The sequence below is a fragment of the Streptomyces sp. NPDC091282 genome (genome assembly GCF_044757385.1).
In the GTDB taxonomy this organism is placed as follows: Bacteria; Actinomycetota; Actinomycetes; order Streptomycetales; family Streptomycetaceae; genus Streptomyces; species Streptomyces gramineus.
Map to the genome: position 1 here is coordinate 1,437,284 of NZ_JBIVUX010000002.1, position 94,923 is coordinate 1,532,206.

The following is a 94,923-nucleotide window of genomic DNA, read 5'->3' on the forward strand; positions in this document are numbered from 1 at the left end:
GTGCGCAGCAGCTGGGCCAGTGGGGCGAGCCGGCGCATGACGTCCCGGCCCGTCTCCCCCGGCGACGGCTCCTGACAGACGTAGGCCACCATCCGCTCGGGGCGGGTCCCGCGCCGTTCGCTGCCTGCCACCAGGCCCTGGGCGAGCTGGCGTGCGGCCGATTCCCAGTCGTCCGTGTGGGCGGGGATGCCGAGCCGGGCACGGCCGCCGAACCGGCCACGGCCGCCGCGGTCGTGCAGGGCCACCAGCACCATGCTCTCCTCGGGGCGGTAGCCGAGGAGATAGGGCAACGCGTCGGCCAGCTCTGCCGGGGTGCGCAGGGTGATCTGAGTGCCGTGGGTAGAACAGCCGAGGGGGTCGGCGGCTCCGGTGATGTCGCCGTTTTCGGAGGGTCCTGTGGTTTCGCTGTGATTCGTCATGCGCCGACGATCTCGCGGATCATCAAATTCCGGTTTGCCCTGTGGACAACTCGAATCAGGGACACGCCAAAGCCGGTCCCGCTCGTCCACAGGCCGCCCGGCTGTCGGTCCCGTCCTGTTGTATGGGACGCATGGAGCACACGAGCAACGCGGAACTCCGGACGCGGGCGGATGCCGTCCTCGCCCGTCTCGTCGGCGACGACACGGGCGCGGCCCGGCTGCGCGAGGACCAGTGGCGGGCCATCGAGGCACTGGTCGCCGACCGGCGCAGGGCCCTGGTGGTGCAGCGCACCGGCTGGGGCAAGTCCGCGGTGTACTTCGTGGCGACCTCACTGCTGCGCGCCGCGGGCAGCGGCCCCACGGTGATCGTCTCTCCGCTGCTCGCGCTGATGCGCAACCAGGTCGGCGCGGCGGCCCGGGCGGGCATCCACGCCCGGACCATCAACTCCTCCAACACCGAGGACTGGGAGGCGATCCAGGCGGAGATCGCGGCCGGCGAGGTCGACGTCCTGCTGGTGTCCCCGGAGCGTCTGAACAACCCCGACTTCCGCGACGAGGTCCTGCCCAAGCTGGCCGCCGCGACCGGGCTGCTCGTCGTCGACGAGGCGCACTGCATCTCGGACTGGGGCCACGACTTCCGTCCCGACTACCGGCGGCTGCGCACCATGCTCGCCGAGCTGCCGCCGGGTGTGCCGGTGCTGGCGACCACCGCCACGGCCAATGCCCGCGTGACCGCCGACGTCGCCGAGCAACTGGGGACCGGCGGTGGCTCGGACGCGCTGGTGCTGCGCGGCCCGCTGGACCGGGAGAGCCTGAGCCTGGGTGTGCTGCGGCTGCCGGACGCCGCGCACCGGATGGCGTGGCTCGCGGATCATCTGGACGATCTGCCGGGCTCCGGCATCGTGTACACACTCACCGTGGCCGCCGCCGAGGAGGTCACCGCCTTCCTGCGGCAGCGCGGGCACACGGTGGCGTCCTACACGGGAAAGACGGAGAACGCCGACCGGCAGCAGGCCGAGGACGACCTGATCGGCAACCGGGTCAAGGCCCTGATCGCCACCTCGGCCCTCGGCATGGGTTTCGACAAACCCGATCTCGGGTTCGTGGTGCACCTGGGCTCGCCCTCCTCCCCCATCGCCTACTACCAGCAGGTGGGCCGTGCGGGACGCGGTGTCGAGCACGCCGAGGTGCTGCTCCTGCCGGGCCGGGAGGACGAGGCCATCTGGGAGTACTTCGCCTCGCTGGCCTTCCCCTCGGAGGACCTGGTGCGCCGCACCCTGGACGTCCTCTCCCGCGCCGCCGGCCCCGTGTCACTGCCCGCGCTGGAACCGCTCGTGGAACTGCGCCGCTCGCGGCTGGAGACCATGCTGAAGGTTCTCGACGTGGACGGCGCGGTCAAGCGGGTCAAGGGCGGGTGGATCGCGACCGGTCAGCCGTGGACGTACGACGCCGAGCGGTACGAGTGGGTGGCCCGGCAGCGGGCGGCCGAGCAGCAGGCGATGCGTGAGTACGCGGCCACGACGGACTGCCGGATGGAGTTCCTGCAGCGCCAGCTCGACGACGAGGGCGCGAAGCCCTGCGGCCGGTGCGACAACTGCGCGACGCCGCGGTTCACGGCGGACACCTCGACCGCCGCCCTGGACGCCGCACGGGTGGATCTCGGCCGCGCGGGTGTGGAGGTGGAGCCCCGCCGGATGTGGCCGACGGGCCTGCCGGCCATCGGCATCGACCTCAAGGGCCGCATTCCGGCCGGTGAACAGGCCTCGCCGGGGCGGGCCCTGGGACGGTTGTCGGACATCGGCTGGGGCAACCGGCTGCGGCCGCTGCTCGCGCCCCAGGCACCGGACACGGCCGTTCCGGACGATGTCGCCCGTGCCGTGGTCGATGTCCTGGCCGACTGGGCGAAGGGTCCGGGCGGGTGGGCCCCAGGCGCGGCCGAGGCGCAGCCGCGCCCCGTCGGTGTGGTCACCGTCTCCTCACGCTCCCGGCCCCTCCTGATCGACTCCCTGGGCGCCCGCATCGCGGAGATCGGCAGACTGCCCCTGCTGGGTTCCGTGGAGTACGCAGGAGAGGCACCGCATCTCTCACGCAGCAACAGCGCCCAGCGCCTCAAGGCCCTGGACGGCGCGTTGACCGTGCCGCCCGCCCTGTCCGCCGCGCTCGCCGCGGCCGAGGGGCCGGTGCTGCTGGTGGACGACTTCACCGAGACCGGCTGGACGCTGGCGGTCGCGGCCCGTCTGCTGCGCAGGTCGGGGGCGCGCGGAGTGTTGCCGCTGGTCCTGGCCGTTCAGGGATGACGGGCCCGGCTCTGTTCGCATAGGGGATCGCGTGCGGTGCCCGTACGGGTCCGGCTCGGACGCCGCTGCGTCCTCGGGGGCCTCACTGGGTAGGGATATAAGTCACGGACCGCCAGATAGCGGTCGGTGGCCCCATTTGCTCGTTGCCGCAATCAAGTTCGACAGGAAGAATTGAAGTCCGCTCCCCGCACGGCTCGTCCGTGATCCGGTTGGGCCTTACTGCGGTGCGCGCTCCCCCGAATCCGATCTCGCCCGCTGTGTGGGCGCGTAGCCGAAGGGAGGAACGTGACCTTCGGATTCGCTCCGTCCTCGACAGCATCGTTGTCGACGTCCGCGTCCGCCGCTTCCGCCAGCCGCCTGCTCGAACCGGCGGAGTGGGCCGATGCCGGTATACCGCTGCTGCGCAACCCCCGTGAGGTGGTCAGCGGGCTGCACGCCAGGCACCGTCCCAAGCCTTCGACGGCGATCGTGGCCGTCCTGGACCCGGAGGAACGTCTCTGCGCCAGCGCCTCGTTCATCAGGCGCCCGGCACCGGCCGACGGCTGGATGTTCCGCAACGCGCTGCTCGCGCAGTTGCGCCGGGTCATCCCGCACGATCTGCGCCGCCGCACCCCGGTGCGGACCGCCGTACTGCTCTACTGCCGCGAGGGGGACGGGCGTTGGACGGAGGAGGACGGCGCCTGGATGTGGGGGCTGCGGGACGCCTGCACACTGCACGGGCTGCGCTGCGGGTCGTACATCACGCTCACCCATGACGGCTGGCAGGTGCTCGGTGAAGGGCGCGGCGGGCGGCGCCCGAACGCCGACTCGCCTCCCGAACCGCTTGCCCTGTCAGAGGCCCCGCCCCTGTCACCGCGTACCGGCGGCGCCGTCTCCGAGGTGCTGCGGCGCGCGGCCGCCCGCTGAAGCCGGCCCCCCCACGTGGGGGCACCGGCCGAGCACGCATCGCCGGGCACGGCCGGAGCGGGCCGCGCGAGATGCCTCGGCGGGGTGACACAGCCCTCTCCTGACTCCGGAAGACCGCAGGCCCGTCCGGGCGTTCGGCGGATCCGGCCGGTGCCCGCGTTCCGGATCTTCCGCCCGCCGAACGGCGGCGTCCCCGGCACCCGTGTGCCTCGCCAGGTGTCCGGGCATGCCGAAGGCACCACCGTGCGAGTACGCCACCGAGCGCACTCGGGTACCTCCGGAGTCCAGAGGCGCCGCGAGTGACTCAGACGCCGACGCCGAGGACCGAGTTGATCCGCTGCGGGTCGCCGCAGACGATCAGCAGGGCACCGGCCCGCGAGAGGGCCAGCGGCAGGGCGGTGGCGGCGACGTCGTCGGGACCGCCGTTGACGGCGACCACGACGACCGGGCGGGTCGCGGCACGGGAGGCGACGGCGGCGTCCGTGTAGAAGACGTCGTCACCCGCGTCGTGCTGCGCCCAGTAGGAGGCTTCACCGAAGGACAGCTCGTGGCCGGCCCACGGATGCTGCGTACCGGTGGTGATCACCAGCACGTCACCGGGGGCACGGCCCGAGTCGAGAAGCAGGTCCACTGCCTCCTCGGCGGAGTCGAGAGCACTCTCGACGGATGCCGGGATCAGCTGGATCTGCGGGGCCGCCGCTGCCGCGGCGGGCACGGCCGGGCCGGACGGGCCTGGCTTGGCCGTGTCACGCGGCGTGCGCTGCACCGGCGGCGTGGGCCGCAGAGGGCCGGGACGACCGGGACGCGGCGGAGCCACGGGGCGGGGGCCGGGTACGGGACGAGGGGTCGGCGCGGTACGGCCACTGGCCGAAGTGGCGCGGGGACCCTGGGCACTCTCGTGAATCTGAGGCTCCTCGGGAATGAGAGGCATGAGCTGATATCTATCAAACGTTGGTGCAGGTCACGTGAACTGGGTGGCACAACAGTGCGACTGGAACGTCAGAAGTCGAAGCCGAGCTGACCCTCGATCTCCGGAACGCTTCCCTCCGCCCAGCTGCGGACCTTCTTGAGGTGCTGCCACTGGGGCAGCGCATCAAGATACGCCCACGACAACCGGTGGTACGGGGTGGGCCCCCGCTCCTCCAGTGCGGCCTTGTGCACGGGCGACGGATACCCGGCGTTGTCCGCAAATCCGAAGTCTGCATGGTCGATACCCAGTTCGGCCATCATTTTGTCGCGCTGAACCTTGGCGATCACCGAGGCCGCCGCGACGGCCACGCACGATCGGTCACCCTTGATGACCGTACGCACCTGCCACGGCAGACCGAGGTAGTCGTGCTTCCCGTCGAGGATGACCGCGTCCGGACGGACCGGAAGGGCCTCCAGCGCACGGACGGCGGCCAGCCGCAGCGCGGCCGTCATCCCGAGGCTGTCGATCTCCTCCGGCGAGGCATGGCCCAAGGCGTAGGCCGTGACCCACGTCCGGAGCACCTCGGCAAGTTCCGTGCGGCGCTTGACGGTCAGCAGCTTGGAGTCGGTGAGACCCTCGGGGGGTCGGCGAAGACCGGTGACCGCGGCACAGACGGTGACGGGCCCGGCCCAGGCGCCGCGCCCCACTTCGTCGACACCGGCGATGACCTTCGCTCCGGTCGTGGCGCGCAGAGAGCGCTCGACGGTGTGAGTAGGCGGTTCGTACGGCATGGCGACCTCAGGGTACGCCGCGCCGATCCCCGAGCGACACCCCGCCCTTCCCTTCGGGTGCGCGGGCCGCCGGAGCGGCGGATCAGGCCCCGCGTGACCGGAGCAGCGGAAGCATGAAGTGGTCGATCATCCGCTCAAGATCCTGGTCGCTCCATTCGCTTCCAGAAATCTTGTTGCGGTACATCATCATCGCCGGAATCGCGTCGAGGACGTACTCGTTGACGGCGTCCGCGCGCACCTCCCCCCGTTCGATACCACGGCGGACGATGTCACCGATCAGCTTGGTGGTGGGCCCCACGACACCGTCGAAGATCACGCCGTGGAACCGCTCGACCTGTGTCGGATCGCATTCGTGAATCACCGACCGCAGTGCGAACCCGGGGCGCGAGAACATCGCGTCCCGGGCCTGCCGGCAGAGGGCCAGCAGGTCGTCGCGCACACTTCCGAGGTCGGGCGCCTCCTCCAGGCGCGGCAGACCCGCCTGCAACGCGTCGGCGACCAGTTCCTCCTTCGAGGACCAGCGCCGGTACACCGCGGCCTTCCCGGTCTGCGCGCCCGCGGCGACGCCCTCCATGGTGAGGCCGTTCCAGCCGACCGTACTGAGCTGCTCCAAGGCGGCGTCCAGGATCGCACGTTCGAGGACCGCGCCGCGCCGCCTGGGGGACGCCGCCTTGGGAGGAGCGGCGGTCCAGCGCGAGGTTTCCATCTGAGTTTCTCCAGCGAGCGAGGGGAGGCGGGGATTCCGGAGCGGGGGTCGGGCACGGCACGCGACGACGAAGGGGGACGCGGCGCGCGACGCGCATTAAGTGAACGCTTGCGTTCTCTACCGAGGACTCACTACCGTTGACGCGACAGTGAACGCGGGCGTTCACTAACACCTTCGTGGGGGATCCACCGTGACAACCTCTCAATTGATACCCGATCAGAAACCCGGTGCGGCCCGCAGGCAGGGCCGCCCCGGCATCGCGCTCACCGTGATTGCCGCCTGCCAGTTGATGGTCGTACTCGACGCGACGATTGTGAACATCGCGCTCCCGCACATTCAAGACGCACTCAAGTTCAGCACCACGGACCTCACCTGGGTGGTCAGCGCCTACACGCTCACCTTCGGCGGCCTGCTGCTGCTCGGCGCGCGGGCCGGTGACATCCTCGGCCGGCGCCGGGTGTTCATGACCGGCATCCTGCTCTTCACCTTCGCCTCGCTCCTCGGCGGTCTCGCCCAGGAACCCTGGCAGCTCCTGGCCGCACGCGCCCTGCAGGGCATGGGCGGCGCGATCGCGTCGCCGACCTCGCTGGCGCTGATCACCACCACCTTCCCGGAGGGACCCGAACGCAACCGCGCGTTCGGCGTGTTCGCCGCCGTCTCCGCGGGCGGCGGTGCCATCGGCCTGCTGGCCGGAGGCATGCTCACCGACTGGCTCGACTGGCGCTGGGTGTTCTTCGTGAACGTGCCGATCGGGCTGCTGATCGTCGCCCTCACCCCGCAGTACATCAACGAGTCCCAGCGGCATCCCGGGCGGTTCGACATCGCGGGTGCGCTGACCTCCACGCTGGGCATGGTCTCGCTGGTGTACGGCTTCATCCGGGCCGCGGAGGACGGCTGGCGCGACTCGCTGACCCTCGGGTCCTTCGGTGTCGCGGTGGTGCTGCTGCTGGCGTTCGTCTTCATCGAGGCCAGGGCGAAGGAACCCATCACCCCGCTGCGGATGTTCGCCGACCGCAACCGCTCCGGCACCTACGTGATCATGCTGAGCCTGGCCGCCGCGATGTTCGGCATGTTCTTCTACATCGTGCTGTTCGTGCAGAACGTGCTGGGCTACAGCCCGATCCGGGCCGGCCTCGCCTTCCTGCCCGTGACGGTGGCGATCGCCGTCGGTGCCGGTCTGTCGCAGCGGTTCCTGCCCCGGCTCGGTCCCAAGCCGTTCATGATGACCGGCTCCGCGCTCGTGGTCGTCGGCCTCACCTGGCAGACGTTCATCAAGCCCGACAGCTCGTATCTCGGCGGGATCCTCGGACCCATGCTCGTCTTCGGCTTCGGCATGGGCCTGAACTTCGTGACCGCGACCGTCACAGCGGTCTCCGGGGTCGCACCTCACGAGGCCGGAGCCGCCTCCGGACTGCTCAACGCCATGCAGCAGGTGGGCGGTTCGCTGGGGCTGTCGATCCTGACCACGGTCTTCGGCTCGGCCAGCAAGGACGAGGCGAACAAGCAGTTGCCGAAGTTCCTCGCGGATGGCTCGCAGGAGCAGAAGGCGGCGTTCGCCAAGACCCACCAGCTGCCCGCACCCTGGGGGCACGAGGTGCTCGCGCACGGTATCTCGACCGCGTTCGTCCCGGCGGCCGCCATGGCCGGTCTCGGCCTGCTCACCGCCTGGCTGGTGATCAAGGTCAGGAAGAGCGACCTCGAAGCCCTCGCGGGCACGGCCGGTCCCGGCCTGGGCTGACGGCCCCGCCAGGCCCGCGCGAAGCCGTGGACGGCCGGACCGACGCCACAGCACAGGCGGCGGAGGCGGTGGTCCAGCCGTCCGCACCACGGCGAACCGCGGCACGGCGCACCGAGCCACGAACATCATCAGCAAAGCCGTCACGGCCCACACCGCCGGCACCTCCCCCGCGACTCGGCTCTCTCCTTCGCCTTCGTCCTCCGCACTCGGACGGAGCGCGGAGGGGATGCCGGGAAAACGCGCGACGGTCACGCAGAGTTCCCGTCAGGCACGGAGAGTTCCGGCCCCCTGAGCACCGGCACCGCCGGCACTACGCGGACGCGCTGCCGTCACCCGCCCCGGCACCCGTCGGCGCCCACTGCGGCAGCGCCTCCGTCCGCTCCGCCCACGCGACCGGGGGCGCTCCCGCCGCGCCGGCAGCGAGCACGCCGCCGACGATCGCGCAGGTGGTGTCCACGTCGCCGCCCACTCTGGCGGTCGTCCAGAACGCCGTCTCGTAGTCGCCGAGAGCACGTGCCGCCGACCAGAGGGCGAAGGGGACGGTGTCATGGGCACTGGTGCGCCGCCCGCAGCCGAGGACGGCCGCCACGGTGCCCGCGTCGTCGTAATCGAGCATGTCGCGGGCGCGTCGCAGGCCCTGGCCGACGGCGCTCCTGGGGACGAGCGCCACGACCCCGTCGAGCAGCTCCTCGGGGCCGGGCGGGCCGTCGGGTGCCGCCGCCAGGGCCGCCGCCGCGGCGACCGCCATGGCGCCGACCACGGCCTCGCGGTGCTGGTGCGTGGGGTAGGCCGAGATCTCGGCCTGATGGGTGGCCTGCTCCGGATCGTCCGCGTACCAGGCGCCCAGAGGTGCGATCCGCATCGCCGCGCCGTTGCCCCAGGAGCCTCGCCCGTTGAAGAGCGCGGCGGCCAGTTCGCGCCAGTCGCCGCCCTCCCTGACGAGCCGGAGCATCCGGTTGACGGCGGGACCGTAGCCCCGGTCGAAGTCGTGGTGCGTGGCGAAGGAGTGGGCGAGCGCGTCCTGGTCGACGCGGTGGTGGGCGGCGAGAATGGCGACGACGGAGCAGGCCATCTCGGTGTCGTCGGTCCACTGCCAGGTGCCCGGTGGCAGCTCGCGGCGCTGGAGCAGCGGGTAGTTCACGGGGACGAAGAACTGGGAGCCCAGCGCGTCGCCGGTCGCGAGCCCGCGCAGGCTGGCCAGGGCGCGCTCCAGGCGCCCGGCGTTCGGAAATTCGGAGGAAAGGGTCATCGCGGCCAGCCTAGCCGCTCATCCAGTTGACCTCCGGGTCCCGCCAGCGGTCGAACGGCCGGTCGAGCGTGTACTTGCCGTCGTCCCCGAGAACGAGCATGCGCATCTCGGCGTTCCCGGGGTTGGACAGCGACTCGAAGTCCGCGACCGTCCAGTGGAACCACCGCATGCAGAACAGCCGCATCGCCAGTCCGTGGGTCACCAGGAGCACGTTGGGCGGATGGTCCGGCGCCTCGAAGCTGCGGAACAGGCTCTCCAGGAAGCCGCCGACCCGGTCGTACACGTCGGCCCCGGACTCACCCTGGGGGAAGCGGAAGAAGAAGTGGCCGTAGGCGTCCCGGTAGGTCTTCTGCAGCCGTACGTCGTCGCGGTCCTGCCAGTTTCCCCAGTCCTGCTCGCGCAGCCGGGGTTCCTCGCGCACGCGTATGAGGTCCGGGTCGAGGTGGAAGGCGCGGAGTGTCTCGTGTGTACGGCGGTACGGGGAGACATACACGCTGACGGGCTCCTGGCCGAAGATCTCCCGGATGCGTTTTCCGGTCTCCTCGGCCTGCCGCCAGCCCCGCTCGGTCAGGGCCAGTGAGTGGTCGGGTTCCCGCTCGTACACGGAGTCGTCGACATTGCCGGTTGACTCGCCGTGCCGGACAAGGACGATGCGCCGTGGTCGTGCCATGCCAAAACCCTAGATTGAGTGGCGGAAAATCGAGCACTCGGAAGGGCCTCATACGGCGTAGGTCACACATATCCGGGTTGGAGGTTCACACGATCCAGCTCGGTTCGAGCTCCACGATGTCGCCCGTGAGGGCCGTGATGTCGGTCTCCGTCTGGGCGCGCAGTGCCAGACGCTCCACTCGTTCGGTGCGGTACTTGCCGTGTTCGGCGGCGGCCCGCCACATCGAAAGGATCATGAACTCGTTGGCCGGGGCCTCCGCGAACATGCCTCGGATCATGCCGGGGGAGCCCGCCATCGCCGGGTTCCAGACCTTCTCCTGCATCAGCGTGAAGTGCTCGACGCGGTCCTCGCGCACCCGGCAGTGGGCGACCCGGACCAGGTCGGAGTCCGTGAAGCGCGGTTCGAAACCGGTCTTCACGTCGAACCGGTACTCGAACAGCCTGACCTGCTGATCCTTGAACGTACCGGCCTGTGACGCGGCCAGACGGTCGTGCGAGCGCGCCATGAAGGAGTCGTAGAAGGCACGGCTCTCCCAGAAGGCGAAGGTGTGCGCCACTCCGGCCCGCTGCCGGCTCCAGCCACCGCCCTGTCCCCGAAATCCCGGCTCCCCCAGAAGCCCCGCCCATTTCCGCTGCCCCCGCTCGAAGCCGCGGCGGTCCACCACGGTGCAGCGAATCCACTTGACCAGCACCGCGCCATCGTAAGGCCAAGGGACGTGGCGCCGGTCACGCTCCGGCGGAGATCACCCGCGCACGCGCCCCCGCGTACATGGCACGATGGACAAAGAGCCTTGGCAGCCCCGTAGTTGGGGTAGTGGATCTCCCGGGGGAAGGGGACACGTGATGAGCGGTTTCAGCAAGGCGATCGGCAAGGTCGAGGTCGCGCTGAAGTGGGATCCCAGTCCGGCCGGGCAGCCGCCCACGGATCTCGACATCATCGCCGGTACGTACACGGCGGACGATCCGTACGGGAGCCCGGCGTACCTCGTGCACTTCGACAGCCGCTCGCCCGACGGGACGATCTTTCTCAACCGGGACAGCCAGGACGGCAAGGGCTTCGGCTGGGACGAGGTGATGACGCTCGAACTCGACCGGCTCGACGCCCGGTACACCCGCGTGGTGGTCGGGGCCGTCATCCAGCAGCGTTCCGCGCACCGGACGTTCGTGAACGTCCTGAATCCGGAGGTACGCGTGCGGGAGGGCTACAACGTGCTGGCGGAGGACGACTTCGGCTCGGTCCTCGGGGCGACGGCGGCCGCCGTCGCGGAGTTCGTGCGCGACGGTTCGGGCTCCTGGAGCTTCCGGCCCGGCCTGCACGGTTTCGAGGACGACACGGAGGACTTCACCCGTGCCATGGGCGGCCTCGGCCGGCCGTGACGGCAAGGGAACCGGAGCAGCGGTAAGGGGCGTCGGCCAAGGCCGACGCCCCTTACTTCATCTCATGTCAGTGCGTCAGCTGCAGCCGCTCGTCGAGCCGCAGCCCTCGCAGATGTAGCAGGAACCGGCCCGCTGCATCTTCGTACCGCAGGAGAAGCAGAGCGGAGCGTCCGCCTGGATGCCCAGCTGCATCTCCACCAGTTCGGCGCTGGTGTGGGCCTGCTTCGGAGCGGGCTTGGCGACCTCGGCCTCGGCCTTCGGCGACGCCACGGCCTTCAGCTCCTGGGCGCGCGGCGCCGACTGGGCCAGACCCTCGACGTCGACGTCGGCGTCCTCGAGGGACTGCTCGTACGAACCGGTCTCCAGGTGCCGCTGGCGCTCCTCGGCGGAGTGGATGCCGAGCGCGGAGCGCGTCTCGAACGGCAGGAAGTCCAGCGCCAGGCGACGGAAGATGTAGTCGACGATCGACTGCGCCATCCGCACGTCCGGGTCGTCCGTCATGCCGGCCGGCTCGAAGCGCATGTTGGTGAACTTCGAGACGTACGTCTCCAGCGGCACGCCGTACTGGAGGCCGACGGAGACCGCGATGGAGAAGGCGTCCATCATGCCCGCGAGGGTCGAACCCTGCTTGGACATCTTCAGGAACACCTCGCCCAGGCCGTCGTCCGGGTAGGAGTTGGCCGTCATGTAGCCCTCGGCGCCGCCGACGGTGAAGGACGTGGTGATGCCGGGACGCCCCTTCGGCAGACGCTTGCGGACCGGGCGGTACTCGATGACCTTCTCGACCGTCTCGCGGATGGTCGCCTCGGCCTTCTCGGTGACCTCGGTCTTCTCCTTCTCCTTGGTCTTGGCGGAGAGGGGCTGGCCGACCTTGCAGTTGTCGCGGTAGATCGCGAGCGCCTTGACGCCGAGCTTCCAGGCCTCGAAGTAGATCTCCTCGACCTCCTCGACGGTGGCCGTCTCCGGCATGTTGACCGTCTTGGAGATGGCACCGGAGATCCACGGCTGGATCGCGGCCATCATGCGGACGTGGCCCATCGGGGAGATGGCGCGCTCGCCCATGGCGCAGTCGAAGACCTCGTAGTGCTCCGGCTTGAGGCCGGGGGCGTCGATCACATTGCCGTTCTCGGCGATGTGGGCGACGATCGCCTCGATCTGCTCCTCCTGGTAGCCCAGGCGGCGCAGGGCCTGCGGGACCGTGCCGTTGACGATCTGCATCGAGCCGCCGCCGACCAGCTTCTTGAACTTCACGAGCGCCAGGTCGGGCTCGACGCCAGTGGTGTCGCAGGACATCGCGAGACCGATGGTGCCGGTGGGGGCGAGGACGGACGCCTGGGAGTTACGGAAACCGTTCTTCTCGCCGAGGCGGACCACGTCCTGCCAGGCCTCCGTGGCAGCGGCCCACACCGGGGTGTCCAGGTCGTCCGTACGGACGGCCACGGCGTTGGCGTCGGCGTGCTGCTGCATGACCCGGTTGTGGGCGTCCGCGTTGCGGGCGTAGCCGTCGTACGGGCCGACGACCGCGGCGAGCTCGGAGGAGCGCTTGTACGCCGTGCCGGTCATCAGGGAGGTGATGGCACCGGCCAGCGCACGGCCGCCGTCGGAGTCGTAGGCGTGGCCGGTCGCCATCAGCAGGGCGCCGAGGTTGGCGTAGCCGATGCCGAGCTGGCGGAAGGCGCGGGTGTTCTCGCCGATCTTCTGGGTCGGGAAGTCCGCGAAGCAGATGGAGATGTCCATCGCGGTGATGACCAGCTCGACGACCTTCGCGAAGCGCTCGACGTCGAAGGACTGGTTGCCCTTGCCGTCGTCCTTCAGGAACTTCATCAGGTTCAGCGAGGCGAGGTTGCAGGACGTGTTGTCCAGGTGCATGTACTCGCTGCAGGGGTTCGAGCCGTTGATGCGGCCGGACTCCGGGCAGGTGTGCCAGTGGTTGATCGTGTCGTCGTACTGGATGCCCGGGTCGGCGCACGCCCACGCGGCCTCGGCCATCTTGCGGAACAGGCTCTTGGCCTGGACCTCCTCGATGACCTCTCCGGTCATCCGGGCGCGCAGACCGAACTGTCCGTCCTGCTCGACCGCCTTCATGAACTCGTCGTTCACGCGGACCGAGTTGTTGGCGTTCTGGTACTGGACGGACGTGATGTCGTCGCCGCCCAGGTCCATGTCGAAGCCCGCGTCGCGCAGGGCGCGGATCTTCTCCTCCTCCGTCACCTTGGTCTTGATGAAGTCCTCGATGTCGGGGTGGTCGACGTCCAGGATCACCATCTTGGCGGCGCGGCGGGTGGCGCCGCCCGACTTGATGGTGCCGGCGGAGGCGTCCGCGCCGCGCATGAAGGAGACCGGGCCGGAGGCGTTGCCGCCGGAGGAGAGCAGTTCCTTGGAGGAACGGATCCGGGAGAGGTTCAGGCCGGCGCCGGAGCCGCCCTTGAAGATCATGCCCTCTTCCTTGTACCAGTCGAGGATCGACTCCATGGAGTCGTCGACGGACAGGATGAAGCAGGCGGAGACCTGCTGGGGCTGCGGCGTGCCCACGTTGAACCACACGGGGCTGTTGAAGCTGAAGATCTGGTGCAGGAGGGCGTAGGCCAGCTCGTGCTCGAAGATCTCGGCGTCGGCGGGTGAGGCGAAGTACTTGTGGTCCTCGCCGGCCTTCCGGTACGTCTTCACGATGCGGTCGATCAGCTGCTTGAGGCCGGTCTCGCGCTGCGGGGTGCCGACGGCGCCCCGGAAGTACTTGCTGGTGACGATGTTGACCGCGTTCACCGACCAGAAGTCGGGGAACTCGACGCCACGCTGCTCGAAATTGACCGAGCCGTCGCGCCAGTTGGTCATGACGACGTCACGGCGCTCCCAGCTCACCTCGTCGTACGGATGCACGCCGGGGGTGGTGTGGATGCGCTCGATACGCAGTCCCTTGGTGGCCTTGGTTCCCTTCGCGCGGGAACTCCGTGCCGGACCGCTCGCCGTCTCTGTCATGCCGCCTCCCTCTACGGGCGAAAACGCCCTGAAATGCCACGATGTTCCCGTGACACGCTGTTCTGTAGTCACGTCGCGGACACCCTCAGCTGCCATCCGCGACAAGTCCTGGATCGCCGTCCGACAACCGGATCCGAGTCCTCCGCCCGGTTCCGGTCCGCCCGTCAGCCGGTGATGTGGACGGGCTCGGGCGTGCGGGTGCCTCCGCCCGGCCCGTCGTCTTCCTGGCTCCCCGCTCCCGCGTCTTCGTCGTCCGCGACGGGGCCCTGTGCCGCCTGCCTGAGCTCCGCGATAGCCGTCTCGAAGTCGTCGAGCGAGTCGAAGGCCCGGTAGACGGAGGCGAACCGCAGGTAGGCGACGAGGTCGAGTTCCTGCAACGGGCCGAGTATGGCCAGCCCCACGTCGTGGGTGGTCAGCTCGGCGCTTCCGGTGGCCCGCACCGCCTCCTCGACCCGCTGGCCGAGCAGCGCGAGCGCGTCCTCGGTGACGGGCCGCCCCTGGCACGCCTTGCGCACGCCATTGATGACCTTGGTACGGCTGAACGGCTCGGTCACTCCGGACCGCTTCACCACCATGAGCGAGCACGTCTCCACGGTCGTGAAACGACGGGAGCAGTCGGGACACTGGCGGCGCCTGCGGATCGACGTGCCGTCGTCGGTCGTACGGCTGTCGACCACACGGCTGTCGGGGTGCCTGCAGAAGGGGCAGTGCATGATCTCCAACCCTCCTCACAGCAGACTCGATGACCTCGCCAGGCCACTCGGGCCCCGCGAAGCAGCCCCAAGCATAGGCGATCTCAGAGCCGCCGGAGACCCGGGGGACCACAACTTGTGGGCCGCCTTCGAAATCCAACCACTAGATGTGGTGATTGGCTGATACATCGCCAGGTTGCGCGTGTCGCACACGTACCGCTACCGCGGATACGGAGATACCGTGGGCGCCGCACGGAGGTCACGTGCGACTCCGGCGCAGATGGGGGCAGTGGTCCCGGTGGGCGGCGGTCCGGATGGCAGACTGGGCGCACCCACAAGGCCATCGGTCCGGCGGTGAAGAGTACAGCAATGGAACCTTTTGTCCGCCGGGTGCCGCGTGAGCCATACACCCAAACATGTGGTCGCGTACGGTGAACCGCGGTTTTTCACTCGAACGTGTGTTTGGCGCAACCTTTCGAAAGCAACTACCGTTGTCCAGCAGGGAGACCATCGAGAGGGGCCGACGTGACCACGACCGCAGACAGTGCCACCATCACCGCCCAGGACCGCTCCCAGGGCCGACTCGACCCGGTGCATGCCATGAACGAAGCCGTGAACCCCGAGGGACACAAGCGGTCCCTACCGGGCCGACCTCCAGGCATCCGGGCGGACAGCTCGGGCCTGACCGACCGGCAGCGGCGGGTGATCGAGGTGATCCGGGACTCGGTGCAGCGCCGGGGCTACCCGCCGTCGATGCGCGAGATCGGCCAGGCCGTCGGGCTGTCCAGCACGTCCTCGGTGGCGCACCAGTTGATGGCGCTGGAGCGCAAGGGCTTCCTGCGCCGCGACCCGCACCGCCCGCGCGCGTACGAGGTGCGCGGCTCGGACCAGGCCGTGAGCGTGCAGCCCACGGACACCGCCGGCAAGCCGGCCGCGTCCTACGTCCCGCTGGTCGGCCGGATCGCCGCCGGTGGCCCGATCCTCGCCGAGGAGTCCGTCGAGGACGTCTTCCCTCTCCCCCGGCAGCTGGTCGGCGACGGCGAGCTGTTCGTGCTCAAGGTCGTCGGTGACTCCATGATCGAGGCCGCGATCTGCGACGGCGACTGGGTCACCGTCCGCCGCCAGCCGGTCGCCGAGAACGGCGACATCGTCGCGGCCATGCTCGACGGCGAGGCCACGGTCAAGCGCTTCAAGCGCGAGGACGGCCACGTCTGGCTCCTCCCTCACAACGCGGCCTATGAGCCGATTCCCGGCGACGACGCGACCATCCTGGGCAAGGTCGTCGCGGTACTGCGGCGCGTCTGACGCCGACGGCGGGCGGTCACTCCGCCCGCCCTCCGATCGGGCCCCGGGACCTCTGCGCCGGTTCCGGGGTCTTGCACTGTCCGGAAGCATCCGGGACCACCTCGCCCCGGACCCCCGGCGACCGCGTCTTTCCGATCGGGGGTTAGCCTGACCCGGCGCCGGGTCAGGCTAACCCCCGATCACTGCGCCTCCGCCTGCTGCGCCGCCGCGTCGATGGCGGCCAGCGATCGCCTGACCTGGTTACGGTCCGTCGTATACCAGAAGTCGGGCAGTGACGACTTCAGATAACCGCCGTACCGGGCGGTGGCCAGCCGCTGATCGAGCACGGCCACCACGCCCCGGTCACCGGACGCCCGGACCAGCCGGCCCGCGCCCTGGGCCATGAGCAGCGCGGCATGCGTGGCGGCTACCGCCATGAAGCCGTTGCCTCCGGCGTCCTCGACGGCCTTCTGCCGGGCGCTCATCAGCGGGTCGTCCGGGCGCGGGAACGGAATCTTGTCCATGACCACCAGCTGGCAGCTGGGGCCGGGCACGTCGACGCCCTGCCACAGGGAGAGCGTGCCGAAGAGGCAGGTCCGCGGGTCCGCCGCGAAGTTCTTGATCAGTTCGCCGAGGGTCTCCTCGCCCTGCAGCAGCACCGGGTACTCGGGGATCCGGACGCGCAGTTCCTCGGCGGCCTGCTGGGCGGCCCGCATCGAGGAGAAGAGGCCGAGGGTGCGGCCGCCGGCCGCCTGGATCAGCTCGGTCAGTTCGTCGAGCATGTCGGCACGGTCGCCGTCCCGGGCGGGACGCGCCAGATGCTTGGCGACGTAGAGGATGCCCTGCTTCGGATAGTCGAACGGGGAACCGACGTCGACCCCCTTCCACTGCGGCAGGTCGTCGCCCTCGGTGCCCTCCGGGGCGAGCCCCAGGGAGGCACCCACGCCGTTGAAGTCGCCGCCGAGCTTGAGCGTCGCCGAGGTGAGGGTGACCGAGCGGTCCGCGAAGAGTTTCTCCCTGAGCAGGCCCGAGACGGACATCGGGGCGACCCGCACGGAGGCGCCGAAGCGGTCGTGGCGTTCGTACCAGACGACGTCCCACTCGGAGCCGTTCACGATCCGCTCCGCCACGTCGTGCACGCCCTCCACCGAGGCCAGTGCCTGCTTGCGGACCGCGTCCTCGTCCTGGACCGACTTGTCGCGGGTGGTGCCTATGGCGGAGATCACCGTACGGGCGGCGTCCCTGAGCGCCGCCAGGGCATAGCCCAGATCCTCCGGGATCTCCTCCAGGCGGCCCGGCAGGGCCAGCTCCATCAGCCGCTCGAAGCCCTCGGCGGCGGTCTGGAGCTGGTCGGCGGCCTTCTCGTCGACCAGCTTGGCGGCGCGCCGGACCGCCCGGTTGACCTGTCCCGGGGTGAGCTCGCCGGTGGCGACGCCGGTGACCCGGGAGACCAGTTCGTGCGCCTCGTCCACGATCAGCACCTCGTGCTGCGGGAGCACCGGGGCACCCTCGATGGCGTCGATCGCCAGCAGCGCGTGGTTGGTGACGACGACGTCCGCGAGCTTCGCGCGCTCGCGGGCCGTCTCGGCGAAACACTCGGGGCCGTAGGCGCACTTGGACGCGCCCAGGCACTCCCGCGAGGAGACCGACACCTGCGCCCAGGCCTTGTCGGAGACGCCCGGGGTGAGGCCGTCACGGTCACCGGTCTCGGTCTCGTCCGCCCAGTCCCGCAGCCGCAGGAGGTCCTGGCCGAGCTTGCTGGTCGGGGCGGCCGCCTCGAACTGGTCGAAGAGGCCCTCCTCCTCGTCCTGCGGTACGCCCTCGTGCAGCCGGTGCAGACACAGGTAGTTCGACCTGCCCTTGAGCATCGCGAACTCCGGGCGGCGGCGCAGCAGCGGGTGCAGGGAGTCGACTGTACGCGGCAGGTCCCGCTCCACGAGCTGTCTCTGCAGGGCGAGGGTCGCGGTGGCCACCACGACCCGCTCCCCGTGGGCCAGCGCGGGCACCAGATAGCCGAGGGACTTTCCGGTGCCGGTGCCGGCCTGGACCAGCAGATGGGATCCGTCGTCGATCGCTTCGGCGACCGATTCGGCCATGGTCACCTGGCCGGGGCGCTCCGTACCGCCGACAGCTGTGACAGCGGCGTGCAGGAGTTCAGGGAGAGAGGGCTTCGTCATAGCGCGACCACCCTACGGCCCGGCACTGACAATCGGGCGATCACGGCGAGGACAGGGGCCGGGACCGGGCGGGGTGCTCCGGAGGGGGCGGGTCGGGCCCGGAGCACGGGAAGGCCGGGCAGGGCGCGGGGCAGGCGGGGGGCGTCACCTGGGTCCTTTTCTTCTGCCTGCTTCTTCTTCTGCCTGCGTCCGAATTTCTTCGCGGGCCGGGAACTTGATCGGCGGCCGCTTCGTACTACATGTGTACGCGCCATCACTCAGCGCTACATCAGATGACGTAGGGGCCGGTCACGGATCATGAGGGCGGCCCGTTTGGCAGGCAGGTCGAGTTCGGCGGCGTAGCGGAAGCCCGCGCCGAGGAAGGCGGCCAGGGAGGGGGTGTTGCGAAGATCGGGCTCCGCGACGACGCGCGCGCAGGCGGGCCGGTGATCGAGTACGAGATCGGCCACGGCTCTGAGCAGGACGGACCCCAGTCCACGACCCCTGTCGGCGGCTTCGCCGATGAGGACGTGGAGTCCGGTGTCGTGCGGACGGGCCGGATAGTGGCGGGCGAGCGGGTCCAGGTCGGCCCGGTAGATCTCCCAGTAGCTCATCGGGGTGCCGTCGAGGCTGCCCAGGCAGGGCACGCTGCGGCCGTCGCCGGCGAGCTGGGCACGCAGGTGGTCCTCCGTCCGCGCCGATGAGCCTGCCAGCTGCCAGAAGGCGGCCACCGCGGGGTCGTTCATCCAGCGGCTGATGACCGGCAGGTCGCGTGCGATGTCGACCGGTACGAGGCGGAAGGTGCCGACGGGGGTCTCGGTGGGAGCCCAGCCGGCCGGCTGGTCGAGCAGGTCCAGGGTGTCGAGCGGGCCGAGCTGGTCGTGGACGGCGACCGGCCGGTCGTGACCGGGTACGGCGGATCGGTCGTCGTCGAGCGTGGCGGCCCGGTCGTGGGCGGGGGCGGCGGCTCGTCCGGGAGTCGCCGGTGCGGGAAGGTCTCCGCTTCCTTGGTCGGGGGCGGTCGCCTTCTGCGAGAGGAGGGTGAGGAGGTCGGCGGGAAGCCGGAGATCCAGGGTGTCCTCGCAGTCGCGGGTGTCCTCGGCGGGACCCGAGCGAGCGGAGGGATCGGAATGAGCGGGTGGGACGGGGTGGACCGGTACGGGGCCTGCGTCGGCGGTCGCGTCGGTGGGAGGCATGGTGCGCTCCTTCAGAAGACGAGGTGGGTCATGTTCCTCGGTCGGGAGGTGAATGGAGGTCGGTGGACAGAGGTCCGGGGACGGAGGTCAGGCAACGGACGCCGGTGAGGCTGTCGGCGGCCGATGGCTGGAGGGCCGGTGCCGAAGTCGGTGCCGGCGGGACGGTCGGACGGATCGATGGACGGTCAGGACAGGAGGGGGTTGGCGATGGTCACGTAGACGGACTGGGTGTCGACCGGACCGATGAGTTCGTCGAGTCCGTGCAGCCGGGTCAGCAGGTTGGCCTTGCAGCGCAGGACAGGTGAGTCGAGGAGTCGACCGGGAAGGGAGGTGCGCAGCCGGGCAGGCCCGGAGGCCACGTCGGCTAGGAATCGGCGGAAGGCCGCGAGCAGCACGCTTTCGTCGGCGAGCCGTTGGGAGCCGAAGGCGCCGATCAGGCCGAGGACGTTGTTGACACCGAGGTAGTAGGTGAGGCGTTCATCGGCGACGTCGTCGGGGACGAAGGTGTCACTGTGCTCGCCGATACCGGGCAGCCGGGCGTCGAGTTCAGCCCGTCGGGACTCCCGGAAGTAGTAGCCCTGGTTGTCCCGGTAGCGTCCGCCGGTAGGCCAGCCGTCGGCGTCCAGCAGGAGCAGGGTGTTCTGCTGGTGTGCCTCCAGGGCGATTCCGGCCTCGCCGTCGAGCCAGAGCACCGGGCGCACCACCTGCTCCAGGTAGCGCAGGAACCACTCGGCGCTGACGGCGCCGACGGGGCGGCCGCAGCGTTCGCCGAGCCGGGCGACCACCCGGGCGAGCCGGGAGCGGTACGGCCGTGGACCGCCTTTCGCCGCCGGGACGTCGAGGGGTACGGGTGCTGTCAGTCCGGCGAGGCAGGACACGTCGTCGGCGGGGGTGAACGGGTTGTGCCGGATCACCACGTCGAGTCCGGGCACGGGCCGCCCGTCCTGACCGTCCACGCCGAGCCAGGCGGGGTCGCGCACGATGTTGAAGCCGGGGTGGGCGGCCTGCCAGTGCTCGGCGAGGCCGGTGCGTAGCAGGCGGTGCACCTCCACACCGCGGTGGAGTTCCTTGCGCAGGTTCTCCCGGCGGGAGTTGGTGATGCGCAGGCCCAGTGACAGCTTGAGCATCGCGGGGGCGCCCCCGCGGTACACGGTTCGTACGGAGGAGGTGGGATGCCAGGGGGCGCCGAGGGGCCCCAGGTCGCGCAGGAGTCCGGCGTCGAGCAGGGCGGCGACCGCCTCGCGGTGGCGGATCTCGCGGGCCTGCCAGGGGTGCAGGGGAAGGGCGGCGGCGCAGCCGTCGGGAAGGGGGAGAGCGGTGCCGGCCAGGTTTTCCATGAGGTGGGCCGCGGGGACGGGGCGGCCGCGTTCGGTCCAGGCGGAGTCGGTGGCGAGGAGAGAGGAGGAGACCGCCATCCAGTGCAGGGGGAAGGCGCCGCGCAACTCCGGTGAGTAGAGCCGGGCCTCGGCGTCGGTCAGGCCCTCGCGGCTCTTCGGGGTCGGGTGCAGCGGGTGACCGAGCAGGAGAGCTTGCTCGGCGGTGAGGAAGCGGTCGGGTCCGTCGACCGGTTGGGCTCGCCTGTCCGCGATGAAGGTGACCGTACGGCGGAGGGAATCGGCGACTCGGGCGACGAGGTCACCGGCGGCGGGAGCCGCCGGTGTGCGGACGGTGCCGTGGGCGGGGCTGGACGGCCCGTCGGGGTGCACATCGCCTCCGCCGCGGTGGGATCGGTTGCCGTCGGGTCCGTCGACGGCGTTCTCGACGGGGCGGCTGGCAGGGGCGACCGAGCCGGTGCCGCTGTGGACCGGGCCGGTGCGGCCGCGGTCTTCGGCGACGGCGCTCTCGATGTGGCCACTGGCAGCCTCGACCGGGCCGGTGCGGCCGTGGACCGGGCCGGTGCGGCCGCGCTCTTCGGCGACGGCGCTCTCGAAGGGGCCGCTGGTGTGCTCGACCGGATCGGTTACGCCGGGCGCTGGGCCGAGGCTGCCCTCGGCCAGGCCGGTGCCGCCGTGCACCGGCGTCGGTCGGCTGCCGCCCTCGGTCTGAGCTGGTACGCCCTCGGCGGGTCGGGGGGCCGTGGCTCCCGCGGCGACCGGCGTCTCCCTGGCGAGGAGTGCGGCGAGGGTGAGGGCGTCGACGGGTGGGGCGGTGTCGGGGGCGCCGGCCAGGCGCGGCGGGCCGAAGCGGTGCCAGCCGGTCGGGGACCAGTGGCGGACCGGGGTGATCAGGGCCGTGCCGCTGGCGGGCAGCGGGATGTGGAGGGTGCCGGTGTCGGGGGCGGGGAGGTTCGTCTCTCGTGCCCAGCAGCGCAGCAGGTTCTCCACGGCGGCGGTCTGGGCGGCGATGTGCGGGTCCTGGTGTTCCAGGAGGTCCCCCGCGTCGTCGCGGTGCGGCTCGGTCAGGACGGTGCGGGCGCGTTGCTGGGGAACCGCCTCGGCGAGCGGAACGGGGTGTCCCTGCGGACCTTGGTCTCCGTGGTCGTCGGGGGCGGGGGTGGCGTTCAAGGCGGTTCCTCGGGGGCTTCGGCGGTGCGGTGCCGGCCGGTGGTCGTCGGCCGTCGCCTGCGGCGACTTCGGCCGGCCGGGGTGTGGATCGGGTGGTGGTGGTCGTGACGGAAGAGGAGTGGACGATGTGGAGTTCGAGGCGTGACCCGGTCGGGCCGGGTGAGTCGGTGAAGGCCTGCGGGGGCGGCAGCGACGCGGTGCGTCGGCGTCGGCGTCGGGCGGACGGGGTGCTGACGGCGATGGTCCGGCGGTGCCTGGCCGCCGGGAGGCCGGCCGTGTTCCGGGGAGGGCGTGGCTTGCCGGTGGTCCGGCGGGCCGATGCTCTCCGGGTCGTCCGTTCGGCTCGGCCGCCCCGGGCGCGTTGGCCGGTCGGCCCGTTCCGGACGGGTCGCCTAGCCGGACGGCTCGTCGCGGTCGTCCGGTCGGCGGGGTGGTCGTACGCCGTGGGCCACCGGGTCGCGGGCCACGGCCGCCACGGCGTCGGCGAGGCGGTCCAGGACGGCGGCGGCCTGTTCGTCGGTGATAGTCAGCGGCGGCAGAAGGCGTACGACACCGGCGTGGCGGCCGCCGAGTTCGACGATCAGTCCGCGCTCCAGACAGGCGCGCTGCACGGCGGAGGCCAGTTCGGGGGCGGCCGGGTGCGGCCGGGACCGGCTCCCGTCGTCCCACCCGCTCAGTGCGCCCCCGTCCCATCCGCTCACCACGGCGCCGCCGAGGCCGCTCCCGCCTCCGGCATCGCGGTCCGCACCGACTCCGTCCACGGCGGCGCCCCGTGGCCCCACCGGCGTGTCCCGCGCCGAGCCCCGGAGCCCGTTGTCACCGTCCCACGGGCTCGCCGGGCGGTCCTGCGACTCCCGTGTCGGCAGCGCGCGTCCGTTCCGCGTGGCCTCCGTGCCCCGCTCGCCCTCCGCCTCCGGGTCCACGAACTCGACCCCGATCATCAGGCCCCGCCCCCGCACATCGCCCACGCACGCGAACTCGTCCTGCAGAGCACGCAACTGGGAGAGCATGCGGGAGCCGAGCAGGGCCGCGCGTTCGGAGAGGCCGTTCTCACGGACGTGGGCGAGGGTGGCCGTGCCGGCGGCCATGGCGAGCTGGTTGCCGCGGAACGTTCCGGCATGGGCACCGGGTTCCCAGACGTCGAGGTCGTCGCGGTAGACGACGACGGCGAGCGGGAGGCTGCCGCCGATGGCCTTGGACAGGACCATCACGTCGGGGACGACTCCGCTGTGCTCGACGGCCCAGAAGGCCCCGGTCCTGCCCACCCCGGTCTGGATCTCGTCCGCGATGAGAGGGATGCCGCGGTCCGCGGTGAGCTGTCGCATCCGGCGGAGCCAGGCGTCGGGCGCGGGGAGCACCCCGCCTTCGCCCTGGACGGGTTCGAGGATCATGCCGGCGGGCAGCGGGACGCCGGACTTGGGGTCGTCGAGGACGGACTCCGTCCAGCGGGCGGCGAGTTCGGCACCGCCGGGGCCGCCGACTCCGAACGGGCAGCGGTAGTCCTGCGGGTAGGGCAGCCGGGCGACCCGTACGTCGCAGGCGCCGCCGGAGGCGGCCAGTGCGCCGCTGGTCATGCCGTGGTAGGCACCGGTGAAGGCGAGGACGCCGGTGCGGCCGGTGGCGGCCCTGACCAGTTTGAAGGCGGCCTCGACGGCGTCCGTGCCGGCGGGCCCGCAGAACTGGACGCGGGCGCGGTCGGCGAGACCGGGCGGCAGGGTGCGGAACAGTTCGGTGGTGAAGGCGTCCTTGACGGGGGTCGCCAGGTCGAGGATCGAGAGTGGAGCGCCGGAGTCGAGGACCTTACGGATCGCCTCCAGCACGACCGGATGGTTGTGGCCGAGCGCGAGGGTGCCGGCACCGGAGAGGCAGTCCAGGTAGCGGCGGCCGTCGGCGCCCTCGATGGTCAGGCCGCGGGCGCGCACCGGCACGATGGGGAGGGCGCGGGCGTAGGTCCGGGCCCGCGACTCGCGCGCCGACTGGCGTCTCAGGATCCCCTCGTGCGCCTCGCGCGCTCCCCCGGACGTCTCCCCGGTCACCGACTCCGTCACGGCCACGGCTCGCTGTCCTCCCCGCTGTCCAGAGGCGAGTTGATCGGCGGGCACCGGGCACAGGCAGCGGGACCCCCACCGTTACCAACCCCGGACCGGCCGGTGGGTTACGGGTTGCCCCAAGATCATTACCTGGACCGTGCCGAGGGACCCGCAGACACGTCGCGGCAGGCCCGATCGAGCGGCGGCGCTGCCCTCGGCGAGACCGGTGCGCCGTGTGGAGTCCGAAGTGCCACCGCCTCCGGGCCCGTAGCGAAACCGTTGCCCTTCGATGGGCGGGCCCGCACAGCGAGCGCATAGTGTGACGCCGAAGTTCCTTACCAACAGGGGGAGTCACCAGCATGCGATCCATCCGGCCGTCGTTCACCCGTCGAGGGGGCGCGCCCCGGGCGCTGGCGGCCGTCGCCCTCGCTTCGGCGCTGGCGCTGACCGCCACCGCCTGCGACAGCTCCGGCGACGACAACGCGAGCGGCCCGGCGTCCGCGTCCGCCACGGCCGACACCGGCGACGGCAAGATCAAGATCCCGGACGACATCAAGAACAAGCTCAAAGAGCACGGGATCGACATAGACAAGTGGAAGAACGGCGCCTGGAAGAACTGGGACAGGTCCGACTGGCTGCGTGAGGCCAACGACTTCGTCAACCCCATCATCAAGGGCCTGTGGGACCCGAAGCGGATGCGGAACGCCGACGATCCGAACCAGGACAGCGGCGTCGACGAGAACGACCTCTCCGGTGACCAGGGCGTGACGGATCCGACGCCGGCCCCGGTCGAGGCGAAGGCCGTGCGGCCGTCGTACCACGCCAACGCGGCCACGTCCGGGAAGGTGTTCTTCGACTCCCCCGAAGGCACGATGGTCTGCTCGGCGACGGTCGTCGAGGATCCGGCGCACCCGGGCAAGTCCAACCTGGTGTGGACGGCGGGCCATTGCGTGCACGCAGGCAAGAGCGGCGGCTGGTACCGCAACGTCGCGTTCGTGCCGTCGTACAACGATCAGGGGCTGACGGGTACGGCGCTCACGCAGGCGGGGCGCTCCCAGATAGCCCCGTACGGGGTCTGGTGGGGTGACGGGGCGCAGACCTCGCAGCAGTGGATCGACCAGGGCGGGGAGACGGGCGGTAACGGCGCGTCGTACGACTACGCCGTGATCCATGTGACGCCCGAGCAGGGAAGTGGCGGCAAGTCCCTTGAGGAGACCGTCGGTTCGGCGCTTCCGGTGAACTTCGCCGGGCCGGCCGTACCGAAGGTGCCGAGCATCACGGCCACCGGCTATCCGGCGGCGAAGCCGTACGACGGGTCGCTGATGTACCAGTGCGCGGACAAGCCGGGTCGGCTGTCGGTCGACGCGTCGGCGCCGACGATGTACCGGATCGGCTGCACGATGACCGGTGGGGCGTCGGGCGGCGGCTGGGTGGAGACGGGTGCCGACGGCAAGCCGGCGCTGGTGTCCAACACGTCGATCGGTCCGGTGAGTTCGGGCTGGCTGGCCGGGCCGCGGTTCGGTGATGTGGCGAAGGGCGTCTACGAGGGGGTCAGCAAGGAGTTCGCCGGCCAGTGAGCGGGGGTCCGGCCGCCGTCGCACCCCCGCTGTCTGTGAGAGGTGCTACGGCGGCCGGCCCACCGAGGCCGCCGTGGCCGCCGCCGGGCGGCTCGCCGCGCTCCGGCAAAGCTGAAGGGCCGGCCCCCCGGGAGGGGGCCGGCCCTTCATGCAGTGCTCGTCATGCAGTGCTCGTCATGCGGCCGGGGCCGGCACGTACGGTGTGAGTTCCGCCGCGAGTTCCTCGTGGACCCGGACCTTGAGCAGGGTGCCCTCGGCGGTGTGCTCCTCGGAGAGGACCTCGCCCTCGTTGTGGGCACGGGCAACCAGCTTGCCGTGCGTGTAGGGGACGAGCGCCTCGATCTCCACCGACGGGCGGGGCAGCTCGTCGTCGATCAGGGCGAGCAGTTCCTCGATGCCCTGGCCGGTGCGGGCCGAGACGGCGATGGACCGCTTCTCGTTGCGCAGGAGCCGCTGGAGGACCAGCGGGTCCGCCGCGTCCGCCTTGTTGATCACCACGACCTCGGGTACGTCGGTGGCACCGACGTCCCTGATCACCTCGCGCACGGCGGCCAGCTGCTCCTCCGGCACCGGGTGCGAGCCGTCGACCACGTGCAGGATCAGGTCGGCGTCGCCGACCTCCTCCATGGTGGAGCGGAACGCCTCGACCAGGTGGTGGGGCAGGTGGCGCACGAAGCCGACGGTGTCGGCCAGCGTGTAGAGGCGGCCGCTCGGGGTCTCCGCGCGGCGGACGGTCGGGTCCAGGGTCGCGAACAGGGCGTTCTCGACCAGGACACCGGCGCCGGTGAGGCGGTTGAGCAGGGAGGACTTGCCGGCGTTGGTGTAGCCGGCGATGGCGACGGACGGCACCTTGTGGCGTTTGCGTTCCTGGCGCTTGATGTCGCGGCCGGTCTTCATCTCCGCGATCTCCCGGCGCATCTTCGCCATCTTCTCGCGGATCCGGCGCCGGTCCGTCTCGATCTTGGTCTCACCGGGACCACGGGTGGCGAGACCGCCGCCCGAGCCGCCGCCCATCTGCCGGGACAGCGACTGACCCCAGCCGCGCAGTCGCGGCAGCATGTACTGCATCTGCGCGAGCGCGACCTGCGCCTTGCCCTCTCGGGACTTGGCGTGCTGGGCGAAGATGTCCAGGATCAGGGCGGTCCGGTCGATGACCTTGACTTTGACGACGTCCTCCAGCTGGATCAGCTGGCCGGGGCTCAGCTCACCGTCGCAGATGACGGTGTCCGCACCGCTCTCGACGACGATGTCGCGCAGCTCCAGGGCCTTGCCTGAGCCGATGTAGGTGGCCGCGTCGGGCTTGTCGCGACGCTGGATGACACCGTCGAGCACGAGTGCGCCCGCCGTCTCGGCGAGGGCGGCCAGTTCCGCGAGGGAGTTGTCCGCGTCCTGCACGGTGCCGGTGGTCCACACCCCGACCAGCACGACCCGCTCCAGGCGGAGCTGGCGGTACTCGACCTCGGTGACGTCCTCGAGCTCGGTGGAGAGGCCCGCGACGCGGCGCAGGGCCGCACGCTCGGAGCGGTCGAACTGGTCGCCGTCCCGCTCTCCGTCGATCTCGTGGCTCCAGGCGACGTCCTCTTCCATCAGGGCATCGGCCCGAAGACCTTCGGGGTAGTCCTGCGCGAGGCGCCTGGTGTCCTGGGAAGGGGAAGAAGAGGAGGTCATTGGGTCCTTACGTCGATGGGGATGCCGATATCGGCGTTCGCTTCACTCAACGTACGAGTACCCCGGGAGATTCCCCGCGACCCGTACCGCGCCGACCCCATGATGGTCGCACGGTACGGGTCGCCCCGGCACCGTGTTATTCCGGGGGCCGCCCCGCCGTCACTTCTTGGACTGCTTGGCCGGGGCCGCGACCTGCTTCCAGTCCGGGTGGCCGGGCATCGGCGGGGTCTTCGCGCCGTACAGCCAGGCGTCGAAGAAGCCGGTGAGGTCGCGGTTCGCGACCGCCGACGCCAGCCGGACGAAGTCGGCGGTGGTGGCGGTGTCGTCCTTGTGCTGCTGCACCCAGATCCGTTCCAGGCGCTCGAAGGCGGGCCTGCCGATCTCCTGGCGCAGGGCGTAGAGGGCGAGGGCCGCGCCGTCGTAGATGCTGGGGCGGAAGATGCTGATCTTCTGGCCGGGGTCGGGCACCTTGGGCCGGGCGGGCGGTCCGCCGGCGGCCCGCCAGCGGTCGGAGGCGCCGTACGCCGCCTTCATGCGGTTGATCATGGGCTGCTTGCCCTTCTCCTCCGCGTACAGCGCCTCGTACCAGGTGGCGTGCCCCTCGTTCAGCCAGACGTCCGACCAGACGCGCGGGCTGACGCTGTCGCCGAACCACTGGTGGGACAGCTCGTGCACCATGATCGACTCGATGTACCACTTGGGGTAGGCGGGCTCGGTGAACAGGTTCTTCTCGAAGAGCGAGAGGGTCTGGGTCTCCAGCTCGAAGCCCGTGGCCGCCTGTGCCATGAGCACGCCGTACGTCTCGAACGGGTAGGGCCCGACCTTGCTCTCCAGCCAGGCGATCTGGTCCGGGGTCTTGGCCAGCCAGGGTTCGAGGGCCTTGGTGTCGGCGGCCGGGACGACGTCGCGGACGGGGAGGCCGTGCGGGCCCTTGCGGTGCAGTACGGCGGAGCGGCCGATGGAGACCTGGGCCAGTTCGGTGGCCATGGGGTGCTCGGTGCGGTAGGTCCAGGTGGTCCGGCGGCCGACCCGGGCGGAGCCGGTGGGGATGCCGTTGGCGACCACGGTGTAGCCGTTCGGGGCGGTCACGTGGAAGGTGAACATCGCCTTGTCCGACGGGTGGTCGTTGCACGGGAAGACCAGGTGGGCGGCGTCGGCCTGGTTGGCCATGGCGAGCCCGTCGGTGGTCCGCACCCAGCCGCCGTCCTGCCCCTTGGCGGCCACCGGGTCGCTGGTGTGCTTCACGGTGATCCGCGTCCAGCTGTCCCGCCGCAGCGGCCGGTCGGGGGTGACGACCAGGTCCTCGCCGGCGCTCGCGAAGGCGGCGGACCGGCCGTCGACCACGACGGACTCGACCTTGCCGTGCGCGAAGTCCAGGTTGAGGCTGTTCAGGTCGGCGGTGGTCCAGGCGTCGATGGTGGTGACGGCCTGGAGCGGCTTGTCGTTGCGGCCGGGATAGGTGAAGGAGAGGTCGTACGACGCCACGTCGTACCCCGGGTTCCCGAGGGAGGGGAAGAGCCGGTCGCCGATGCCCAGCGGCGCCGGCGGGGCGCTCGCGCCGAGCAGGGCGACGACGGAGACGGCGGAGGCGAGCAGCGCGACGTGCCGGCGCCGGGGCCGACGGACGCGGAGGGTGAGCGACATGGACCACCGTTACCAGCGCGCTCCCGGCCCGCGGTGACGCCTCGCACCCGATTCACTCGAATGGGTGCCTACTGGTGTTGCGCTCGGTCCACGTCGTACACACCGGGCACGTTCCGCATCGCGCGCATCAGGGCGGGCAGGTGGGCGGCGTCGGGCAGCTCGACGGTGTAGGTGTGGCGGACGCGCTGCTCGCTGGGCGGTTCCACGGTCGCCGAGACGATCTCCGCGCCCTCCTGGGCCATCGCCTCGGTGAGGTCGGCCAGCAGGTGCGGGCGGCCGAACGATTCGGCGAACAGGGTGACCCGGCAGGCGGTGCTGTCGCCCCAGCTCACGGCGGTCTCGGGGCGGCCGCTGCCCTTCATGTGCGCGACCGAGGCGCAGGCCAGGCGGTGCACGGTGACCACTCCCCCGCGGACCGCGAAGCCGGTGACCTCGTCGGGCGGTACGGGCGTGCAGCAGCCGGCCAGCCGTACGGTCGCGTCGGGCCGGTCGACGACCACGGCGCTGGCGGTGCGAGGCGCGGCGCTCTGGGGCTCCGGGACCGGGCGGGTGGGCACGGTCACCGGGGTGTGCGGCTCCTCGGCGCTGTCCGGGTGGGTGGCGAGCCAGCGTTGGATCGCGATGCGCGCGGCGGGCGTGTGGGCGTGGTCCAGCCACTCCCGGGAGGGTTCGGAGGCCGGGTCCTGGCCCATCAGCAGCTGGACGCTGTCGCCGTCCTTGAGGACGGTGCTGAGGGTGGCGAGGCGGCCGTTGACGCGGGCGCCGATGCAGGCGTGCGCGTCCTCGCCGTACTGGGCGTAGGCGGCGTCGACGCAGGTGGCGCCCTCCGGGAGGCCGAGGGTGCCGCCGTCGGGGCGGAAGACGGTGATCTCGCGGTCCTGGGCGAGGTCCTCGCGGAGGGTGGACCAGAAGGTGTCGGTGTCGGGCGCGGCCTTCTGCCAGTCGAGGAGGCGGGAGAGCCAGCCGGGGCGGGTCGGGTCGGCGCGCTCGCCGTCGTCCGGGGCGTCGGCGGCGGGTGCCTCGCCGGCCGGGGCGTAGGGGTTGCCGAGGGCGACGACGCCGGCCTCGGCGACCTTGTGCATCTGGTGGGTGCGGATGAGGACTTCGGCGACCTGCCCGTCGGCGCGGGCCACCGCGGTGTGCAGCGACTGGTAGAGGTTGAACTTCGGTACGGCGATGAAGTCCTTGAACTCCGAGACGACCGGGGTGAGACAGGTGTGCAGTTCACCGAGGACGGCGTAACAGTCCGCGTCCTCGTTGACCAGCACGAGCAGGCGGCCGAAGTCGGCGCCGCGCAGTTCGCCGCGTTTGCGGCCGACGCGGTGGACGGAGACGAAGTGGCGCGGCCGGATGAGGACTTCGGCGGGGATGTCGGCCTCGCGCAGCACTCCGCGCACCTCGTCGGCGATGTCGGCCAGGGGGTCGTCGGCGCGGGCCGCGTTCTGTGCGATCAGCTCTCTGGTGTGCGTGTACTCCTCGGGGTGCAGGATGGCGAAGACCAGGTCCTCCAGCTCGGTCTTCAGGGCCTGCACGCCGAGCCGTTCGGCGAGCGGGATGAGGACGTCGCGGGTGACCTTGGCGATGCGCTCCTGCTTCTCGGGGCGCATCACGCCGAGGGTGCGCATGTTGTGCAGACGGTCGGCGAGCTTGATCGACATCACGCGGACGTCGCTGCCGGTGGCGACGAGCATCTTGCGGAACGTCTCGGGTTCGGCGGCGGCCCCGTAGTCGACCTTCTCGAGTTTCGTCACCCCGTCGACCAGATAACGGACCTCCTCGCCGAACTGTTCCCGCACCTGGTCGAGGGTCACGTCGGTGTCCTCGACGGTGTCGTGGAGCAGGGACGCCGTCAGGGTCGTGGTCTCGGCGCCGAGTTCGGCGAGGATCAGGGTGACCGCGAGGGGGTGGGTGATGTAGGGCTCGCCGCTCTTGCGCATCTGGCCGCGGTGCGAGGACTCGGCCAGTACCCAGGCGCGGCGCAGGGGTTCGAGGTCGGCGTCGGGGTGGTGGGCGCGGTGGGCCTCCGCGACGTGGCCGATGGCGTCGGGGAGCTTGCCGCGCGCGGCGTTGCCGAGCAGCGCGGCCCGGCCGAGCCGACGCAGGTCGATCCGGGGGCGGGCCTTCCTGCGGGCCGCTGTGGGCACTACAGGTCCGGGCGTCGCAGGGTTCGTGGCCTCCGCACTCATGGGCACCTCCGGCTCGTGAACCGGCGGACGGGGCCCCAGGGCATACGAGGCTCAGGGATCGGTGGCGTTCCCCCGTCCGTGCCGGTGCTTGATGCTATCGAGCCCAACACACCCGACTGACCGCCTCTCGCCCAGCGTGAAACGGATCACCCATTCGAGCGACGACTTGGAGGTTTACGATTTTGCGCCACCTGTTCGGGGGGTGGCCGACGTTTCTCGCCGTCGGGGGCAACACACGCCGTGGATCCGGGTGTTGTACGACGCCCCGGACCATGGTTCACGGCGTGGGACCGGTTCAGCGGGTGGCGTTTTCCAGCCACTCGGAGTCGATCTCCCCTTCGGCCACGATCACGGCCGGGCCGGTCATCTCGACCTCGCCGTCGGGCCGCTCGGTGATGACGAGGCGTCCGCCGGGCACGTCCACGGTGTAGGTGGCCGGGGTTCCGGTGACCGCGGGGTCGGCGCCGTCGCGGCGGGCGGTGGCCACGGCGACCGCGCACGCGCCGGTGCCGCAGGAGCGGGTCTCACCGGAGCCGCGCTCGTGCACGCGCATGGCGACGTGGCGGGGGCCGCGGTCGACGACGAACTCGACGTTGACCCCGTCGGGGTAGACCGAGGCCGGGCTGAAGGGCGGCGGGGTGCGCAGGTCGCCGGCGTCCGCGAGGTCCTCGACGAAGGCGACGGCGTGCGGGTTGCCCATGTTCACGTTCCGGGCGGGCCAGGTGCGGTCCGCGACGCTCACCGTGACGTCGGCCCCGGGGAGCCGGGCGCGGCCCATGCCGACGGTGACGTCCCCGTCCTTGTCGATGTGGACGGCCTTGACCCCGCCGCGGGTGGCGACGGCGAGGTCGCCCGCCGGGACCTGCCCGGCGTGCTGGAGGTAGCGCGCGAAGACGCGGACGCCGTTGCCGCACATCTCGGCGATCGACCCGTCGCCGTTGCGGTAGTCCATGAACCACTCCGCCTCGGCGGCCATCCCCCTGGCCTCCGGGTGCGCGGCGGACCGGACGACGTGCAGCACGCCGTCGGCGCCGATCCCCGCCCGGCGGTCGCACAGGGCGGCGACGTCGGCGGGGGTGAGGTCCAGGGCGTTGTCCGGGTCCGGGACGATCACGAAGTCGTTCTCGGTGCCGTGGCCCTTGAGGAAGGGGATGCGCATACTCAGATCGTACGGGAACGGCTCTCGGGACGGTCTGAGCCAGGGTCGCCCGTGGGCATGTCGTGGCTGGTCGAGGGGGTCCCGGTGCTCCGTCACTCGGCGCGCTGCGGTGAGCGCGGTCACAGCGCGGACGGCCGCGCCGTACGCCGCTCAGCGCAGCCGGGCCACGCGCCAGACGGCCAGCACGACGACGATCGCGACCAGGACGACGTATCCGATCACCACGCGCCAGTCGGGTCTGCGCTCCGAGCCCCTGGCGGGGAACCCGGGCACGGTGTAGCCCACCCTGCGGGCCGCCATCATGCCCCAGCCGGCCGCGCACGAGCAGATCAGCAGGCCCAGCATCGCGATCACCGCGCCGCTGTCGCCGAAGTCGAAGGCGAGCGGGAAGGCGAACATCAGGGAGCCCACCGCGGCCAGGCCCACGATCGGGGCCAGCTGCCACAGCCGCAGACGGCGCTGCGGACGGAGCTCGACCTCGACCTCGGGGCCGCCGGCGAACATCTCCTCCGGCTCGGGGCCGTCGGCGGTCACCCCGCCGCCCACCGTGTCGTCCGGACCGTCGGGCGTCAGCCGGTCCGCGCCCTCGTCCGGATCACCCGGTTCCACGGCGACGTGCTCGGTGTCTCGTGCGGTGTCGCGAGGGCCGGCCTCCATCGCCACGCGCCCTCCCAACTAGGACTCCACTTGCGATCGAAGCTCGATGATGGCACGGCGCCGAAGGCCCCGATGACCGGTGGCGCATCCCGATGCCATCACGTGATCAGGCTGTGACCGGTCGTTCGAGCAACGCCAGAGCCAGGCGCGGAAGTTCCTCGCGGTCCGCCGCGGCCCCACTCAGCCAGTGCACCCGGGGGTCGCGCCTGAACCACGAATCCTGCCGGCGCGCGAAGCGTTTGGTGGCGCGGACGGTCTCGTTCCGCGCCTCCGCTTCCGTGCACTCACCGGCGAGCGCCCCGAGGACCTGCTGGTAGCCGAGCGCCCGCGACGCGGTACGGCCCTCGCGCAGCCCGCGCGCCTCCAGGGCGCGCACCTCGTCGACGAGTCCGGCCTCCCACATCCGGTCGACGCGCAGCGCGATGCGCTCGTCCAGCTCGGGGCGGGCCACGTCCACGCCGATCTGGACGGTGTCGTAGACCGAGTCGTGGCCCGGCAGGTTGGCGGTGAAGGGCCGGCCGGTGATCTCGATCACCTCGAGGGCCCTGACGATGCGGCGCCCGTTGCTGGGCAGGATGGCGCGGCCGGCCTCCGGGTCGGCGGCGGACAGCCGGGCGTGCAGGGCGCCGGAGCCGCGCAGCGCGAGCTCCTCCTCCAGGCGGGCCCTCACTTCCGGGTCGGTGCCGGGGAACTCCAGGTTGTCGACGGCGCCGCGGATGTACAGCCCGGAGCCGCCGACCAGGATCGGCCAGCGGCCCTCGGCGAGCAGCGCGTCGATGCGGGCACGGGCGAGCCGCTGGTACTCGGCGACGGAGGCGGTGACGGTCACGTCCCAGACGTCGAGGAGGTGGTGCGGGACGTCGGCGCGCTCCTCGGGCGTCAGCTTGGCGGTGCCGATGTCCATCCCGCGGTACAGCTGCATGGAGTCGGCGTTGACGACCTCACCGCCGAGCCGTTGGGCCAGGAAGACGCCGAGGTCGGACTTTCCGGCCGCGGTGGGGCCGACGACGGCGATGACACGGGGGGCGAGGGGTGCGCTGCTCACCGCACCAGTCTCGCAAACCTCGGCGGCGGGTCTCGAACGAGTTACGTGACAGTCCGTGTCCGCCTTCGTTGCCCGTTGCGAGGTTCCCGCCGCCGACGAGAGGCGGTGACCGGGGTGGCGCAGTCGTGTGCACCGGGTCACGCGGGATTTCGCTCGCACGAGTAACGTATGGAGTGGATATGGGCGTTTTTGCACGGTTCCTCGGAAAGAAGCGGAAGGCCACGGAGGAGCCGGTCACCGAGGCGCCGGCCGCCTTCGAGCCGGACGGGTCCGCGGCGCGGGACGCGGCGGAGAACACGGCGGAGGAGACGGCCGGGGCGTCGGTGACCGAGGGGCCGGACACGGACGGCGGCGGGAGCGCGGAGGTACCGGCGCAGCCGACGCCGGTCGCGGCCGGTGGCGCCGAGAGCACCGAGATCCCCAGGCAGCAGTCCGCCAAGGAGGCCGCCGACAACGAGGTCGGTGAGGGCGCCCGCACATAGCGGCCCGCGAGGGAAGCCACAGGGAAGGTAGCCATGGGTCTTTTGGACAATTTCAAGGCCAAGCTCGGCCCGGCCAGGGACCGGGTCTCCGATCTCGCGCAGCAGCACGAGGACAAGATCGACAAGCTCCAGCACGGCATCGACAAGGCCGCGCGGGTCGTCGACGAGAAGACCAAGGGCAAGTACAGCGACAAGATCCAGACGGGTACGGGCAAGGCCAAGGACGCCATGGACCGGTTTGTGCACCCGGATGCGACCGACCCCACCGCCCCGCCCCGCCCCGGGGACCAGCCACCGGCCCCCTGAGCCGGACGGACCCCGCAGATCGGCGGACGGCCGAGAGTCACCCGACTCCCGGCCGTCCGCCGTTTTGCCAGGGGGTGCCGGTGCGTGGGGGCGTCTGTGCGGGGACGCGCCGGTGGGCGGGGGTGCTGCCGTGCCGGTGCGCGGATGTGCCGGTGGGCGAGGCTGCCGTCGCGCCGGTGCGCGGACGTGCCCGGTGGGCGAGGCTGCTGTCGGGCGGGAGGGGTCAGGACCAGGTCGCCACGAGGTAGCAGACGCCGTACGGCGCGTCCTCGTGGAGGAGCGCCCCGGCGAGGCCCGCGCCCTCGGCCGCGCCCGCCAGGACCTGCCAGGGGGCCCGGCCCGAGGCCTGGAGCTGGGCGGCCAGGTCCGCGTCGAGCCCCTTGATCGCCGCGAGGTCCGCCGAACCGAGCGCGCGGGCCGCCTCGGCGTCGAACGGGGCCGCCCGCTCGTCGAGGTAACCCGGCGCCTTGAGGGTGCGGCAGGCGCTGGCATCGCCCATGACGAGCATCGCCACCCGCTCCGCCCGCCCGGCGATCTCCCGGCCGGCGCTGACACACCGCTCGGGCTCCAGGGGCTCGCCGACCCCCAGCCCCTCGATCGGCGCGTCGGCCCATTCGGTGCGCTCCAGCAGCCAGGCCCCGACCGCGAGCGAGGCAGGCAGCTCCCGCTCACCGGCTTCGCCGCTGCCCAGCCGTACGCCGACGTCGACGCCGAAGCCCCGGAAGGAGCCCCGGCTGCCCTGCGGGAACACACCCCGCCCGGACGGGTCCGCGGGTCCGACCACGACCAGCAGGTCGGGCCGCGCGGCGGCGAGCACGCCCAGCGCGTCGGCGCAGGCGGCCCGCGCGGCGTCCAGCTCGGGGGCGGCGCCCGCGGCGACCTCGGGCACGAGGAGCGGCGGGCAGGGGCAGACGGCTGCGGCGACAAGCATGATCGGCAGCGTAGTCGCGACGACGGCCCCGGACCGCCCTCCGCTCAGCCGGTCACGCGGGCCGCCGGGACGGTCGCCGTCACGACGGCTCTGACCGCCCGGGACATCGGGACGAGCGACCCGAGCGCCGGGATCCGCTCAAGACCCGATCCGGCCGGCCGGCCGGCCGGCCGGCCGCCGGGACGTACCCCGCCCGGTACCGCGAGGCCCGGTCCGCCGGGCCGCCGGGACCATGGCCGACGCGACAGGTCCGATTCCGTCAGTCGCAGCCGCAGCCGCTTCCCGCGGCCACCGGCAGCGGCTCCGGCACGCCGATCTTCGGCAGCCCGAGCAGCACACCCGCCGGCTTGGCGGCCTCCGCCGCGTTGCGCTTCTCCCAGGCGTCGCCCGCGCGGGTGCGGCGTACGTCCAGGACGGCGCCCTCGGCGAGGAGGTGGTGCGGGGCGGCGTAGGTGATCTCGACGGTGACGACGTCCCCGGGCCGTACTTCCTGGTCCGGCTTGGTGAAGTGGACCAGCCGGTTGTCGGGGGCGCGGCCGGAGAGGCGGTGGGTGGCACCGTCCTTGCGGCCCTCGCCCTCGGCGACCATCAGCTCCAAGGTACGGCCGACCTGCTTCTTGTTCTCGTCCCAGGAGATCTCCTCCTGGAGGGCGACGAGACGCTCGTAGCGCGCCTGGACGACCTCCTTGGGGATCTGGTCCTCCATGGTGGCGGCCGGGGTGCCGGGCCGCTTGGAGTACTGGAAGGTGAAGGCCTGGGTGAAGCGGGCCTCGCGGACCACCTTCATGGTCTGCTCGAAGTCCTCCTCGGTCTCGCCGGGGAAGCCCACGATGATGTCGGTGGTGATCGCCGCGTGCGGGATCGCGGCCCGCACCTTCTCGATGATCCCGAGGTACCGGTCCTGCCGGTACGAGCGGCGCATGGCCTTGAGCACGGTGTCCGAACCGGACTGGAGCGGCATGTGCAGCTGCGGCATCACGTTCGGCGTCTCGGCCATGGCGGCGATCACGTCGTCGGTGAAGTCGCGCGGGTGCGGAGAGGTGAAGCGGACACGCTCCAGGCCCTCGATCCGTCCGCAGGCGCGCAGCAGCTTGCTGAAGGCCTCGCGGTCGCCGATGTCCGAGCCGTACGCGTTGACGTTCTGGCCGAGCAGGGTGATCTCGGAGACGCCCTCGCCGACCAGCGCCTCGATCTCGGCGAGGATGTCGCCGGTGCGCCGGTCCTTCTCCTTGCCGCGCAGGGCCGGGACGATGCAGAAGGTGCAGGTGTTGTTGCAGCCGACGGAGATCGACACCCAGGCCGCGTAGGCGCTCTCGCGCCGGGTCGGCAGCGTGGAGGGGAACGCCTCCAGCGACTCGGCGATCTCCACCTGCGCCTCCTCCTGCACGCGGGCGCGCTCCAGGAGGACCGGCAGCTTGCCGATGTTGTGCGTACCGAAGACGACGTCGACCCAGGGGGCCCGCTTCACGATGGTGTCGCGGTCCTTCTGCGCGAGGCAGCCGCCGACCGCGATCTGCATGCCGGGGCGCTTCGTCTTCATCGGGGCGAGGCGGCCGAGATTGCCGTAGAGGCGGTTGTCGGCGTTCTCCCGGACGGCGCAGGTGTTGAAGACGACGACGTCGGCGTCACCGTCCGCGCCCTCGGGCGCGCGCACGTACCCGGCGTTCTCCAGCAGCCCGGACAATCGCTCGGAGTCGTGGACGTTCATCTGGCACCCATAAGTGCGGATTTCGTAGGTTTTAGATGAACGAGGGTCCACTGCCGGGCTCCGGTCGCTGTTGCTGGTCATGCCTAAAGGGTAGGCGGTCCCGCCGACACCCCGGCCCGGACCGCCCTCGCGACTCCCCCGCTCCGCCGCTCCCCCGGTCCTCACGGCCTTCCTGGCCTCCTGGCCTTCCGAGCCGCCCACGGAACGAAGCCACGGCACGGCTCGTGATCTTCTCGGACCCTGATCCGACGCGCGGAAAGGTCCGTACCGGCTGCGTCAAGGCTTGTAGAAGCGAGGTGATCCGAAGCCGGTCGAACGGTCGGAAACCGAAGACGGCGGGCGTCCGGCGCGGGGTACCGGTGCCCGGATCGGCCTCGTGTCGCCGAATCGGCGGCAACTTCGTTGATTTCGGCTTCAGTTGTTGACGGCGGACACCGCTGGGTCTACAACCCGAGGGAGCGCTCTCAGATCTGCTGTTGCTCCATCCCCACCAACGCCGAACCGGCTTGAGGAGACCCGCATGCAGAGTTACGCCGGCGTGCCCACCCGCAGACCACCGTCCGGTGCCGTGCGGCCGCGCACGGCTCTCGGACTGGTCGTCGTCCTGATCGCCGCGTTCTTCGCGGTCCTCGCCCCCACACCCGCGCACGCGGCGGACCAGCTGCTGTCCCAGGGCAGGCCGGCCACCGCCTCCTCGACCGAGAACGCGTCCTTCCCCGCGAGCGCGGCGGTCGACGGCAACACCGGTACCCGCTGGTCGTCGGCCTTCTCGGACCCGCAGTGGCTGCAGGTCGACCTCGGGTCGGTCCAGCAGCTCAGCCGGGTGAGCCTGACCTGGGAGGCGGCCTACGCGACGGCCTTCCAGATCCAGACCTCCACCGACGCGGCCACCTGGACCACCGTCTACTCCACCAGCACCGCCACCGGCGGAACCCAGAACCTGACGGTCAGCGGCAGCGGCCGCTACGTCCGCCTCTACGGCACCGCCCGGGCCACCCCCTACGGCTACTCCCTGTGGGAGTTCCAGGTCTACGGCCCCGGGTCCACCACCCCGCCGGACGACTTCTGGGGCAGCACCAGCGACATCCCCGCCGCCCACAACGCCGTCGAGGTGAAGATCCTCAACCGCACCAACGGCAAGTACCCCGACAGCCAGGTGTACTGGAGCTTCAACGGCCAGACGCACTCCATCGCCGAGCAGCCCTACCTCGACATGCCGGCCAACTCCGCGGGCCGCATGTACTTCTACCTGGGCTCACCGAACAGCTCGTACTACGACTTCATCGAGTTCACGGTCGGCAACAACGTCTTCAACGGCAACACCACCCGCGTCGACGCCTTCGGCCTGAAGCTGGCCATGCGCCTGCACAGCAAGGACGGTTACGACACGGAGGTCGGCGAGAACCGGCAGACCTTCGCCGAGGACCGCGCCACCACCTTCCAGCGGTTCACCAGCGCGGTGCCGGACCAGTTCAAGGTCCTCGCGCAGACCCAGGCCCCGTACCGGATCATCGCGCCCGGCAGCGACCCGAGCTTCCGCGCGGGCGGCGCCAACGCGAACTACTTCACCTCCTACGCCCAGTCGGTCGGCGTGAACGCGGCCACCTCCGACATCTTCGGCTGCGCGGCCTCCCTGGCCTCCAACCCGGACATGTGCGCCGCGCTCAACCGGCACGTCGCCACCCTGCCGGCCTCCCAGCAGTCCGACCCCAGCCGGTTCTACACGGCGGCACCGGCGAACTACTACGCCAAGTTCTGGCACGACAACGCCATCAACCACCTCGCCTACGGCTTCCCCTACGACGACGTGGCGGGCCAGTCCTCGTTCATCTCCCACGCCAACCCGCAATGGCTCCTGGTCGCCGTCGGCTGGTAGCCGCCCCGGTGTCCCCGCCCTCGCCCGCACCCTGACCCACCGCACCACCGCACCACCACGGCCCGCCTCCGGTATCCGGGGGCGGGCCGTGGCCATCTGGGAGCGGGCCGGAACGCCGGGGGCGGGCCGTTGCGGCAGGCGCGGGGCCGTCAGGCAGGCCCCGCGCCTGCCGCCCGGTCCTCCGGTGTCCGGCTCACCGCGGGGCCGGGGCCGCGACCGTGACGACCGAGGCCACGTCGTCCGCGGCGTGGCCGCCCGCGATCGCCTCGTCCCAGCGCTTCAGCAGGGCCTCGGTGAGCGGAAGTTCGAGTCCCCAGTGGTCGGCGGCCGCCAGGGCGAGGGCCGCGTCCTTGCCGGCGTGGTGCAGCGGGAATCCGGGGGCGAAGTCGTGCTCGACCATGGCACGGCCCTTCGCCGTCGCGTACGCGGATCCGAGCGGGCTCCCGGTGAGGGTGGCCAGCAGCAGGCCGGGGTCAAGGCCGAGCACGCTGGTCAGGCTGACGGTCTCCGCCATGCCCTCGACCAGGACCGCGAGCCAGTTGTTGAGGACGAGCTTGAAACGGCTGCCGTCGCCCAGCCGGTCCAGCCACAGCGTCCGGCGGCCCAGCGCGTCGAACACCGGCCGCACGCGGGGCCGCAGCGCCCGCTGCCCGGAGGCGAGGACGAGCAGTTCGCCGCGTTCGGCGGGCCCCGAGCTGCCGGAGACCGGTGCGTCGACGAACTCCACCCGCCCGTCGGCGAGTTCCAGCAGACTCCGGGTGGCGTGCAGGCCGACCGTGCTCATCTGGATCCATACCGCGTCCGGGCCGAGCGCGGTCAGCGCTCCGTCGACGCCGCTCATCGCGGCCGCCACGGCGTCGCCGTCGGTGAGCATGGTGATCAGGAACTCGGCCTCCGCGGCGGCCCCGGCGGGAGTGGCCGCGACCCTGGCGCCCTGCCCGGCGAGCGCCTCGGCCTTCCGCCGGGTCCGGTTCCACACCGTCACGTCGAACCCGGCGCGCAGCAGGTTGCGGGCGATGGGGGCGCCCATGGCGCCGGTACCGAGGACGGCGACCCGAGGCCTCCCGGTCATCGTCCGCCCGGTCGGCACGGTCGTCGGGATCGGTTCAACTCGCTCGGTCATCACGCGCTCTCCAGGGACGGTACGGCGATCGGGGTGGCCGCCCGGTCCTCCGATCCTCGACGGCGGTATCCGTCGGCGGTGAATACCGGTCCTCCGGTCATTCGCCGTCGTACATACCAACGCCGGGGAGGCGCGACTGTTTCCCATTCGGGACGAATAGTCGGGGATAAGTGTTATCGCGAAAGTGGATCGCCGGGCCGGGCGTCCGCCGTCACCCGGGCATTGGCGGTCTCTCGGACCTCCGCCGCCGCTCGGATCTCCGCCGTCATTCGGGCGTCCGTCGGAACAGCTCGTTCAGGTCCGTCTGCGCGATCTGGTGTTCGGCGTAGGAGAAGGTGCCCCGGTCCTTGAGTTCCTTCGCCGCGCCGAGCAGGTGCGCGTACATCGCCCGGGCGATGCTGCCGCCGACCGTGACCCGGCGTACCCCCAGGTCGCGCAGGCCGGCCAGGGACAGGGCGGCGCCGGTCAGGCCCATGACCACGTTCAGCGGGCCGTCGATCTCGCGGACCAGGGTGCCGATCGTGTCCGCGTCGGCCGCTCCCGGCACGAACGCGCAGTCCGCGCCGGCCGCCAGGAAGGCGTTGGCCCGCCGGACCGCCTCGTCGAGCGGCCCTCCGGTCAGCAGCACGTCGGTACGGCCGACCAGGACGAACGGCTCGCCCGACGCGTCGACGGCCTCCCGGGCGGCACGGATGCGGTCCGCCGACAGTTCCGGTTCGTACAGGGGACGGGAGCGGTCGCCGGTGAAGTCCTCGATGTTGCCGCCGGCGGCTCCCGCCGCGAGGGTCATCGAGATCGTCTCGGCCACGGTCGCGGGCGCCTCGCCGAACCCGTCCTCCAGGTCCGCGCTCACCGGGATCCGCACCTCGGCGGCGATCTCGCCGATCCGGCGGATCATGGTCGTACGGTCCACGCGGTCCCCGGCCGACTCGTCGTCGGCGTAGTCGTGGTCCGGGCGGCCCAGCGAGAAGGCCACGCCCGCGCTGGTGGTGGCCACGGCCGGGAATCCGGCCGACTCCAGGACGCGGGCGCTTCCCGCGTCCCAGGCGTTGGGCAGCAGGAAGCAGCCCTCGCGGTGCAGTTCGACGAAACGTGCGGCCAGTTCCCGACGCTGAGTGTCCACGACGGCAGTCTGTCAGCCGCCACTGACAGCGAGGCTCCTCCGCGCCGCGGGCCGGTGCGCGGCGGTGCCGGTGACCGGCTCCGGCGGGTCCGTCGGGCCACCGCCGGAGGGCGTACTGTCGTGCGCGTCCGGCACCCGCGCCCGATGGACTTCCCAGGAGGAACCGCCCCCGTGACCTGCCGAGTCATCCTCGTAGCCCCGGCGATCACTCCTTCGCTGCGGCGGGCCCGCTTCGACGACGGCGACTCCATCGAGAACCCGGGAGCGGTGGCGCTGTCGCTGCCCGCGGGCCGGGCGGTCAGTTCTCCGAGCGTCCGTTGCCGTGAGACGGCCGCCGCACTCGGGCTCGACGCCGTCGCGGAGCCCGGCCTCGCCGGCCTCGACGCGGGCCGCTGGCGGGGCCGAACGCTGGAGGAGGTGAGCGCCGCCGAGCCCGAGGCGCTGGTCCAGTGGCTGTCCGACCCGGCGGCCGCGCCGCACGGAGGCGAGTCGGTACGGGAGTTCTGCTCACGGGTCACCGACTGGCTGGAGAGCACGGGCCGTACCACCGGCCGGACCGTCGCGGTCGTGGAGCCCGAGGTGGTGCGGGCCGTGGTGCTGCACGCGCTCGGGGCGCCGGAGGCGGCGTTCTGGCGCGTGGACGTGCCGCCGCTCGCCGCGACGGAGATCACGGGCGGCCCCGGCCGCTGGAACCTCCGCCTCGGCCGGACGGGCAGCTAGCACCCGCCCGGCGGACAGAGGCGACCGCGGACCGCCGGATCCGGTTGCCCCCGGGCCGTCCGAGCCGGTTGCCGCAGGCCGTCGGATCCGGTTGCCGCAGGCCGTCCGAGCCAGTTGCCGCAGGCCGTCGTAGAAGGCCACCCGGGCCCGCCGGAATGGGTCACGGCGGCCTGAAGTCGCCGTGGTTCAGGTCACGTCGGGCCGTGGCCGGATTGTGGAGGCCAGGTGTCCGCGGGCGTGGCATGCTCTGGGCCACACCGAGTTACCGGCCGGTTCTACTCACCGGTAGCCCTCGTCGGTGTCTCTTCGTCACCCCCCACCCCCAGGACTGACCTTGCGCAGACGCACGAGGCTCGGGCATGCCCTCATGCCCGCCTACGCCGTGACCGCCCTCCTTCTCGCCGTGGGCTGTTCGGCGCCCCCGCAGCAGAGTTCCGCCGCCGGCCGCGCCGGGGAGACCGCCCGGGTCTCCGGCGACACCACCGCGGCCGCCGCCCGGACGGACGGAAAGTCGCTCGCCGTCGCCGCCGCGCCCGCCGCGACCGCGACCACGGCCACCGGCTCGGCGGGCGCCGGCCGCAAGGCGCACCGCACCACGCTCACCGTCAGCGCGTACGACGGCAGGACCCGGCGCGCCGTCATCTCCGCGCCGGGCAAGGGCAGTTCCGCGTCCCCGTCCGCATCGCCCGGCACCTCGTCCCGGCCGTCGGCACCGGCGTCGGCGTCGCCGTCCGCCGGGCCGGGTCGGGCCGCCGTCGGTGACGTGATCGCCAGCGCTCCCGCGCCCGGTGCCCCGGACGGGCTGCTCGCCAAGGTCACCCGGGTGATCGGCGAGACCGCCGAGGGCACCGAGGTGCAGACCGAGCCCGCCACGCTCGACGCGCTGCTCGGCGACGACACCGCGAAGGGCACCGTGCCGGTCGCCCCGGACGCCTTCGCCGTGGACAAGCTGCTGCCCGACGTCGAGGTGTCCTGGGCCCGGCCGGGTGACGTGCGCGTCGGCCCGGAAGGGGCCACCGTCCCCCTCGGCAGCCTCCGCCTGGACGTCAGCGCCGAGATCCCGGCCGCGGCGGGCGCTCCGGCCTCCGCCTCGGCCATGGTGTCCGGCTTCGTCCAGGTCGCTCCACAGGTCGACTTCGCCTACGGCGGCGCCGGCGCGGGCAGCGCGCCCGGCTCCGCCTACCTCGGGGTGTCCGGCGACTGGGACTCGGGCTGGGCGGTGAAGGGACGGGCGGCGGCCACCGCCACCCCGCTGCGCATCCCGTTCGCGAAGCTGCACGCCGACCCGGTCCTCCAGGTCGGCCCGGTGCCCGTCGTGGTCAACCTCGACCTGACCTGCTACCTCCAGATCACCGGCGACGGCAGGATCACCGTCGACGTGCGGCAGAGCCTCAAGGGCGACTTCAAGGCGGGCGGCACCTTCGGCACCGCCCGGGGCTGGACGCCGGTCAGCGGCACCGACATGACCGGCACACCGGTGCGGGCCTCGGCGACCACCGCGGGAGAGGTCAGGACCGCCCTGGGCGCCGAAGCCTCGGTCGGTCTCTACGGCGCCGTGGGCGTCGTCGCCGACCTTGCGCCCTACCTGCGCGGCGAGGCCTCCGGTACGGTCACCGCCGACTCCGCGACCCCGGGTGCGCAGGCCCACGGCGCCTGGAGCCTGTACGGCGGTGTCGACCTCTCCGGCACCCTCCGCCTCCAGCTGTCGGTCTTCGGCACGCCGGTGCTGCGGCGGAACGTCCCGCTGGGCGTCCTGCACCGCGAGTGGAAGCTGGCGGACGGCTCGCTCTGAGCCCGGATCAGGCCTCGCCGCCCGGCGTCCAGCCCTGGCGGCGCAGTTCGGCCGAGACGTCCGGCGCCCGGTAGTGCTCGCCCTTCAGCACCTTGCCGTCGGCCCGGCGGGCGACCTGTCCGTCGGGCCCCAGCTTGCTCATGTTGGCGCGGTGGATCTCGGCGATCACCGCGTCCAGGTCGACACCGTGCACCAGAGCGGTGCCGTACGCGACGTAGACCACGTCCGCCAGTTCGTGCGCGAGCCGGTCCAGGGGCCCGGCGACGGCGACCTCGGCGACCTCCGCCGCTTCCTCGGCGAGCAGCTCTCCCCGGTGCGCGGCCAGCTCGGGGGAGACCTCCGTCGGCGTGCTGCGGGTGTCCAGGCCGAAGGCGTGGTGGAACTCTCGGACGAGGCGGGCGGGTGAGGAGCTGGTCATGCGGACGACTGTAGCCGCCGCCACGGACAGTCCCGGTCCGCCGCCGGGCACCCCGGCCCTGGTCAGGAAGGGGACCGGCTGGCAGGATCGCGCGCATGTCCAAGGTGCTCCCCCGGATCGGCAGGCGCCGCGCCCTGCAGGGCTCGGCCGCGGCCGTCGTCGCGTTCGGCCTGCTGCTGTGGTGGCTGCTGCCGCTCGGCGACGCCCCGCCGACCGGGACGATCACCTTCAGCACGGGCACGCTGCGCGGGGTCTACCAGGAGTACGGCACGCGGCTGCGCAGCGAGCTGAGCCGGGACATGCCGGGCCTGAAGGTGAAACTGGTCCAGAGCGCGGGGTCGTACGAGAACGTCCAGCGGGTGGCGACCGGCGAGGCGGACTTCACCATCGCGGCGGCCGACGCGGTGGAGACGTACGAACTGAACGGCGGCCGCGGTGCCGACCGGATGCGCGGGGTGGCGCGCCTGTACGACGACTACGTGCAGCTGGTCGTCGCGCGCGACTCGGGCATCTCCAGCGTGGCGCAGCTGCGGCACAAGCGGGTGGCGATAGGGCTGCCCGACTCGGGGGTCCGGCTGATCGCCAACCGGGTGCTCAGGGCCGCCGGGATCGATCCCGCGAAGGACATCACGCCGCTGGCCGACGGCATAAACACCGGCCCGGACCGGCTGCGCGAGGGCAAGATCGACGCGTTCTTCTGGTCGGGCGGGCTGCCGACCAAGGGGCTGCTGGACCTCGCGCGGACGTTCGGCTTCAGGTTCGTGCCGATAGACGGTGCTCTCGTCGCCAAGCTGCACTCCAAGAGCGCGGCTGCGCTCTACTACCGGGCGACCGACATGCCCGAGTCGGCCTACCCGTCGGTGCAGCAGGGCACGTCGGTGCCGACGATCGCGGTCTCCAACCTCCTGATGACCCGCGAGGACATGGATCCGCGCCTCACCGAGTGGGTGACCCGCACGGTCATCAAGAGCCGGGACGACATCGGCGCCCACGTCCACTCGGCCCAGCTGGTGGACCTGCGCACGGCGATCTACACGGATCCGCTGCCGCTGCAGGAGGGTGCGAGGCGGTACTACCGCTCCGTGAAGCCCTGAGGCCCCGTCCCGTCAGCCGCTCCGCGGCACCGAGACGGTCACCCGCAGGCCCCCCGTCTCGTGGTGCTCGTAGGACAGTGAGCCGCCGCCCGCCGAGAGCAACGACCGGGTGATCGACAGGCCCAGCCCCGATCCCTTCACGTTCTGGTGGCGTCCGCTCCGCCAGAACCGGTCGCCCACGCGCGCGAGTTCCTCGTCGGTGAGCCCGGGGCCCGTGTCGGTGACCACGACCTTGGACACGCCGCCCTCGGCCGCGACGTCCACCTCCACCGAGCCTCCGTCCGGCGTGAACTTCACGGCGTTGTCGATCACCGCGTCCAGCGCGCTGGAGAGCGTGATCGGGTCGGCCCACGCGGTGGTCGCCGGGCACTGCCCGCTCAGCCGGACGCCCCGCGCCGCGGCGGCCGGCGCCCACGCGGCGACCCGCTCCGCCGCCAGCCGCCCGATGTCCGTCAGCATCAGGTCCGCCTCGGCGTGCTCGGCCAGCGCCAGGTCGAGCAGGTCGTCCAGCACCGTGGCGAGCCGCTTGCCCTCGGTGCGGACCGAGGCGATCTCCTCGTTGCCCTCGGGGAGTTCGAGGGCGAGCAGTTCGATGCGCAGGAGCAGCGCGGCCAGCGGGTTGCGCAGTTGGTGCGAGGCGTCGGCGACGAAGGCGCGCTGCTGCTCCAGGACCTCTTCGACGTTGTCCGCCATCTCGTTGAACGCGTGGGCCAGCCGTCTGAGTTCCGGCGGGCCGCCCGCCGCCGCGACCCGGGACTTGAGCCGGCCGCTGGCGATCGCGTGGGTGGTGGCGTCCAGGACCCGTACCGGCAGCAGCACCCAGCCGGTGAGCCGCAGCGCCGCGCCGACGGCGAGCAGCATCGCGGCGATCTCGCCGGCGCCGATGAACAGCCAGCCGCGCAGGGTCCGTGACCGCATCGGCCCGGTGGGCGAGTCGGTGACGACCACGGCGACGACGTCACCGTCGCGGATGACCGGCGACGCCACGACGAGCCGGTTGCGCTGCCAGGGCCACACCTGCTGCGGGTCGTGGCTGCGCCGGCTGAGGAGCGCCTCGTCGTAGGCGGCGCGCACCTCGCCCGTCTTCGGCAGCACCCAGTCGTCGGGCGCGTTGGCCATGGAGGACGCGTTGCGGTAGAAGACGCCGGCACGGATGCCGTACACCTCGTAGTAGCTGATGAGTTCGCGGTGCAGGGTCTCCTGGCGGTCGTCGGTGCGCATCGGGCGCGAGGCGCTGGGTGTGCCGTCGACGAACTGGGCGAGGGCCGCGAACCGCGCGGTGTCGTCGATGCGGTCCACGACGACCTTCTGCTGCTGGGCGGCGGCCACGCTGACGGCGAGAGGGACGCCGAGCGCGAGCAGGACGGCCGCCATCAGGACGATGAGCAGCGGGAGCAGGCGTGTGCGCACCCGTCCCCGCTACCCGGCCGGAGCGACGAGCCGGTATCCCACGCCTCGTACCGTCTCGATGAGCGCGGGCCTGCGCAGCTTCGCGCGCAGGGAGGCGACGTGCACCTCCAGGGTGCGGCCGGTCCCCTCCCAGCTGGTGCGCCAGACCTCGCTGATGATCTGCTCCCGGCGGAAGACCACACCGGGCCGCTGGGCGAGCAGCGCCAGCAGGTCGAACTCCTTGCGGGTGAGCTGGACGACCTTGCCGTCCACGCTGACCTGGCGGGTGGGCAGTTCGATGTGGACGGCGCCGAGCCGGAGCGCGTCGTCGCCGTCGACGGTGCCGTCCTCGTGGTGGGTGCGCCGGCTGACGGCGTGGATCCGGGCGAGCAGTTCCCCGGTGTCGTAGGGCTTCACCACGTAGTCGTCGGCGCCGAGGTTGAGGCCGTGGATGCGGGAGCGGACGTCGGAGCGGGCGGTGACCATGATGACCGGCGTGGCGGTGCGCTTGCGGATCTTGCCGCAGACCTCGTAACCGTCCTGGTCGGGCAGTCCGAGGTCGAGCAGGATGACGTCGTAGCCGTCGCTCTCCGGGACGAGCGCCTGGAGGGCCTCCTCGCCGCTGCGGGCGTGGGTGACGGCGAACCCGTGCCGGGCCAGCACCGCGGAGAGCGCCGCGGCGACGTGGTTGTCGTCCTCGACGAGCAGCAGTCTCATCCCGGCCCCCTCCGGTTCAGCGGTCGTATCGCCCTGGTTCGCTCTCGGCTTGCCTGCGCAGAACCCGCGCCTTGTAGAAATCGCGTGCACGCGCGCGTGCACGATGGCAGTCACGCCGATGGACGACGATGACGTCAAGTGAGACGGGGCGGCGCGCGGGTTCCGTTACCCGGCCGATACGCGCACAGGTCACGACCACTACGACATGTGCCCGAATGCTATCGGATCGTGATGCTCAGATCTCCCTCAGATGTGATGACGCTGATCACGCGCGCTCACTACATTCCTCCGAAACCGAGGAGGACGGAGCCCGATAGCGATGACCGAAGTATCGGCGGCCAAGGAAGACGCGGCCGCGACCGGCGAACTGGTCGTCCTGAGGAGCGTCAACAAGCACTTCGGCGCGTTGCACGTGCTCCAGGACATCGACCTGACGATCGCCCGCGGCGAGGTCGTCGTGGTGATCGGGCCCTCCGGGTCCGGCAAGTCGACCCTGTGCCGCACCGTCAACCGCCTGGAGACCATCGACTCCGGAACGATCACGATCGACGGCAAGCCGCTGCCCCAGGAGGGCAAGGAGCTGGCCCGGCTGCGCGCCGACGTCGGCATGGTCTTCCAGTCCTTCAATCTCTTCGCGCACAAGACAGTGCTCCAGAACGTGATGCTCGGTCAGGTGAAGGTCCGCAAGGCGGACAAGAAGCAGGCCGAGGAGAAGGCCCGCGCCCTGCTCGACCGCGTCGGCGTGGGAACCCAGGCCGACAAGTACCCCGCCCAGCTCTCCGGCGGCCAGCAGCAGCGGGTGGCGATCGCCCGCGCGCTGGCGATGGACCCGAAGGTCATGCTCTTCGACGAGCCGACCTCGGCCCTCGACCCCGAGATGATCAACGAGGTCCTGGAGGTCATGCAGCAGCTGGCCCGGGACGGCATGACGATGATCGTCGTCACCCACGAGATGGGCTTCGCGCGGTCGGCCGCGAACCGGGTGGTGTTCATGGCGGACGGCCGGATCGTCGAAGAGGCCACGCCCGACCAGTTCTTCAGCAACCCGCGCAGCGACCGGGCCAAGGACTTCCTCTCGAAGATCCTGCACCACTGAGTCCCGGCAGGGCCCGCTTCCTTTCCACAGTCGTCTTCACCGAACGAGGGATGTTCAACATGCAGCTCCGCAAGGTCACCGCCGCCTCGGCCGCCGTGCTCGCGCTCGCCCTGTCCGCCACGGCGTGCGGCGGCAGCGACGACAAGAGCGACGACGGCTCCTCGGGCGGCGGCAAGATCAAGGTCGGCATCAAGTACGACCAGCCCGGCCTCGGCCTCCAGGAGCCGGACGGCTCCTTCTCGGGCTTCGACGTGGACGTGGCCACGTACGTCGCCGGACAGCTCGGCTACAAGCCGAACCAGATCGAGTTCGTGCAGACCAAGAGCGCCGACCGCGAGAACGCGCTCGCGCGCGGTGACGTGAAGTTCATCGCGGCCACCTACTCGATCACCGACGAGCGCAAGCAGAAGGTGGACTTCGCCGGCCCGTACCTGCTGGCCCACCAGGACCTGCTGGTCAAGAAGGACTCGAAGATCACCAAGGGTGCCGACCTCAACGGCAACAACCTGTGTTCGGTGACCGGTTCGACCTCGGCGCAGAACATCCAGAAGACGATCGCCCCGAAGGCCAACCTCAAGGAGGTCAGCACCTACTCGGAGTGCATCGCCGGCCTGCAGAGCGGCTCCGTCGACGCCGTGACCACGGACGACTCGATCCTCGCGGGCTTCGCCGCCCAGGACAAGTACAAGGGCCAGTTCAAGCTCGCGGGCCTGAAGCTGAGCAACGAGAACTACGGCGTCGGCGTCAAGAAGGGCGACTCCGCCACCCTCGACAAGATCAACAAGGCGCTGGAGAAGATGGTCTCCGACGGCTCCTGGCAGAAGGCGGTCGACGCCAACTTCGGCCCGGCCGACTACAAGAACGAGCCGGCCCCGAAGATCGGCACGATCGTCAAGTAAGGCGCGATTCCGCGCGCCCCGCGGAGCCTCCGCCGACGCGGGGATCCGGCAGGTCGCACGGTTCCTCGGGCGCGCCGCCGCCACCGCTTCCCCAGGCAGCGGCGCGCCATGCCCTCCACCTACGCCACACACCCGGAAGCGCGGGAAATCGTGTTCGACTTTCTTCAAGGCTACGACGTCCTAGGGGCGTTCTGGACGACGGTGAAACTGACCGTCTTCTCCGCCGTGGGCTCCCTCGTCTGGGGCACCCTGCTGGCCGCGATGCGGGTCAGCCCGGTCCCTCTGATGCGCGGGTTCGGCACGGCCTACGTCAACATCGTCCGGAACATCCCCCTGACCGTCATCATCATCTTCACCTCGCTCGGTCTCGCCGACATCTTCGGCGTCACCCTGGGCGCCCACGACTTCAAGGTCCAGGGCTTCCGGCTGGCCGTGCTCGGACTCGTCGCCTACACCGCGGCCTTCGTCTGCGAGGCGATCCGCTCCGGCATCAACACGGTGCCGGTCGGACAGGCCGAGGCGGCCCGCGCGATCGGCCTGAACTTCTCCCAGACGCTGCGGCTGATCGTGCTGCCGCAGGCCTTCCGCGCGGTGATCGGCCCGCTGGCCAACGTCCTGATCGCGCTGACCAAGAACACCACCGTGGCCGCCGCGATCAGCGTCGCCGAGGCCGCCGCCCTGATGAAGACGATGATCGAGAACGAGGCCCAGACCGTGGCCATCGGCGCCGTCTTCGCCTTCGGCTTCGTGGTCCTGACCCTCCCGACCGGCCTGTTCCTCGGCTGGCTCGCCAAGCGCCTGGCGGTGAAGCGATGACCTCGGTTCTGTACGACGCCCCCGGGCCCCGTGCCAAACGACGCAACGTCCTGCTCTCGGTCGTCTTCGTCCTGCTGCTCGCCCTCCTGCTGTGGTGGGTCTGGCAGAAGATGGACGACAAGGGCCAGCTCAAGTGGGCCCTGTGGCAGCCGTTCACCACCTCCGAGGCGTGGACCACCTATCTGCTGCCGGGCCTCGGCAACACCCTCAAGGCCGCGGCCCTCGCCATGGTCATCGCCCTGCCGCTGGGCGCGGTCTTCGGCATAGCCCGGATGTCCGACCACGCGTGGATACGCGTCCCGGCCGGCGCCGTCGTGGAGTTCTTCCGCGCGATCCCGGTCCTGCTGCTCATGCTGTTCGCCATGGAGTTCTACGTCCGCTCCACCGGCGTCGCCAGCGAGGACCGGCCGCTGTACGCGGTCGTCACCGGCCTGGTGCTCTACAACGCCTCGGTGCTCGCCGAGGTCGTCCGGGCCGGCGTCCTGGCCCTGCCCAAGGGACAGACGGAGGCGGCCTACGCGATCGGTCTGCGCAAGGGGCAGACGATGGCCGGCATCCTGCTGCCGCAGGCGGTCACCGTGATGCTGCCGGCCATCGTCAGCCAGCTCGTGGTCATCGTGAAGGACACCGCGCTGGGCGGGGTCATGCTCCAGTTCACCGACCTGCTCAACGCGCGCGGCACCCTGGCCGCCAACTACGCCAACGTCATCCCGAGCTTCATCGTCGTGGCGATCGTCTTCATCCTGCTGAACCTGGCCCTCACCACGTTCGCGTCCTGGCTGGAGGGCCGGCTGCGCCGCAGCACCCGCGGCACCGGCGCCGTCCTGGGCGCCGAGGACGTCAGCGAACTGAACGCGGCCGAGATCTCGGGCACCTACGCCACCGGGGCGGACTCGAACCTCCGCTGACATCGGGTCAACCCGCGCGACGCGCCCGGAGGCGGTGGCCGTACGGTCACCGCCTCCGCCGTTTTCCCGTGCGCCACGGGGCCCGCGCGCCCGCCATGCTGACGTGTCCCCGGGTGCGCCGCTTGACCGGGTGCCGCCCAGTCTGTTGCATACGTTCTGTGATCGTGCACCCTGCTCCACCGACCTGTTCATCCGTCTCCGTCGGGACTCGCGTACGGGCAGGGGGCGTCGCGCCGTGGACCCGGTGATCATCGTAGGAGCGGGGCCCGTGGGGCTCACGCTGGCGCTGGCGCTCGCGCGCCATGAGGTGCCCTCCGTCGTCCTGGACGAGGGGTCCGGCAAGGACGAGCCGCGACCGGCGCGCACGGTGGTGCTGCGCGAGGACACCGCGGCCCTGCTGACACGGCTGTCCGGCGCCCCGCTGGACGAGCTGGGCACCCGCTGGACCGGCTGGCGCTCGATGCGCCGCAAGCAGGTGACGCGCGAGGTCGTCTTCGACGCGGCCGGCGAGCCGTCGCCGCTGCACATCGCCCAGCACACGCTCACCCACGCGCTGCGCACCGCCGTCGCAGCCCAGCCGCTGGTCGAGATCGCCACGGACAGCAGGCTCGACACCGTCGAGCAGGAACGCTCCGGCGTCACCGCGCACACCCGCGGCCCCAACGGCACCTGGTGGCGCGGCAGTCACCTGGTGGGCTGCGACGGTCCCCGCTCCACCGTCCGCAAGCTCATGGACATCCGCTTCCCGGGCCGTACGGCCGTCGAACGGCACGCGGTCGCCGCGCTGCGCACGGAACTTCCCTGGCCCGGCCAGGCGTTGCTCCACCGGACGCCGCCGTGGCGGATGTCCGGGCCCCCGGCCGCGGAGGTGACCGCCCGCCCCCTGCCGGACGGCGTCTGGCGGCTGGACTGGCTGCTGCCGCCGGGGAAGGACCTCGTCACGCCCGAGCTCCTGGTGAACCGGATCCGGGAGACCCTCGCGGGCTGGACGGACGGCACCACCCCGCCGTACGACCTGCTCGACACCGGTGTGCACACCGTCCACCACCGTCTCGCCCGCCGCTGGCGGGCGGGCCGGGTGTTCGTCGCCGGGGACGCGGCGCACCTCCTCGGCGCGTTCGGCACGCACGGGCTGGAGGAGGGCCTGCGCGACGTGGACAACCTCGCCTGGAAACTGGCCCCGTCCTGGCACCACGGACCGCACGAGGCCCTGCTGGACAGCTATCAGACCGAACGGCGCGCGGTGGTCGCCGGCCGGCTGCGCGCCGCCGACCAGGTGCTGCCGCTGCTGCGCGGCGGTGGCGGGCTGCGCGGCATGGTGCCCGGCGCGGCCCGCGGACACGACGCGCTCCTCACCGACGGTCACCTGGGGCACGGCCCGCTCGGCGCGCCGGGCACGTACGCCGGCTCGCCGCTCGCGCCCCGGCATCTGGAGCACGAGATCCCGGTGGACACCCCGCCGGGGGCGCCCGTGACCGACGTCCGGGTCACCGCGGAGGACGGCACCTTCGTCCAGCTGCGCTCCCGGCTCGGCCGCGGTGCGCTGCTCGTCGTCCTCATCGCGCCCGGTACGGGGGTCTGGGACCGCAAGCACTGGGTCTCCGCCGGTGTCATGCCCCGGCTCGCCGCGGCCGTGACCGCGCTGCCGCACCCCGCCGAGCTGCTGGTCGCCGAGGAGTACCCGGGCGCACCGGCGCACTCGGTGCTGCTCGTGCGCCCCGACGGCCATCTGGTCACCGCCCTGAGCGGCGTCCGCCCGGCCGATCTGTACGCGGCCGCCGAGGCGACGCTCGGCGGCAAGGACCCGGAGAAGACGCAGACGGAGACAGAGACGGAGGAGGCGGCGGAGGCCGGATCGCGCGCCCGGTGAGCGTGCGGTCCACATGCTGACAGTGAGTTGACCCGCCTGCACCGGCGTGGTGTACTCCGCAACGTGAACGACACCACTGTGCGCCTGTGGCGGAAGGTCCATGTCGACCTGGTCCGCTATGCGGGCTGCGTGTGTCTTCCGTCCTGCTGATTTCGCTTTCTCTTCCTCCTTCGCGGGGCGCCGTCGGCGCCCCCCTTCGGCGAATCTTCATCAGGAACGGTGCACGTGTCTGCCTCTCTCTCCACCTCTTCCTCCTCCGTCTCTCCGTCCGCCTCCGCGCCCGGCGCCGCGCCCACCCAGGCGGACCTCCTCGACTTCGTCCGCCGTACGGCCGCGGACACCGAGCTGATCGCCTCGCTCCCGCTCGACCCGGAGGGCCGCACCTGGGTGCGGCTCGACGGTCCCGGCGGCAGCGAGGCGTGGCTGATCGGCTGGCCGCCCGGTTCCGGCACAGGCTGGCACGACCACGCCGAGTCGGTCGGCGCTTTCCTCACCGCCGCGGGTGAGCTGCGGGAGAACTCGCTGGCCACCAGGCTGCCCACCGACGGCTGGAAGACCCTGGAACTCTCCGAGGACGTCGACCGGGAGCGCCGGCTGCCCGCCGGCAAGGGCCGCTCCTTCGGCCGCGACCACGTCCACGAGGTGCTCAACGAGTCCACCGAGCGCCATGCGGTCTCCGTCCACGCCTACTACCCGCCGCTGCCGCGGATCCGCCGCTACAGCCGCAGCGGACCGGTGCTGCGCCTGGAGCAGGTCGAGCGGCCGGAGGACTGGCAGTGAGCGGCGCCGCAGAACACCCCGTGGGCATCGACGAGTTGCTGGAGCGGGTCCGCGGCGGCTACCGGCGCGTGGCGGCGCGGGAGGCGTACGAGGCGGCGCGTTCCGGCGAGGCTCTGCTGGTCGACATCCGGTACGCGGCGCTGCGCGAGCAGGACGGCGTGATCCCGGGTGCCCTCGTCATAGAGCGCAACGAGCTGGAGTGGCGCCTGGACCCCCAGGGCAGCCACAAGGTCCCCGAGGCCACCGGTCACGACGTCCAGGTCGTCGTGATCTGCAACGAGGGATACGCGTCCAGCCTGGCCGCGGCCTCCCTGCACCAGCTGGGCCTGCACCGGGCCACGGACCTGATCGGCGGCTTCCAGGCCTGGAAGGCCGCGGGACTGCCGGTCACTCCCTGACGAAGGCGCCGACCGGCGGCGCCGACGGCCGGTACGGGATCCGGGACGGTCCCGGATCCGACGGCCCGTCAGAAGTCCCCGCCCTCGAGGAAGTCGGTGTCCTCGCCCTCTTCCTCCAGGGCTCGCCGGACGACCCTGAGGGCCATGCCCTCGGGATACCCCTTGCGGGCGAGCATGCCGGCGAGGCGGCGCAGGCGGCGGTCCCGGTCCAGGCCCCGGGTGGAGCGGAGTTTGCGGGCGACGAGTTCGCGGGCCGTCTCCTCCTCCTGTTCGGAGTCGAGCTGCCCGACGGCCTCGTCGATGAGCGTCGAGTCGACCCCCTTGGTCCGCAGTTCCCGGGCGAGTGCGCGCCGGGCCAGCCCCCGGCCGTGATGCCGGGATTCCACCCAGGCGTCCGCGAACGCGCTGTCGTTGATCAGTCCGACCTCCTCGAACCGGGACAGCACCTCCTCGGCGACGTCATCGGGGATCTCCCGCTTGCGCAGGGCGTCCGCGAGCTGTTTCCGGGTGCGCGGGGTCCCGGTGAGCAGGCGCAGGCAGATCGCCCGTGCCTGCTCAGCCGGGTCCGCCGGAGACTCCCCCTGCCCGGCCCTCGACGAGGAGGAGGAACCTCCGTCCTCACCCGACGGCTCCCCGAAGCCACGCCGGCGGCGCGTCCCGGGCCGCCGCGAGCCACGGCCGGGTGATCCGTGTCCGCGGGGCCCGTCCGGGCCGTCCTGCGTGCCGTTCCCGTACTCGTCGTACGGGTCGGGCGGGCCGTCGTCCTCGTACGCGCCGTCACGCCCGTACGAGCCGTCGCTTCCCGGTGCCGCACCCCCGTCCCGGCGCCGACGCGGCACCGGCCGTCCCCCGCTGTCGTCCCCGTATCCGTCGCCGCCCGTGCCGTGGGCCGTGGAACCGTCCCCGGTTCCCCTCCCCCGTGGGGCGCCGGGGGACGTGTACTCGTGGTCGGCCCAGTCGGTTCGTCGTGTCACGGCGTCAGCTCTTGGCGGTGGCGGCCTTGGGCTTGGTGACCTTGGCGGCGGCCGGGGCCGGCACCGTCTTCGCCGCGTCGTCCGCGGTGGCGACCGCCGCGTCCGCGCCCGGCTCGGCGGCGGGCTGCTCCGGGCGGACACCGACGCCCAGCTTCTCCTTGATCTTCTTCTCGATCTCGTTGGCGAGGTCGGGGTTGTCCTTGAGGAAGTTGCGGGCGTTCTCCTTGCCCTGGCCGAGCTGGTCGCCCTCGTACGTGTACCAGGCGCCGGCCTTGCGGACGAAGCCGTTCTCCACGCCCATGTCGATCAGGCCGCCCTCGCGGCTGATGCCCTGGCCGTAGAGGATGTCGAACTCGGCCTGCTTGAAGGGCGGGGCCACCTTGTTCTTGACGACCTTGACGCGAGTGCGGTTGCCGACCGCGTCCGTGCCGTCCTTCAGGGTCTCGATGCGGCGGATGTCGAGCCGCACCGAGGCGTAGAACTTCAGCGCGCGGCCACCGGTCGTGGTCTCCGGGGAGCCGAACATCACGCCGATCTTCTCGCGGAGCTGGTTGATGAAGATCGCGGTGGTCTTGGACTGGTTGAGCGCGCTGGTGATCTTCCGCAGGGCCTGGCTCATCAGCCGGGCCTGCAGGCCGACGTGGCTGTCGCCCATCTCGCCCTCGATCTCCGCACGTGGGACGAGCGCGGCGACGGAGTCGATGACGATGAGGTCGAGGGCGCCGGAGCGGACCAGCATGTCCACGATCTCCAGGGCCTGCTCGCCGTTGTCGGGCTGGGAGAGGATCAGGTTGTCGATGTCGACGCCGAGCTTCTGCGCGTACTCGGGGTCGAGGGCGTGCTCCGCGTCCACGAACGCGACCTGGCCGCCGGCCTTCTGCGCGTTGGCCACCGCGTGCAGGGTCAGGGTCGTCTTGCCGGAGGACTCCGGCCCGTAGATCTCCACGACCCGGCCGCGCGGCAGGCCGCCGACGCCGAGGGCGACGTCGAGCGCGGTCGACCCGGTCGAGATGACCTCGATGGGCTCCTTCGTCCGGTCACCCATGCGCATGACCGCGCCCTTGCCGAACTGCCGTTCAATCTGTGCGAGAGCGGCTTCCAGAGCCTTCTCGCGGTCGGTACCTGCCATGGGTTCCACCCGGTTTGCTTGAGTCGATCGCTTCACGTCAAAGACGCTAACGCCTGCCACTGACAATGCGCCCCGACGCCGGTCCGACCTGTGGACAACTCGGGGACATACCCACCCGGACCACGTCGAACTGCCACTGGGGGTTCTCGCCGAGGACCTCGCCGGAGCTTCCATCAGAATGGATGTTCGAATTCCGTGTCAAGCGCACCACGCGGCACTCCCGCACATCTCCACCGGGGCGGCGGGGGCGCGAGGCGGGGACGCGGGGCAGCCCCGGAACCGGGGCGTGCGCGGCACGTGTGCGGGAGCGCGCGGCACTCCGGGGGCGGCGGTCCTGACCGGGCACCGCGCCAGGGCGACCCGTGCCCCCGGGAGGCGTTCACCCGATCGTGGCTTCCCGCATGCCGCTCCCGCCGCGTGGCGATCCTCGAAGAGGCGGCCGGCGGACGGCGCCCCTGTGTGCCGTGGATGGGAGAACGCATGACACGTGAGACGGTACGACGCGGCCTGGACGAACAGGCCGTCCTGCTGGCGGCGGGACTGGCCGATCTGGCGGTGAGCACGCTGGGCACCGCCGTCGGCACGGTGCGCGGGCTGCTGCGCCGCTCGGACGCGGGCGCGCTGGCCGCGGAGGCCGAGCACGACCTGACCGCTCGCGGACGCCTGGTGCTGGACCGCTTCGCGACCGCCCCTGAGGCCCATCTGGAGATCCTCGCCCGGCACGCCCTGGCCCGGCGGACCGCCGACGATGACTGACCGGTGGGATCCGACCGCCTTCAAGGACCGCGTCGACGAGGTACTGCACCGGTTCGTCGCCCAGGAGGCCGACCTGTTCGCGGCGATCGACCCGCTCCTGGGCCCGGTGGCCGGGCAGCTGGAGGCGGCGGCCGCGGACGGCAAGCGGCTGCGGGCGGCGTTCTGCTACTGGGGCTGGCGGGCGGCGGGCCAGCCGGACAGCGACGCACTGGTGCGGGCCGCGGCCTCCATGGAGCTGGTGCACGCCGCCGCCGTCGTGCACGACGACCTCATCGACGACAGCCCGCTGCGGCACGGGCGCCCCACGGCACATGTCGCCCTGCGGACCGCCGTGCCCGCCGGCCCGTGCGCCGACGGCACCGCGCGGTCGCTGGCGATGCTGGTCGGCGATCTGCTGATGTCGCTGGCCGGACAGCTGTTCGCGACCTGCGGCCTGCCCGCCGCCTACCTCGCCCGGGGCCGCCCCCTGTGGTCGCTGCTGGCCCGGGAGCTGATCGCGGGCGAGTGCCTGGAGATCCTGCGCACCGGCACCGGCCCGGACACGGCCGCCTCGCTGAAGGTGATCCGCTACAAGACCGCCAAGTACACCGTGGAGCAGCCCCTGCTGATCGGCGGCGCCCTGGCCGGGGCCGGCGAGCGGCTGCGGGCCGGGTACTCCGCGTACGGGCTGCCGCTGGGCGAGGCGTTCCAGCTCCGCGACGACCTGCTCGGCCTGTTCGGGGAGACGGAGCGCACCGGCAAGGCCAATGCCGACGACGTCCGCGGCCGGCGGCCCACCGCGCTGCTCGCGGAGACCTGGCGGCTCGCCCGCGCCGAGGACCGGGAACGGCTCGGCGCGCTGCTCGGCAGACCCGATCTGGGAGCGGAGGGCCTGGACGCGGTCCGCGAGGTGATGTGCCGGCTCGGGGCGCCCGACCGGATCGAGCACATGATCGGCACGCGGGTCGTGGAGGCGCTCGACGCCCTCGGCTCACTGCCCGTGCCGGCCCCCGCCGCCGGCGCCCTGACCGCGCTGGCCCGCTCGGCGGCGGTCCGCGCGTCCTGACACCCGTCCACGGCCCGCAGGACCGGGCGTCCCCGTGAGAACGACGTGACCCGTGAAGACAAGGAGCCCTGCGTGACCCACACCGAGGCATCGTCGGACCCCCTGCGGCAGGCCGGTGACGAACTCGCCGACGCCACGGTCGCCACCCTCTTCGAGCGCGGGGAGGTGGGCACGTTCAACACGCTGATGCGTTACGTCTCCACGGCCGGCGCTCCGCTGCCGGACGGGCTGCCCGACGTGGCCCGCGCGTACCTGGAGGCCACCCGGATGCCGCCCTCCTGGGTGGACTGGGGCGAGATGGAGAAGGCCCGGCTCTTCTTCATCGACAACAACGTGCACATCGCGACCGCGCTCTCCTTCGCCGCCATGCCCGCCTGCTACCTCGTCCCGCACGTGGCCGGGCTGCTGTCGGCCACCCACGGGCTCGCCTACCCCTCGAAGCGCATGGCGGAGACCGGCCAGTTCACCGTCCACCTGATGCAGCCCGACGCCTTCGAGGCCGGCGGGCGTTTCGTGCCCGCCGCCCAGAAGGTGCGTCTGCTGCACGCCTCGATCCGGCACCACCTCAGGCGCGAGAACCGGTGGGACACCGAGGCGCTGGGCACGCCGATCTGCCAGGAGGACATGATCGGCGGGCAGATGTTCTTCTCCCTGCTGGTCCTCGACAGCCTGCACCGGCTGGGCGTCCATCTGTCCACGGAGGGCGCGGAGGCCTACTACTACGCGTGGCGGGTGGTGGGCGCCATGCTCGGCGTCGACCAGGAGGCCGTGCCCAAGACCCTCGACGAGGCCCGCGCCTTCCTCGACCGGTACATGGTCCGCCACATGGGCCCCTCCGCCGAGGGCGCCCACCTGACCCGGCAGCTCGTCGAGCTGTACGAGGAGGTCGTCCCCGGCACCTTCTTCGACCCGATCGTCCCGGCGCTCGTCCGCCACCTCGTCGGCGACACCTGCGCGGACTGGCTGGAGGTGCCGCGCACCCCGTGGGACACCGTGGCGAAGGCCGTACCGCATCTCCTGGGCGTCCTGGAGACCATCGAGGACCGCTCCCCGCTGGGCGCCTGGGCCCTGGACCACCTCGGCCGTCTCACCACCGTCTTCGAACTGTCCTCGCTCACCCGCGGCCGCGTCATGCACTACGCCATCCCCGAACACCTCAAGAAGGACTACGGCGTCCAGGGCGCCGTGCCCCGCACCCGGCGGTGGACCCCGCCTGCCGCCACCCTCGCCTGACCGTCCGCCCGCCTACTCCCCCCGGCGTACGGCGGGTGCCTCCGGCCGGACGACGACCGTGCGGACGGCTGCCGGGAGGCTGGCCGCATGCTCTCGTCCCTGAAGACCCCGCCCCGCGACCGCCCGGTGAGCCGGCTGCGCGAAGTCCGCCCCGCCGAGCGTCTCTGTCATGCCACCGGGACGGTCCTCGTGCTGTCCGGGCTCGCGCACCTGGTGGTGTTCGCCGTCGACGGCGGCCCCTGGTGGGGCCCGGTGTCCTGGCGCAAGCCGGTCACGTTCGGGCTGTCCTTCGGGCTGACGCTGATGGCGGTCACCTGGGTCACCTCGTACCTGAGGACCGGGGAGCGGCTGCGGACCGTGCTGCTGGTGGTGTTCGCCGCCGACTGCGTGGTGGAGGTCGGCGGGATCACCCTGCAGGCGTGGCGCCGGGTGCCCTCGCACCTGGACATGGAGACGCCGTTCGACACGGCGGTGTCGATGACGCTCGCGGTGGGCGGCGGTGTGCTGGTGGTGCTGCTCACCGTCTTCGCCGTGGTGTCGTTCCGGCGGCGGCCCGCCGGTCCCGAGGGCATGGCGCTCGCCGTGCGCTCCGGGTTCGCGGTGCTGCTCGTGGCGCTGGTCTCGGGAGCCGCGATGATCGCGCGCGGTGTGGTGCTCGTGAGGACCGGGCATCAGGAGGCGGCGTACGACTCGACGGCCCCGCTGAAACCGCTGCACGGCGTCAGCCTGCACGCGGTGCTGGTGCTGCCCGCGCTGGCCTGGTCGCTGTCCCGCACCTCCTGGAGCGGACGGGTCCGGTGGCGGATCGTGGCCACGGCGGTGGGCTGCTACGCGGCCGCCGTGGCCGCCGCCGGGGTGTGGGCGGTGCTCACCTCCTGAGACCCGCGGCCGTCAGGCCGGTCCCTCGCCCGACTCCTCGGCCGGCCGCTGCCAGACCAGCCGCCGTACGCGCGTGCGCAGCCCGGGACCGCCCGTGCCGCGCCGCAGATGTCCGTGCACCCGGGGGTCGTCCGTGACGTCGTACCGCTTCACGTAGGCGCCGAGGAACGCCTGGAGCGTGGCGACCGCCGGGATGGCGATCAGCGCGCCGACCGCCCCGAGGAGCGCGGTGCCCGCGATGACCGAGCCGAAGGCGACCGCCGGATGGATGTCGACGGACTTGGAGGTCAGCTTGGGCTGGAGCATGTAGTTCTCGAACTGCTGGTAGATCACGACGAACACCAGCACCCACACCGCGTACAGCGGGTTGACGGTGAACGCGATCAGCATCGGCAGCGCGCCCGCGAGATAGGTGCCGATGGTGGGGATGAACTGCGAGACCAGGCCCACCCAGACGCCGAGCACGGGCGCGTAGGGCACGCCCAATGCCTCCAGCAGGATGTAGTGGGCGATGCCGGAGATCAGCGCCATCACACCGCGCGAGTACAGGTAGCCGCCGGTCTTGTCGACGGCGATCTCCCAGGCCCGCAGCACCTCGGCCTGGCGGGCGGGGGGCAGGACCGAGCACAGGGTGCGGCGCAGCCGGGGGCCGTCGGCGGCGAAGTAGAAGGCGAACAGGGTGATCGTCAGCAGCTGGAAGAGGCCGCCGAGCACCTGTCCGGAGACGTCGAGCACACCGGCCGCGCTGTTCTGCGCGTACTTGCGCAGCCAGTCGGAGTGCAGCAGTCCTTCCTGGACGTCGACCCGCTTCACGTCGGTGTGGAAGGTGTGGTTGACCCAGTTGATGACCGAGTCCAGGTAGTCCGGGAAGTCCTCGACGATCTTGATGATCTGGCCGGCCAGCATGGAGCCGAGCAGCGTGACGAAGCCCGCCGTGGCGATGGCCAGGCCGAGGAAGACCAGGAAGGTCGCGAACCCGCGGCGCATGTTGCGGGCGGCCATCCAGCTCACCGCGGGCTCTATGGCGAGCGCCAGGAAGAACGCGATGAGGATGTTGATCAGCAGGCCGGTGAGCTGGTGGAAGGCCCAGCTGCCGAGCTGGAAGGCGGCGATCAGGGCGAGCGCCAGGATCATGGCGCGCGGCAGCCAGCGCGGCATGCGCGCGCCGCGCGGCGCGGCGCCGGCGGGCGGCGTCGTGTCGGTCGGGGATGCGTCCAGGGCGGTCCGCCCGGCGTCGTCAGTGGGTGCCACGGTGCAAGTCTCGCCGACGCCACTGACAAAACGTGGCCCGTGTCCGATCTCCGTGCCCGTTCAGCGCTTCTCCCCGGGAACGTTCATGACCGTGCAGACCACGCGCCACACGTCCTTCGCCTCCCAGCCGGCGTCCAGCGCCTCGTGCACCGTCCGCTCGCCGAGCTCCGTCATCACATGGTCGCGCGCGAAGGTGTCGGCGTACCCGGAACCGAAGTGTTCCGCCATCCGCTGCCAGAAGACCGTCAACCGCATGACACCAGTATCCCGCCCCTGAGAGTGGGCCCTGCCCGGGACCGCCTGCCGAGACCGCTTTCCGTCCTACGGTCTGACCCATGGCCGAAACCGGAGCTTCCCCACTCCCCCCTACGCCCCCGGCGCACTCCCCGCTCTTCCGCGCCGAACAGTTCATGTGGCTCACCGCGCGCGTGCTGGAGCAGCGCCTCTTCGCGTACCACTTCCTGAACGGCGGCCACGATCCCGTGGAGACGGCGCTGGACGCCTACCGCAACGAGGACGGCGGCTACGGTCACGCGCTGGAGCCCGACCTGCGCGGTCCGGTGAGCCAGCCGCTGCACACCGGGCGCGCGCTGGCCGTCCTGGACGCCCTCGGGCGGTGCGGCGGGCAGCGGGTGGAGCGGGTGTGCCGCTATCTGACGTCCGTCTCCACCGCGGACGGGGCGCTGCCGGCGATCCGGCCGAGCCAGCGCGGCTACCCGGCCGCCCCGTTCGTCCCGATCACCGACGACCCGCCCAGCGAGCTGCTGGCCACCGGGCCGGTGGTGGGGCTGCTGCACCGCAACGAGGTGTGGCACGCCTGGCTGTTCCGGGCCACCGACTTCTGCTGGGAGGCCGTGGACTCCCTGGAGAAGTCGCACCCCTACGAGGTCGAGGCCGCCGTCGCCTTCCTCGACGCCGTGCCCGACCGGGCCCGCGCGGAGGCGGCCGCCGACCGGCTCGGCCGCCTGGTGCGCGAACACCGGCTGGCCGCGCTGGACCCCGGGGACCTGGACGCCTACCCGGTGGCACCCGGCTACGTGCCGGGCGAGCACCACTTCCCGCACGACTTCGCGAGGTCCCCGCACTCGCTGGCGCGCGCGTGGTTCACCGACGAGGAGATGACCCGGTCGCTGGACCACCTCGCCGCCGGGCAGCAGGAGGACGGCGGCTGGCCGGTCCGCTGGCTGCGGTGGACACCCGCCGCCACCCTGGAGTCCCGCCCCGGGGTGACGATCGAGGCGCTGCGCACGCTCAAGGCGTACGGCCGCTTCGTGGGATGACGCACGCGCGCGTGCTCAGCCCGCGAGGGCCCGCACTCCCGCCGTCACCAGCACGGCCGCGCCGACGACGACCAGGAAGGGCGCGCGCAGCACCAGCGCCAGGGCGGCCGCCCCGAGCCCCGCGGCCCGGGCGTCCAGCACGAGCGTGTGGCCGTCGGCGAAGGTCTGCTGCGCCGTGAGCGCGGCGAGCAGGGCCACCGGCAGCAGGGCGGCGAGCCGCCGCACCACCGGCCGCTCCAGGACGCCCGCGGGCACCAGCAGGCCGGCGAGCTTGACGGCGTAGCAGCCGAGGACGGTCGCGCCGATCGCGATCCAGGCGTTCAACGGGTCTCCTCGGAAGCGTCGTCACGGGTACGGCCGGACCGGCGGCCGGAGACGTACAGGGCGGCCGGTGCCGCCAGCGCGGCGGCCAGCACGGGCACCCCGGCGGGCAGGACGGGCAGCAGGCCGAGGCCCAGCAGCACCGCGAGGGCCGCGACCGCGCGGTCGGTCGTGGTCTTCAGCATGGGCGCGAGCAGCGCCAGGAAGACGGCGGGTCCGGCCGCGTCCAGGCCCCAGGCGTCGGTGTCGCCGACGGCCTTGGCGCCGAGCGCGCCGAGCGCGGTGGTGAGGTTCCACAGCAGGTAGAGGCTGAGGCCGGTAACGGTGAAGCCGATCCGTGCGGCGCGCCGGGTCGGCTGGGCGAGCGTCACCGCGGTGGTCTCGTCGATCACCCACTGGGCGGCCAGCGGCCGGATCGCGCGCGGAAGGGCCAGCACCTGCGACAGCCGCAGCCCGTAGAAGGCGTTGCGGATCCCGAGGAAGAAGGCGCCGGCCGCCGCGGTGAGCGGGTTGCCGCCGGCCGCGAGCGCCCCGACCAGCGCGAACTGGGAGGCGCCGGTGAACACCAGGAGGCTGAGCGCGCAGGTCTGGAGCAGGCCGAGGCCGCTGCCCGCCGAGGTCACCCCGAAGGCGAACCCGGAGAGTCCCACGGCGACGCCGACTCCCAGCGCGTCCCGCACGACGGCGGAGTCCGGTTTCGGTTCGTTCTCGTCGCGTATGTCCGCGACTGCTGTCTGCTGTGCCACGCCCGGGACGTTACGGACCGCCGTCCCGCGCGTCTTGTACGTTCTTGCGCCCGGCCGGGCGCCCGCCGGATCCGCGTTCGCGCTGGTAGGCACCGGGCGGGACGCCGACGATCCGGGCGAAGTGGCGGTTGAGGTGCGGCTGGTCGGTGAAGCCGACGGCGACGGCCGCCGCGGCGGGCGCGGTGCCCGCGTCCAGCAGCAGCCGGGCCCGGCGCACCCGGGCGTCGGTCAGCCAGGTGTGCGGGGGCATGCCGTAGGCGTCGCGGAACGCCCGGAGCAGGGCGAAGGGGCTGGTGCCGAGGTCGGTGGCGAGCCGTTCCAGGGTCGGCGGCCCGGCCATCCGCTCCTCCAGCACGGCACGCGCGCGGGCGGCGAGCAGGGTGCCGGCGGTGCGGACCGCGCGCTGGGGCAGCGGGCCGCCGTTCGAGCGCAGCAGCCGGGTCACCAGGACCCGCAGCAGGGTGTCGGCGGCGAGTGCGTTGCCCTCGTCGGCGGCGCGCAGCACCCGGTGCACCAGGGCGACGGAGTGCGGGTCGTCGAGCACCGGGCTGACGAAGCCGGGGGTGCCGCGGAGGGCGGTGGTCTCCGCGGCGATCGCCGCCACCAGGTCCGGGGACGGGTAGAGCGCTCCGTAGCGCCAGCCCTCGGGGACCCCGGCCCGGCCGGTGTGCGCGGTGTCGGGGTTGACGAGCGCGAGCGCCCCGGCGCCGACCGTCACATCCGAGCCGTGGTGCCGGAACACCTCGACCCCGTCCGCGATCCCGGCGATCACGAAGTGCTCGTGGGTGTGCCGGACGAAGGTCTTGCGGACATACCGGGCGCGCAGCAGGTCGACGTCGGGCAGCGCCTCGTACCGCCAGTGCCGTGCCCGCTCCCCGGTTCCCGCCATGCGGCCATTGTCCACCCTGCCCGACACGGTTCGCATTCTCGTTTTCGCAGGTCAGGGTCATTGTCAGTGACCGGGTGCAGGATGGACGCATGGCGAAATCCGCACACCGGGCCCTCGACGGCTTCTCCCCCGCGACCCGCGGCTGGTTCACGGGGGCGTTCTCCGCGCCCACCGCGGCCCAGGCCGGCGCGTGGCAGGCCATCGGGGCGGGCTCGGACGTGCTGGTGGTCGCCCCGACCGGCTCGGGCAAGACCCTGGCCGCCTTCCTCGCCGCCCTGGACCAGCTGGCCTCGGCTCCGCCCCCGGCCGACCCGCGGAAGCGCTGCCGGGTGCTGTACGTGTCACCGCTCAAGGCCCTCGCGGTCGACGTCGAGCGGAACCTGCGCAGTCCGCTGACCGGCATCCGTCAGGAGTCCGTGCGCCTTGGCCTGCCCGAGCCGGAGATCAAGGTCGGCATCCGCTCCGGCGACACCCCGCCCGCCGAGCGCCGCGCCCTGTCCACCCGTCCGCCGGACATCCTGATCACCACCCCCGAGTCCCTGTTCCTGATGCTGACGTCGGCCACGCGCGACGCGCTGACCGGCATCGAGACGGTGATCCTGGACGAGGTGCACGCGGTCGCCGGCACCAAGCGCGGCGCGCATCTCGCGCTCTCCCTGGAGCGGCTGGACGAGCTGCTGCCGAAGCCGGCCCGCCGCATCGGCCTGTCGGCGACGGTCCGCCCGGTGGACGAGGTGGCCCGCTATCTCTCGCCGCGCCGCAAGGTGGAGATCGTCCAGCCGGAGTCCGGCAAGGAGTTCGACCTCTCCGTCGTCGTGCCCGTGGAGGACATGGGCGAGCTGGGCGGCTCCCCCGCGACCGACGCCAAGGAGGGCGGGGACCGGCCGTCGATCTGGCCGCACGTGGAGGAGCGGATCGCCGACCTGGTGCAGGCCCACCGTTCGACGATCGTGTTCGCCAACTCGCGCCGGCTGGCCGAGCGGCTGTGCAACCGGCTCAACGAGATCGCCTACGAGCGCGTGACCGGCGAGCCGCTGGACGAGCACCACTCCCCCGCCGAGCTGATGGGCGGTTCGGGCGCCGCCCAGGGCGCGCCGCCGGTCATCGCCCGCGCGCACCACGGCTCGGTCTCCAAGGAGCAGCGCGCCCTGGTCGAGGAGGACCTGAAGGCCGGCCGGCTGCCCGCCGTGGTGGCCACCTCCAGCCTCGAACTGGGCATCGACATGGGCGCGGTCGACCTGGTCGTCCAGGTCGAGTCCCCGCCCTCGGTCGCCTCCGGCCTGCAGCGCGTCGGCCGGGCCGGACACCAGGTCGGCGCGGTCTCCACCGGCGTGGTCTTCCCCAAGTACCGCGGCGACCTGGTGCAGGCGGCGGTGGTCACCGAGCGGATGCGCACCGGTGCCATCGAGTCGCTGCGGGTGCCGGCCAACCCGCTCGACGTGCTGGCGCAGCAGCTGGTCGCGATGACCTCGCTGGACACCTGGCAGGTCGACGACCTGCTCGCCATGGTCCGCCGGGCGGCTCCGTTCGCCTCGCTCCCGGAGTCGGCGTTCACCGCGGTCCTCGACATGCTCGCGGGCCGCTATCCGTCGGACGCGTTCGCGGAGCTGCGCCCGCGCGTGGTGTGGGACCGGGTCGCGGGCACGGTCACCGGCCGTCCCGGCGCCCAGCGGCTCGCCGTCACCTCCGGCGGCACCATCCCCGACCGCGGCCTGTTCGGGGTCTTCCTCGCGGGCGCCGACCCGAAGAAGGGCGGCGGCCGGGTCGGCGAGCTGGACGAGGAGATGGTGTACGAGTCCCGGGTGGGTGACGTCTTCACCCTGGGCACCAGTTCCTGGCGCATCGAGGACATCACCCGCGACCGCGTCCTGGTCTCCCCGGCCCCCGGGGTGCCGGGCCGGCTGCCCTTCTGGAAGGGCGACCAGCTGGGCCGCCCGCTCGAACTGGGCCGCGCGGTGGGCGCGTTCCTGCGCGAGGTCGGCTCGCTGCCCAAGGACGACGCCCGGCTGCGCCTGCTGGCGGCGGGCCTGGACGCCTGGGCGGTGGACAACGTGCTGTCGTACCTGGACGAACAGCGCGAGGCCTGCGGTCACGTGCCCGACGACCGGACGATCGTCGTGGAGCGCTTCCGCGACGAACTGGGCGACTGGCGGGTCGTCGTCCACTCCCCGTTCGGCGCCCAGGTGCACGCCCCGTGGGCGCTGGCCCTCGGGGCCCGGCTGTCCGAGCGGTACGGCATGGACGCCCAGGTCATGCATGCCGACGACGGCATCGTGCTGCGGCTGCCGGACGCCGACCTGATGGGCCTGGACCTGCTGGACCAGGCGCCCGGGAAGGCCGGCACGGAGTACGACGCGGACCAGGCGCCGGTCGGCGCGGCGGACGTCGCCTTCGACAAGGGCGAGGTCGACCAGATCGTCACCGACCAGGTCGGCGGTTCGGCCCTGTTCGCCTCCCGCTTCCGCGAGTGCGCGGCCCGCGCGCTGCTGCTGCCGCGCCGCAACCCGGGCAAGCGCACCCCGCTGTGGCAGCAGCGTCAGCGCGCCGCCCAGCTGCTCCAGGTGGCGAGCGAGTTCGGGTCCTTCCCGATCGTCCTGGAGGCGGTCCGCGAGTGCCTCCAGGACGTCTTCGACGTGCCCGGCCTCGTCGAGCTGATGGGGGACCTGGAATCCCGCAGGGTCCGCCTGGTCGAGGTCACCACCCCGGAGCCGTCCCCGTTCGCCCGCTCGCTGCTGTTCGGATACGTCGCGCAGTTCCTGTACGAGGGCGACTCCCCGCTCGCCGAGCGGCGCGCGGCCGCGCTCTCCCTGGACTCCCGGCTGCTGGCCGAGCTGCTGGGCCAGGCGGAGCTGCGCGAGCTGCTCGACGCGGACGTGCTGACCGAGCTGGAGGCGGAACTCCAGTGGCGCACCGAGGAACGCCGGGTCAAGGATCCGGAGGGCGTCGCCGACGTGCTGCGGCTGCTCGGGCCGCTCACCGACGCCGAGCTGGCCGAGCGCGGCGCGGACCCGCGGTGGGCCGAGGAGCTGGCGGCGGCCCGCCGGGCGATCAGGGTCCGGATCTCCGGTGCCGATCACTGGGCGGCGATCGAGGACGCGGGCCGGCTGCGCGACGCCCTCGGCACCGCCCTGCCCGTCGGCGTCCCCGAGGCGTTCACCGAGCCGGTGAAGGACCCGCTCGGCGACCTCCTCGCCCGGTACGCGCGCACGCACGGCCCGTTCACCTCGGCCGGCGCGGCCGCCCGCTTCGGCCTCGGGGTGGCGGTGACGGAGGGCGCGTTGCAGCGGCTCGCCGCGGGCGGGCGGGTGGTGCAGGGCGAGTTCCATCCGGCGGGCATCGGCCAGGAGTGGTGCGACGCGGCCGTGCTGCGCAGGCTGCGCCGCCGCTCGCTGGCCGCGCTCCGGCACGAGCTGGAGCCGGTGGCGCCCGCCGCGCTCGCCCAGTTCCTGCCGCAGTGGCAGCACATCGGCAAGGGACACGGCCTGCGCGGCATCGACGGGCTGGTGCGCGCCGTCGAACAGGTGCAGGGCGCGTCGGTCCCGGCGTCGGCCCTGGAGAAACTGGTGCTGCCGTCCCGGGTGGCGGGCTACACGCCCGCGATGCTCGACGAACTCACCGCGGCCGGGGAGATCGTGTGGGCCGGTGCGGGCGCCCTGCCGGGCAAGGACGGCTGGGTGTCGCTGTACATGGCGGACGCGGCACCGCTGCTCCTGCCGCCGCCGCATCCGCTGGAGCTGACGGCCCTCCACCAGTCCGTCCTGGACACCCTCTCCGGCGGCTACGGCCTGTTCTTCCGGCAGATCGCCGACCAGGTCCGCGCCACCACGCATCCCGACGCCACCGATCCCCATCTGGCCGACGCGGTCTGGGACCTGGCCTGGTCCGGCCGGCTCACCAACGACACGCTGGCCCCGATGCGCTCCCTGCTGGGCTCGGGCCGTACCGCGGGCGCCACCGCCCACCGGGCCAAGCGCACCGTGCCGCGCGGCCGCTACGGCTCGCTGACGGCCGCCGCCCGCACCGCCTCGCGCACCGGGCCGCCGACCGTCGCCGGCCGCTGGTCCCTGCTCCCTCAGCGCGAGCCGGACACCACCGTGCGCGCCCACGCCCTGGCCCGCACGCTGCTCGACCGGCACGGCGTGGTCACCCGGGGCGCGGTCGCCGCCGAGGGCGTGGAGGGCGGCTTCTCCGCGGTGTACCGCATCCTTTCGGTGTTCGAGGAGAGCGGGCAGGCCCGCCGCGGTTACGTGGTGGAGGGGCTCGGCGCGGCCCAGTTCGCGATGGACGGCGCGGTGGACCGGCTGCGTGCCGTCTCCAACGCCCGTGACCGCGGCGAAGCGCACCCGGGATCCGCCTTCGGTGACGGCGCCCCGGCCGGTACGGCGCGTTTCACGCCCGGCGGCCCGCTCGCCTCCGCCGGCTTCGGCAGCTCCGACGGCTCCGGCGGCGAGACACCCCTCGGCCCCTTCGACGAGAGCGACCTCCCGGTCCTGGACGGCGACTTCACCTGGCTCCCTGACCCGCCCGCCGCCCCGGGCGACTACGTCTCCCCCAGGGATCTCGCCCCCGCCGACCCTTTCGCCGCTCCCGGCTACGGCGGCCCGCGCGGCGGCAGCCCCGCCAACCCCTACGCCTACGGCGACCACCGCGCCCGGACTCCCGCCGCGCCCGACCCCAGAGCGGTGGTCCTCGCCGCCGCCGACCCCGCCAACGCCTACGGCGCCGCCCTGCCCTGGCCCGAGCCCCCGACCGGTGCCGGGCACAAGCCGGGCCGCAAGGCGGGCTCCCTGGTCGTGCTGGTGGACGGCGAGCTGACCCTCTACATGGAGCGCGGCGGCAAGACCCTGCTGGCCTGGCCCGCCGCCCCGGACACGGACGCCGGTGACGACCCCCGCCTGCGGACCGCCGCCGAGGCCCTCGCCGCCGCCGCGCGTGCCGGGAGCCTCGGCACGGTGACGGTGGAGCGGATCAACGGCGCCACGGCCCTGACCTCGCCGCTGGGCGCCCTGCTGGAGGGGGCCGGCTTCGTCGCGAACCCGCGCGGCCTGCGCCTGCGGGCCTGAACCGTCAGGAGCGGACCATCAGAACCGTGAACCCCGCTGACACCGCGCCCCTCGTGCGCCGCCCGCGCCGTCGCCGCTCCCGGTCCGCACCGCGTACTCCCGTGTCACCCTTGACCCATGCCCGAAGGTGACACGGTCTGGCAGGCCGCACGGCGCCTGCACGACGCACTCGCCGGCCAGGTGCTGACCCTGAGCGACTTCCGGGTGCCGCAGTACGCCGTCGTCGACCTCGTCGGCCGCACGGTCCTCGGCACCAGCCCGCGCGGCAAGCATCTGCTCACCCGCTTCGACGGCGGCCTGACCCTGCACACGCATCTGCGGATGGAGGGCGCCTGGAAGATCTTCGGAAGCGGCGAACGCTGGCGGGGCGGTCCCTCCCACCAGATCAGGGCCGTCCTCGGCACCGCCGACCGCACGGCCGTCGGCTACCGGCTGCCGGTCCTGGAGTTCCTGCGCACCGGCGAGGAGGAACAGGCCGTCGGCCACCTCGGTCCCGACCTGCTGGGCCCCGACTGGGATCCCGGCCGCGCCCTCGGCAACCTGCTCGCCGACCCCGCCCGGCAGCTCGGCGAGGCCCTGCTCGACCAGCGCAACCTGGCCGGCATCGGCAATGTCTACAAGAGCGAGATCTGCTTCCTGATCGGCGCGACCCCCTGGCTCCCGGTCGGCGCGCTCCCCGCCGACCGCGCCGCGCAACTCCCCCACCTGGCCAAGCGGCTCCTGGAGGCCAATCGCGACCGCCCGGTCCGCAGGACCACCGGCCTGCGCGGCCAGGACCTGTTCGTCTACGGCCGCGCGCGCCGCCCCTGCCTGCGCTGCCGCACCCCGATCCGGGTGGCCGACCAGGGCGACGGCTCCCGCGAGCGCCCCACCTACTGGTGCCCCGCCTGCCAGACCGGCCCCACCCCGGCCCCGGGCGCCCACCGGACCGTGAGAAACCGTCCCCGCACCACCAATTGACGACCCGTCAGAAACGCTCGTACGGTCCCTTCATGTCCCTCAAGGCGTACGACCTCACCGGGCGCACCGCGTTCGTCACCGGGGCCGCCGGCGGCATCGGCCGGGCCTCCGCCGTGCTGCTCGCCGAGGCGGGTGCGACCGTGCACTGCGCCGACCGCGACGCGGACGGCCTGCACGAGACGGCCACGCTGATCAAGGACGGCGGCGGCACCGCGCACACGCACACCGTGGACGTCACCGACCGGGCCAGGCTCGGACAGGCGGTCCGGTCCTGCGAGCGGCTGGACGTCATGGCGGCGATCGCCGGGATCATGCACCGCAGCACGGTGCTGGAGACCACGGACGAGGACCTCGACCGGGTGCTGGACGTCAACTTCAAGGGCGTCCTGCACTCCTGCCAGGAGGCGGCGGCCCTGATGATCGACCGGCGGACCGGGGGCAGCATCGTCACCATGGCGTCCGGCGCGATCGACACCGGCGGCCCCGGCCTGCTCTGTTACAGCGCCGCCAAGGCGGCCGTGGTGCAGCTGACCCGGACCCTCGCCAACGAGGTCGGCGGCCACGGGATCCGCGTCAACGCGGTCGCCCCGGGCTGGATCCGCACCCCCATGACCGAGCGCGACGACGGCGAGGAGCAGCGGCAGACGGAGACGTGGATGGCCCGGATGTCACCCCTGGGCCGGGTCGGCGAGGCGGCGGACGTGGCACACACCGTGCTCCATCTGGCGTCCGACGCCTCCGCGTTCACGACGGGTCAGATCCTGCGCCCGAACGGAGGGGTTGCGATGCCCTGGTAGCGTCCGTCATCCGCCAGGCCGCCCGCCACCGTGCCGGACCCATGGCCCCGGCCGCCCGCGCCCTCGGCACGCAGTTGACCGGCAGCAGGCTCAGTCCCCATCCCCCGGCGGCCACGGTGCCCTCCAGGGCCCCGGCACCGTCGGCGAAGGTGATCCGCAGCACGGCCCACCACCAGAATGCCGCGATTCCCAGCGCAACCCCCCAGCGCACTATCCGTCCCACCATGGCCGTCACCTCCAGCCGGACGCTAGATCGCCGCCCGGTCCACCGGGAAGGCGCACCGAGGGCTCATCGATGCAACGGCCGCGGGCCGGTGTCGGGCCACTGCTACGCGTTCTCCGCCTGGAACATCCAGTGGTGTTTCTCCAGATCCGCCGTGATCCCGATGAAGATGTCCTGGGAGACCGGATCCGGCTCGGCGGTGGCGGTGACCCGCTCCCGCATCCGGGTGATCACCGCGCCCAGGGCGTCCACCAGGGCACCCACCGCGTCGGAGTCCTTGACCCAGCCCGCGGGGGCCGTGGCGATGCCGCTGCCCGCGGCCACGGTGACCGCGCGTCCGTCCGGTGACACGCCCAGCGCCGAGGCCCGCTCGGCGACCGTGTCGGAGTGCGTCCGGGCCGTGGCGACGACCTCGTCGAGCTGCAGGTGGACGGTCCTGAAGCGCGGGCCGACCACGTTCCAGTGGATCTGCTTGGCGATCAGCGCCAGGTCCACGAGATCGACGAGCGCGCCCTGCAGCGCCTCGGCCACGGTCTTCAGGTCCGCGTCGGACAGCGGGCTCTTCACGACGTACATGCGTCTCTCCGGTCGTTTCGCCCCCAGTCGGTCACTCCACCATGACCGCACCCGGAGACACCGGCAAATGGACGCACCCCGCCGGCAGGCGCACGAAGGCCCCGGCCGCGCCTCCCCAGGTCTGCCTGGAGCGGCCCCGGCCGGGGCCTCGTGCACTTCTTTCGACGCCGGGCAGGCGCCGCGCCGTCCTACGCCCGCAGGGACGTCACGCGGCGACCACGTCCACTGCCTCGGCGGGCGCCTTGATGGTCACCCGTTCCGGTGGCACACCGGTCACCGAGACGGTACCCAGCATCGGGCGAACCGGCGTGGGAACGGACTCGGTGGACTGGGCGGACTGGGCCAGCTCGGCGAGGGCGAGTTCGTCGCTCACTTCCCGCATGAGTTCGGACATCCGTACGTCCAGCGCGTCGCAGATGGCGGAGAGCAGTTCGGAGGAAGCCTCCTTCTGCCCCCGCTCCACCTCGGAGAGATAGCCGAGTGAGACTCGGGCGGACGAGGAGACTTCGCGCAGAGTACGGCCCTGGCGCTGGCGCTGCCGACGCAGCACGTCACCCAGCAGGCGACGGAGCAGAATCATCGGTGGCTCCCTCCTCGGACCGCGTAGCCGCATCCTTCACGCCCCACCGTACCGCCTTGCGCCGCGGCCGTGCGGGGAGCGATGTCGTGTTCACTCAGGGCTGCAAACATCAAAACCCCCCGTTCTGTTCCGTATCCTGTGTCCGCTCATTCCCGGTCTGTTCGCCCGCGAGCTCCCTCAGAAGGAGCGCGAGCACGCTCCGTACACTCTCTCTACGAATTTCCGCACGGTCGCCGTTCAACCGCAGGGCCTCCACTTTTCCGCCAGCGGCAGAACCGGAATCTGCTGCGAACGGGCCGCCGACGGCCACGTAGACCGTGCCGACCGGCCGGCCGTCCTGCGGTTCGGGGCCCGCCACCCCGGTGGTCGCGACCCCCCAGTCGGCACCCAGCACCCGGCGCACTCCGGCCGCCATCTGGGCCGCGACCTGCGGATCCACCGCGCCCTGCTGGGCCAGCAGGGTGGCGTCGACGCCCAGCACACGGTGCTTGAGCTCGGTGGCGTAGGCGGTGACGGATCCCCGGAACACCTTGGAGGCGCCGGGCACCGCGGTGATCTCCGCGGCCACCAGGCCGCCGGTCAGCGACTCGGCGACAGCGAGGGTCTGTCCCCTCACCGTCAGTAGTCGCACCAGTTCGGCGGCCGTGGAGTTCACGCCTGGGTCTCCTCCAGCGCCGCCGCGCGCTCGGCGATCCCCTGCCGCCGCAGCACAATGGCCTGTCTCACGTAGTCCAGGCCCGTCGCGACCGTCAGGACGACGGCCGCCGCCATCACCCAGAACCTCAGGGTCGCCAGCCAGCCCGTCAGCGCCAGCACGTACATCCCCACGGCCACGCCCTGGGTGAGGGTCTTGAGCTTGCCGCCGCGACTGGCCGGGATCACGCCGTAGCGGATGACCAGGAAACGCAGCAGGGTGATGCCGAGTTCCCGGCCGAGGATCACGACCGTCACCCACCAGGGCAGATCACCCAGCGAGGAGAGACAGATCAGCGCCGCTCCCATGATCGCCTTGTCGGCGATGGGGTCGGCGATCTTGCCGAAGTCGGTGACCAGGTCGTAGGTGCGCGCCAGGTGCCCGTCGAACAGGTCGGTGATCATGGCGATCGCGAAGGCGGCCCAGGCGAGCGAGCGCCAGGCCGGGTCGTAACCGCCGCCGGCCAGCATCAGGGCGACGAAGCCGGGGACCAGGACCAGCCGGAGCATGGTCAGCAGATTGGCGACGTTCCAGACGCTCGCCTGGTTGACGGCGGCAGCGGCGATCTTCCCGCCGCGCACCGGCCGCTCGCCGTCACGGGAACCAGAATCCCCGGCGCCGTGGTCCGGGACGCCGTCGGTGTTGAGCGCGACGGAGAGGTCCGGAGCGGCACCGGAGGTGGCGGCGGAGCCTCGGGCGCCCTGCGCACCCGGGGAGCCGCCCGCGGCGGACGCCGGGACTCCGGTCATCTGCCGGCCTCCTCACTCCACTCGGGCGAGCCCTGCAGCGGCTCGGCCACCAGGTCGACACCCTCGGTACCGACCACCTTCGCCTCGACGATACGGCCGACGCGCAGTCCCGCGCCGCTCGTGAGCAGCACCTGTCCGTCCGTCTCCGGCGCCTGGTGGGCCGCCCGGCCGTGGACGCCGTCCTCGTCGCCGACGGACTCCACGAGGACGTGCACGGTCTCGCCGACGCGCTCCTCGGCCCGCTGCGAGACGAGTTCCTCGGCGAGCCGGGAGACCCGCGCGAGCCGCTCCGCGACCAGGTCCTCGTCCAGCTTGTTCTCGTACGTCGCGGCCTCGGTGCCCTCCTCGTCGGAGTAGCCGAAGACGCCGATCGCGTCGAGCCGCGCGCCGTTCAGGAAGCGCTCCAGCTCGGCCAGGTCGGACGCGGACTCGCCGGGGAAGCCGACGATGAAGTTGGAGCGGACGCCGGCCTGCGGCGCCTTGGACCTGATGGTGTCGAGCAGCTCCAGGAAGCGGTCGGTGTCGCCGAAGCGGCGCATGGCCCGCAGCACGCCCGGCGCGGAGTGCTGGAAGGACAGGTCGAAGTACGGGACGACCTTCGGGGTGGAGGTCAGGACGTCGATCAGGCCGGGGCGCATCTCGGCCGGCTGGAGGTAGCTGACGCGCACCCGCTCGATGCCGTCGACCTCGGCCAGCTCGGGCAGCAGGGACTCCAGGAGGCGGATGTCGCCGAGGTCCTTGCCGTAGGAGGTGTTGTTCTCGGAGACCAGCATGACCTCCTTCACGCCCTGCTCGGCCAGCCACCGGGTCTCGTTCAGCACGTCGCTGGGACGGCGGGAGATGAAGGAGCCGCGGAAGGAGGGGATGGCGCAGAAGGAGCAGCGCCGGTCGCAGCCGGAGGCGAGCTTGACCGAGGCGACCGGGGAGCCGTCCAGCCGGCGGCGCAGGGGCGCGCGCGGGCCGGAGGCGGGTGCCACGCCCTCGGGCAGGTCGGACGGGCCGTGCCCGGGCAGCGCCACGTCCGCGGCGGAGTCCTGCCGCTCGGCCGGGCTGATGGGCAGCAGCTTGCGCCGGTCGCGCGGGGTGTGCGAGGCGTGGATGCCGCCGTTGAGGATGGTCTGGAGCCGGTCGGAGATGTCGGCGTAGTCGTCGAAGCCGAGCACGCCGTCCGCCTCGGGCAGCGCCTGGGCGAGTTCCTTGCCGTACCTTTCGGCCATGCAGCCCACCGCCACCACGGCCTGGGTTCTGCCGTGGCCCTTGAGATCGTTCGCCTCGAGGAGGGCGTCGACGGAGTCCTTCTTGGCGGCCTCGACGAATCCACAGGTGTTGACGACGGCGACATCCGCGTCCTCGGCGTCCTCGACGAGCTGCCAGCCGTCCGCCTCCAAACGGCCTGCGAGCTCCTCCGAGTCCACCTCGTTACGGGCGCAGCCGAGAGTGACTAGTGCGACGGTACGGCGTTCAGGCATGGGCTCAAGACTACTTCGTCTCACCGACAGCCCACGTCGAAGGGGCTGGCCGATCATGGCCAACCCCTTGGATGCGCGCTTAATCCGAACGATTATCCGACTTCCGGGTCGCCCTTGGTGTAGGTCAGGCGCTCCACGGCTCCGGGCTGGAACTGGTCCTCGATCTTCTTGCCGTTGACGTAGAGCTGGATGGCGCCGGCGTCACCGAGGATCAGGTTGATCTTGGTGCTGTCCTGGAAGGTCTTGGACTCGCCCTTCTTCAGCAGCCCGTCGAACAGCATCCGGCCGTTGTGGTCCTTGGCCGAGATCCAGCTGCGTCCGTTCGCCGCGCTGACCTGGACGGTGACCTTGTCCTGGGGTGCGGCGGCGATCGCGCTGTCGGAGGGCGCGGGAGCCTTGTCGGGCTTGCTTTCCTTCGGGGTCGGCGAGGCGGCCTCGCTGGTCGACGGGGTGGCACCCTCGGCGACCGACTGCTTGGCGTCGTCGCCGTCGCCGCCCTTGAAGGCGGTGAAGCCGACGAAACCGATCACGACGACGATCGCGGCGACCATGGCCGCGGTCCAGTTGGGTCCGCGACGCTCGGGGCGGATACGTTCCGCCTCGAACAGCGGGGCGGCGGGCGTCGGCGCGGGCCGCCCACCACCGTGTTCGGCCGCGAACTGCGCCAGCAGCGGTTCGGGGTCGAGGCCGACGGCCTTGGCGAGGGTCCTGATGTGCCCGCGGGCGTACACGTCACCGCCGCAGGGCGCGAAGTCGTCGGCCTCGATGGCGTGCACGATGACGATACGGACCCGGGTGCTCCCGCTGATCTCGTCGACGGTCAGCCCGGCGGCGATACGGGCCTGCTTGAGGGCTCGGCCGACGGAGGGACGCTTTTCCTCGGACACGTCTGGGAACGGAGGCTCGTCTTCAGGGGAGTTGCTGCCGATGGACACGGGGGCGCCTTTCGAGCGTGTAGCCACCTGTGCTGGAAGTTCAGTCTATGGGGGGTACGAAAGAGTGGGGCAACCGGGCGGTGGGACTTTGTACGCCATCGGTATGGCCGGCCATACCGACGACGGGTCAGGTGTGCGCCCCAGGGTGAGGTGCACACCTTTCCTCTCGCTCAACTTGACGTACGTCACAGGGAAACGGTTGCCCGGCGGTCTCTAACAGGTGGATCACGACCTGCCTCCACCCGGCCTACAGGCGCCCGAAGCCCTGAGAGACACCTACCCCTCAGACTCCCCGCGGATCACAGCAAGCACTCCGTCCAGCTCATCGGGTTTCACCAGAACGTCGCGCGCCTTGGACCCCTCGCTGGGCCCGACCACCCCGCGCGACTCCATCAGGTCCATGAGCCGGCCCGCCTTCGCGAAGCCCACCCGCAGCTTGCGCTGGAGCATGGAGGTGGACCCGAACTGCGTGGAGACGACCAGCTCGGCCGCCTGGCACAGCAGGTCGAGGTCGTCGCCGATGTCCTCGTCGATCTCCTTCTTCTGCTTGGTGCCCACGACGACGTCCTCCCGGAAGACCGGCGTCATCTGGTCCTTGCAGTGCTGGACGATCGCCGCGACCTCCTCCTCGGTGACGAACGCGCCCTGCATACGGGTCGGCTTGTTCGCCCCCATCGGAAGGAAGAGCCCGTCGCCCTTGCCGATGAGCTTCTCGGCGCCGGGCTGGTCGAGGATGACGCGGCTGTCGGCGAGCGAGGAGGTGGCGAAGGCGAGCCGGGAGGGCACGTTCGCCTTGATGAGGCCGGTGACCACGTCGACCGACGGCCGCTGGGTGGCGAGCACCAGGTGGATGCCGGCCGCACGGGCGAGCTGCGTGATGCGCACGATCGAGTCCTCGACGTCACGCGGGGCGACCATCATCAGGTCGGCCAGCTCGTCGACGATGACCAGCAGGTACGGGTACGCCTGGAGCTCGCGCTCGCTGCCCTCGGGCGTCTTGAGCTTGCCGCTGCGCACCGCCTCGTTGAAGTCGTCGATGTGCCGGTAGCCGAACGCGGCCAGGTCGTCGTAGCGCAGGTCCATCTCGCGGACCACCCACTGCAGCGCCTCGGCGGCCCGCTTCGGGTTGGTGATGATCGGCGTGATCAGGTGCGGGATGCCCTCGTAGGCGGTCAGCTCGACGCGCTTGGGGTCCACCAGGACCATCCGGACGTCCTCCGGGGTCGCCCGCATCATGACCGAGGTGATCAGGCAGTTGATGCAGGACGACTTGCCGGAGCCGGTGGCGCCCGCGACGAGCATGTGCGGCATCTTCGCCAGCGAGTGCATGACGTAGCCGCCCTCGACGTCCTTGCCGAAGGCGACCAGCATCGGGTCGTCGTCCTCGGCGGACTCGGCGAGCCGCAGCACGTCGCCGAGGTTGACCATCTCGCGGTCGGTGTTGGGGATCTCGATGCCGACCGCGGACTTGCCGGGGATCGGGCTGATGATCCGCACGTCCGGGCTGGCGACGGCGTAGGCGATGTTCTTGGTGAGGGCGGTGATCCGCTCGACCTTGACGGCGGGGCCGAGCTCCACCTCGTACCGGGTGACCGTCGGACCGCGGGTGAAGCCGGTGACCCGCGCGTCGACCTTGAACTCGGAGAACACGTTGGAGAGCGAGGCGACGACCTTGTCGTTGGCCTCGCTGCGGGACTTGCCCGGCCCGCCCCGGGTGAGCAGGTCCAGGGAGGGCAGCGCGTAGGTGATGTCACCGGCGAGCTGGAGCTGCTCGGCGCGCGGCGGCAGGTCGCGGGGCTCCGCGGGGGCCGGCTTCGTCAGGTCGGCGACGACCTGTCCGGTGCCGAGCTTCTCCTGCTTCGGCCGCGCGGCCGGGACCGCGCTCGGGGCCGAGGCGGCGGCGGGGGCGGGGCTCGCGGCGGGGGCCGGACCGGGGTCCGGGGCCGGCAGGGGCGTGGGGGTGGTGTCCTCGCGGTCGCCGACACCGACGCCGTGGGTGAGGTCGGCGACGAGCGGCGAGGGCGGCATGCCGTGCATGACCGCGCCGTCGAGCGCGGCGGCGGCCGCGGCCGCTACGTCCACGGCGTCCATCCGACGGCCCATCTCGGGCTGCGGCACGGCGGAGCGCCGCGGCCGGCCCCGGCGTTTGGCGAGGGCGTCCTGCTCGGCGACGTCCGGGTCGTACTCCTGGGGGGCCGCGGAGCGCCTGCGGGAGCGCGCGGGCAGCGCCTGGCGCCACTGCTCGTCGTAGCGCTCGTCGTCGGTGGGCTCGCCGTATTCGTCGTACTCGTCGGGTTCGGGGTCGTGCAGCAGCCCGAGGCGGACGCCGAGCGCGCGCAGCCGCTGCGGGATCGCGTTCACCGGGGTCGCGGTGACGACGAGCAGCCCGAAGACCGTGAGCAGCACCAGCAGCGGTACCGCGAGGACCTCGGTCATGGTGTACGTCAGCGGGGTCGCCGCCGCCCAGCCGATCAGGCCGCCGGCGTCTCTTATGCCCTGCATGCCGTCGCTGCGCGCCGGCGCGCCGCAGGCGATGTGGACCTGGCCGAGCACGCCGATGACGAGCGCGGACAGGCCGATCACGATCCGGCCGTTGGCCTCGGGCTGCTCCGGGTGGCGCATGAACCGAACGGCGACCATCGCGAGCAGTATCGGCACCAGCAGGTCGAGGCGGCCGAAGGCGCCGGTGACCAGGATCTCCACCAGGTCGCCCACCGGACCGCGCAGATCGGCCCAGGTGCCGGCCGCGACGATCAGGGCGATGCCCAGCAGGAGCAGGGCGACGCCGTCCTTGCGGTGGGCGGGGTCCAGGTTCCTGGCTCCCTGCCCCAGGCCGCGGAAGACGGCGCCGACGGCGTGCGCGACACCGAGCCAGACGGCGCGTACGACGCGGTACACGCCCCCTGTGGGGCTGGGCGCCGGCCTGGGCGCGGGCGCGGACTTCTTCACCGCGGCCCTCTTGGCGGGCGCCTTCTTGGCCGGGGCCCTCTTCGCGACGGCCTTTTTCGCCGGAGCCTTCGAGGGAGCGGCCTTCTTCGGGGGCTGCTTCTTGGCTGCCGAGGGACGTGAGGCCATGGGTGTGAGATTACCGGGGGATGCGACAGCGGACACGTGTGCCCACTGCTTCACCCGTTCGTGTCGCCCTTGCGGGGGCGCGGAACTGACGCGCTCTCATGAGCAACTGTGGCCGCCGCCGCGGTCAGTTCTGCGAGGAGAGCGGTGGGGCGCCGCCGCCGGTGCCCGGTTCGAGGGCGTCCAGCGCCCGGCGCAGGCCGGTGAGTTTGCGCTCCAGATGGGCCGCCGTGGCCACCGCCGCCGCGTCCGCGGACTCGTCGTCCAGCTGCTTGGACAGCGCCTCGGCCTGCTCCTCCACGGCCGCGAGCCGCGCCGACAGCTCGGCGAGCAGCCCGGCGGACTCCTTGCCGGCGACCGCGCCCTTGCCGCCGCCCTCCAACTGGAGCCGCAGCAGCGCCGCCTGCTCACGGAGCTGGCAGTTCTTCATGTACAGCTCGACGAAGACCGAGACCTTGGCGCGCAGCACCCACGGGTCGAACGGCTTGGAGATGTAGTCCACCGCGCCGGCCGCGTACCCCCGGAAGGTGTGGTGCGGGCCGTGGTTGATGGCGGTGAGGAAGATGATCGGGATGTCCCGGGTCCGCTCCCGCCGCTTGATGTGCGCCGCGGTTTCGAAACCGTCCATGCCCGGCATCTGGACGTCCAGCAGAATGACCGCGAAGTCGTCCGTGAGCAGTGCCTTGAGCGCTTCCTCCCCGGACGATGCCCGCACCAGTGTCTGATCGAGCGCAGAGAGGATGGCCTCCAGCGCCAGCAGATTCTCCGGCCGGTCATCGACCAGGAGGATCTTGGCCTTCTGCACCATGGCCCGCCCTCCTCGCCCCGGATGTGCACCGGGCGCCGCCCCAGGGGACGACTCCCTTTCGCCGCCCGTCCTTGTGCCGGTCATGGTAGCCGCACCCCGCCCGTCGCCACACCCTGTCACCGTGATGTCACTGTGCACATAGCGGAAACGGAGCCGGAGACCAGAAGGTTCCCCCGATCCCGCAGTTCTACACGGCTTCCACGACCTTCGGTCGGCAACTCCCCGTGCACACGGAAGGTTCCCGAAACGTTCACATCACATCGAGCCCTTCCGCTCATTCCTCGCGCATCCACTTGTCCATGACCGCCAGCAGGTGATCGGGGTCGACCGGCTTGGTGACGTAGTCGGAGGCGCCGGACTCGATCGCCTTCTCCCGGTCGCCCTTCATCGCCTTCGCGGTCAGCGCGATGATCGGCAGCCCGGCGAACTGCGGCATCCTGCGGATCGCCGTGGTCGTCGCGTAGCCGTCCATCTCCGGCATCATGATGTCCATCAGGACGACCGCGACGTCGTCGTGCTGCTCCAGCACCTCGATGCCCTCACGGCCGTTCTCGGCGTACAGCACCGACAGGCCGTGCTGCTCCAGGACACTGGTGAGCGCGAAGACGTTGCGGATGTCGTCGTCGACGATCAGCACCTTCTCGCCGCCGAACCGTACGCCCCGGCGCGGCGCCGGAGCCGTCGCCTCCTGCTCGGCCAGCACGGGCCAGGACTCGGCGATCTGCGGAGTGCCCCGGCGGCGGCGCCGGAAGAGCGCCGCGGGACCGTTCTGGGTCTCCTGGTACGACTTCACCTCGGCCGGCGTCTCGATCTCCACGCCGGACAGCTCCGAGCCGTGGTTCTGCGAGGCGACCAGGTCCCCGGCCTCCAGCGCGGGCACGGACTGCTGGTAGCCCTGCGGCGGCAGCTCGCTGGGGTGCAGCGGCAGGTACAGGGTGAACGTCGAACCGCGGCCCGGCTCGCTCTGCGCGTAGATCTCGCCGCCGAGCAGCTGCGCGATCTCCCGCGAGATCGACAGCCCGAGGCCGGTGCCGCCGTACTTGCGGCTGGTCGTGCCGTCGGCCTGCTTGAACGCCTCGAAGATGACCCGCATCTTGCTGGCCGCGATGCCGATCCCGGTGTCGGTCACCGAGAACGCGATCAGCGGCGCGTCCGGGTCGCCGAGGGAGCCGGCCTCCAGGAGCTGTTCCCTGATCCCGGCCGGGACGTCGCCCGCGGCCGGCCGGATGACCAGCTCCACCGAACCGGAGTCGGTGAACTTCACCGCGTTGGACAGCAGGTTGCGCAGCACCTGCAGGAGCCGCTGCTCGTCGGTGTGCAGGGTGGCGGGCAGCTCCGGGGAGACCCGTACCGACAGGTCCAGGCCCTTCTCCGCGGTCAGCGGCCGGAAGGTGGCCTCCACGTAGTCCACCAGTTGCACGAGCGCGATGCGCGTCGGCGAGACGTCCATCTTGCCCGCCTCGACCTTCGACAGGTCGAGGATGTCGTTGATCAGCTGGAGCAGGTCGGAACCGGCGCCGTGGATGGTCTCGGCGAACTCCACCTGCTTCGGGGAGAGGTTGCCCTCGGCGTTGTCGGCGAGCAGCTTGGCCAGGATCAGCAGCGAGTTGAGCGGCGTGCGCAGCTCGTGCGACATGTTGGCGAGGAACTCGCTCTTGTACCTCATGGAGACGGCCAGTTGCTCGGCGCGCTCCTCCAGGACCTGCCGGGCCTCCTCGATCTCGGTGTTCTTCACCTCGATGTCACGGTTCTGCTGGGCCAGCAGCTCGGCCTTCTCCTCCAGTTCGGCGTTGGACGCCTGGAGGGCCTTCTGCCGGTTCTCCAGCTCCGCGGACCGCTCCCGCAGCTGCTCGGTCAGCTCCTGCGACTGCTTCAGCAGCACCTCGGTCTTGGTGTTCACGGAGATGGTGTTGACGCTGGTCGCGATCATCTCGGCGATCTGGTTGAGGAAGTCCTTCTGGATCTGCGTGAACGGCGTGAAGGACGCCAGCTCGATCACGCCGAGCACGTTGCCCTCGAAGAGCACCGGCAGCACGATCACCTGCGCCGGCGGTGCCTCGCCGAGCCCGGAGGAGATCTTCAGGTAGCCGGTCGGCGCCTTCTCCACCAGGATCGTGCGCTTCTCCTGGGCGGCCGTGCCGATCAGCGCCTCACCGGGCCGGAACGACGTCGGCATGGAACCCATCGAGTAGCCGTACGACCCCTGCATGCGCAGTTCGTAGGCGTCCTCCGTCTCGTCGCCCAGTTCCTTGCCGTCGACCAGGGGCATCGCCATGAAGAACGCGCCGTGCTGCGCGGTGACCACCGGCGTCAGCTCGCTCATGATCAGCGAGGCCACGTCCGCCAGGTCGCGGCGGCCCTGCATCAGCGCCGAGATGCGCGCCAGGTTGCCCTTGAGCCAGTCCTGCTCCTGGTTGGCGACCGTGGTGTCCCGCAGGTTGGCGATCATCTTGTTGATGTAGTCCTGGAGTTCCTGGATCTCGCCGGAGGCGTCCACGTCGATCTTCAGGTTCAGGTCGCCGCGGGTCACCGCGGTCGCCACGCGCGCGATGGCACGCACCTGCCGGGTCAGGTTCCCGGCCATCTCGTTCACGGACTCGGTCAGGTCCCGCCAGGTGCCGTCGACGTCACGCACGCGTGCCTGGCCGCCCAGCTGCCCCTCGGTGCCCACCTCGCGGGCCACCCGGGTGACCTCCTCGGCGAAGCTGGACAGCTGGTCGACCATGGTGTTGATGGTCGTCTTGAGTTCGAGGATCTCGCCGCGCGCGTCGATGTCGATCTTCTTGGTCAGGTCGCCCTTGGCGATGGCCGTGGTGACCATCGCGATGTTGCGGACCTGGCCGGTCAGGTTGGACGCCATGCCGTTCACCGACTCGGTGAGGTCCTTCCACGTACCCGCCACACCCGGTACGTGCGCCTGACCGCCGAGGATGCCGTCCGTGCCCACCTCGCGGGCCACCTTGGTGACCTGGTCGGCGAACGAACTCAGCGTCTTGACCATCGTGTTGATGGTGTCGGCGAGCTGGGCCACCTCACCGCTCGCCTCGATGGTGACCTGCCGGGTCAGGTCGCCGTTGGCGACCGCCGCGGACACCTGGGAGATGTTCCGCACCTGCATGGTCAGGTTGTTGGCCATCAGGTTCACGTTGTTGCTGAGGTCCTTCCAGATGCCCGTGACACCCGGAACGTGCGCCTGGCCGCCGAGGATGCCCTCGGTGCCCACCTCACGGGCCACCCGGGTCACCTGCTCGGCGAAGCTCGACAGCTGGTCGACCATCGTGTTGACGGTCGTGACGAGTTCGAGGATCTCGCCCTTCGCGTCGACGGTGATCTTCTTGGACAGGTCGCCCTTGGCGACCGCGGTCGTGACCTCGGCGATGTTGCGGACCTGGATGGTCAGGTTGTTCGCCATGAAGTTCACCGACTGGGTGAGGTCCTTCCAGGTGCCCGCCACCCCCTGCACCTCGGCCTGGCCGCCCAGGATGCCCTCGGTGCCCACCTCGCGCGCCACGCGGGTGACCTCCTGGGCGAACGAGGACAGCTGGTCGACCATCGTGTTCAGGGTGTTCTTGAGCTCCTGGATCTCACCGCGCGCGTCCACGGTGATCTTCTGGGAGAGGTCGCCCCTGGCCACCGCGGTGGCCACCTGGGCGATGTTGCGCACCTGGGCGGTGAGGTTGCCGGCCATGCCGTTCACCGAGTCCGTCAGGTCCCGCCACACGCCGGCCACGCCGGGCACCTGCGCCTGGCCGCCGAGCCGCCCCTCCGTGCCCACCTCGCGGGCCACCTTGGTGACCTGGTCGGCGAAGGCGGAGAGCTGGTCGACCATCGTGTTGATCGTGCTCTTCAGTTCGAGGATCTCACCGCGCGCGTCGACGTCGATCTTCTGCGACAGGTCGCCCCGCGCCACCGCCGTCGTCACCTGGGCGATCTGCCGCACCTGCGAGGTGAGGTTGCCCGCCATGAAGTTGACGGAGTCCGTCAGCTCCTTCCAGGTGCCCGAGACGCCGTCCACGCGGGCCTGACCGCCGAGGCGGCCCTCCGTGCCCACGTCCCTGGCCATCCGCGTCACCTGGTCGGCGAAGCTGGAGAGCTGGTCCACCATCGTGTTCACGGTGTTCTTCAGCTGGAGCATCTCGCCTGAGACGTCGACCGTGACCTTCTGCGAGAGGTCGCCGTTGGCCACCGCCGTCGTCACCTGGGCGATGTTGCGCACCTGGCCGGTGAGGTTGCGGAACGCGGTGTTGACGGAGTCGGTCAGGTCCTTCCAGGTGCCGGCCGCCCCGGCCACCTGCGCCTGGCCGCCCAGTTCACCCTCGACACCGATCTCCCGGGCCACCCGCGTGACCTCGGCACCGAACGACGACAGCTGGTCGACCATGCCGTTGACGGTGTTCTTCAGCTCCAGCATCTCGCCGGCCACGTCGACCGTGACCTTCTGCGAGAGGTCACCGTTGGCCACCGCCGTCGTCACCGCGGCGATGTCCCGCACCTGCGTGGTGAGGTTGCGGAACACCGTGTTGACGGAGTCGGTCAGGTCCTTCCAGGTGCCCGCCGCACCCGGCACGTTCGCCTGCCCGCCGAGCTGCCCCTCGGCACCGACCTCGTTGGCCACGCGCGTGACCTCGTCCGCGAAGATCCGCAGCGTCTCGGTCATCTGGTTGATCGTCTCGGCGAGCTGCGCGACCTCGCCGCGGGCCGGGACGGTCACCTTGCGCGACAGGTCACCGCTGGCGACCGCGGTGGTCACCTCGGAGATACCGCGCACCTGGGCCGTCAGGTTGCCGGCCATGGTGTTGACGGAGTCGGTGAGCTCCTTCCAGGTGCCGGCGACCCCGGGCACGTGCGCCTGGCCGCCCAGGATGCCGTCGGTGCCCACCTCGCGGGCGACCCGGGTCACCTCGGAGGAGAACGCCGACAGCTGGTCGACCATCGTGTTGACGGTCTCCTTCAGCTCCAGCATCTCGCCGGCGACCTGCACGGTCACCTTCCGCGACAGATCGCCCTTGGCGACCGCGGTCGTCACCAGCGCGATGTCCCGCACCTGGGCCGTCAGCCGGTACGCCATCGTGTTGACGGAGTCCGTGAGGTCCCGCCAGGAACCCGACATACCGCGTACCCGGGCCTGTCCGCCCAGCTTGCCCTCGGTCCCCACCTCGCTGGCCACCCGGGTGACCTCGTCGGTGAACGTCGACAGCTGGTCCACCAGGTTGTTGACGGTCCGGCCGATCTTCAGGAACTCACCGCGCAGCGGGTGCCCGGCCCCGTCCGCCGACGGCGAGCGCAGATCCATCCGCGGCGACAGGTCGCCCTCGGCCACCGCCGTCAGGACCCGGCCCACCTCGGAGACCGGCCGTACGAGGTCCTCGACCAGGGCGTTGGAGTTGTCCACGGCGGTCGCCCAGGAGCCCTCGCAGGCACCCGTCTCCAGCCGTTCCGTGAGTTTTCCCTCACGTCCGACGACCCGGCGGACCCGCGACAGCTCGCCCGTGAGGTGGAGATTGCGGTCGGCGACCTCGTTGAAGACCGCCGCGATCTCCGACATCACGCCGTCGCCGGAGACCGTGAGCCGCTTGCGGAAGTTTCCGTCCCGCATCGCCACCAGAGCCACCAGCAGCCGGTCCAGGGCGGCGGAGTCCACCTCCGTGGTCCCGCCACCGCCCCGGCGCCCGCTCAGGGACTGTCCGCTCTTCGCGCGCGCCTTAGTGCCCCGCGTCGCTGCGCCAGACTCCACTGTGTCCCTCCCGCAGGGGTCGACCGTCACCACTGTGCCCGTACCACTGTGCTCGGATGCCGCCGTGGTCGGCGTACCGCCGACTTCGGCGTGCGTACCCGTTACTACTGGGTATTTCTGCCAGATCGGATCCGGCCGCACCAGGGGCTGCTGCCCGCCGCGGCCGCGGCGCACTCAGCCTGCCCGTACCTTCATCAGAAGCTTGCCCAGTGTTTCACCCCGTCCGAACCAGGCCATAACAGTTCGGCAGCTTCGCACACCGTCCGCACACCCGGGGGGCGTAAAGACCGGCGACCGGCATCCGCTCGGACGGCGAAGGTAAGTAACCTTGCATGCGGCTGTCCAGCCGCGCCGGTTCGTTCGGCCTGGGCGGTGGCAGGAGACCGAGCGGGCATTCGGAGGGGCGGCCGCAGACCATGACCACCGGAGTGATCCCCGGGGGACACAACCCGGAGCCACGGCCGACGGGCGAGCGGATGCCGCAGCAGCGGCACGAGCCGGCCGGCCAGGGAAGTCCGCATGTCGAGACCCGGTCGAGGAGTTCTGTGATCACCGCGCGCGCGGCCGCCAGCTTCGAGCCCGTCGGGCGATCGGTCGCGAGCGCCCGGGCCTTCGTCCGCGACACGCTCCAGGGCTGGGGCTTCGCCGACGTCGTCGACGACGCGGTGGTCCTCACCAGCGAACTGGTGACCAACGCGGTGGTGCACGCGGGCACCCACGCCGACGTCCTGTGCCTGCGCGCCGACGACGGGGTGCGCATCGAGGTCGCCGACCGCTACCCGGAACGCGAGGTCCCGCTCCAGGGCTCCGCCGTCAACATGGGCAGTCCCGACCGCGAGGGCGGCCGGGGCCTCCAGCTGTGCGCGGCCCTCGCCGCCCGCTGGGGTGTCGAGTACACGTCCACGTACAAGAACGTCTGGTTCCAGCTCGACCTCCCCGAGCGCCCGGTGGGCACCCGCGCGGCCGGCCCGTCCCTCCCGGCGGACCTGCTGCCCCTCGCCGACGGCCGGGTCCGCGTCGCGGTCGTCCAGATCGACCGCAAGGGCTCCATCACGGCCTGGAACGAGGACGCCGAGGAGATCTTCGGCCACACCTCCGCCGAGGTCACCGGCAAGCCGCTGACCGACCTCGCGGCCTGGCCGCACACCCCGGGCACCGGCACCGGCGTCGCCGAGGCCCTGCAGCTGTCCCGCTGGGAGGGCAGCTACGGCATCCGCGGCGCCGACGGCCGCGTCACGCCCGTCTACGCCTCGCACCTGCGGGTCCGCGACACCGGCGGCGAGCCCTCCACCGTCTGCCTGCTGGTGCGCGACCACGAACGCGCGGTCCTGCAGACCCCGCTGCGGCTGCCCGCCGCCGACGGCGGCGGCGGCGCCCAGGACGGCCAGAGCACCGACCCCTTCGAGGTGTTCATCGGCTCGCCGGCCCCGGACGACCTCGACGGCCTCCTCCAGCGCACGGTCGAACGCGCCCGCGACATGCTCGACGGCGACTCCGCGTTCCTGCTCCTGGCGACCGACGACGAGACCGAGCTGGAGGTCCGCGCCTCCACCGGACTGCCGTCGGCCCGGCAGCGTTTCGCGCGCGTGCCCGTCGAGGCGGGCCCCGGCCGCTACGGCTCGGCCCGGATGCCGGCCGTCCACGACGACCTGACGGCCGTCCCGGGAGCGGTCCCGCTGCTGGGCGGCACCGGCATGCGCTCGGTCGTCACGGTCCCGCTGAAGGTGGAGGGCCGGCTGACGGGCTCGCTGGGCGTCGCCGCCGAGTCCCCGGGCAGATACTCCAACGAGGAGGCGCTGCGCCTCCAGTTCGCGGCCGACCGGATCGCCCTGGCCGTGGAGTCGGCCCGCCTGGGCGAACTGGAGCGGCTGCGCCGCGGCTCGCTCAGCTTCCTGGTCGAGGCCTCCGACCTGCTCGCCGGCACCCTGGACCGCGACCAGACCCTCGCGCTGATGGCGCAGATGACCGTTCCGACCCTCGCCACCTGGTGCGCGGTCTACACGATCGCCGACCAGGCCTCCGAGCCGTACCTGTCGTACGTCCTGCACGAGGACGAGGAACTCATCGACGGCATCAAGTCGTTGCTCGCCAAGGTGCCCCCGCCGGACCCGGTGCCCACCCCGGGCGCCCGCGTCTGGACGGCCCCCGGCGAACACGCCCACCAGGCCGCCCTGCGCAGTTCCATGCGCAGTCTGGGCCTGACCGGCGGTCCCGCCCGCCAGGTCTCCTCCGCCATCGGCCCGACCCTCGCCACCGCGTCGGCCGTGGGCGGCGAGATCGTCGTGCTGCCCCTGGTGGCCCGCAACCGCGTGATCGGCATGCTCACCCTGGGCAAGCCCACCGACGAGCACTTCCGCCAGGAGATCCTGGAACTGGCCGAGGACCTGTCCCGCCGGGCCGCCCTGGCCCTGGACAACGCCCGCCTGTACTCGGAGCGCACGGCCATCAGCCAGGCCCTCCAGCGCAGCCTGCTGCCTCCGGGCACCCCGCACATCGAGGGCGTCGAGGTCGAGGTCATCTACCGCGCGGCGGGCGAGGGCAACGAGGTCGGTGGCGACTTCTACGACGTCTTCCCCATCTCCGACGGCACGTACGGCTTCGCCATCGGCGACGTCTGCGGCACGGGCCCCAACGCGGCCGCCGTGACGGGCCTGGCACGGCACGCGCTGCGTCTGCTGGCCCGCGAGGGGCTCAGCGGCCCGGCGGTCCTGGAGCGCCTCAACTCGGCCATCCTGGACGAGGGCGCCCGCAGCCGCTTCCTGACCCTCCTGTACGGCGAGATGCGCCCGCAGGCGGACGGCAGCGCGGAGATGAAGGTGGTGTGCGCCGGCCATCCGCTGCCGTTGCGCCTGCGCCAGGACGGCACGGTGGAGGCCGCCGCCGAACCCCAGCCGCTGCTCGGTGTCATCGAGGACCTGGAGCTCTACGAGCAGACGGTCACCCTGGACCCGGGCGACGTCCTGCTGTGCGTCACCGACGGCGTGACCGAACGCCGGGAGGGCACGCGCATGCTCGGCGACGACGGCCTCGCGGACGTCCTCACGACCTGCACGGGCCTGACGGCCGGCGCGGTCGCCGCGCGCATCATGCGCGCGGTGGAGCGCTTCGCGTCCGACGCGCCGTCGGACGACATGGCGATTCTCGCGATGCGGGTCCCCGGCCTCCAGAACGACTGAGCGTCCGGACGCACGGCCTCCCGGCCCCGCGCCGGCTCCGCCCGAGGAGTCCGGCGCGGGGCGCCTTCCCCAAGGGGCGGGCGACACCGTCGCGATTCTGGATCGCCCATTCAAGATCGCCTGCTACGCTCACTCCATCGACAGCCCGGACCGCCGGAAGGCCGGCCGCCCTGTCGTACCGAAATTATGTAATGATCATTCCAGAAAAGAGGACTCGTCATGGAGCTTCACCTCAAGGACAAGGTCGCCGTCGTCACCGGGGCGAGCAAGGGCATCGGCCTGGCCGTCGCGGAGGGCCTGGTCCGCGAGGGCGCCAAGGTCGTGACGGGCAGCCGCGCCTCCACCCCGGAGCTGGAGGCGCTGGCCGCCGCCCACGACGTCACGGTCGTCGCGGCCGACCTGTCCACCCCGCAGGGCGCGGAGACCCTGATCCGCCAGGCCGTGGAACGGCACGGCCGGATCGACGTCCTCGTCAACAACGTCGGCGCCACCTCACCCCGCGAGTCCTTCCTGGAGGTCACCGACGAGGACTGGCGGAAGGTCTTCGACCTGACCTTCTTCAGCGCCGTCCGCGTCAGCCGCGCCGCACTCCCCCACCTGATCGCCGCCGGTGACGCCGCCATCGTCAACATCAGCTCGATCAACGCCCGGCTGCCCTTCCCGATGGTCGTGGACTACTCCGCGGCCAAGGCCGCGCTCACCAACCTCAACAAGGCCCTCTCCGAGGAGTTCGCCCCGCAGGGCGTCCGCGTCAACGCCGTCGCCCCCGGACCCGTCCGCACCCCCTTCTGGACCGCCCCCGGCGGCTTCGCCGACGCCACCGCCGCAGCCGCCGGCACCACCGCCCAGGAAGCCCTCGACACCGTCGTACCGCAGAGCATGGGCATCACCACCGGCCGCATCACCGAACCGCACGAGGTCGCCGACCTCACCCTCTACCTCGCCTCCCCCCTCGCCGCCAACATCACCGGGACCGAGATCGTCATCGACGGCGGACAGATCAAGACCCTCTGAGGCGATCCCGCGGACACCCGGAGCGACGCCCGGCGGGCGGTCCCGAAGCGTCGCGGACCGCGCACGTGACCGTGATTACAGGCGCGTGCGGCACGCGCTCCTTCCGACGAGATAGAACGTTCTATACAGTTGGCCGCACGGACGGTCCGGCACCCCGCCGCCCGGCCTCGTTCCCTCTGAGAGGACCCGCCATGCCCGTGCCCGAGATCGGTACGCCCGCCCCCGACTTCACGCTCCGCGGCGTGCTGCTGGGAGACGACGGCAGCGTCGACCGACAGGACTACTCCCTGTCTGCGCACCGCGGAGCGCCCGTGGTGCTCGCGTTCTATCCCGGCGACGAGTCGGCGGTGTGCACCAAGCAGCTGTGCTCCTACGCCTCGGACCTGGACCGCTTCCGCGACTTCGGGGCGAACGTGTGGGGAGTCAACTTCAGCGACCTCGACAGCCACGAGCGCTTCGCCCGCAAGCGCGACCTGCGCTTCCCGCTGCTCGCCGACACCGACCGCTCGGTGGTGCGGGCGTACGGCATCCAGCTGCCGGGACTCGGCCTCAAGCGCTCGGTGTTCGTGATCGACGCCGACGGCATCGTGCGCTGGAAGCACGTCGCCCGCATCGGACTCACCTACCAGGACACCGAGACGATCACCAAGGAGCTGGCCGCGCTCACCCGGCGGTGACCGGCGGCCCGACCGTCGCGAGGCCCGGGTCGCACGCGATCCGGGCCCGGTGCGGCGGACATAGTTGATTGACTGCTCCACATAGCGCGTTAGGCTGGCGCCATGGCACGCACCAGGGAGTTCGACATAGACCAGGCCGTGGACCGCGCCATGGACCTGTTCTGGCGCCGCGGCTACGCCGAGACCTCCCTGCAGGACCTGCTCAAGGAGCTGTCCATCGGCAGCGGCAGCTTCTACGCGGCCTTCGGTTCGAAGGAGCAGCTCTACCTCCGCTCTCTGGAGCGGTACGCCTCCCTCCAGGCCGCCGGCCTGGCCGAGGCCGTCGACGGCACGACCGACATCCGCGTCGCGGTCCGCAAGGTGCTCGTCTCCCTCGTCGAGGCCGATCTGGCCGACCCCACACGCGGCTGCCTCGTGGTCAACGCCTCCACGCAGTGCGGCGACCTGCCCACCGCCGCGGACCGCGTCACGGCCGCCCTCCGGCAGGTCGAGTCGGCCCTGGCCGGCGCCCTGGAGCAGGCGCAGGTGCGGGGCGAGATCGCCGCGGACAAGGACCCGCGGGAGCTGGCCCGGTTCCTCACCACGTTCATGCAGGGCCTTCGCGTCGTCGGCCGGGGCCGCATGGGACGGGAGTTCGCGGAGGACGCCCTGTCCACCGCGATGCGCGCACTGGACTGACCGCCTCGGGGCCCGCCCGCGCCACCGCCGTCTCCCCGGGACCGGCACGCACCCCCTCCGGCACTGTGCCCGAAAAGGCAACCGACGTGGTCAGCGGGCCTTTTCCGGGCTCCGCCGCCCCTCGTGGCACGGCTCGACGGCCCGTCACCCATCGGGATCTGTTTAGCATTCAACTACCAACATCCTAGGGAGACACCACATGTCGGTCACCGACCCGATCACCCCTGAGCCGCTGCTCCAGCTCGGCCTCGGCTTCATGGCTTCCAAGACGCTGCTGAGCGCCGTGGAGTTGGGCGTCTTCACCGCGCTGGCCGACGGCGGCCGCGACCGGGACTCCCTCGCCTCCGAGGTGGGCCTGCACCCCAGGTCCGCCGCGGACTTCCTCGACGCCCTGGTCTCGCTCGACGTGCTGACCCGCGACGCCGAGGGCGTCTACCGCAACACCCCCGCAGCCGACGTGTTCCTGGACCGCGCCAAGCCGTCCTACGTCGGCGGCATCCTGGAGATGGCCAACAACCGGCTCTTCGGCTTCTGGAACAACCTCACCGACGCCCTGCGCACCGGCGCCCTCCAGAACGAGGTCGCGCAGAGCGGCGCCCCGTTCTTCGCCACGCTCAGCCAGGACCCGGTCGCCTGGCGGAACTTCCTCAACGGCATGAACGGCGTCAGCACGCCGCTCGCCGCCGCCCTCGCCGCCGACTTCGACTGGACCGGCCGCCGCCACGTCGTCGACCTCGGCGGGGCCCTCGGTGCCGTGCCGGCCGCCGTCCTGCGCGCCAACCCGGACATCACCGGCGGCGTCTTCGAACTCCCGCCCGTGGCGCCGGTCTTCGAGGAGTTCGTGGCCGCCCACGGCCTGACCGACCGCCTCGCCTTCCACGGCGGCGACTTCTTCACCGACGCCCTGCCCGAGGCCGACGTCTACGTCATGGGCCAGATCCTCCACGACTGGAACCTCGAACAGCGCCAGTTCCTGCTCAAGAAGGCCTACGACGCCCTGCCCGAGGGCGGCACCCTCATCGTCTACGACGCCATGATCGACGACGAGCGCCGCCACAACACCTACGGCCTGATGCTGTCGCTCAACATGCTCATCGACACCGAAGGGGGATCCGAGTACACCGTCGCGGACGCCACCCAGTGGCTCCAGGCGGCCGGATTCGCCAAGGCCGAGGCCCGGCCCCTCATCGGCGGCTACACCGCCGTGTACGCCACCAAGTAGCTCCGTCGGCGGGCGACGAGACAGACCGTTCTATGCTGACGGCATGCCGAAGGTAAAAGACGTGTCCGTACCGATTCGCCCCTCCCCGGCGCGAGAGCGACTTCTGCGCACCGCGAGCCGGCTCTTCTACGGCGAGGGCATCCGCGGGGTCGGGGTCGACCGTGTCATGGCGGAGGCCGACGTGGCACGGGGCACCTTCTACCGTCATTTCGACGGCAAGGACGACCTGGTCCGCGCCTATCTGGAGGCGACCGACCAGCAGATCCGGGACCGCGTCGCCGCGGCGGCGCGGGAGATCACCTCACCCGCGGACCTCCTGGTCGCGGTGGCGTCCGGGATCGGCGCGGAGGTGTGCGGCGCGGGATTCCGCGGCTGTCCGTTCATCAATGCCGCGGCCGAGTACCCGGATTCCGCAAGCGCGGTCCACCGTGCCGTGCTGGAGCACCGTGCGTGGTTCCGTGAGGTCCTGCGGGACGCCTTTCAGCGCCTCGGTGCGGCCGACCCCGGGCAATCGGCCGACGCGATGGTGGCGTTGCGCGACGGCGCGATGGTGGCCGGATACCTCGGCGACGCCCGGACCGCCGGCTCGGTCCTGCTGCACGGAGTCAGCGTGCTGGTCACGGCACGCTGAACACGCTCAATAGCCCGAACAAAGAAAAGCCCCGCCCGAAAGGGCGGGGCTTTTCTTGACGGAGCCCCCAAACGGAATCGAACCGTTGACCTTCTCCTTACCATGGAGACGCTCTGCCGACTGAGCTATAGGGGCCTGTCGCCTTTTCGGGGTTTCCCCCTCGGCAACGGAATAGATCATACCCCGAACAGACCCGGGTTCCCAAACCCGTTCAGAAGGCGGGTTGGAGCAGTCCGCCGAGCGCGTTGCACGCGGACACGATCCGCTGCATCTCCCGCTTCGTCAACGCGGCGTCCACCGGCAGCGCCAGCGTCGCGTCGGCCGCCAGCTCGGTCTCCGGCAGCGAGACGCAGCGCCGGAATTCCGGCAGCCGGTGCACGGGCGTCTTCACCGGCACCCGGCAGTCAACTCCCTTGCCCCGCAGAGCGCGCGCGAAGGCGTCCCGGTCGGGCCGGCCGTTCCCCGGCACCCGTACGACGTACTGCTGGTAGGTGTGCCCGTCGCCGCCGTCCGGCGTCCGCACCCCGCGGAGCTTCGCGTCGAGGTAGGCGGCCCGCTGACGGCGCTGCGCGATCTCGTCGTACGGCGCCTCGGACTCGCCCTGCTCCAGGACCAGCAGCCCGTGCCGCCGGCCGAGCGCCCGCAGCCCCTGGACGTCGGCCCAGCGTCCGAAGCGGTGCACGACAACCACGGCCGCGGACCGGGTGGTTACGGCTGCTTCCACCGCCGGGACGTCGAGGCAGTAGGTCACCGGATCTATGTCGGCGAACACCGGAAGTGCGCCGGCGAGTGTCACGGCCTCGGCGACCTCGGCGTTCCCGAAGGCCGGCACGATGACCTCGTCGCCGACTCCGACGCCGGCGGCCCTGAGCATTGCTGCAGTACCCATGCTGCGATGCTCGGCGCGCAACGTGAACTTTGCGTTACGCATACCAAAAAAGGGCTGGACCCGGAACGGAAGTTCCGGGTCCAGCCCTTTGAATGATTGTTCGGCGGTGTCCTACTCTCCCACAGGGTCCCCCCTGCAGTACCATCGGCGCTGTAAGGCTTAGCTTCCGGGTTCGGAATGTAACCGGGCGT

77 protein-coding genes, 1 tRNA gene and 1 rRNA gene (1 of these 79 running past the window's edge) are annotated in these 94,923 nt (G+C 71.8%); 34 read left to right on the top strand and 45 right to left on the bottom strand.

The features are described from left to right. On the bottom strand, positions 1 to 419 hold the 5' portion of the coding sequence (locus ACIQOE_RS13325) for a DUF4192 domain-containing protein (protein WP_401411446.1). It extends 1,168 nt beyond the left edge of the window; 419 of the gene's 1,587 nt are visible here — the first part of the coding sequence; it begins with the start codon at positions 417 to 419; the stop codon falls past the left edge of the window. 131 nt (positions 420 to 550) lie between these two features. Between ACIQOE_RS13325 and ACIQOE_RS13330 the strand changes: the two genes are divergently transcribed. Both ACIQOE_RS13330 and ACIQOE_RS13335 read left to right on the top strand, forming a co-directional pair. Further along, on the top strand, positions 551 to 2,716 hold the full coding sequence (locus tag ACIQOE_RS13330) for a RecQ family ATP-dependent DNA helicase (protein WP_401411448.1): 2,166 nt from the start codon (positions 551 to 553) through the stop codon (positions 2,714 to 2,716). 285 nt (positions 2,717 to 3,001) lie between these two features. After that, entirely contained in the window at positions 3,002 to 3,622 is a 621-nt protein-coding gene (locus tag ACIQOE_RS13335) for a hypothetical protein (RefSeq protein WP_362644285.1), read from the top strand. Between the two features lie 304 nt (positions 3,623 to 3,926). On the opposite strand, the gene ACIQOE_RS13340 is transcribed toward ACIQOE_RS13335, so the two are convergent. The 3 genes from ACIQOE_RS13340 to ACIQOE_RS13350 form a co-directional block, all read right to left on the bottom strand. Next, on the bottom strand, positions 3,927 to 4,553 hold the full coding sequence (locus tag ACIQOE_RS13340) for a hypothetical protein (protein WP_365560418.1): 627 nt from the start codon (positions 4,551 to 4,553) through the stop codon (positions 3,927 to 3,929). 68 nt (positions 4,554 to 4,621) lie between these two features. Next, positions 4,622 to 5,323: a ribonuclease HII gene (locus ACIQOE_RS13345; protein ID WP_362180872.1), complete on the bottom strand. Its 702-nt coding sequence runs from the start codon at positions 5,321 to 5,323 to the stop codon at positions 4,622 to 4,624. Between the two features lie 82 nt (positions 5,324 to 5,405). Beyond that, on the bottom strand, positions 5,406 to 6,029 hold the full coding sequence (locus tag ACIQOE_RS13350) for a TetR/AcrR family transcriptional regulator (protein ID WP_401411450.1): 624 nt from the start codon (positions 6,027 to 6,029) through the stop codon (positions 5,406 to 5,408). 190 nt (positions 6,030 to 6,219) lie between these two features. Here ACIQOE_RS13350 and ACIQOE_RS13355 point away from each other — a divergent pair, with 190 nt between their 5' ends. Continuing rightward, positions 6,220 to 7,767, top strand: coding sequence for an MFS transporter (locus ACIQOE_RS13355; protein WP_401411452.1), 1,548 nt, complete (start codon positions 6,220 to 6,222; stop codon positions 7,765 to 7,767). 310 nt (positions 7,768 to 8,077) lie between these two features. Here ACIQOE_RS13355 and ACIQOE_RS13360 read toward each other — a convergent pair whose 3' ends face one another. The 3 genes from ACIQOE_RS13360 to ACIQOE_RS13370 all read right to left on the bottom strand — a co-directional run bounded on the left by ACIQOE_RS13360 (position 8,078) and on the right by ACIQOE_RS13370 (position 10,377). Beyond that, positions 8,078 to 9,016: an ADP-ribosylglycohydrolase family protein gene (locus ACIQOE_RS13360; protein ID WP_365560427.1), complete on the bottom strand. Its 939-nt coding sequence runs from the start codon at positions 9,014 to 9,016 to the stop codon at positions 8,078 to 8,080. A 10-nt stretch (positions 9,017 to 9,026) separates the two neighbouring features. Further along, positions 9,027 to 9,686 carry a histidine phosphatase family protein gene (locus ACIQOE_RS13365; protein ID WP_351326714.1) on the bottom strand — a complete coding sequence of 220 codons (660 nt, stop codon included), beginning with the start codon at positions 9,684 to 9,686 and terminating at the stop codon, positions 9,027 to 9,029. 85 nt (positions 9,687 to 9,771) lie between these two features. Next, on the bottom strand, positions 9,772 to 10,377 hold the full coding sequence (locus ACIQOE_RS13370; RefSeq protein WP_351326713.1) for a YdbC family protein: 606 nt from the start codon (positions 10,375 to 10,377) through the stop codon (positions 9,772 to 9,774). A 151-nt stretch (positions 10,378 to 10,528) separates the two neighbouring features. Between ACIQOE_RS13370 and ACIQOE_RS13375 the strand changes: the two genes are divergently transcribed. Next, entirely contained in the window at positions 10,529 to 11,062 is a 534-nt protein-coding gene (locus tag ACIQOE_RS13375) for a TerD family protein (RefSeq protein WP_365560430.1), read from the top strand. A gap of 75 nt (positions 11,063 to 11,137) precedes the next feature. Here ACIQOE_RS13375 and ACIQOE_RS13380 read toward each other — a convergent pair whose 3' ends face one another. Together ACIQOE_RS13380 and nrdR are read right to left on the bottom strand one after the other, a co-directional pair. After that, positions 11,138 to 14,038 (bottom strand): vitamin B12-dependent ribonucleotide reductase, encoded by a 2,901-nt coding sequence (locus ACIQOE_RS13380; protein WP_351326710.1) that lies wholly within the window; start codon positions 14,036 to 14,038, stop codon positions 11,138 to 11,140. Between the two features lie 164 nt (positions 14,039 to 14,202). Then, positions 14,203 to 14,751: a transcriptional regulator NrdR gene (nrdR, locus tag ACIQOE_RS13385; protein ID WP_362644292.1), complete on the bottom strand. Its 549-nt coding sequence runs from the start codon at positions 14,749 to 14,751 to the stop codon at positions 14,203 to 14,205. A gap of 504 nt (positions 14,752 to 15,255) precedes the next feature. Here nrdR and lexA point away from each other — a divergent pair. Beyond that, entirely contained in the window at positions 15,256 to 16,035 is a 780-nt protein-coding gene (lexA, locus tag ACIQOE_RS13390) for a transcriptional repressor LexA (protein ID WP_089104346.1), read from the top strand. A gap of 179 nt (positions 16,036 to 16,214) precedes the next feature. On the opposite strand, the gene ACIQOE_RS13395 is transcribed toward lexA, so the two are convergent. The 4 genes from ACIQOE_RS13395 to ACIQOE_RS13410 all read right to left on the bottom strand — a co-directional run bounded on the left by ACIQOE_RS13395 (position 16,215) and on the right by ACIQOE_RS13410 (position 23,924). After that, on the bottom strand, positions 16,215 to 18,191 hold the full coding sequence (locus tag ACIQOE_RS13395) for an ATP-dependent DNA helicase (protein WP_351326706.1): 1,977 nt from the start codon (positions 18,189 to 18,191) through the stop codon (positions 16,215 to 16,217). 263 nt (positions 18,192 to 18,454) lie between these two features. Beyond that, a complete protein-coding gene (locus tag ACIQOE_RS13400; protein ID WP_401411457.1) occupies positions 18,455 to 19,366 on the bottom strand; it encodes a GNAT family N-acetyltransferase in 912 nt (303 codons plus the stop codon). A 185-nt stretch (positions 19,367 to 19,551) separates the two neighbouring features. Continuing rightward, a complete protein-coding gene (locus tag ACIQOE_RS13405) occupies positions 19,552 to 21,870 on the bottom strand; it encodes an IucA/IucC family protein (protein WP_401411459.1) in 2,319 nt (772 codons plus the stop codon). Between the two features lie 392 nt (positions 21,871 to 22,262). Then, positions 22,263 to 23,924 carry a diaminobutyrate--2-oxoglutarate transaminase family protein gene (locus tag ACIQOE_RS13410; protein ID WP_401411461.1) on the bottom strand — a complete coding sequence of 554 codons (1,662 nt, stop codon included), beginning with the start codon at positions 23,922 to 23,924 and terminating at the stop codon, positions 22,263 to 22,265. Between the two features lie 335 nt (positions 23,925 to 24,259). Here ACIQOE_RS13410 and ACIQOE_RS13415 point away from each other — a divergent pair, with 335 nt between their 5' ends. Further along, complete coding sequence (locus tag ACIQOE_RS13415; RefSeq protein WP_351326700.1) at positions 24,260 to 25,477, top strand: hypothetical protein; 1,218 nt, start codon at positions 24,260 to 24,262, stop codon at positions 25,475 to 25,477. A gap of 174 nt (positions 25,478 to 25,651) precedes the next feature. Here ACIQOE_RS13415 and hflX read toward each other — a convergent pair whose 3' ends face one another. The 6 genes from hflX to miaA all read right to left on the bottom strand — a co-directional run bounded on the left by hflX (position 25,652) and on the right by miaA (position 33,836). Next, positions 25,652 to 27,145 (bottom strand): GTPase HflX, encoded by a 1,494-nt coding sequence (hflX, locus tag ACIQOE_RS13420; RefSeq protein WP_351326698.1) that lies wholly within the window; start codon positions 27,143 to 27,145, stop codon positions 25,652 to 25,654. 159 nt (positions 27,146 to 27,304) lie between these two features. Further along, positions 27,305 to 28,789 carry a M1 family metallopeptidase gene (locus ACIQOE_RS13425; RefSeq protein WP_401411464.1) on the bottom strand — a complete coding sequence of 495 codons (1,485 nt, stop codon included), beginning with the start codon at positions 28,787 to 28,789 and terminating at the stop codon, positions 27,305 to 27,307. Between the two features lie 68 nt (positions 28,790 to 28,857). Then, positions 28,858 to 30,975 (bottom strand): RelA/SpoT family protein, encoded by a 2,118-nt coding sequence (locus ACIQOE_RS13430; protein WP_399010979.1) that lies wholly within the window; start codon positions 30,973 to 30,975, stop codon positions 28,858 to 28,860. Between the two features lie 295 nt (positions 30,976 to 31,270). After that, positions 31,271 to 32,140: a diaminopimelate epimerase gene (gene dapF, locus ACIQOE_RS13435; RefSeq protein WP_365560532.1), complete on the bottom strand. Its 870-nt coding sequence runs from the start codon at positions 32,138 to 32,140 to the stop codon at positions 31,271 to 31,273. A 144-nt stretch (positions 32,141 to 32,284) separates the two neighbouring features. Further along, positions 32,285 to 32,791, bottom strand: a complete 507-nt coding sequence (locus ACIQOE_RS13440) for a hypothetical protein (RefSeq protein WP_351326813.1) — start codon at positions 32,789 to 32,791, stop codon at positions 32,285 to 32,287. Between the two features lie 106 nt (positions 32,792 to 32,897). After that, on the bottom strand, positions 32,898 to 33,836 hold the full coding sequence (gene miaA / locus ACIQOE_RS13445) for a tRNA (adenosine(37)-N6)-dimethylallyltransferase MiaA (protein ID WP_399010978.1): 939 nt from the start codon (positions 33,834 to 33,836) through the stop codon (positions 32,898 to 32,900). Positions 33,837 to 34,015: 179 nt separating this feature from the next. Here miaA and ACIQOE_RS13450 point away from each other — a divergent pair, with 179 nt between their 5' ends. Together ACIQOE_RS13450 and ACIQOE_RS13455 are read left to right on the top strand one after the other, a co-directional pair. Continuing rightward, positions 34,016 to 34,318, top strand: a complete 303-nt coding sequence (locus ACIQOE_RS13450) for a hypothetical protein (RefSeq protein WP_401411467.1) — start codon at positions 34,016 to 34,018, stop codon at positions 34,316 to 34,318. A 33-nt stretch (positions 34,319 to 34,351) separates the two neighbouring features. Continuing rightward, on the top strand, positions 34,352 to 34,624 hold the full coding sequence (locus ACIQOE_RS13455; protein WP_351935130.1) for an antitoxin: 273 nt from the start codon (positions 34,352 to 34,354) through the stop codon (positions 34,622 to 34,624). Positions 34,625 to 34,847: 223 nt separating this feature from the next. On the opposite strand, the gene ACIQOE_RS13460 is transcribed toward ACIQOE_RS13455, so the two are convergent. Both ACIQOE_RS13460 and miaB read right to left on the bottom strand, forming a co-directional pair. Next, the gene (locus ACIQOE_RS13460) at positions 34,848 to 35,555 is read right to left on the bottom strand and encodes a class III extradiol dioxygenase subunit B-like domain-containing protein (protein ID WP_401411469.1); all 708 of its coding nucleotides are present in this window, start codon (positions 35,553 to 35,555) and stop codon (positions 34,848 to 34,850) included. A 259-nt stretch (positions 35,556 to 35,814) separates the two neighbouring features. Next, positions 35,815 to 37,344 carry a tRNA (N6-isopentenyl adenosine(37)-C2)-methylthiotransferase MiaB gene (gene miaB, locus ACIQOE_RS13465; protein WP_351326686.1) on the bottom strand — a complete coding sequence of 510 codons (1,530 nt, stop codon included), beginning with the start codon at positions 37,342 to 37,344 and terminating at the stop codon, positions 35,815 to 35,817. Positions 37,345 to 37,783: 439 nt separating this feature from the next. Here miaB and ACIQOE_RS13470 point away from each other — a divergent pair, with 439 nt between their 5' ends. Continuing rightward, complete coding sequence (locus ACIQOE_RS13470; protein ID WP_351326684.1) at positions 37,784 to 39,139, top strand: beta-1,3-glucanase family protein; 1,356 nt, start codon at positions 37,784 to 37,786, stop codon at positions 39,137 to 39,139. Between the two features lie 193 nt (positions 39,140 to 39,332). On the opposite strand, the gene ACIQOE_RS13475 is transcribed toward ACIQOE_RS13470, so the two are convergent. Together ACIQOE_RS13475 and ACIQOE_RS13480 are read right to left on the bottom strand one after the other, a co-directional pair. After that, positions 39,333 to 40,262, bottom strand: a complete 930-nt coding sequence (locus tag ACIQOE_RS13475; RefSeq protein ID WP_401411472.1) for an NAD(P)-dependent oxidoreductase — start codon at positions 40,260 to 40,262, stop codon at positions 39,333 to 39,335. Between the two features lie 265 nt (positions 40,263 to 40,527). Beyond that, on the bottom strand, positions 40,528 to 41,385 hold the full coding sequence (locus ACIQOE_RS13480) for an isocitrate lyase/phosphoenolpyruvate mutase family protein (protein ID WP_401411474.1): 858 nt from the start codon (positions 41,383 to 41,385) through the stop codon (positions 40,528 to 40,530). A gap of 171 nt (positions 41,386 to 41,556) precedes the next feature. On the opposite strand from ACIQOE_RS13480, the gene ACIQOE_RS13485 reads away from it, so the two are divergent. Together ACIQOE_RS13485 and ACIQOE_RS13490 are read left to right on the top strand one after the other, a co-directional pair. After that, complete coding sequence (locus ACIQOE_RS13485; protein WP_365560460.1) at positions 41,557 to 42,105, top strand: histidine phosphatase family protein; 549 nt, start codon at positions 41,557 to 41,559, stop codon at positions 42,103 to 42,105. 334 nt (positions 42,106 to 42,439) lie between these two features. Next, positions 42,440 to 43,897: a hypothetical protein gene (locus tag ACIQOE_RS13490; RefSeq protein WP_401411476.1), complete on the top strand. Its 1,458-nt coding sequence runs from the start codon at positions 42,440 to 42,442 to the stop codon at positions 43,895 to 43,897. A 7-nt stretch (positions 43,898 to 43,904) separates the two neighbouring features. Here the strand turns inward: ACIQOE_RS13490 and ACIQOE_RS13495 are convergent, their stop codons facing one another. Further along, entirely contained in the window at positions 43,905 to 44,315 is a 411-nt protein-coding gene (locus tag ACIQOE_RS13495; protein ID WP_351326678.1) for a MazG nucleotide pyrophosphohydrolase domain-containing protein, read from the bottom strand. Between the two features lie 95 nt (positions 44,316 to 44,410). Here ACIQOE_RS13495 and ACIQOE_RS13500 point away from each other — a divergent pair, with 95 nt between their 5' ends. After that, positions 44,411 to 45,409: a TAXI family TRAP transporter solute-binding subunit gene (locus ACIQOE_RS13500; protein WP_351326676.1), complete on the top strand. Its 999-nt coding sequence runs from the start codon at positions 44,411 to 44,413 to the stop codon at positions 45,407 to 45,409. A gap of 12 nt (positions 45,410 to 45,421) precedes the next feature. On the opposite strand, the gene ACIQOE_RS13505 is transcribed toward ACIQOE_RS13500, so the two are convergent. Next, positions 45,422 to 46,819: an ATP-binding protein gene (locus ACIQOE_RS13505; protein ID WP_401411479.1), complete on the bottom strand. Its 1,398-nt coding sequence runs from the start codon at positions 46,817 to 46,819 to the stop codon at positions 45,422 to 45,424. A 9-nt stretch (positions 46,820 to 46,828) separates the two neighbouring features. Then, complete coding sequence (locus ACIQOE_RS13510) at positions 46,829 to 47,515, bottom strand: response regulator transcription factor (RefSeq protein WP_362644308.1); 687 nt, start codon at positions 47,513 to 47,515, stop codon at positions 46,829 to 46,831. Between the two features lie 319 nt (positions 47,516 to 47,834). Here ACIQOE_RS13510 and ACIQOE_RS13515 point away from each other — a divergent pair, with 319 nt between their 5' ends. The 8 genes from ACIQOE_RS13515 to ACIQOE_RS13550 all read left to right on the top strand — a co-directional run bounded on the left by ACIQOE_RS13515 (position 47,835) and on the right by ACIQOE_RS13550 (position 54,282). After that, positions 47,835 to 48,611, top strand: coding sequence for an amino acid ABC transporter ATP-binding protein (locus ACIQOE_RS13515; protein WP_365575868.1), 777 nt, complete (start codon positions 47,835 to 47,837; stop codon positions 48,609 to 48,611). A 59-nt stretch (positions 48,612 to 48,670) separates the two neighbouring features. Next, on the top strand, positions 48,671 to 49,510 hold the full coding sequence (locus ACIQOE_RS13520) for a glutamate ABC transporter substrate-binding protein (protein WP_351326669.1): 840 nt from the start codon (positions 48,671 to 48,673) through the stop codon (positions 49,508 to 49,510). 150 nt (positions 49,511 to 49,660) lie between these two features. Beyond that, positions 49,661 to 50,326, top strand: a complete 666-nt coding sequence (locus ACIQOE_RS13525) for an amino acid ABC transporter permease (RefSeq protein WP_351326667.1) — start codon at positions 49,661 to 49,663, stop codon at positions 50,324 to 50,326. Continuing rightward, positions 50,323 to 51,234: an amino acid ABC transporter permease gene (locus tag ACIQOE_RS13530; RefSeq protein WP_351326665.1), complete on the top strand. Its 912-nt coding sequence runs from the start codon at positions 50,323 to 50,325 to the stop codon at positions 51,232 to 51,234. Before ACIQOE_RS13525 ends, ACIQOE_RS13530 begins: the two co-directional genes overlap by 4 nt. 235 nt (positions 51,235 to 51,469) lie before the next feature. After that, positions 51,470 to 53,104: an FAD-dependent monooxygenase gene (locus tag ACIQOE_RS13535; protein WP_401411482.1), complete on the top strand. Its 1,635-nt coding sequence runs from the start codon at positions 51,470 to 51,472 to the stop codon at positions 53,102 to 53,104. 78 nt (positions 53,105 to 53,182) lie between these two features. After that, positions 53,183 to 53,254 carry a putative leader peptide gene (locus ACIQOE_RS13540; protein WP_311737274.1) on the top strand — a complete coding sequence of 24 codons (72 nt, stop codon included), beginning with the start codon at positions 53,183 to 53,185 and terminating at the stop codon, positions 53,252 to 53,254. Between the two features lie 75 nt (positions 53,255 to 53,329). Continuing rightward, entirely contained in the window at positions 53,330 to 53,884 is a 555-nt protein-coding gene (locus ACIQOE_RS13545) for a cysteine dioxygenase (protein WP_351326661.1), read from the top strand. Further along, positions 53,881 to 54,282, top strand: coding sequence for a rhodanese-like domain-containing protein (locus tag ACIQOE_RS13550; protein ID WP_351326659.1), 402 nt, complete (start codon positions 53,881 to 53,883; stop codon positions 54,280 to 54,282). The genes ACIQOE_RS13545 and ACIQOE_RS13550 overlap by 4 nt, the downstream gene beginning before the upstream one ends. 68 nt (positions 54,283 to 54,350) lie before the next feature. On the opposite strand, the gene recX is transcribed toward ACIQOE_RS13550, so the two are convergent. Both recX and recA read right to left on the bottom strand, forming a co-directional pair. Next, complete coding sequence (recX, locus tag ACIQOE_RS13555; protein ID WP_401411485.1) at positions 54,351 to 55,256, bottom strand: recombination regulator RecX; 906 nt, start codon at positions 55,254 to 55,256, stop codon at positions 54,351 to 54,353. Positions 55,257 to 55,260: 4 nt separating this feature from the next. Further along, on the bottom strand, positions 55,261 to 56,385 hold the full coding sequence (gene recA, locus ACIQOE_RS13560; RefSeq protein ID WP_351935113.1) for a recombinase RecA: 1,125 nt from the start codon (positions 56,383 to 56,385) through the stop codon (positions 55,261 to 55,263). Between the two features lie 480 nt (positions 56,386 to 56,865). Between recA and ACIQOE_RS13565 the strand changes: the two genes are divergently transcribed. The 4 genes from ACIQOE_RS13565 (at position 56,866) to ACIQOE_RS13580 (ending at position 60,298) form a co-directional block, all read left to right on the top strand. Further along, complete coding sequence (locus ACIQOE_RS13565) at positions 56,866 to 57,141, top strand: polyprenyl synthetase (protein WP_351326653.1); 276 nt, start codon at positions 56,866 to 56,868, stop codon at positions 57,139 to 57,141. Beyond that, entirely contained in the window at positions 57,134 to 58,186 is a 1,053-nt protein-coding gene (locus ACIQOE_RS13570) for a polyprenyl synthetase family protein (protein WP_401411488.1), read from the top strand. The genes ACIQOE_RS13565 and ACIQOE_RS13570 overlap by 8 nt, the downstream gene beginning before the upstream one ends. Before the next feature lie 72 nt (positions 58,187 to 58,258). After that, positions 58,259 to 59,419, top strand: coding sequence for an oxygenase MpaB family protein (locus tag ACIQOE_RS13575; RefSeq protein ID WP_365575874.1), 1,161 nt, complete (start codon positions 58,259 to 58,261; stop codon positions 59,417 to 59,419). 87 nt (positions 59,420 to 59,506) lie between these two features. Next, the gene (locus tag ACIQOE_RS13580) at positions 59,507 to 60,298 is read left to right on the top strand and encodes a hypothetical protein (RefSeq protein WP_401411490.1); all 792 of its coding nucleotides are present in this window, start codon (positions 59,507 to 59,509) and stop codon (positions 60,296 to 60,298) included. A 12-nt stretch (positions 60,299 to 60,310) separates the two neighbouring features. Here the strand turns inward: ACIQOE_RS13580 and ACIQOE_RS13585 are convergent, their stop codons facing one another. Both ACIQOE_RS13585 and ACIQOE_RS13590 read right to left on the bottom strand, forming a co-directional pair. Next, positions 60,311 to 61,549 (bottom strand): AI-2E family transporter, encoded by a 1,239-nt coding sequence (locus ACIQOE_RS13585; protein ID WP_362644327.1) that lies wholly within the window; start codon positions 61,547 to 61,549, stop codon positions 60,311 to 60,313. Between the two features lie 60 nt (positions 61,550 to 61,609). After that, on the bottom strand, positions 61,610 to 61,804 hold the full coding sequence (locus ACIQOE_RS13590) for a DUF3046 domain-containing protein (RefSeq protein WP_365560481.1): 195 nt from the start codon (positions 61,802 to 61,804) through the stop codon (positions 61,610 to 61,612). Between the two features lie 80 nt (positions 61,805 to 61,884). Between ACIQOE_RS13590 and ACIQOE_RS13595 the strand changes: the two genes are divergently transcribed. After that, on the top strand, positions 61,885 to 62,829 hold the full coding sequence (locus ACIQOE_RS13595) for a hypothetical protein (protein ID WP_401411493.1): 945 nt from the start codon (positions 61,885 to 61,887) through the stop codon (positions 62,827 to 62,829). 15 nt (positions 62,830 to 62,844) lie between these two features. Here ACIQOE_RS13595 and ACIQOE_RS13600 read toward each other — a convergent pair whose 3' ends face one another. Genes ACIQOE_RS13600 through ACIQOE_RS13610 form a run of 3 tightly spaced genes read right to left on the bottom strand, consistent with a single transcriptional unit; the run spans position 62,845 to position 64,785 of the window. Further along, a complete protein-coding gene (locus ACIQOE_RS13600) occupies positions 62,845 to 63,153 on the bottom strand; it encodes an AzlD domain-containing protein (RefSeq protein WP_351326641.1) in 309 nt (102 codons plus the stop codon). Beyond that, complete coding sequence (locus tag ACIQOE_RS13605; protein ID WP_351326639.1) at positions 63,150 to 63,896, bottom strand: AzlC family ABC transporter permease; 747 nt, start codon at positions 63,894 to 63,896, stop codon at positions 63,150 to 63,152. Before ACIQOE_RS13605 ends, ACIQOE_RS13600 begins: the two co-directional genes overlap by 4 nt. A 10-nt stretch (positions 63,897 to 63,906) precedes the next feature. Beyond that, positions 63,907 to 64,785, bottom strand: coding sequence for an AraC family transcriptional regulator (locus tag ACIQOE_RS13610; RefSeq protein ID WP_351326638.1), 879 nt, complete (start codon positions 64,783 to 64,785; stop codon positions 63,907 to 63,909). Between the two features lie 89 nt (positions 64,786 to 64,874). Between ACIQOE_RS13610 and ACIQOE_RS13615 the strand changes: the two genes are divergently transcribed. The 3 genes from ACIQOE_RS13615 to ACIQOE_RS13625 all read left to right on the top strand — a co-directional run bounded on the left by ACIQOE_RS13615 (position 64,875) and on the right by ACIQOE_RS13625 (position 71,605). Next, a complete protein-coding gene (locus tag ACIQOE_RS13615; protein ID WP_401411496.1) occupies positions 64,875 to 69,848 on the top strand; it encodes an ATP-dependent helicase in 4,974 nt (1,657 codons plus the stop codon). 117 nt (positions 69,849 to 69,965) lie between these two features. Next, positions 69,966 to 70,808 carry an Fpg/Nei family DNA glycosylase gene (locus tag ACIQOE_RS13620; protein ID WP_401411498.1) on the top strand — a complete coding sequence of 281 codons (843 nt, stop codon included), beginning with the start codon at positions 69,966 to 69,968 and terminating at the stop codon, positions 70,806 to 70,808. Positions 70,809 to 70,840: 32 nt separating this feature from the next. Continuing rightward, positions 70,841 to 71,605, top strand: coding sequence for an SDR family NAD(P)-dependent oxidoreductase (locus ACIQOE_RS13625; RefSeq protein WP_351326632.1), 765 nt, complete (start codon positions 70,841 to 70,843; stop codon positions 71,603 to 71,605). Between the two features lie 328 nt (positions 71,606 to 71,933). Here ACIQOE_RS13625 and ACIQOE_RS13630 read toward each other — a convergent pair whose 3' ends face one another. The 9 genes from ACIQOE_RS13630 to ACIQOE_RS13670 all read right to left on the bottom strand — a co-directional run bounded on the left by ACIQOE_RS13630 (position 71,934) and on the right by ACIQOE_RS13670 (position 86,445). Continuing rightward, entirely contained in the window at positions 71,934 to 72,404 is a 471-nt protein-coding gene (locus ACIQOE_RS13630) for a DNA starvation/stationary phase protection protein (RefSeq protein ID WP_351326629.1), read from the bottom strand. A gap of 205 nt (positions 72,405 to 72,609) precedes the next feature. Then, the gene (locus ACIQOE_RS13635) at positions 72,610 to 72,984 is read right to left on the bottom strand and encodes a helix-turn-helix transcriptional regulator (RefSeq protein WP_351326627.1); all 375 of its coding nucleotides are present in this window, start codon (positions 72,982 to 72,984) and stop codon (positions 72,610 to 72,612) included. A 109-nt stretch (positions 72,985 to 73,093) separates the two neighbouring features. Further along, positions 73,094 to 73,639 (bottom strand): CinA family protein, encoded by a 546-nt coding sequence (locus ACIQOE_RS13640; protein ID WP_401411501.1) that lies wholly within the window; start codon positions 73,637 to 73,639, stop codon positions 73,094 to 73,096. Next, positions 73,636 to 74,427 (bottom strand): CDP-diacylglycerol--glycerol-3-phosphate 3-phosphatidyltransferase, encoded by a 792-nt coding sequence (gene pgsA, locus ACIQOE_RS13645; protein WP_351326623.1) that lies wholly within the window; start codon positions 74,425 to 74,427, stop codon positions 73,636 to 73,638. The genes ACIQOE_RS13640 and pgsA overlap by 4 nt, the downstream gene beginning before the upstream one ends. Next, entirely contained in the window at positions 74,424 to 75,896 is a 1,473-nt protein-coding gene (gene rimO / locus ACIQOE_RS13650; protein ID WP_351326621.1) for a 30S ribosomal protein S12 methylthiotransferase RimO, read from the bottom strand. The genes pgsA and rimO overlap by 4 nt, the downstream gene beginning before the upstream one ends. A gap of 92 nt (positions 75,897 to 75,988) precedes the next feature. Beyond that, complete coding sequence (locus ACIQOE_RS13655) at positions 75,989 to 76,831, bottom strand: RodZ domain-containing protein (RefSeq protein WP_363017002.1); 843 nt, start codon at positions 76,829 to 76,831, stop codon at positions 75,989 to 75,991. Positions 76,832 to 77,107: 276 nt separating this feature from the next. Then, on the bottom strand, positions 77,108 to 79,906 hold the full coding sequence (locus tag ACIQOE_RS13660) for a DNA translocase FtsK (RefSeq protein WP_351326619.1): 2,799 nt from the start codon (positions 79,904 to 79,906) through the stop codon (positions 77,108 to 77,110). A gap of 124 nt (positions 79,907 to 80,030) precedes the next feature. Further along, positions 80,031 to 80,711: a response regulator gene (locus ACIQOE_RS13665; RefSeq protein WP_351326617.1), complete on the bottom strand. Its 681-nt coding sequence runs from the start codon at positions 80,709 to 80,711 to the stop codon at positions 80,031 to 80,033. 274 nt (positions 80,712 to 80,985) lie between these two features. Further along, positions 80,986 to 86,445 carry a HAMP domain-containing protein gene (locus tag ACIQOE_RS13670; protein WP_351326615.1) on the bottom strand — a complete coding sequence of 1,820 codons (5,460 nt, stop codon included), beginning with the start codon at positions 86,443 to 86,445 and terminating at the stop codon, positions 80,986 to 80,988. A 416-nt stretch (positions 86,446 to 86,861) separates the two neighbouring features. On the opposite strand from ACIQOE_RS13670, the gene ACIQOE_RS13675 reads away from it, so the two are divergent. From ACIQOE_RS13675 to ACIQOE_RS13700, 6 genes are all read left to right on the top strand, one after another. Further along, complete coding sequence (locus tag ACIQOE_RS13675) at positions 86,862 to 89,621, top strand: SpoIIE family protein phosphatase (RefSeq protein WP_401411505.1); 2,760 nt, start codon at positions 86,862 to 86,864, stop codon at positions 89,619 to 89,621. Between the two features lie 219 nt (positions 89,622 to 89,840). After that, positions 89,841 to 90,635: an SDR family NAD(P)-dependent oxidoreductase gene (locus tag ACIQOE_RS13680; RefSeq protein ID WP_401411507.1), complete on the top strand. Its 795-nt coding sequence runs from the start codon at positions 89,841 to 89,843 to the stop codon at positions 90,633 to 90,635. 191 nt (positions 90,636 to 90,826) lie between these two features. Continuing rightward, positions 90,827 to 91,312, top strand: coding sequence for a peroxiredoxin family protein (locus ACIQOE_RS13685; RefSeq protein WP_401411509.1), 486 nt, complete (start codon positions 90,827 to 90,829; stop codon positions 91,310 to 91,312). Between the two features lie 102 nt (positions 91,313 to 91,414). Further along, the gene (locus ACIQOE_RS13690) at positions 91,415 to 91,990 is read left to right on the top strand and encodes a TetR family transcriptional regulator (protein ID WP_351326608.1); all 576 of its coding nucleotides are present in this window, start codon (positions 91,415 to 91,417) and stop codon (positions 91,988 to 91,990) included. 199 nt (positions 91,991 to 92,189) lie between these two features. Then, the gene (locus tag ACIQOE_RS13695) at positions 92,190 to 93,212 is read left to right on the top strand and encodes a methyltransferase (RefSeq protein WP_399010948.1); all 1,023 of its coding nucleotides are present in this window, start codon (positions 92,190 to 92,192) and stop codon (positions 93,210 to 93,212) included. A gap of 61 nt (positions 93,213 to 93,273) precedes the next feature. After that, the gene (locus tag ACIQOE_RS13700; RefSeq protein WP_401411511.1) at positions 93,274 to 93,843 is read left to right on the top strand and encodes a TetR/AcrR family transcriptional regulator; all 570 of its coding nucleotides are present in this window, start codon (positions 93,274 to 93,276) and stop codon (positions 93,841 to 93,843) included. Between the two features lie 62 nt (positions 93,844 to 93,905). Here the strand turns inward: ACIQOE_RS13700 and ACIQOE_RS13705 are convergent. The 3 genes from ACIQOE_RS13705 to rrf form a co-directional block, all read right to left on the bottom strand. Beyond that, positions 93,906 to 93,978 (bottom strand) — tRNA-Thr (locus ACIQOE_RS13705). 76 nt (positions 93,979 to 94,054) lie between these two features. Further along, complete coding sequence (locus tag ACIQOE_RS13710) at positions 94,055 to 94,717, bottom strand: DegT/DnrJ/EryC1/StrS family aminotransferase (RefSeq protein ID WP_401411588.1); 663 nt, start codon at positions 94,715 to 94,717, stop codon at positions 94,055 to 94,057. A 113-nt stretch (positions 94,718 to 94,830) separates the two neighbouring features. After that, a 5S ribosomal RNA gene (gene rrf / locus ACIQOE_RS13715) occupies positions 94,831 to 94,923 on the bottom strand; the annotation flags it as partial.

What these genes read in the sequence shown, in the direction of transcription:
- ACIQOE_RS13330 (WP_401411448.1), top strand. Translation starts at nt 551, where the DNA reads ATGGAGCACACGAGCAACGCGGAACTCCGGACGCGGGCGGATGCCGTC.
- ACIQOE_RS13340 (WP_365560418.1), bottom strand. Translation starts at nt 4,553, where the DNA reads ATGCCTCTCATTCCCGAGGAGCCTCAGATTCACGAGAGTGCCCAGGGT.
- ACIQOE_RS13345 (WP_362180872.1), bottom strand. Translation starts at nt 5,323, where the DNA reads ATGCCGTACGAACCGCCTACTCACACCGTCGAGCGCTCTCTGCGCGCC.
- ACIQOE_RS13350 (WP_401411450.1), bottom strand. Translation starts at nt 6,029, where the DNA reads ATGGAAACCTCGCGCTGGACCGCCGCTCCTCCCAAGGCGGCGTCCCCC.
- ACIQOE_RS13360 (WP_365560427.1), bottom strand. Translation starts at nt 9,016, where the DNA reads ATGACCCTTTCCTCCGAATTTCCGAACGCCGGGCGCCTGGAGCGCGCC.
- ACIQOE_RS13365 (WP_351326714.1), bottom strand. Translation starts at nt 9,686, where the DNA reads ATGGCACGACCACGGCGCATCGTCCTTGTCCGGCACGGCGAGTCAACC.
- ACIQOE_RS13375 (WP_365560430.1), top strand. Translation starts at nt 10,529, where the DNA reads ATGAGCGGTTTCAGCAAGGCGATCGGCAAGGTCGAGGTCGCGCTGAAG.
- ACIQOE_RS13380 (WP_351326710.1), bottom strand. Translation starts at nt 14,038, where the DNA reads ATGACAGAGACGGCGAGCGGTCCGGCACGGAGTTCCCGCGCGAAGGGA.
- nrdR (WP_362644292.1), bottom strand. Translation starts at nt 14,751, where the DNA reads ATGCACTGCCCCTTCTGCAGGCACCCCGACAGCCGTGTGGTCGACAGC.
- ACIQOE_RS13395 (WP_351326706.1), bottom strand. Translation starts at nt 18,191, where the DNA reads ATGACGAAGCCCTCTCTCCCTGAACTCCTGCACGCCGCTGTCACAGCT.
- ACIQOE_RS13400 (WP_401411457.1), bottom strand. Translation starts at nt 19,366, where the DNA reads ATGCCTCCCACCGACGCGACCGCCGACGCAGGCCCCGTACCGGTCCAC.
- ACIQOE_RS13415 (WP_351326700.1), top strand. Translation starts at nt 24,260, where the DNA reads ATGCGATCCATCCGGCCGTCGTTCACCCGTCGAGGGGGCGCGCCCCGG.
- hflX (WP_351326698.1), bottom strand. Translation starts at nt 27,145, where the DNA reads ATGACCTCCTCTTCTTCCCCTTCCCAGGACACCAGGCGCCTCGCGCAG.
- ACIQOE_RS13425 (WP_401411464.1), bottom strand. Translation starts at nt 28,789, where the DNA reads ATGTCGCTCACCCTCCGCGTCCGTCGGCCCCGGCGCCGGCACGTCGCG.
- ACIQOE_RS13430 (WP_399010979.1), bottom strand. Translation starts at nt 30,975, where the DNA reads ATGAGTGCGGAGGCCACGAACCCTGCGACGCCCGGACCTGTAGTGCCC.
- ACIQOE_RS13440 (WP_351326813.1), bottom strand. Translation starts at nt 32,791, where the DNA reads ATGGAGGCCGGCCCTCGCGACACCGCACGAGACACCGAGCACGTCGCC.
- ACIQOE_RS13450 (WP_401411467.1), top strand. Translation starts at nt 34,016, where the DNA reads ATGGGCGTTTTTGCACGGTTCCTCGGAAAGAAGCGGAAGGCCACGGAG.
- ACIQOE_RS13455 (WP_351935130.1), top strand. Translation starts at nt 34,352, where the DNA reads ATGGGTCTTTTGGACAATTTCAAGGCCAAGCTCGGCCCGGCCAGGGAC.
- ACIQOE_RS13460 (WP_401411469.1), bottom strand. Translation starts at nt 35,555, where the DNA reads ATGCTTGTCGCCGCAGCCGTCTGCCCCTGCCCGCCGCTCCTCGTGCCC.
- miaB (WP_351326686.1), bottom strand. Translation starts at nt 37,344, where the DNA reads ATGACCAGCAACAGCGACCGGAGCCCGGCAGTGGACCCTCGTTCATCT.
- ACIQOE_RS13470 (WP_351326684.1), top strand. Translation starts at nt 37,784, where the DNA reads ATGCAGAGTTACGCCGGCGTGCCCACCCGCAGACCACCGTCCGGTGCC.
- ACIQOE_RS13475 (WP_401411472.1), bottom strand. Translation starts at nt 40,262, where the DNA reads ATGACCGAGCGAGTTGAACCGATCCCGACGACCGTGCCGACCGGGCGG.
- ACIQOE_RS13495 (WP_351326678.1), bottom strand. Translation starts at nt 44,315, where the DNA reads ATGACCAGCTCCTCACCCGCCCGCCTCGTCCGAGAGTTCCACCACGCC.
- ACIQOE_RS13500 (WP_351326676.1), top strand. Translation starts at nt 44,411, where the DNA reads ATGTCCAAGGTGCTCCCCCGGATCGGCAGGCGCCGCGCCCTGCAGGGC.
- ACIQOE_RS13510 (WP_362644308.1), bottom strand. Translation starts at nt 47,515, where the DNA reads ATGAGACTGCTGCTCGTCGAGGACGACAACCACGTCGCCGCGGCGCTC.
- ACIQOE_RS13515 (WP_365575868.1), top strand. Translation starts at nt 47,835, where the DNA reads ATGACCGAAGTATCGGCGGCCAAGGAAGACGCGGCCGCGACCGGCGAA.
- ACIQOE_RS13520 (WP_351326669.1), top strand. Translation starts at nt 48,671, where the DNA reads ATGCAGCTCCGCAAGGTCACCGCCGCCTCGGCCGCCGTGCTCGCGCTC.
- ACIQOE_RS13530 (WP_351326665.1), top strand. Translation starts at nt 50,323, where the DNA reads ATGACCTCGGTTCTGTACGACGCCCCCGGGCCCCGTGCCAAACGACGC.
- recA (WP_351935113.1), bottom strand. Translation starts at nt 56,385, where the DNA reads ATGGCAGGTACCGACCGCGAGAAGGCTCTGGAAGCCGCTCTCGCACAG.
- ACIQOE_RS13565 (WP_351326653.1), top strand. Translation starts at nt 56,866, where the DNA reads ATGACACGTGAGACGGTACGACGCGGCCTGGACGAACAGGCCGTCCTG.
- ACIQOE_RS13570 (WP_401411488.1), top strand. Translation starts at nt 57,134, where the DNA reads ATGACTGACCGGTGGGATCCGACCGCCTTCAAGGACCGCGTCGACGAG.
- ACIQOE_RS13580 (WP_401411490.1), top strand. Translation starts at nt 59,507, where the DNA reads ATGCTCTCGTCCCTGAAGACCCCGCCCCGCGACCGCCCGGTGAGCCGG.
- ACIQOE_RS13590 (WP_365560481.1), bottom strand. Translation starts at nt 61,804, where the DNA reads ATGCGGTTGACGGTCTTCTGGCAGCGGATGGCGGAACACTTCGGTTCC.
- ACIQOE_RS13595 (WP_401411493.1), top strand. Translation starts at nt 61,885, where the DNA reads ATGGCCGAAACCGGAGCTTCCCCACTCCCCCCTACGCCCCCGGCGCAC.
- ACIQOE_RS13610 (WP_351326638.1), bottom strand. Translation starts at nt 64,785, where the DNA reads ATGGCGGGAACCGGGGAGCGGGCACGGCACTGGCGGTACGAGGCGCTG.
- ACIQOE_RS13615 (WP_401411496.1), top strand. Translation starts at nt 64,875, where the DNA reads ATGGCGAAATCCGCACACCGGGCCCTCGACGGCTTCTCCCCCGCGACC.
- ACIQOE_RS13620 (WP_401411498.1), top strand. Translation starts at nt 69,966, where the DNA reads ATGCCCGAAGGTGACACGGTCTGGCAGGCCGCACGGCGCCTGCACGAC.
- ACIQOE_RS13625 (WP_351326632.1), top strand. Translation starts at nt 70,841, where the DNA reads ATGTCCCTCAAGGCGTACGACCTCACCGGGCGCACCGCGTTCGTCACC.
- ACIQOE_RS13630 (WP_351326629.1), bottom strand. Translation starts at nt 72,404, where the DNA reads ATGTACGTCGTGAAGAGCCCGCTGTCCGACGCGGACCTGAAGACCGTG.
- ACIQOE_RS13635 (WP_351326627.1), bottom strand. Translation starts at nt 72,984, where the DNA reads ATGATTCTGCTCCGTCGCCTGCTGGGTGACGTGCTGCGTCGGCAGCGC.
- pgsA (WP_351326623.1), bottom strand. Translation starts at nt 74,427, where the DNA reads ATGACCGGAGTCCCGGCGTCCGCCGCGGGCGGCTCCCCGGGTGCGCAG.
- rimO (WP_351326621.1), bottom strand. Translation starts at nt 75,896, where the DNA reads ATGCCTGAACGCCGTACCGTCGCACTAGTCACTCTCGGCTGCGCCCGT.
- ACIQOE_RS13660 (WP_351326619.1), bottom strand. Translation starts at nt 79,906, where the DNA reads ATGGCCTCACGTCCCTCGGCAGCCAAGAAGCAGCCCCCGAAGAAGGCC.
- ACIQOE_RS13665 (WP_351326617.1), bottom strand. Translation starts at nt 80,711, where the DNA reads ATGGTGCAGAAGGCCAAGATCCTCCTGGTCGATGACCGGCCGGAGAAT.
- ACIQOE_RS13675 (WP_401411505.1), top strand. Translation starts at nt 86,862, where the DNA reads ATGACCACCGGAGTGATCCCCGGGGGACACAACCCGGAGCCACGGCCG.
- ACIQOE_RS13680 (WP_401411507.1), top strand. Translation starts at nt 89,841, where the DNA reads ATGGAGCTTCACCTCAAGGACAAGGTCGCCGTCGTCACCGGGGCGAGC.
- ACIQOE_RS13685 (WP_401411509.1), top strand. Translation starts at nt 90,827, where the DNA reads ATGCCCGTGCCCGAGATCGGTACGCCCGCCCCCGACTTCACGCTCCGC.
- ACIQOE_RS13690 (WP_351326608.1), top strand. Translation starts at nt 91,415, where the DNA reads ATGGCACGCACCAGGGAGTTCGACATAGACCAGGCCGTGGACCGCGCC.
- ACIQOE_RS13695 (WP_399010948.1), top strand. Translation starts at nt 92,190, where the DNA reads ATGTCGGTCACCGACCCGATCACCCCTGAGCCGCTGCTCCAGCTCGGC.
- ACIQOE_RS13710 (WP_401411588.1), bottom strand. Translation starts at nt 94,717, where the DNA reads ATGCTCAGGGCCGCCGGCGTCGGAGTCGGCGACGAGGTCATCGTGCCG.